Source organism: Nitrospira sp. M1 (assembly GCF_965152605.1).
This window is the reverse complement of sequence record NZ_OZ224217.1, coordinates 3,822,805-3,938,147: the sequence shown is the minus strand read 5'-3', so window position 1 is coordinate 3,938,147 and position 115,343 is coordinate 3,822,805. Positions and strand designations below refer to the sequence as shown.

Here is a 115,343-nt window from a genome sequence, read left to right as displayed (position 1 = left end):
AGATGACCTGGAGGAGTGACGGTGCGGCTTCCTCTAGTGATGTCGTTTCTGTGAGCACTCTCGCAACATTGTGTTCGGCCGTCATGCGATGTTCAAAGGCTTTCCGTTCACTGATATCACGAAATGTAATGACTGCCCCGATAACGTGGCCTTCTTCGTTGCGTCTTGGTGTGCTGGTGTATTCTACTGGAAAGCTTGTGCCATCTTTACGCCACAGCACTTCATCTTCAATACGATTGATTGTTCCGTCTTTGATCGTTCTGTGCATGGGGCAGGCATCGAATGAATACGGAGAGCCATCAGGTTTCGTGTGATGCATTGTGGCATGCATGGGCTGGCCGATAAGTTCGTGAGGTGCATAACCTAAGAGTCTCGCGCCTTCTGGATTGACGAACGTGGTATTTCCCTGTAAGTCCAGGCCGTAGATGCCTTCTCCGGCTGAAGCCAGGATCGAGGCATTGGAGTAGCTTAACTCTCGGACTTTTTCCTCTGCCTGCTTCCGTGTGATCCCCAAGGCGATACTTCGTGTCACGCGTTCCAGCATTTGGGACTGGAGCGGAGAGAGTACAGAGGAAGAATAAAGCGCTAGGACACCAACCACCTGATCGTTGATGAAGAGGGGGTGTCCGGCGAAGGTCAGAATATTTTCGTCGATACTCGATGCATAGTCAGAAATTGTCTGATCGTCGGAGACATCGTGTGTGACATATGACTGACCGAGGGACGCAATTCGATGTATCAAGTCTGGGGTAGGCGCAGTGTGACTTGATGGATCCTGGTTGTGGCTATTGCGTCTGGCGTCGCCTACGAGTTCGAGTCTGTCGTTCAATTCGTTCATGAGCCAAATGTGTACGGATGTGACATGAAGCTGTTCCATGATAATCTTTGCACATCCCTGCAGCATGTCTTCTAAGCGACCTTCGAGACTGAGCTGTTGGATGAGGGTATTTTCGAGCTCGATCAGTCTGGTGCGCTCCTCCATGTTCGTCTGGACTTCTTGTTGTTTCGTGATATCCCAATTCACTCCGCTCATACGGTAGGGATGGCCCTGTTCATCATGTTGGGTTAGGCCATGGGCTTCGATCACGTGGATAGACTTGTCAGGCCAGATAATTCGAAATTCCGTATGAAATCCCTTGTTATCGTGTAAGGCCTGCTGAATCGTCTTGGTTGCATTGGGGAGATCTTCTGGGTGGACGGTACGAGCCCAATCGTCGAATGTCCCTGTGAAAGTATGCTTATCAACTGCAAAGACTGAAAACATCTGGTCACTCCATTTGAGGGCATTCGTGAGAATATCCCATTCCCAGACCCCAATGCGCGCGGCTTCAGTGGCTAACCGATATCGTTCGGATAAGGACCGAAGCTTACGTGTGGCATGTTTCCGTTTTTCCATTTCTTTGCTAGCCTGCTGACGCCAGTAAGTTGACCGTTGAACGGCTTCCTCTTGAGCCGTGACATCTTGCACCACAAACATGATATGCCATGAGTCGTTTTGGGGTGAGCGAATAGCTTGAGCCATCGTGTGTTGGATGCGAGGTGTGCCTTCGGGGAGCAGTGCCGGAAACAATTGCGCATGATCTTGTGATGTGAACATGACCGAATCATGTCCGGAAAATAATGGTTGTAGGCGAGAACGGTAGTATGCGCTCGTGAAATGCGGGAACGTTTCGCCGAGCGTTCGCCCTTCAACCAGAGTTTTTGAATAGCCTGTCCAGTCGCTCAGCACCGTATTCCAACATGTTACCGTCCAGTCTTGCCGAACGATACAGATTCCGTTTGGCACATGATCGAGGATGGTGTCTTGTGCAGTATGGGAGTGACGATCAGTCATGGCATGTTGCAAGGCATAATGGGTGGAAGTACGAAAACCTGCATATGGTCACGGTTGTTTATTTGAAGCATTCCTATACATGGTTCAAGAGGACCGTTTGACCAGACTCTTCAATGTAGCGAGAGATTCCTTTCCTTTTTCGGGGATGTTTCGTCAATCCTTGAAGTCTTTGATGGAATGAATGCGATTGCGTTGATGGAGGGGGGACGGGAGGAAAGAGTTAATGTCATTCGTCTCAGGGATGTCGGCGGTTGGATAGGGGCGGAGAGGCTCTTGCGTTCAGTTTTCTGTCGTCGCGTGTGGTATTTCGGTGTCTATTGGTGATTGTTGTTGTTCGTTGGGTGAAGGTGTAAGGGGCGAGGCTGGTTCTTGTGTTGACGTCTCGACTAGCGGCTGTTCTTGTGTGGAAGATTGCTCCAGAAATTCTTTTCCAATTTTGTACATGGATGTTGGCGGGGGAGGGATTTCGAGTTTGTGGTCGGGATCTAATACAACAGGAGGGCCGGCTTCATCGACGAGTTGAATGACGAGGGTGACGGCCAGCATGGCCATGATGAAGCTTGCAATCCAAGTCAAAATAGTGCGGTGATGATTCATGTGTTCTTCGGTATCGTTGTCGATGATGAAGCGTTAGTGCGCGGTCATGATGGAGTTGTTCTGCGTTGGCGACTTGGGCGTCGGCCCGGTTGAATGGGAATCACGGCTTTGCTGCGGAGCTGACGGTGGTAGCGGAGGGCAAAGCGGTGTGCTTCGTCTCGAATGAGCTGGACGAGTTGGCTGACGTGGGATTGTGGTGGAAGGACGATGGGGGTCTGTTGCCCAGGAAGATAGATGCGCTCTTCTTTTTCGCCCTTGGCTTTTGCCAACCCAAATAGCGACATGGGAGGGACGTCAAGTTTTTTGATTGCTTTGATAGCGGCTCCTAATTGTCCGAGGCCGCCATCAATGAGTATGACATCTGGAAACGGGAGGGCTTTCCGTTCATCTGTTGCTACGGTGCCTCCATATCGTCGAAAAATGATTTCCTCCATGCTGGCAAAGTCGTCTGCACCCTCGACGGTTTTGATTTTAAACCTCCGGTAATCAGACTTTTTCATCTGTCCATTTTCCCAGACGACCATTGATGCCACAGATTGCGAGCCCATCGTGTTGGAAATGTCAAACCCTTCGATGCGATAGGGTGGCTGAGGTAAGTGAAGGAGTTGTTGTAAGGCACGGCGTGCCTCTCGCTCTCGGTGATATTTTTGCAAGTGATGATCCAGGGTAACGGCTGCATTGTCTTGAGCTAACTTTAGTAAGTGAGCTTTCGCGCCACGTTCCGGCACAAGAATCCTCACCTTTTCACCTTTTTTTTCACTGAGCCAGAGCGTGAGCAATTCTTTGCCAGGAACATCCGTCGACACTAAGAGTTCCTTGGGAGGCAACAAATCTTTATTGTAAAATTGTTCAATCGTCGATCGGATCAGTTCATGGTCAGCGATGTCATTCGCATCACTCCAGTAGAAATCTTTGCGGCCGATCAAGAGACCACCGCGGACAAAGAGCATTTGAAGATCCACGGATGAGCCTGCTCGGGCTACGCCAATGACATCTTGATCAACTGAGTCAATTTGTGTAATCCGTTGTTTTTGCAACGTCCTTTCAATTTTGGCGATGCGATCACGTAAACGAGCGGCTTCCTCAAATTCTTCACGATCGGCTGCCGCATTCATGTCGTTGCGGAGTGAGTCGACCAGTTCCCGATCTCGGCCTTCTAAAAACATTCGGACCTGTTTGACGATGCGATGGTAGTCTTGCTTGCTTTGGTTGCCAGTGCAGGGGGCCATGCATCGTTTGATTTCAAATTCTAAGCAGGCTCGGTCAGCCGTGCCATCAATGTCAATGGTACATGTTGCGAGCGGAAAGACCTTGCGTATGATTTTGATCGTTTCGCGCATAGCTCCAGTTGGGACATATGGGCCAAAATACAAGGCGTTATCCTTTTTGACCCTTCGCACAATCGAGAGTCGGGGAAAATCTTCTTTGATGGGAAATCGAAGGTACGGGTATTGTTTGTCGTCGCGCAACACGACGTTAAACTGGGGGCGATGGCGTTTGATGAGGTTACTTTCGAGGAGTAAGGCTTCTAATTCAGATTGCGTGACGATGGTTTCCAGGTCATGAATGAGTGACGTCAGCACGAGCGTTTTGGGCGTGAGGTCGGCTCCGTTCTGAAAGTACGAACGAACGCGATCGGCGAGGATGGCTGCCTTTCCGATGTAGAGAATATCCCCATGAGCGTTTTTGAATATGTACACTCCAGGTCTATTGGGAAGACCACGGAGTTGGCTCTTGAAGTCTGGTGATGCCGTGCCTGATTGCTTTGGGCCGGAGTGTGAGGTATTGTTCATGTAATACCAAAGGAACGGCTTGGCTAGACGACGGCAACGCCGGGCGGGCGCTCAATCAATTCAACTTCGTAACCATCAGGGGCATCGATAAAAATAAAACGGCTTCCTGATGATGAGGTCGTTGGGCCATCGGTGATTGGTACCTGTTTGTTCTGTAGCTCTTTGATCGTATCGTCCAGGTTGTCGACTTGAAACGCGAGGTGGACAAGGTCCTCTTGGACCGAGACGTGACCGCTTGCCGGAAAACTACACAATTCAATCAGCTCTTCGCTGTTTGGTGTAGAGAGGAAAGCAAGATGTGAGCCGCGAGGCGACACCTTTTGTTCAACAACCTCAAGGCCCAAGATGTCACGATAAAAGGCGATTGTCTGTTCCATATTGCTGACCCGCATCCGAGTATGGAGTAATTTTGTGATGTTCACGAGCTTTTGCCCTCTAAAGATCGATGCCAAATTGTACTTGATCTCACGGATTCCAACAAGAAAGTCCTGCTGACACTATCATGTGCTATGGCACTTACGATAGCATTGTGGACTGTTCGATTCTGAGGCTCTGTTCGTTCACATAATATTGCTATCAATAGGGTATTTCCCGTACACTGCGCCTCGCTTCCAAACAATATAGGCGAGGCCGAACCACCTGCCACTAGGGGGTATCTTTGCAATTCCTTAAATTTCTTTCAAGCTCTTTTGTTGTGCAATTCCTCGTTATGTGTGTTTCTGTGTCGGCCTTCCACGAGATAGCCTACGGTGGAGCCTTTCGCGTGTTAGACCAAAGTGCGTCTGCAACTGGACAGGGAACAGCCTTTGCCGCGCAAGCGGATGATCCATCGGCCATTCATTTCAATCCGGCAGGCATGACACAGTTAGAAGGCGTTCAGTTTTCTGGCGGAACGGTCTTGGCCGGAGCCAACACTAACTTTAACAGTGCCAATGGAACAAAGGTGAAGGGGACGTTTGGTGGTACCGTAGCCCATCCTCCGCCGAGTCATCTCTATCTCACTGCAAACCTTGGGTATTTGACCAATGAGTCATTGAAGGATTGGACGGTGGGATTGGGAGTTACGACGCCATTTGGGATTAGCGTCGAATATCCAAAAGATAGCCAAGTCGCTCCGGTTTCCTACAACGTTGAATTGCCTCTCATAGATATCAAGCCCACCGTGGCGTGGAAGTTTAATGAGTCTCTTTCGTTCGGTGCAGGCTTGGACATTTATACCTTTGCCAGTTTTATTGGTGAGGGGCAGGCGCAATTCCAGCAAACAGCTGCTGCGGGTAATGCGTTTGGTCTTCCTGCTGGCACGTCGCTTGAAGCCAATGGAACCGATACGGCCTTGGGGTACAACGCCAGTGTCTTGTGGACGCCATACCGAAATAACCAAGGGAAACCTCTCGTAAATGTCGCCTTTGTCTATCATAGTGGCGCAGATCTCAATTTTAATGGCAAATTTTTAGCGAATGGGGCACGAGTGGCGGATGCGTCGACCACAATTGAACTTCCCAATATTTTCTCTGGTGCTATTGCGGTGTGGCCGGTGCGTGACGAATTTCATGAATGGAAAGTGGAAGTTGACGTTGAGTATGAGGATTGGAGTGACTTCAAAAACCTCAACTTGAATCTTTCCAGTGGAACGACAGTCCCATTCGTGCGTGACTATGATGATGCATTTGTCTTTATGATTGGGACGGAGTATGTGTGGCTTCAACCCAGCCTGCTTCCAGACTGGGAGGTGGCGGCTCGGGCTGGATATGTGTATACAGAAAGCCCAATCCCCAGTTCTAGCTTCGAACCAGGTGTGCCTGATTCTGCCTATAGTGCCCCATCGGTTGGTCTTGGATTTTCCTGCCACTCCGGCGGATTTTTTCTTGGCATGGTGAAGTGTGATGGGTTTGGTGTAAAGGCGATTGGTGTAGATTTGGCATACCAGGTGTTGTTGTATCAAAAACGCGGCGTGAGTAATAACATCAATGGGGCATTAATCAACGGTGAGTGGGACACCACCATTCATGTTGGTGTCCTCACGCTACGGTTGAATTTCTAACTCCTGTCTCGAATCATTCCTCATTTCCTGAAAACATCGTATAGGGTTAGACGCGATCTGCAGGGTTCTGCTTCTATAGGGAAACCAAATAACTTCCAGCCGAATGTACATCATGTACATAGCTAACTCCGCTCTAACGTTAACGTAGAAGAAAGTTATGCCCGCCTGGATGCCCTTCATACGATTGACGGTTCAATAACGAAGGGTCAATCAGAATTCAGTAGGTCGACATTTAACTGATTCGGCATAACTGGAACGGCTATAGCTGAATCGGACGTTTTACGGATGCTGTGGCACCACTTCAGCTATTCCTCTGGCTAAACTTTCCATTCATACGCATTCATCTTCAACATCTCTCCGGCCATTAACAGGCTCTTCCTAGAAAAAAGACTTTAGGAATCATCAAGGTAATCCGATAACTTCCGATAAGATTTTTTTAAGGAAAGGGGGTGAGCTCATGGCCAAAGTCGTCAAGAAAAAGCCAGTGAAAAAAGCCGCCGTGCGTGCGAAGAAATCTTCGACTCGCAAAAAAGCTTCTCGATAATTCGAGAGGTCAGTTCTTCATAACCTTACCGGGGAGGACATGGCTCCTCCCCGGTTTTTTATTAGCCTGCCTTGGGTTCTTCTTCCATTTTTTGGTTCAACGGTATACGTTCCTTGCTCTTTGTCGTTCTTCATGAGTTGAGTTTTTCCTCATGAGTATGTGATAACTCTCTAGCCGATTCAGTTATAGCCGTTCCAATAGACTCCGTCTGTACGACGTGTGTTTTCAAGAGTAATGTTGACGAAGAAATATGTGAGATTGGAGAGGTCACGATGACGATTACGACAGAGACGCAATTGTGCGGTGTGCTGGGCAATCCTGTGCATCATTCGTTATCTCCGGCTATCCATAATGCTGCCTTTCGTCATCTCGGCCTCAATTTCGTCTATTTGGCGTTACCGGTCGTGGATGATGTTGAAGGCGCGATTCGGGGCATTCGAGCGTTGGGGAATCTTCGAGGGTTTAGTGTCACTATTCCGCATAAAGTTGCGGTTATGCCATATTTAGATGAGGTAGACGCAACGGCGCGTCATATTGGATCAGTCAACACGATAATCAAGGATGAAAACAAACTTACTGGATATAACACTGACGCAACTGGAGCACTGCAGGCTCTTCGTCTGGGTGGGGCTCAGCTCAAAGGACAGAGAATATTGCTTCTTGGATCAGGTGGGGCTGCACGGGCCATTGCATTTGGACTGGCGGTTGAAGGGGACATCGAAAACCTCACGATCCTGGGAATTGATGAGACTGAACGGGCTTCCTTGGCCAAGGATCTGCGTGAACGAACCGCTGTTGCTGTTGCAGAGGCCCCTCTCAATCAGGAATCACTTGCATCAAGCATCGTTGATTCTCACGTGCTCATTCATTGTACGCCGATTGGCATGCATCCGCATGTCGACACCAGTTGTGTGGAGAAGTCTCTGTTGAAACCAGACCTGACCGTCATGGACATTGTCTATAATCCGCTGGAAACGCAGCTCCTGCGCGAAGCTCGCGAGGCAGGTTGTCGGACGATTCGTGGTGTTGAGATGTTTGTGAATCAAGCTGTGGGTCAATTCGAACGATGGACCGGAGAGTCCGCGCCGGTCGATGTTATGCGAGCGATTCTTGAGGAACATTTTCGATGAATATCGTGCTTATTGGATATAGAGGGACGGGGAAGAGCACCGTGGCCACATTACTGGGGAAAAAATTAGGTCGAAACGTTGTCTCAACGGATGCTGAAGTCATCGCAACGGCTCAGTCACCGATTCCTGAAATCGTCGAAAAGTTTGGGTGGGATCATTTTCGGCAATTAGAAACAACTGTGTGTCAGGCCTTGGGTTCCCAGGATCACCTCGTGATTGATACGGGTGGAGGAGCGATCTTGAGAGAGGAAAACGTTGCTGCGCTCAAAACGAACAGCGTGACCTTTTGGCTGACGGCAGAAGTTCCGACCATCGTGTCACGAATTGGCGGAGACACTCAGCGTCCGTCTTTATCGGGAACCAAAACCTTTGTCGAAGAAATTGAAGAAATCTTGACCGACCGAACGCCCAAATACCAAGCTGCCGCCGACCACATCATTCCCACCGATCATTCCTCCCCTGACCAAATCGTCGAATCTATGTATTCCCTTCTTCCGGACTCGTGTCGTTGACCGCTACGCTCATCATTGCCTAATCTGTAGCGGATTTCTTTAATATGAACATTGTTCAATGTGATATTTCGTATAGAAAAATAATTACACTAGTGAGCCAATCGAATGAAGCATGTGAAGGTAAACATAAGCAGACAATCCTCGTTCCTATAGTGTCCTTGGAAGAAGCGCGAAAATATAATCCATCTTTTGGCAGCACAATTGCTAGCATAAGAAAAGATGGAGGCATTGGTAATTATAGGCCGGATCCAAGTTTTGAATAATCTCCATTTTCCAACAAACGATGAATGCCGTTGGTCTCTCAGACTTTGCATGTCTCTTTTTCACATGGTAGGCATAAGAAGACGAATGGAAGTTTTTCTGAAAATAAAGAAAAAGAAAGTATTGTATGGATGATTTTTCATGAATGGGAGATTGGGAAGGGATAAAGTTTCTTTTGTACCATCAAGCTGTGAGCATAGAAGAGGAGACACGGCCTTCTTTACGAAAAAACGTCCGAAAGAGTGATGGAAAGTCCTGGAAGGAGGGGAGTTGAGAGGCTTGTCTTAGGCTGTTCGGTGGTAGTTTCTTCGGCCATCACATAACGACTCTCTTTCAGACGAAAGATTTTTACGGTCTCGAGCTCCGGATCAATGATCCAATATTCCGTAACTTGATGTCGTTCATATAATGTTCGTTTCGTCCGCTCATCTCGCCGTCTGGTTGAATCGGAGAGAATCTCGACAATGAAGTCCGGAGCCCCTTGTATATTCTCTCGTGTGACGATGCGTTGTCGGGCATTGGCGATGAACACCAAATCAGGTTGCACGACGTCTGCCTCTGAAAACACGACATCCGTAGGAGCGGCCAGTACGAGCCCTGCATTGTTCTGTTGGCAGTGATGATGAATATGAGCGAGGAGATTTGAGGAAATTCGTTGGTGTTTGGTCAGTGGGGCTGGTGTCTCGTAGTGTTCTCCATGGATGAGTTCATGACGGTTCCCATCATCCGGGAAGCCCAGATAGTCTTTATACGTGAATTTGTGACTGCTTGCTGTCGTCGGCATGCTGACTGTCTTTCCAAGAATATGGGAATTCTTAGAACGTTCTTCTCACATCAGCATAAAATACTGTACGGTGATTGGCAATGATTATGCGTCAGGAGCGTTCTGAATTTTTCCTATGGCCCTCTCTTACGCGTACGTGAGTTAAGCAAGTTTAATGGGTTATAGCCGTTTCAAATAACTTCCATATGCTTGAAGTGAGTAATCGCGCGGGGCTATAGCCGATTCACTGAACTTCCGAACCCTTGAAGGTTTTGACACCGCGTTGAAAGTCTTTACTTGGACACCTGTAATGGAGATATGCGTAGCCAGAACGATCACAACAACGATTATCCATTAAGTGCAACTAGGTCACTCAACGACCGTGTCCAAGCATACTGATGTATATCTGGATTCGCTATAGTTGATCGACTTCAGCTGGAACGTATTTGGATTCGCTATAAACATATATAATGGGTTGAAATGATCGACAATTCACAGGGTTCTCTAGAATCGTCAGAAGGAGCGCTTTGGCAACAGCCACATGTAGTTGAGTGGACACAGCTTCTTTTGAGCAGCTATCGACATTGGGTGGCGAAAGAGTTAATTGATCGTTCTGGGACGTTTAGGGAGCAAGCAGAGCGATTATTTAAGAGTTCATTGATTGTGGTTTCTCATGGCCTAGAAGATGATCCCATTTTGAACTATGGGAATTGTGCGGCTCTGATACTCTGGGAGATGGACTGGGAGCAGCTTGTACAAACCCCATCTCGATTGACTGCGGAGCCAATCAACCGAGCCGAACGTGCAGAAATGTTACAACGGGCAGAATCTCACGGCTACATAGATGATTACCGAGGAGTGCGGATTTCAAAGACCGGGAAACGATTTTTGGTGGAAGACGCGATTGTGTGGAATGTTGTGGATGGTCGATGTGTGAAGCATGGGCAAGCGGCGACCTTTTCACAATGGTCATATTTAAACGTTGCTCGTCGTTCGTGAATCGTATCTCGTAAAAGAACAAGACGTATTTCGTTGTTTGTCGCTCGTATCTCGTCGTTCGTGAAGCGTGGGAAGAGTGTTCTAGTTGCTTTGGAACGAGATACGCTTCACGAGATACGAGCAACGTTCCCCAAGATACAAGCGACGAACAACGGGTGATTCTTGCGCCTCTGCCTAGGTATCCGCTATGGTGGTTATCATCTTTGCGTTTTCTCCTAATCAGGACGAGCGCGATCTTTTCATTTTAGTAAGTAGGTATTTATGATTCTTGCCGGGGACATTGGGGGAACCAAAACCCTGTTAGCGATATTTGACTGGAAAGACTCACGGGTTGAGCCGCTTCGCGAAGACTCGTTTTGGAGTCAGGATTATGAGTCGCTAGAAGAGATCATCACAGAATTTCTTGAAGCGGAGGATTCTCCACCTTCTTCAGATTCAGATGAAGAAGATGAAGGCTCCGATGAGTCTTCTGCAACTTCTCAATTGTCCTCAGCGGAAATACGAGCCTCGTTGACCTCGGCCTGTTTTGGGGTCCCAGGGCCTGTGATCAATAATACCTGCAAAACCACCAATTTGCCCTGGGTCATCAAAGGCGAAACCTTAGCCGATTTTCTTGAAGTGAAAGATGTTCGACTTGTCAACGACCTCGAAGCGACGGCTCACGGACTTTTAGTCTTACGGCCTGATGAGGTGGAATCCTTGACGCCGTCGGTTCCTCCCCAAAAATCCGGGACCCGCACGCTGCTTGCTGCCGGGACAGGGTTGGGAGAGGCCACATTATTCTGGGATGGAACCCGCTATCATGTGTGTCCATCTGAAGGAGGTCATGCCGATTTTGCCCCGAATAGTGATCGGGAAATCGAATTGCTTCGTTACCTTCGGAGTAGTTACCTGCATGTCAGTTATGAACGAGTCTTGTCCGGGCCTGGGTTACACACCCTCTATCAGTTTCTCCGGGACACCAATAAAAATGAGCCTACCTGGTTTGCCGAAACCTTACCCACCGGCGACCCATCGACTCTGATTACGGATGCGGCTTTGGCCGGAAAACCGGAAATTTGCGTAGAAGCGTTGAATCTTTTCATCTCCATTTATGGAGCGCAAGCGTCCAATATGGCATTAAACACCTTGTCATACGGAGGGGTCTATTTGGGAGGTGGCATTGCGCCCAAAATACTTCCATTACTGAGCGATGGAGGCTTTATGAAATCGTTTCTCGCCAAGGGGCGGTATAAACGGTTGTTGTCGACGATTCCTGTCCAGGTTATTCTCAATCCACAGGCCGCTCTTCTTGGAGCTGCATCTATGGCCGCAGAACTGTCTCACAGTACAACGAACTAATGTCTGCCGAATCGGATTCACTACACTCCTCACATTCATTGAAAAAAATTGCTGCGGAAAAGTCGCTTGACTATATTCAAGATGGTCAGACGGTGGGATTAGGGACGGGTTCCACGGTGAAATATCTTCTCCAGGCTCTTGCCCCACGAGTACAGGCAGGACTACGCATACAAGGAGTGCCGACTTCTGAGGAGACCGCAACCTTAGCCAGACAACTGCATATTCCAATTTTGCAAGACGAAGATTGTTGGAATATTGATGTGGCTATTGATGGTGCGGATGAAGTTGATCCGCACTTGAATCTGATTAAAGGTGGCGGAGGCGCCTTGCTGCGTGAAAAGATTATTGCCGCCAATGCGAAACAGTTTGTGGTGATTGTTGATGAAGACAAGCTGGTGTCGTCATTGGGTGACTCATTTCTTCTCCCCGTAGAAGTGATTCCGTTTGGATGGCCGAGTACGGTCAGAACGATTGAGCAATTGGGCTATCAAGCCACGCGTCGAGAGCGAAATGGCCATGCCTTTGTAACCGATAATCATAACTACGTTCTGGATTTACAAGGAACTGCGATTGCCAATCCATCGAGGCTTGCCCAACAGTTGAATGAAATTCCTGGGGTTGTTGAGAGTGGATTGTTTGTTGGTATGACATCTATCCTGATTGTCGGGTCGCCTCAAGGTGCGGTTGTGCACCGTCACCCTTCTCGAGTGTAGCACGCTTCCTCTCCTCTTCATTTCCAATGATGAGAATTCTGTTCTGTGAAGATGGACAAAACCAGGAAGTGGCACTCTTCGTGTCTACGTACAAATCACTAAAATAATAATGCACAATTACGCTTAACGAATTCAAGATGGTATGATAAACAAAGGGTTAGGTAGTGTATGTGTGTGCCATACGTATTATCGTGTGGAATGTAACTTTTGATGTGTCGTGGGTGAAAGGAGCGATTCATGCGAGTGGGTTCCAGTCAGCATCTCTATTCTTTCATGCAGCAACGGTCACTTGGCTTTGTCATTATCATAGCTATTTTTGTACTCAGCGCATTCGTTCAATGTTCTGAAGTGCCCGGTGGCTCTGCTCCGGTCGCTGAAGCGACCACCACGGATGTGGAGACAGAGCCAAAGGCTCGGCCTGTAAACGTCGCCACTGTTTCACTTCCCTCGAATGAGACCTTTATCAAAGTGTCGAAGGAGGCCATGGCGTCGGTAGTGAATATTTCGTCAAGCCGAAAGGTTGGCAAATCAAAAAAGTCTCAACAAGCCCCCTTTTTTAATGATCCGTTTTTTCGAAAATTTTTTGGGGAAGAATTTGAGGAACAGTTTAAGCAACCTCGTAAAAGAAAAGAGCAAGGCTTGGGTTCGGGTGTGATTGTCCGTGCCGATGGATACATTGTGACCAACAACCATGTTGTCGAGAAGGCCGATGAGCTCACGGTGTTATTTAGTGATAAGCGGAAGTACCCTGCGAAATTGATAGGCACGGATCCCAAAACGGATCTGGCCGTCATTAAAGTTGAGGCGACAGGATTGCCGACGTTGCCTTGGGGAGACTCGAGTGCGCTCCAAGTGGGGGAAATGGTTCTTGCTGTTGGTAATCCCTTCGGACTGAATCAAACGGTCACGATGGGTATTATCAGTGCCGTGGGACGAGCCAATATGGGGATCGTTGATTACGAAAACTTTATCCAAACAGACGCCGCAATCAACCCTGGAAATTCCGGGGGAGCCTTAGTGAATCTCTCCGGGCAACTCATAGGCATCAATACCGCTATTTTTTCACAAACCGGCGGATACATGGGGATTGGCTTTGCCATTCCAAGTCGGATGGTCAAGAATGTGATGGAAAGTTTAATTGGCCATGGAAAGGTGATCCGTGGTTGGCTCGGCGTGTCGATTCAAGAACTCACCCATGATTTAGCTGAGCAGTTTGATGTCCCAGATACATCAGGTGCGTTGGTGGGAGATGTCTTCGCGGAGAGTCCTGCAGGGCGAGCTGGGGTGCAACGTGGCGATATTATTCGACACTTTAATGGAAAGCCGGTGAAAGACCCCACGCACTTGCGATCACTTGTGGCAGAAACGCCCCCAAACTCAGAAATTGTTCTCTCCATTTGGAGGGATGGTACAGATCGTGAGCTGAGCGTTGATATTGGGGAGATGCCTAAGGATGTGGCGTCTTTATCCAGTAAACCTGATGAGCAATCGACAGGGAAACATGCCCTTTCAGGTGTCACGGTTCAAGCGATACCATCTGAGCAAATGTCTGATGATCGAGGGGTGCTGGTTTCACATGTTGAGCCGGATGCCCCAGCAGATCGGGCTGGTCTTCGAAAGGGTGATATTCTTCTTGAGGTGAATCGAAACTCGATACGAACCATCGAAGATTTTGATACCGTCGCAAGCGAGCTCGGAGAAACGGCGTCAGTACTTGTCTTGTTGAAACGTGGAGCGAGAACGATTTTTCTTACGATCAAACCTTAAACGTAAGGCCGAGAGTGTCACGAGGTTGCCACCGATGAAAAAGAAGAACACGTATTGGTCTGTGATGTCTTTTACGATCATAACGTTTCTTCTCGCTTGGACTCTTAGTCTGTCCGTCTCTTTCAATGTTCAGGCACTGTCATCAAGGGTCTCTATCCAAATCCAACAACATCCTCCTTTTTTTTCTCCACCCAGTGTTTCGGCCGAAGCTGGCTCGGTAATCCAATGGGAGAATCGAGGGAGAGAGCCGCATTCCATTCTTTCGGACGATTGCTTACGGCGATCGAAATGTGCGTTTGAGTCTCGGATGCTTGAACCTGGCGAACAGTTCGTTCTTTCGGAATTGCCGGCTGGCGACTACGCCTATCATTGCGGTATTCACCCCTTCATGCGTGGCTTTATCCGGGTCAAGGGGCAAAGTTGGAACGCGCCGTCAAGGAGTATTTAACGCATTGCCTGTTTCGTGATGGCCTCTTGGTTTTATTGTAGCTGCCCAATTGATGCGTGAGAATCGCGAAGATTTATTGCGCGGGCAATACCCCTGTGGTACAGTTCCGTTCCCTGGAAATGCGACGAATGACGAGTTATGGCTATTTCACATAACTTCCGCTCTAGCCGATTCAAGGAATTTCTGCTAGTTGAGACAATTGTGCTGCGCGAAGTTCATGGTATGTTCAGGCTCGGAATGTATTTGGATTCGCTATAAAGTTTCGTGAGCTTTTTGACTCTTTCTTCCTTGTAAGGGATACTGCGCAGATTGGTCCCATCGTCTAGCTTGGCCTAGGACGGCACCCTCTCAAGGTGCAGACACGGGTTCAAATCCCGTTGGGACCACCAGCCTTCGTCTAGGCACAGACAATCATTGCTCACTTTCCACATGCGAAGAGCCTGAAGTTTCACAATTACCCCTCCTGAATTCTTCCCTTGCTATGTTAGACTGACTCGACCTCATTATTATTCATTGCGCTGAAGAAAACGGGATAATTATGAACACACGACAGTTCCATGATGGAAAACAAGATGGGCTCGAAGCCCTTGAATCACTTGATCCTCAAGCCGTCAACTCATTTTCAGACTTGTTAGAAGCCATGAAGAAAACAGCCTTTGGCGGACGTCGATTGGGTGAGGCTTTTGATATTTTAACTAATATGATTGAAGATCCTGACTGCAAGGTGGTGTTGACCCTTTCTGGGGCGATGACAATTGCCAAGATGGGGAAAATTATCAGCACCATGATTGATCAGGGCATGGTGCAAGCCGTGGTCTCAACCGGGGCCCTGATGGCGCATGGAATGAGCGAAGCCGTCGGAGCAACGCATTATAAGTATCAACCCACCATGAGCGACCCTGAGTTGTACGAAAAGGGCTATAATCGAGTGTATGACACGTTGGAGATGGAGCTTAACTTAAACCATGTTGAAGAAGTGGTGGGTGAGACCTTAAAGCGACTGTCTCCGGATGAACCGCTCTCGTCGGAACGTCTCAATCGTGAGCTTGGTCAAACGCTTGCTGAGCAGTTCGAAGGTCCGGCCATTCTCAAAAGTGCCTATGAGAAAGGTGTGCCTGTGTACATTCCAGCGTTTACGGATTCGGAACTTGGCCTTGATGTCTCCATTTGGGGGATGGCTGAGTATTATCGAAAAGGCCATGAGCTTCCGTCAGAGAAAGGGAAATCCCAAGACATTTGGGCTCAGTTGCAACAGCATCGCCCGACGTTTAATCCGTTTCTCGATCTCAATAGTTACACAGAGCAATTACTGTCTGCCAAGCGCTTGGGAATCTTTACGATTGGAGGAGGGGTGCCAAGGAATTGGGCGCAGCAAACTCCCCCGTATATTGAAATATTGAATGTCCGACTCGGGACAAATTTGACGCCACCACGTTTTCATTATGGTGTCCGGATATGTCCAGAACCAGACTACTGGGGAGGGCTGAGCGGGTGTACCTATCAAGAGGGTGTCTCGTGGGGGAAATTTGTGCCACAGCATGAAGGCGGTCAATTCTCTGAAGTATTGAGTGATGCAACAGTCGTTTGGCCAATTTTGATGATGGGTCTCCTTGAGCGTCTGTCAAAGAAACAGGGTACGGGATAGTTTTGGGTCTATCTCTGTGTCTGAGGCTCGACAATGACTTATCGAGAATGACACAATAGCCTGTTCGTATGTTCACTGTTCAGTTATTGTTAACCTCTGTAAATGATAAAGAAATCAAACTCTATGTCTCATATGCAATTACATACGACTCACAATCGGGTGCTCGGCTATGTTCAGGCTATCATATTCGGCCTGTTGCTCTTGGTCGTCACCTCTCTTGCCGTTGCAGAACCCTCGACAGATTTTCTTGTTCGAGATACCGATATTGTGAGAGGTGATCCCAATGCCCCGGTGACCGTGCTGGAATATTCAGACTTTACCTGTGGGTATTGTGAAAAATTCTTCCATGAAACCTTTCCACGTCTTTTGACGGAGTATATCGATACGGGAAAAGTCCGCTTTGTCTATCGTGATTTTCCTCGTGCGCCTGGAGGGCCAGGTCTTCAAGCTTCTCAAGCGGCTCGTTGTGCCGGAGCTCAAGATGCGTATTGGCCGATGCATGATCGGTTGTTCAATAGTGAGCAACAATTCGAACCAGAGCAACTGACGGGGTATGCAAAAGAGTTAGGGCTTGATACCGCAAAGTTTTCGGAATGTGTCAGTGGCGATGATTATGTAAAGGCGATTTATCAAGATCGAATTGAAGGTGGTACGCTTGGAGTTCGAGGTACCCCAGGATTTGTTATATTTGTCACGTCGTTGCCGAAAGATGGGGAGATGGTCATGATTCCTGGAGCATTTCCGTATGATGTCTTTCAGGAGGAAATCGAAAAAGTCTTAAAATCTGTGCCATCGCAAGAGGCATCATAAAATATTTTCGTCGATCACCAATATCGGTTCAGATTATGGATGGTCGTGGGCTGTGTGAGATGTTTTAACATAAGGGAATTCTAAGTATTATGTCAGAATCTTCTGCTTATTGGTCTGTGGAATGTTCTCCAGGCGAACCAGATTTGTTTGTGTGTATGGAGTGTCTTGAGGAAGTGTTTAGAGCCAAAGTTCCAATTCAAGGTTGTCCTGGCTGTGGCGCAGTATCAACCTTTGAACCGTTTGCTTTCGAGTCATTAGAGGAATGGGGTACGCCAGAGTTGATTGCCAAGGCACAAGCCGCCGGCGCGCAATCTCACTCTACCCCCTCGATGGCTGATTCGACAACATTGTCAGACGGTCCGCTTACACCCTAACCTTCGTGACGGGAATAATGTCGACTGACTCCCCCCGGCCTTTCTTAATCGGCTCCGAATGGATTCAGACTTCTCACACTGAATCGGTCATCAACCCATACAATCAACAAGTTCTGGCTCAGGTTTGCCAAGCCGGTGAGCCGGAAATTTCCCAGGTTCTCCAATCAACTTCAGAAGCCTTTGCTCGCCTAAAAAGTTTTCCAGCTCATGCAAGAGCGAAGGGCTTACAGCAGATTGCAGACTCGCTTCAGCGTCGACGCGAAGAATTTGCGAAAACGATCAGCGAGGAAGCCGGGAAGCCTATATCTGACGCTCGCCGGGAAGTCGATCGTGCCATTCAAACATTTATTATTGCCAGCGAAGAAACCACACGCATTCCAGGTGAGGTCATCCCTATGGATCGTATGGCGGGGATGGAGAGCTACACGGGGATGCTCCGCCGGTTTCCGATCGGGCCAGTGCTGGGAATCACGCCATTTAACTTTCCACTTAACTTGGTCGCACATAAAGTGGCTCCATGCCTTGCTGCAGGAAATCCTATCGTCATTAAGCCGGCTCCTCAAACCCCACTCACAGCGCTGTTGTTAGGTGAAGTGATTCTTCAGTCCGACTTCCCTGCGGGTTCCATCAACGTGATTCCTTGTCAAAATCACCTGGCTGAGATGCTTGTTGACGATGACCGTTTCCAGGCTCTGAGCTTTACTGGAAGCGCTGCCGTCGGCTGGATGTTAAAGGCGAAGTCCCGAAAAAAACGCGTGTTGTTGGAATTAGGAGGCAATGCCGGAGTGATCATCGAGCCTGACGCCGATGTGGACCTTGCTGTCCAACGGTGTGTGACGGGAGGATTTAGCTATTCAGGTCAAACGTGTATTTCAGTTCAACGTGTCTATGTTCATGAGTCGATCTATGATTCAGTGGTCGATACATTCCTCAGTCGCGTTCGCAATGTGGTCGTTGGAGATCCGTCGCAAGAAGAGACCGTCGTCGGACCGCTGATTGACGAACGTGCGGCTCAGCGTGTTGAGTCATGGATCAATGAGGCGGTCACGCAAGGGGCAACGATTCGTAGTGGAGGAACGCGTCAAGGTTCGATCGTTTCGCCGACTGTGCTGACCGATGTGGAGTCGCACATGACGGTTTCCTGTCAAGAAGTGTTCGGACCAGTGGTCGTATTGACCCCGTATCGACAGTTTGAAGGTGCCTTGCAGCAACTCAACGATTCAATCTATGGATTGCAAGCCGGAGTCTTTACGCAGAATACGCAGAAGATTTTTCAAGCCTTTCAGCAACTTGAGGTTGGGGCGGTTCTCGCCAATGAAATTCCGACATTCCGTGCCGACCATATGCCTTATGGCGGCATCAAGGATTCTGGACTTGGCCGAGAAGGCGTCAAGTACGCCATACAGGAATTGATGGAGCCCAAATTATTGGTCTTGAATGTACCGCTTTCTTGAATAGTGGACCAGCTCTATCAGATAGCTGAGCGGTTTTCGTCATCAAAATGTAACATGTATTTATCGAGTTCTTTCTTGCACCTTGTCCTCAACTCTTGGTAAATAAGACAACCCTGTGTTGAGCGTTTGTCATACTATCCTTCATCACTCACCTTTTTATAATACAACAACGGATTCATAGCATACTTTGGTGAGCGTTGGTGTGTGCGGAGGGGGAAGTTAGTGCAAGAAGTCGATGGTCTAGATCTCAAAGAGAAAGAGGAGGAGTTATGGTTCCAACACATATGTTTTTAACTCGAGGGGTCGGAGTGCACCGAGAGAAATTGACCTCTTTTGAGGAAGCGTTGCGAAGTGCAGGGATTGCAGCTTGCAATTTAGTCAGCGTGTCTTCAATATTCCCTCCGGATTGTAAAATCGTTCCACGGAAGCGAGGAGAAAAACTCCTCAATCCAGGTGAAATTACCTTTTGCGTGATGGCCAGGTCGGAAACCAACGAGCGAAATCGTCTCATCTCGGCTTCGATTGGACTCGCGATTCCCACAGGACGTGAATCCCATTACGGGTATTTGTCTGAGCACCATGCCTATGGTGAAACGGATGAAGAGGCCGGAGAGTATACCGAAGACTTGGCTGCGCAGATGCTTGCCACGACACTTGGAATAGATTTTGACCCAGATGTGGCGTGGAAAGAACGTGAGCAAGTTTTCAAAATGGGCGGAAAAATTGTCAAAACCCAAAACATTACTCAGTCAGCAATTGGTAAGGCAAACCTTTGGACCACGGTTGTCGCCTGCGGGGTCTTTATTCCACCGGAAAATGTGCCGGCGGAAAGTCGACGAAAATCGTCACGAAAAAAATAAACTCACCAACGCTTAGCTTACAATACTTCCTCTCATTTCTCTTTTCCTTTCGTTCCATGACAAGGTCGCCTTACAGAAGGCGGCCTTGTTCGTCAGTCTCACCCTCACAGTCTTTTACCTCTTGCCAACGTAGTTGTCTTGGACACCTGTAATCGAGACCCTAGGAGCAATCAGAGGCCAACCATGATTGTCCGTCAGGTCCACTTGGGTCGCTCACCAACCGTGTCCAAGGACACCTGTAATCGACTTGGATACCTGTACAAAAAGACGTCAGTAACTCTAGCTTCATCAACTAAAGTGGGATAGAGACGTGGGCGCCAACCTGCATCGACCGTATCCAAGCCAACATGTGTAGCTTCCACAACCATGATTGCCCGTCAGGTCCACTTGGGTCGCTCACCAACCGTGTCCAAGGACACCTGTAATCGACTTGGATACCTGTACAAAAAGACGTCAGTAACTCTAGCTTCATCAACTAAAGTGGGATAGAGACGTGGGCACCAACCTGCATCGACCGTATCCAAGCCAATACGTGTAGCTTCCACAACCATGATTGCCCGTCAAATCCATTTGGGTCGCTCACCAACCGTGTCCAAGGCATGCTGCTGTTTATTTGGATTCGCGATACTTCGAAAACTCTGCCCATACTACTGTGTGATCTGAGGGGTTTTCGGCTCTGCGTGGACCGAGGTCAACCGACACCTTTGTGCAGGTTTGTGCGAGGACCGGTGTTGCTAAGATATGATCAATTCTCCAGCCGCGATTGTTCTCTAAGGCACTGGGTTGCCGGTAATCCCAAAACGTGAATTGTTGTCGTTTGGGATAGTGCGCACGAAACACATCGACGAATCCCCAGGCGACCGTATGTTCGTAGGCTTTCCGAATATTCTCATGGAAGCAAACATGTTTGAGATGTTTTTCTGGGCCATGAACATCCACGGGCTCTGGGGCGACATTCATGTCGCCGCACCATATAGCTGGCCTCTTGGATGATAGGTGTTGTTGAAAATAGCGGGTGAGTCTCCGATACCAACCAAGTTTGTATTGGTATTTGGGGGAATCGATAGAGAAGCCTTGCGGGACATAGGTGTTGAGAATGGGGATCCCTTGGATTACGACTCGCATGAGACGCATCGGATCATCCGGATGCTCTTCGTCATCGCCAAAACCGAATGACACGCATTCCGGCTCTGTGCGACTCAAGATGGCCACGCCGTTATAGCTTTTCATGCCTCGAAATGTGAGGTGGTAGCCTGTTTGGGCGAAGGCGTCAGTTGGAAAGTCCGCATCCTGAACCTTCGTTTCTTGCAAGCACATCACGTCTGGCTTTTTCTTCATGAGCCAGTCCAGTACAATGGGTAGGCGCCGACGAATGGAATTCACATTAAATGTAGCAATTTTCATGACAATCCACGAAACGTTGCTCGTCGCTAGTATCTCGTATCTCGTGAGAAGAGCTTTGCAGTATTTTTTACGAGCAACGAGCAACGAGCGACGAGATACATTTGTTTCCAATGAGGATTCAGTGAATCAATCATTTTCATTTACTCAAGAAGAAGTTGAGTGTTTTGCGGATACAGATTTTTTTCGCACCAAAGCTCATATTTCGATCACAGTTCGCCAGACATTTGAAGCACTGCATACGCGTCTACAATCAGCTCTCGTTGGAGCGGAGCTGATTGCTCCTCAGAGTTTTAACCCTGAAGCGTTTCAGTTTGTGAAAGGTGAACATTTGGAAGATTTTCCGTATCAATACCTCGACTTTCCCCGACATTATACGCGAGAAGAAAAGTTTGCTTTTCGTACGCTCTTTTGGTGGGGACATCATGTAGTATTTGCTCTCATGTTGGAAGGCCCCAACATTCGACGTTATAAAGAGAATATAATCAATCACTATGCGGATATTTGTGATCACAATATCTGTCTGTGTTTGAGTGCTTCGTTGTGGGAGTGGAACCATGGTGCGGGCTACACGATGGAACTTACGCGAGACCGGAAGTCACAAGCTGCTGCGGTATTGGCGAATCGGTCATGGGTGAAAATCGCCCGCTTTATTCCCATGAAAGATCCTCGCATTCAATCCGGCCTCGTTGCCGACATCGGCGAAGAAACCTTTCGGACGATGCTTCCTATCATCCGTTCGTAGAAACGTTATTCGTCGTTCGTTCCTCGTATCTCGTTATAGTATTTTAACTTTCAACTGATAGCTCCCAATTCTCCCTCGCCCTTTCAGAGAGAGGGCTGGGGTGAGGGTTGGGACTCATTAAACGGTTAAACCACTGTCGTACGACTTTGCAGCTTTCTTTGAGGAAAACGAGCAACGAGACACGAAGGACGAGCGACGGGATACGTTTTTTCAATCTTCTTCCGCTAATCCCAGTAACGCCAATACCTGTGGAATGGTATAGGATTCATTGGCGTCAAGCGTGATCGTGGTAATACCTGCTGCCTGTAAGGCGGCTGTCACGAGTTGTTCTTTTTCTTGAACCGGAGTCACAGAGGGGTTGGTTCCCCTGATGTGAATAACCTTTTCGAGATGAAGGGTGCCTGGATGGATCAAGGCCAGATCTATCCGAATGTGTTGTAAGATTTTCATGATCGCTTTCCGTTTCTCACGATCATCCTTCTCAATGGTGAGTACTGATGAGAGTGGAAGTTTTGCGAGCACGAGATGACTCTCTTGTACGGCTAAGCGAACGATATTAAATATTGAAGCTTCTGTATTGGGAAACAGTGGTCGAGTTGAAGCTGAAACCTGTTCGAATCGCTGCCCTGACAGCGTGTTGTTGACTGGAGGGTGCGATGGCTCGCGTCCCCAAATCACCCAAAGCGCAAGGGCAATGAGGACAAGAATTGTCAGGAGGATGACGGGAAACGAGGCGTCGGGTAATTGCGAAAGGAGAGATGTTCCTTCCTGCAGCAGGCTGGACAATGACGTTTCAGCTTGTCGTGTCACGCGTTCATCCTCAGGTGTCCAGGGGTCATGCTTCCCAACACAACAGGATGCCGAGCTCCAGTAACGGCTGGAACATTTGCGCAGACGCCATGAAAACTTTGATAGGCGAGAATTGCAAAAGCGATTGATTCAAACGCTTTGCTATGAGACCCGCACTCGTCCATGGTTCGAACCGGAATGGGTGAAAAGGTTTCCTGTATGGCTCCCACAAGCGCTGCATTGTAGATTCCGCCGCCGCCGAGAATTACTTCATGAATGTCGTTTGCGATCCAAGTTTGTGCCTGGTGGATGGACAGTGCCAGAAAGCGGCAACATGTGGCCAGAACATCTGAAAGTGAGAGCTGGCGTTTGCGAGTCCGTTGTAATAATTTCTGTACATACTGATGCCCAAACTCTTCTCTCCCGGTCGACTTGGGTGGTGGTATGTGTAGAAATGGATGAGACAGTAAAAACCGGAGAATCGTCGAGTCCACTTGGCCACGTCGTGCGAGCCGTCCACCACGGTCCATTGACTGTTTGCCTTGTGAGAGTTGAGTGGTGACAGCATCTAACAACATATTGCATGGGCCTGTGTCAAAAGCCTGTGTGGACTCCAGCGAAGCTCCACCTGCCAAGACCGTGACATTGGCGATCCCTCCCAGGTTGACGACTAATCGGGAGCGCGATCGATGATGAAAAAGGAGATGATGCGCATAGGGGGCGAGAGGTGCCCCTTCTCCTCCAGCCGCGAGGTCCCGTGAGCGAAAGTCCGCAATCGTGGTAATGCCGGTTCGTTCGGCAATAATAGATGGATCACCGATTTGTAGTGTTGATCGAACGGGGCCTATGCCTGACTCGCGTCGAGGCTTGGGAAGGTGATGCAGTGTTTGGCCATGAGAGCCGATAAGTTTGACCTGCTGAGTGGTGAGTTTGGCCCGTTCGATGGCTTCTCGGGTAGCCTTAGCAAAAAATTCGCCAAGAAAGGCGTTAAGGTGGCAGATCTCCGCGACATGTCCGCTTTCTGCGGCTGCCAAGACTCGTTTGCGAAGGGTGGGAGAATACGCCTTCGTTTCATAATATTTCAACTGAACTTTGAGACGATGTTGGGTTCTTCGAATGTCCACGAGTGCGACATCGACGCCATCGGCTGACGTTCCAGACATGAGGCCGGCTACAATCATAGTTGGACACCATTGTATGAAAACGTTGCTCGTCGTTCGTTGCTCGTATCTTGTGGAGGAAAATCATGTGTGAGTCTTCCTGCGAACGACGAGATGCGAGATACGAACGACGTTTGTTTCTTCATTTATGTATGTTTTCTCCGATCCCACACCATACCGGTTTGTTCTTGATCGGAAAAGCCTAGGGTTTTGTAAAAGGCCTGTTTATTTCTCGTGCAGAGCCAAAATAGCTCAACATTCCGGAGAGATGGATGGTCTAGAATCTGACGAATCAATTGGGTGCCAATATCTCTACCTTGAAAGTGTTGGTCGATAATCACATCCCAAATTGATGCTCGAAACACATAATCAGTCAGGACCCGCCCAAACCCAACCAACCGAGAGCCTTCCCAGGCGGAAAGAATCACATCGCTATGCGTCAGCATGGACGCCGTGTTTTCCAGCGTTCGCCCGCGAGACCACTGGGCTTGCTCGAATAGGGGGAGCAGCTGCTGGGGGGTAATATCTTTCGAGTCGGAAAATGTAATCATGGCTGGCGATTAGTGGCTGCTCTGTATTACACTAAATAGCTACCCAAAAACTAGTGATTGATGGAGATTGTTGTATGCCGATGCTCGTGAGAAAATGTCCTAAATGTAGTTTATTGTTTTGGATACCGGAACAAAACATTGAGTATTCTGATCCAAATACAATGAAGGTCAACTGTACACACTGCAAACAGGTCCTCAGAATTCCACTGGTCACCCAAGGAGCCAATGCCGGCTCTCCCAAAATGGGACATTAAAACGCATGTGTTGCGGAATGGACGGAAGGCGTCGCTCGTTGCTCGTATTTCGCCTGAAGAATCTGTGAGGTTTTTTCGAGCAACGAGATACGTTTGTTGTCTCCATGAGCAACGCTTCGCGTTTGATATTTCCCCTTAGACAGAGAAAGTGAGTTGATGAAACACGTAACAATTGCTGGCCTTGATGTGCGGATAACCGGTGGTCCTGACCGCGAAGGGGGTGGTTCGGGGCCGGTTGTGCTCTTGCTTCATGGGTTTGGGGCTCCTGGAGACGACCTTGTTCCTCTCTGGCGGGTTCTCGACGTACCTGAGGAAACTCGATTCGTTTTCCCTGCCGCGCCTCTGTCTTTAAGCATGGGATTTGGGGATTCCCGAGCGTGGTGGATGTTAGACATGGAACGACTGGCTCGAGAGCGCGCGAGTGGGAACTGGACACAATTGACGAAAGAAGTGCCTAACGGGTTGTCGGAGGCTCGTGGGAAAATTATCGAGGTGTTGAAGACGGTCAAAAAAGAACTCGATGTAAGCGCCAATGAACTAGTAATTGGCGGGTTTTCGCAAGGGGCGATGTTGGCATGTGATGTGGCATTACGGACTGAGCACCCATTTGCCGGGCTGATCTTGCTCTCTGGCTCCCTCATTGCTGGCGATGAATGGGCCTCGTTGGCTAAACAGCGAAAGGGGTTGTCGGTTTTTCAAAGTCATGGAATCGATGATCCGATTCTTTCGCCAGTGGTAGCTGAATGGCTGCGTGATATGCTGAAAACCAATGGGGTCTCTGTTGAATGGCATGAATTTCGTGGTGGGCATGAAATTCCTATGAATGTCCTTGAGCGACTCGGGATCTTCATCAGAGCCGCTTTGTATCAATATGTCGATGAAGGCTGACAGTGAGAAGTCCGGCGTATTGTATGGAATTGCGCAAAGAATGGTAGGTTGGCTATAGTGAGAAGGCTAGAGATCAACCATTCGCGAACTGGGGAGATGACATGATTACCAAGGAAGACCTGACGAAGTATATTCAGCAATCAATGACTGATGCCAAAGTTTCGGTCGTTGATCGTACTGGAACGATGGATCATTTCAATGTCGATGTTGTGTCGGATATGTTCAAAGGGAAGAATCTATTAGATCGACACCGTATGATTTACCAAGCGTTAGATGTGCCGATGAAAGATGGGCGTATTCATGCGGTAGAGTTACAGGCAAAAACCAACGACGAAGCATAAGGAGAACAATTCCATGTCTAATCCAATTGAAGAAGAAGTTCAACGCGAGATTAAAGAGCATAAAATTTTGATTTACGGGAAGGGGACAAAAACGGCCCCGCAATGCGGGTTTACCGTGGAAACCATGGAATTTTTTAACAAGTTCGGGCACCCTTATGAGCTTGTGAATGTGCTCACCAATCCAGAGAAGCGAGAGTTTTTGAATCAGATGACGAATTGGCCAACCTTGCCGAAGGTATTCATCAATGGAACGTTTTATGGTGATACCGATGTGTTGGGACCGATGGAACAGAAGGGCGAACTTCTCCCATTGTTGAAGGAAGCGTTCAAATCTGAATAACGAGGCCGTGTCCTTTAAAAAAGACATTATTCCGCGATAGCTACACATCAAACCCGCCATTTTTCATGGCAGGTTTGGTGTGTGAAGGCTCCTTTATCTATCGGATGCGACATTCGTCGTCACATTTCTACAGTCATTCCTACCCCCATACTATGCATTCCCTTTACGGATCTTCGGTCGTTATTGCTTACAGAGTGTTTTGTCCAATCTTCATACTTCTTGCCGGTTACTCATAACTTCCGACGTTTAGATATCCTTTTGTGTTGTGAAAGCCTGAGCTACCCTGTCATTGCAGGTGCTGTAACGCGATAAATGTGACAGGTCAGCATCAAGGCTGTTCTCAAATCTCCCGATATAGGGTGCAAGACCTCTTATCGCAATGTTGAAACGCACATGCAGCAAACATTGCACGGTGTTTCATCTATCGACATGGAGTGTGTTGTGAACAAAACAAAGAATTGCTTGAGCCGGCATATCGTCATGCTGGTAGGTCTTTTCATGAGCGTGGGTTGTGCAGCGAATTATGAGAAAAGCGTCAGCCCTCATACCCCGGCAACGCTGAAACAGCAAAGCCAATTTACCCAAGCCGCAATTCTCAGTGGTTTGCACGATTCCTCTCTGTTTGACGTAATAACCCCAGCGCATGACATGCAGATAGAAACACCCAGTCAACGAGTGGCAACGGTTTCTCCCTTGCCCGTGCATCTCCCTGAAAAACCTGCTCAAGGCATTAGCCATGATGAGAAATGGCATCAAGAATTAGGTCGGTCGTTTTTCGTTCGTGGCAACTATGACGCGGCTGCCGCAGCCTATCGAGAAGCCCTTCGCCAAAAGCCTGACGTAGCCGAAGCCTATGTCGGGCTCGGGAGTGCACTTCGTATGCAAAATGAGGTGCCAGCAGCCATTGAAGCCTATGAACAAGCCCTTCATTTAGAACCTGACTTTACTGCCGCACTGGTTCATCTTGGCTCCATTTATGCCGAGGCTCAGACAGACTATCAGGATATTGAAAGAGCCAAGGAGTTGTTTCGGCGTGCCTCAATACATGGCGACCCCTTTGCCGAGATTGCTTTGCAAGAACTTCGTACGCGTTCGTGATTGAAGAGGGGGCAATGTGTTCTCCTCCTTGTGGCTCCGTGTCTTGCCAGTGAAAATTTCCTAAATATTTAGCGTATAGCTGTAAATTCTTCAACGATAAACCGAGAGATCGCACGGCAAAGAAGGCAATTCTGAAATCAGGTGATATTGAAATCAAAGAGGACGGCGTGGCTCCATCCCCAAAGTGGCTTGAGCCTATTGGAAACAATTGGAGTGGTCTCGATTGGTGCCGTATTGGCCGCGATCACCCTCCCTCATGTCCATGATTTGATAGCAGACTCCAAAGCCGAATCGCTTGTGTCATCTGCCAAAATTTACCATCAAGCGATCAGTCGATATTATGCAGATGTTGGGACGATTCTTCCCTTAGATCCCCAGGGGTTACCCCGTCTCGAAAAGACAGGAAACAGTGCCAATCCGAATTCGCTTCCGGCTCAACTGACGCTTGTGGCAAGCGATTCGCGTGTCGGGTCTTTCAATCTCTGGATGAAATTTCAAGGACCGTACCTGGAGAAGTTCGATACACGGTACCCGCCAGAACTTGGCGGAGAAATGTTTCTCCCGACCCAAAAAGCCCTGCCGTTAGGGTCTGTTGTCACGGGGGGCAATGATGCCTGGGACTTAAAGGGCGATGATGCAAGAAGCGATGTACCGACACATGCCCATACCGTCATGTTCCGCGTCACGGGGATTACTCCCGAACAATTTCTCCGTATTGATACTGTCATCGAACCGGATATTGGAAAAACAGTACAAGAGAAGCTCGTCAGAGGACGGGCAAAATATGATCCAGTGAACATGAGCCTTCAACTCTATTTGGCTCACCAATAATAGGGGAAAACGTTACTCGTCGCTCGAAAGAAAAAGCTTCTGATCTTTCTTTTACGAGCAACGAGCAACATTTTTACTTTTATAGTCAGAAAGCCCTTAAGGCTGGAGAAGAGACTGCCGAAGAAAGACCATGAAAACAGAAAACAAGAATGAAATGTCCGTATATGCACATAACCCAACTAATCATAAGGTCATCAATGACGTTGCAGGAGGAGAGGGATTTATGAAGAACATACGAAAGGAGCAAGGATTTACCTTGATCGAAATGATCGGTGTCTTGGCCGTCATTGCAATTTTGGTGGCACTGTTGCTGCCAAAAGTGTTTGAGATCATGGCTGAATCAAGGGCAAATGCATTGGTGGCCGCTGTCAGAACCTACGAAACGGCAGTGGTCGATTATTATTCTGATATGAGTACGCTGCTCCCTTTAGATGCCGGTGGAACGCCGACGGCAGAAGGCACTGGCCTGAGTACCGAGGACACATCTCTTGGGGCACGTCTGACGCTGGATGTGAACGACGCCTTAAATACCGGGGCGAACAGCTGGACAAGGTTTCGAGGTCCATATTTGGCAAAATTTATTTCCAGTGTACCTCCAGGTTTGGGAACGCAAGTTGCCATGCCAACTTCAAGTACACCCGTGGCATATAATACGGCAACAGATGGCACAAATGTCGGATGGGATCTCAATAACGACGGCGGGAGTGATATACCGACTACTGCCAATGTGGTGTATGTCATATTCACAGGGATTAGTGATGCAGACTTTGAGAAAGTTGATGCCATTATCGATCCGGGGATTGGAGCTAGCACAGCAGAACGTGTGGTACGAGGCCGGGCAAAATACGATGCCGCAACTGATGCAATGATGATTTATCTGAACCATGGATAAGGCGATTGCGGGCCGCGAAGACCATGCTGTATGGAATCACAATCTAGGTACGAATGATGTAGCTTGATTTTTCTGAGGGCTTTGATTGTTTTTACCCTACGAATGAACATGACATATCACAGGACACAGTTCATGGCCATCGCAGAGCAAGGTTATCCCATTGGACAGGGAAAGCGCGTCGAGCCGGACTCTCAATTATGGGGCGGGTTACGTTCTTACAGACCGTCGCTGTCTGTCTCGCGACCAACGCACCGTCATCGATGTGGATGGCGCATTGGTCGTGCCTGAATGGAGAAGGGAGGTGTTCGACAGCACTAACAATAGGTTTCGTGTCCCACGCACAGCAACATCTCCAATCGTTCCTACGACTCCTCCTTTCCTCGAACTCAGTACTCGCTCAAAGGTGAATGACGTATGAGTACTCCTTCCATTGAACAAGACGAAGTGAAGCCTAAGGTCAAGCGTCTGGGCGACCGTCTCGTAGAAGATGGTCTTCTCCTCGAAGATCAGTTAAATCTGTCCTTGAAAGAGTCCAAGCGTCTCGGCAAATTTCTTGGTGAAACGCTGGTTAGCTTAGGATTCATCACCGACGAAGTCTTAACGACATACCTGGCCACAGAATCGCAAGCCTCAGTTCTCGATCTCACAGACTACTTTATTCCTCCGGATGTGCTGGAACTGGTGCCTCATGAACTTTCGGCACAATTTCAACTTCTTCCACTGAATCGTGAGGGCAATCTGCTCAAGGTTGCGCTGGCGGACACTTACAATGTGATGGCGGTGGATACGATTGAACGGGTGACCGGGTTGAACGTTGAAGTGGTGACGGCTCCACCACAAACCATAGCCGATGCCATCGAACGATATTACGCCCAAAGTGAAACGATCACCAATTTGGTTGATCAATTGGCGAAGCAAGGCATCGGCGTATTGGGAGATCAGTCCGGGACCGAAGCGCCGATGATCCGATTGTGTAATCAGATCATTACATTTGCGATTCAAATTCGAGCAACGGACATTCATGTAGAGCCCGATGAACAATACCTACGAATCCGTATTCGGGTGGATGGCCTGTTGGGGCGGGAAATCCTCATTCCAAAAGCTCTACAGGCTTCTATTATTGCTCGTCTCAAGCTGATGGCAACGCTGAATGTGACGGAGAAACGGCTGCCTCAGGATGGTCGCATTCCCTTTACGTCAGGAACCAAGCGAGTCGATCTTCGTGTCTCTACCCTGCCGACCAACTTCGGCGAAAGTCTCGTCATGCGAATATTGGATAAGGCGGCGGTGAATTTAGAGTTTATCTCGCTTGGATTCACCGAGCACAATCAACAAAGAGTCCAGACCGTTGTTCAGCGTCCCTATGGCATTCTTCTTGTGACAGGTCCGACCGGGAGTGGCAAGACGACCACGCTCTATACCAGTTTGCGAGGGGTCAATGCGCAAGAGAAGGGAGTGTTTACGTTAGAAGATCCGGTGGAATATCAAATGCCGATGGTGCGTCAAACGCAAGTCAATCCTGGAATCGGGATGACGTTTGCGGCAGGTCTTCGCGCCTTATTGAGACAGGATCCCGACGTCATCATGGTTGGAGAAATTCGAGATTTGGAAACGGCAGATCTGGCCATGCGAGCCGCTATGACTGGGCATTTAGTCTTTTCGACGCTTCACACGAATGATGCGGTAGGCGCAATTCCCCGGTTGATCGACATGGGCATCGAGCCCTACCTGCTTGCGTCGGCACTATCTGGCGTCGTGGCACAGCGTCTCGTCCGACTCATTTGTCAGGGTTGCAAAGAGGAGCGAACGGATGTGGAGGTGGTGTTGAAAGCCTTAAAGATTCCACCGCCCGTGGGGCAGGAACCCCGGTTATGGATTGGCAAAGGGTGTCGGGCATGTGGGATGACTGGGTTTCGAGGGCGTCAAGGGATTTTTGAAGTGCTGCTGATGAATGAACAAATTCATCTTCCAATTGTCCAGGGTCCCGATCTTCCCGCGATTCGAGCCATTGCCAAGCGGGACGGCATGCAGACGATGAAGGACGACGGATTGGCTAAAGCATTTCAAGGCATAACCACAGTCGAGGAGGTTTTACGGGTGGTCGATGGGTAATTACAAGTACCGGGCCGTTGATTCAGACGGGAAGACTCAGAAGGGCGTGATCAGCGCGGATAGCGTTGACGAGCTGCGGATCCGGTTCAAAGAGTCCGGAAAACTGCTGCTGGAAGCTCAAGAAACACGTGCGCTTGTGACCGGCTCGAAAGGCAATGCCAAGGTGAAGCCACAGGTCATTCTTGAGTTTGTGACGCATATGTCGAGTCTTTCACAGGCCGGTGTGCCCATCCTGTCATCACTCATGAGCTTGGCGCAGGAAGCGTCGCATCCGGAATTTGGTCAAATTCTCGGTCGAGTGTGGCGTACGGTTGAAACTGGAGTGCCGCTTCATTCAGCCATGCTCCAATATCCGAAAGTCTTTCCCCAACTTGTCGTGAATCTGGTCCAAGCGGGAGAAGAGAGCGGAACGTTGCCTGAAACCTTTCAAGAACTTCAACGATATCTTGAGTGGGTTGAACGTATGAAAGGTGAAATCCGGCAGGCCATTATTTACCCTGCGACGATTCTCACGGCTGTTCTTGGTCTGTTTATCATTATGTTTACGTTTGTGATTCCACGATTCACCCCTATTCTTGAAAGCCTGAATGTTCCGCTGCCTTTTGTGACCGTCGCGGTGTTGGCCTTTAGTAAATTCATGGAAGGTGCGTGGTGGATAATGGGGATGCTGGTTGTCGTCGTGCCGGTGATCGTGTGGGTTATCAAATCCCGTATTCCAGCCTTTGCGTACTTGTGGGATGCGTGGATGCTCAAAGCTCCAATCTTCGGACCTCTCAAGAGCATGCTGGCTCTCTCACGGTTCACGCATAACTTTGGCGTACTCTATAAGGCCGGCATTCCGGTATTACAGGGCTTGAGTTTATGTCAGCGGCTTGTGGGAAATCTCGTGATCACACGTGCGCTAAAAAAGGTTGAACAAGATGTTTCGGAGGGTGCAACGATTAGCAATGCGCTTCGTCAACATCCAGTCTTCCCGCCCATTTTGATTCAAATGGTGTCGGTTGGAGAAGCGGCAGGCCGCCTCGATCAGACCCTCATGCATGTGGCGCATTATTACAACGAAGAAATCCCCAGGCGGGTGAAAAAAGTCTTTGGCATTATGGAACCGATGATTACCGTCGGACTCATAGGGACGGTTGGTCTTGTTGCCGTCTCCATCTTCCTCCCCATGATGAGCCTGATGGGGGGAATGCGGTGAGGAAAAACCGCATCTCGTTGCTCGTATTTCGTTAAGGAATGGTCTTTCAGTTTTTTCACGAGCGACAAGCAACGAGCAACGGATTCACGTTGATCGAAATGCTCGGCGTATTGGCCGTGGTCGCTCATCGTAGACATGATCGCTCCATTTAACGGGTTGGATGAGACAGGTTTTTCCCGGACTTTGCCCGAACATAGGATTCTAACACCGCATTAATGCGGGTCTGGTATCCCTTTCCACCGGCCTTAAAATAATCTAGCACGGATTCTTTTACTCTTATGGTCAGCGGTAGCGTTTTATCCGGTTCGGCCCATTCGGCATTTTCCCAGAACTCGTCATCGAGTTCAGGAATGTCACTGTAGTCAATCTCCTCGTCTGGAATAGCCTTGAGTTCCTTAATCCGCTTCTTCGAGATCGGCGGCAGGTCCTTCTGTTTTTTTCGTATAGTAGGCATGATATTCACTCCTTTCTCTTTTGTTGGCTTTACGGGCTGAAATGAGCCTGATCATCTCGTCGCGGTCCGTATGGACCACGACCGCCACAACTGTTTCTGCAATCACCCCGATGGTAATTTCACGTACTTCGCCATAATCCTCACGGGTATCAGGACGGGACAGGTGAATATCATTGAATATATGCACCGCTTCTTCGAAGCTGATCCTATGTTTCTCAATATTGAGACGGTTCTTTTCTTCATCCCATTCAAAGAGCATAATTTATGTTAATACAAGCTGTACATACATGCAAGCCTTTTCTTTACGGAAGAAGTCGTACGCCCTATTCCCCAGAGACTGTTAAGGAAATGGTGAAATTTCCCGAAATAAGATACGAGGATCTGCGTTTCTAAAGGGAGTAAACGTGAAGTGAAGCGGGGAAGAAAAACGTGAAACGTGAAATGTCGTTCGTGAAGCGTGAAACGTGGGGGAACGGGTTGGTTTCTTTTTAATGAGTTATGCCAAGAGATACGTTCGTAAATATGGAACATAAGATGAAGAATTTTCGAAACTTAGAGATATGGGCACTTGGGAAGGAAATCGTTTTAGATATGTATAAGATGACAAAAGCATTTCCCAGAGAAGAACTCTATGGCTTGGCGGCGCATGCACCGTGCGACTGTTTCTATACCATCCAATATCGCTGAAGGATTTAATCGGAGACACAACAAAGAGTATCGACAATTTCTCTATATCGCCTTGGGATTGAGTGCTGAACTAGAAACTCAAATAGAAGTGAGCGGTGAACTGCAGTATTTCTCACCCGAACAAAGTGAGCATCTCTTAGAAAAGTTGGATCATGAAATCCGAAAAAAACTCTAAATCGTTGCTCGTTGCTCATTGCTCGTCGCTCACGAAGAATTGCTCATGTAAGAGATCGTCTCGCTTTTCTTTTACGAGATACGAGCGACGAATAACGAACGACGGTTTCACTTTAATCGAAATGCTCGGCGTGCTGGCGGTACTAGCGATTCTCGGTGGTCTGTTAGCGCCACAGGTGGTGCGGCAAATCGACGTGGGGATACAAAACGATGAAGAGATGTATTTACAGGATATTGCGCAAGGGGTAGAGATTTTTTTGCGAGAGAATGGGGCGTGGCCGCCGAACCTGGCTGCGTTGAGTCCCAATTATGTCCCTATTAGTTCTGCGCAGATTGGGCAGAATCGACGAGGGTTTCCACGATATTTTGTCATGCACCCGAATATGAACACCTTCGACAATGCGGCAGGAATCGCTGGAAATGCGATTCAGAATGCCCGATTTCTTCTCATCTCAGATGTAAGCGCAGATGCGAATCCGGCTGTCGGTACGGCTGGGCAATTTGATGATTTGTGGAATACCGATACGACAAGCACCCCGAATTTAAAAATCCATCGTGGCCATATTGGTCACTTATTTCATTTGGTGAGCATCAGCGCCGTGGGCGATGGAGGGAGTTATCGCATCAATGGAACGGCGACGAGTTCAGGCGGCGGACGGCTTGCGTCGCGTGGCACCTATCATTTAGTGGGAACGCCTATTGACTTTGACGAAGCAAATGCTTTCTCGACTGGAGGGATAGATCTGAACTTCATGCTCACATCCGATGCCGGATATCAATTCGATCCAGCATGTCCAACAGGCTCGCAATGGAATGCATTGGGGTCGACCTGTTCGACATGAGAAATAATGTTACTCGTCGCTCGTTGCTCGTATCTCGTGGGGAAAAGACGTTGCTCGTTGTTCGTCGCTCGTATCTCGTTGCTCGTTAAGGAAAGGTCTTGCAGTTTTTTTACGAGCGAACTGAAGCACTTCCGTCCGTCGTAGCAAAGAAGTTACACAATGTCAGCGTGGGCACAGCGTGCAGGCACGAGCAACGAACAACGAGCAACGGTTCACGAGCAACGGTTTACGAGCAACGGTTTACGAGCAACGATTCACGAGCAACGATTCACGAGCAACGAACAACGAGATTGCTATGGTCGTAAGAATCAAAAGCTTTAGAGATCTGGAGATATGGCAGTTAGGGAAAGAAATCGTTCTAGACATTTACAAGATAACCAAGTCATTTCCCAGAGAAGAACTGTATGGATTGTCCGCACAAATGCGCCGTGCTTCCGTGTCGATACCATCAAATGTTGCCGAGGGTTTTAATCGAAGGCATAACAAGGAATACCGGCAGTTTCTTTATGTCTCTCTTGGTTCCTGTGCCGAACTAGAAACTCAAATAGGAATCAGCAGTGATTTAAAGTATCTGACACCTGAGGAAGGTCAGTTCATCTTGGAAAAGTTAGATCATGAATCACGAATGCTACAAAACCTCATTAAAAAACTCTAGGCCGTCGCTTGTATCCCGTGAATCGTATCTCGTCCCCAAAACGTCTTTCAGCTATTTCGTGAGCAACGAGCGACGAGCAACGAACAACGAGCGACGAACAACGAGCGACGAGCAACGAACAACGAACAACGAACAACGAGCGACGAGCAACGGTTTTACCCTCCTTGAGCTCATCGGCGTCATTGCCGTCATGGCCATTATCGGGGCCATCATTGCACCAAACGTCATTCAACGTCTTGATGCCGCTACCCGCAAGGCCGAGGATGAGAGCCTTAGCGGTATTGCCCATGCGATTAGGGTCTATCTCCTGGAGCAGCATGCGTGGCCGCCAACGTTGGCTTCGCTGAGTCCAGGCTATGTGTCGGGGAACGCCATTCAGCTCACGCAAAATGGCAGAGGCTTCCCTCGGTACTTTGTCGTTCATCCAGGCGTCAGCGGAATTTCCAATGCCACGGGGCTCACGCCAAGCGAATTGGACGATGCGCAGTTCCTGCTCATCTCCGACCTCAATGCCGATGCCGCTCCGACCATTACGAACGCGGCAGAATTTGATACCTGGTGGAATACCGATGAAACGACGACACCTGACCTCAAAATCCATCGAGGCCAAATCAGTGAGTTGTACCGGCTTGCCACAATAAATGCGACGGGGTCCAGAGGGGCGTATCAGATCGATGGCACCAGCATGAATTGGGATTGTCACCTTCAGCCGGAGCTGAATCACAATCGGTATCATCTTACCGGAACCACCATTGCTTTGGACGAGGTCTCGCCGTATGCCACGCCGGAGGTACAATTTTCTCTCGACCGCGATACTGGCTATCGCTACGACTCTTGTCATGCCGACGGATCGCGCTGGAGGATCACGCCTTCGGCGAGTCCCTCGTGCCGGGCAATCTGGATTTCGACCGTGAATGCGGTGGATCCAAGCGGAACCACGTGTTTGAATTCATGGAGTGCGGCAGAGTTGCTCCAACTCGGGCCGCCCGGTTTGGCTTTTGAGCCGGGAACCACAGGAGGGACCGTCACATCGGTAATCGACATGCATAACTTTACGCTCTCCGCGAATATTTCGGCGATCCATTATGTCGGCCGGGAAATCACGATCGAATTGGGGGGGATCTTATTCCCGACCTTCACGGATCTGTTCGAAGGCGACCTACTGCTCACACCCGCGTGGCATACAGTCTTTAACAGCGCCAATAGTCTGGTGGCCAGGCCGGATGATGTCATTATCTTTCGGCCTGATACCATGGGGGATTATCGTTCCGGGATCTTCATTATGCTGTTCAATGGCGGCGGGGTCGGGCCCGATGCCATTTCCGGGATTACCCTCGTCGAACAGGAGACCGTCGTCGGAGGTCAGACCTTGGAAGCCGGCACCTTCTTATTTAGCCGAACAGGAACTGCCGATAAAAACAAAATCTTTCACTATGTGCCGGCGGATGTGAGCCTGCTCAATGATGGAATTACGTTACTTATTGATGGAAGTGATTTCGATATGGGAAGGACCAATCCGGGAGGAGCCGGAGTCGCGGGAGTAGATCTTGTGGAGCGTGACATGACAGTCGGCGGGAAGGCCTTGCAGTCCGGGCAGGTTCTGGTCACGCTGGATAAGCAGGATAACAAGGTCGGGAATGGCGTAGATATCTCCACCAGAGCTCAGGATATTTTTATTCTGGATGTGACCTCAACCGGCGCCGGTACGTCCGACGCCACGGCCACCATGTTTCTTGATGGATCGGACATGAATTTGAATTCAGGGAACGAAGAGATCGACGCGTTTTCGCTGGCGCCAACGCTTTGAAAAAACGTTGCTCGTCGCTCGTATCTCGTGGGGGAAAAGACGTCGCTCGTATCTCGTTGCTCGTTAAGGAAAGGTCTTGCAGTTTTTTTTACGAGCGAACTGAAGCACTTCCGTCCGTCGTAGCAAAGAGGCTACACAATGTCAGCGTGGGCACAGCGTGCAGGCACGAGCAACGAACAACGCTTCACGAGCAACGAACAACGTGATTGCTATGGTAGTAAGAATCAAAAGCTTTAGAGATCTAGAGATATGGCAGTTAGGGAAAGAAATCGTTCTAGACATTTACAAGATAACCAAGTCATTTCCCAGAGAAGAACTGTATGGATTGTCTGCACAAATGCGCCGTGCTTCCGTGTCGATACCATCAAATGTTGCCGAGGGTTTTAATCGAAGGCATAACAAGGAATACCGGCAGTTTCTTTATGTCTCTCTGGGTTCCTGTGCCGAACTAGAAACTCAAATAGACGTAAGCAGTGCCTTGAAGTATCTAACCATTGAAAAAGGTCAATGTGTCTTAGAAAAGTTAGACCATGAATCACGAATGCTTCAAAACCTCATTAAAAAACTCTAGGCCGTTGCTCGTTTCTTGTCTCTCGTCAAAAAAACATCTTTCAGCTGTTTTGCGAACGACGAGCAACGAGCAACGATTCACGCTTGCGAGCCGAAGCGCTACAGCGCGCGAGCAACGAGCGACAAGCGACAAGCGACAAGCAACGAGCAACGAGCAACGAGCAACGAGCAACGGTTTTACTCTGCTTGAACTTATCGGCGTCATTGCCGTCATGGCCATTCTTGGGGCGATCATCGCGCCTAACGTCATTAATCATCTCAAGGCGGCGGAGCAGGATGCGGAGGTCAAGACGCTCGAGGGGATTGCCCATGCGATAGAAGTGTACCTTCGTGAAAATCGTGCATGGCCACCAGACTTGGCCTCGCTGAGTCCCGACTATCTTCCAACCAACACGGTGCAACTGACACAGAATAACGGGGGCTTCCCCCGTTATTTTGTCGTTCATCCTGACATCAGTGGCCTGACCAATGCTGTGGGCATATCGGTCGCTAGTTTAGAGGACGCGCAGTTCCTGCTCATTTCTAACCTCAATGCAGATGCTGCGCCGACCATCACGAATGCAGCAGCGTTTGATGCCTGGTGGGATACGGACGAATCGACGACTCCCGACCTCAAAATCCATCGTGGACAAGTAAGTCATGCCTTTAATTTATTGACGTTGCAAGCCTCGGGCTCGCGGGGAGACTATAAAATCGATGGCGTCAGCACAAATTGGGATTGTCACCTTCAGCCGGAGCTGACGCACACCCGGTATCATCTTAACGGAACGATCGTTGCTCTGGATGAGGAGTCGCCGTATACGACGCCGGAAGTTCAATTTTCTCTCGCCCGGGATACCGGATATCGCTACAACTCTTGTCATGTGGCAGGGACGCGCTGGCGAATCGACTCAACAGCAACCCCCTCTTGTTCATCCTTGTGGTTTTCTACCGTAAATGCCGTGAATCCAAGCGGAACCACATGTTTGAACTCATGGAGTGCCGCAGAGTTGCTCCAGCTCGGGCCGCCTAATTTAGTCTTTGAGCCGGGAACCACGGGAGGAACAGTGGCCTCGGTTGTGGATATGGAAAATTTTACGCCTTCGACGAATATTGCTGCCATGCACTATGTCGGGCGGGATATCACGATCGAGTTAGGGGGGATCTTATTCCCGACCTTCACCGATCTGTTCGAAGGCGATCTACTGCTCATACCCGCGTGGTATACGCTCTTCATCAGCACAAATAGCCTGATTGCTTGGCCGGATGATGTCATTATCTTTCGCCCTGATACCACGGGGGACTATCGTTCCGGGACCTTCATTATGTTGTTCAACGGTGGAGGGACTGCGCCCGATACCATTTCCGGCATTACCCTTGTTGAACAGGAGACCCTCGTTGGAGGGCAGACTTTGGAAGCCGGCACATTCTTATTTAGTCGTACAAGAAATGCCGATAAAAACAAAATCTTTTACTATGTGCCAGCGGATGTGGGGCTGTTCTCGGACGGAATTAGTCTCCTCATCGACGGCAGTGACATCGGTATGGGTGGAACTAGCGGGGGTGGAGCCGGAGTTGTGGGGTTAGATCTTATCGAACGTGATTTGACCACTGGTGGGACAGCACTGCAGTCAGGTCAAATTCTTGTCACGCTGGACAATGCTGATAATGCGGTGGGAAACGGGACGTCTATTAGCACAACGGCCAACGATGTGTTCATTCTTGACGTGACGGCAACTGGGGTCGGGACAACCGATGCCACGGCCACCATGTTTTTTGAAGGAGCGGATATCAATCTGGATTCCTGGATCGGTGTTGACAGCCTTGCGTTGGCGCCAACGCATTGAAAAAACTGTCGCTCGTTGCTCGTGGGGGAAAGCCGTTGCTCGTCGCTCGTATCTCGTCTCTCGTCAAAAAAACGTCTTTCAGCTATTTCGCGAACAACGAACGACGAGCAACGAACGACGACTTTGGATGGCGAGATCGAAGTCGTCCGCGTCTTTCACGGATCGCGTGATCTGGAAACCCTATTCTAGCTTTTGTGATTCTTGTTCCCGTTCTTGCAAGCGTTGAGTCCCTTCTAGCCCAGGTGTTCCCTCATCTCAAACTTCATTATTTTCAAGAACTTCCGTTTCAAGACCGAAAATAACAACAGAAATATATTCAAAGAACATGAAGCGTCGTGCGTGAAACGTGAAGCGCAAGACGGGAAGTGAGATACGTTTGTTTCCCTTCACGAGATACGCTTCACGAGAAACGAGCGACGAGGTACGCTTTCTTCAATGATGAAAGATCAAAGCTATGCAATTGACAATTGGCACAATGAGCCTGGTTTCACCTTGATCGAAATGATCGGGGTGTTGGCGGTCACCGCGATTTTGGTGGCCTTGTTGCTGCCTAAAGTCTTTGATGTGATGGCGGAGTCGAAAGTTCGAGCTCTTGTGGCGGCGGTCAAGACGTATCAAATAGCGATTGTCGAATATTGTGCTGACATTGGTTCAATCCTTCCGCTAGATGCTAATGGTGTGCCTGCTATTGAGGTCAGTGGAGAGAGTGCGAACGTTGAGTCTCTAGGGGCCAGATTAACGCTGGATAAGAGTAATCCCCTTAACACGGGAAGCAATAGTTGGATGAAATTCAAGGGACCATATTTAAAGGAGTTTTCGTCAAACAACCCTCCGGGTCTCGGTTCTTATGTGTTCATGCTGGTACGCGACGGTCCCGCTTACGGCGCGCCGGCGACTGCGACGAATCGTGGGTATGACTTCAATGGCGATGGCAGTAGTGATATCCCGACCAATGCGCATGTGGCCTTCTTACGTATTAGAAGTGTGAGTCTAGAAGACTTTGAAAGAGTTGATAGCGTACTGGACACAGGCATTGGAGGGACTACTGGAGAGCGTCAACTTCGTGGGCTTGTGAAATATGACGTGGCCACAAACCGGATGAGAATTTACCTTGCACACAAGTGATAAAAACAGACGTAACGGTTTTTGCGCTACGTATATAGCGTGCAGAGTAAATGGAATACTTGATCCGAGAAGCATCGTAGGAATTTTCAATCATTCTTTTATGAGGTATGAGATACAAGATACGGGGTATTTTTTCTCAATGAGTGACGAATCACGAGCGACGAGTCACGAATCACGAGCAACGAGTCACGAGCAACGGATGACGAGGGATGTCAAAACAAAACTATTGTACTGCCTATCAGCCAAATGAAGCCGGCTTCGCCCTCATTGCGGTGATGGGAGTGTTGGCAATCGTCGATGCTACCGAACATGATCACGAGTTTCAATACGAAGGCCAACGAAACAGAGAAAGCGACCCTTCAGGATATCGGGAAGGGCTCGGCCATGTATCTTCGCAATACCCATGCCTGGCCTCCGACTCTTGCTGCTCACAGTCCCGGCTATTCGTTGTTAGATGATACGCAGCTTATACAAAATGATCGACAGTTCCCTCGGTATTATGTCCTCCATCCACATATGGGAGGGTTCAACAATGGTGTGGGACTTGCCGAAGCCGATTTAGCCGACGCGCAGTTTTTGTTGATCTCGAATCGAACGGCGGATGCCAGCCCTCGACGCAGGCTATCAATGCGCCTCTGCGTGTCCAACGGGTTCGCAATGGAATGCGTTAAGGTCGACCTGTTCAACGTGATGGGGAGCATCACTCATGAAGTGTGAGGCGTGAAAGGCAGAACGTGAAGCGTCGTGGGTGAAACGTGAAGAACAGAACGTGAGCCGTCGCTCGTGGGGAAAAGACGTTGCTCGTTGCTCGTGCCTGCGTGCTGTAGCGCTCCGGCGCGCAAGTGTGAATCGTATCTTGCAAAAAAAATCAAAATGTTCTTTCCAGGAGATACCAGTAACGTTTTTCTGCCACGAATGACAAAGAGCGAAAGCAAATGGCAAAGTGCAAAACCCAAAATTGAAGAACACGAATAACGAGCGACGATCGACGAGCAACGGCTTCACCTTGATCGAAATGATTGGGGTGTTGGCGGTTATTGCCGTGTTAGTTGCGCTGTTGTTGCCGAAAGTTTTTGAAATCATGGCAGAATCCAAGACCAACGCGTTGGTTGCAGCGGTCGCCACGTACAAGACCGCCATAGTGAAGTATTACGCCGATATTGGGTCTGTTCTCCCACTCGATGTCAATGGAGAACCCACGGTGGAAACGACTGGTGACAGCACGAATCCATTATCGCTACCCGCCCGTCTTCTCTTGGATGCGTCTGATCCGCTGAATACGGGAACTAATGGTTGGGCCAAATTCAATGGGCCGTACTTAACAAAATTTTCGACCAATTCACCTCCGGGGTTCGGCTCCACCGTGACGATGCGGGCGACGAACCCCGCAGCATATGGAACGGTGGTGGTTGGGACCGATCGAGGGTGGGATTTTGATGATGATGGCAACAACGATATTCCAACCAACGCCCATGTCGTATTTCTCCGTTTTCTCGATGTCGAGCGCGTGGATTTCGAACGGGTGGATACGGTCCTTGATCAGGGGGTGGGGGCAACGTCTGGAGAGCGCCAATTGCGAGGAAAGGTCAAGTACGTGGCTGCCGACAAGAGAATGAAGATCTATTTGATTCATGGGTAAATTGAAAAAACGTGATACGTGAAGGGTGAAGTGCGCAAGAAAAACCAGAAGACTCTTTTTTGAGATACGTTTCACGCTTCACAAGATACGGTGTATGCAAAGATGAAAGATGCAATACACACGATAGGCAATACGAAAGCTGAGGACGGCTTCACGTTCATCGAAATGGTTGGGGTGTTGGCGGTGATTGCGATATTGGTGGCGCTCTTGCTGCCAAAAGTATTCGAAATCATAGCTGAATCGAAAGTCAATGCTCTGGTAGCAGCAGTCCAAACGTATGAGACCGCTATTAAGGACTATTATGCCGACATTGGATCAATTCTTCCTCTGGATGCCGACGGCATTCCAAGCACTGAGAATAGTGGCGATAGTGCGAATCCCCTATCGCTGCCTGCGCGGCTTACCTTGGAGAGGTCTGACCCTCTGAACGTAGGAACGAATAGCTGGGTAAAGTTCAATGGACCCTACTTGGCAAAATTTTCAACAGATACGCCACCAGGAATTGGCTCGAATATCACGATGCGGGCGATGACCGCTACGACTTATGAGACTGCGACGTTAGTCGCAGATAGAGGATATGACTTTAATGATGACGGAAATAATGATCTTTCAACTGATGCCGATCTTGTATTTATCCGTCTGACGCCTGTTGAGAGACAAGAATTTGAAAGGGTCGATGGGATTCTTGATGCAGGCGTAGGGACGACGATTGATGAACGAGAGAAACGAGGAAAGGTCAAATATAACGAGACCTACAAGATGCTAAGAATCTATTTGGCTCATCAGTGAATGGAAAAAGCGTTGCTCGTTGCTTGTGAATCGTCGCTCGCAAGAAGAGGGTTCTGATTGTTCTTTTACGAGGTACGAGCAACGAGATACGAGCGACGGTTGATTCTAAAATGAAAGATAAAAACCAAACGACAACCAATAGGCAATCTGAAGCCGGCTTCGCCCTCATAGCACTACTGGGCGTGTTGGCGATTGTCGTGAGTTTGGCGACCGTACTTTTGCCCAATATGTTCACGAGTCTCAATATGAAAGCGAACGAAGCGGAAAAGGACGTTCTTCAAGACATCGGGTTGAGTTCCACGACGTATCTTCGAAGCACGCACACCTGGGCTCCGACACTCGCGGCCCATACAGGATATTCGCCCCTAGATTCCGCACAACTCTTGCAAAATGACCGCTTGTTTCCACGGTACTATGCGCTGCATCCGAGTATGGGAGGGTTCAACAATGGTGCGGGCCTTGCCGAAGTCGACTTAGCCGACGCGCGGTTTTTGTTGATCTCGAATCGAACGGCGGATGCGGCTCCGACGATTACCAATGCTGCAGAATTCACGACGTGGTGGACGACGGACGAGAGCGTAACACCTGATTTTCATATCTATCGTGCGAATCTTGCCGATATGTTTCTCAGGGTCAGCTTGACGGCCGAAGGCGACGGCGGCAGTTATCAAATAGGCGGCGTAACCACAAACTCTGGAGGGGGAACGCTGCCTGACTACATGCGCTATCATCTTCCCGGAACCATCTTCAGTCTCGATGAAGATAATACCTATGGCACGCCGGAAGTGCAGTTTGCGTTGACGGGCAATGTCGCGTACCAGTTTGATCCGCTCTGTGCCCCCGGCTCTCAATGGCGTGTGTTGTCTGCACCACCCTGTCTCTCTTCCATCGTACTTTGGCTGTCAACCCAGGGGACAACAAGCGATGCGCCCGGCTTAGATTCATGGACGGATTCGCAAATCGTCTCTTTTGATAATCCCAACTTAACCTATGACACAGGCCCCACTGGGCAAACGTCCGGAACGTTTGCATCAATCACGGAGATGAGCAATTTTGGTATTGCCGATATCGATGCAGGACATTATGTCAATGCCTCCATGACGGTTGGTGGAGTGACATTGAATGAAGGAGATCTCCTGCTGTCCACCGATATTAGTGAGACGTTGATCAGTATTAACTCATTATCCGTCAATGACGAGGATGTGTTTATCTTTCGGCCTGTCTCTCTGGATGATTATTCCTCCGGGACCTTTTTCATGTTTATCGATGCCTCAGATGTCGGTATCACAGGCGATATAGAGGCGTTGACGTTCGTGGAAATGAATACCTCTGTTGCAGGACAAGTACTCCTCCAAGGTGATGTCCTCTTTTTCTATGATGGCCGCGACATATATCATTTCAGTCCTACATCTTTGGGGTCCACGACGTCTGGTGCGGTCAATCTGTTGATCGACGGAAGCGATATTCGAATTAGTGAACAGTTTGAAGGGCTAGAGCTTATCGAAGAGCAGACGAACCTTGGGGATATCACCTTGCAGGCGGGTCAAATTCTGGCGTCGTTTGAGGCTGGAGATAGTGATTTGGGGGATAACCAAATCAACGTGGATGTGACCGATATTGTCATACTCGATCTCACGAGTGTGGGGAGTAATACCGTAGGAACGGCCACCATTGTCTTTGATGGTGCTGATGTGGCGTTAACGACGACGAGTGAGGGCACTGATTCCATCATGATCAAGGGCAGTCCTTCCACTATCGTGGTCTTGTCCATTACCAACCCAGGGTTTGAGACGGGTGACCTGACGGGATGGACGAAAACAGGCGATTTAACGGGAAATGGCGGCCACAACGGCTGGGGTGCACGGACCTCAACTGGTGCGATGTCGGTCCCTCATGGCGGAACCTACTTTGGCGATGCTAGAGCTGACGATGCAGTAACGGGAGCTCAGGATCATGAATTAGGCGTGTATCAGCGATTGGACGTGGCCGCCTATGTCACAGAAATCGACGCAGGCAAGGGCACCACGAGTTTTTCAGGGTTCGGTCATGGTGAGACTCCAGGGGGTTGTTGTGACGACAAAGCCAAATTGCGCATCACGTTCTATGATGCCGTGGCAGGGGGGCTACCGATCGGCGCGTCGTATGACAGTGTGTGGGCCAACACCACGGAAACGTGGGATCAACTGTCCATCAACGATGTTCCCGTTCCGGCTGGGACTCGAAGTATCGAATTGCTCCTGCTTGGCAGAAAAGAAGCAGGTGGCAGCAAGTTAGACGGTGGCATCGATGACGTTCGAGGCACGTTGATGATTGCTCCGTGAGAAATGCCTCTGACGTGAAATAAACAACAATGTATGAACAATGGGTTGCGGCAGCATGTTCATTCAACTCGATAGCAAAATTCATCGCTTCCATGAATCAGGTTTCGCGCTGGTTACGATGATGATAGCCATGTCGATCATCGTGATCATGGCCACCGTGACGCTGCCCAACATGATGACGAGTTTCAATACGACGGCCAATGAAACGGAGAAAGAAATTCTTGTTTCCATTGGAAAGGGATCGGCCGCGTATCTTCGAAGTACACGTACCTGGGCTCCAAACTTACCCGCCCACAGCCCCGAGTATTCGCCGTTAGATTCCATACAACTCATCCAAAATGATCGCCGGTTTTCCCGCTATTACGAGTTGCATCCGAATATGGACGGGTTTAGTAATGGCGTGGGACTGACTGAAGCGGAATTGATCGACGCGCGATTTCTGTTGATTTCGAATCGGTTGGGCAATGCCAATCCCTCCATTACGACTGCCTCGGAATTCAACACCTGGTGGACGATGGTCGAACAGGATACACCCGGTCTTCACCTCTACAGGGGAAATATGGCAGAGATGTTTTCGCGAGTGAGATTGACGGCGCTGGATGATGGAGGCAGTTTTGCGCTCGACGGCGTGCCAACGAGCTCTGGGGGCGGCTTGTTGGGAGACTATGTGCGATACCATCTTCCGGGGACCATGATTGCGCTGGACGAAGCTGATACCTATAGCACACCGGAGCTCCAGTTTTCGTTGACGGGAGATACGCACTATCAATTTAACCCATCATGCGCGAGCGGTGCCAAATGGCAAGTATTTCCTGGGAAAGAATGTGCCTGTGGTCTTCGTGGTAATGTGGCGATTGTGAATCCCGGGTTTGAAACCGGTGATCTCACCGGCTGGACCAAAAGCGCAGGTACCAATCAATGGGGAGTTGGCACCTCAACATATGTGATGCCAAGTCCTGCCGCTGGAACCTACTTTGCGAGTGCGGATGCTATGGGAACAACAGGGGAAAATTCTAATTCTATTTACCAACGAATCGATGTGAGCGATTGTGCGTCTCAAATTGATGACGGTGAATTGCATATGCATTTCACGGGATCCGGCTATGGTCAAATTGATGGAAGTTTTCGTGATCACGCTTACTTATTGATTGAATTTTACGATGCATCAACCGGGGGCAGTGTTGTTGGGAGTCAGGTTTTGAGTATTTCCGCTTCGACTCAGTCCTGGACCACGATATCCATCGTGAGCACTCCTGTTCCCCTATCTTCGAGAAGTGTTCAGCTCTATGCGATCGGGGTCAAAAATACAGGAACGTATATCGATGTCGGAGTCGATGCGCTTGGAGGGTTTTTAGGAGACAGTAGCTTTACCTTTCTGGATGAATTTTCTTCGATATCCTATGCCGGTAGCGATGGCACTCAGACCTGGAGCGATGGTTGGCAGGAGCTCGGGGAATCGGATGGTCAATTTTGGGGTCGCGTGCGCATACGGTCGGATAGCCGGTGCGCTGAGGGCAATTGCATACGGATTGGTGGCGATGAGGTCAATATGAATGGCCGGGGGCTCAGTCGTGAGGCGAACCTGTCCGGGACAACCTCGGCCATGCTGACGTTTAGCTACCGGCGTCGGCTCTTGGACGACAGTGGAGGCAGCATGACGCTGGCGGTTTCCGGAGATGGCGGCTCGAACTGGACCAATCTCTATACCTATAACCTGGATGGAAGTGACGACAGCCAGGTTCCTCAAGCCTTTGATATTTCGGCGTACATTGCCTCGGACACGCAAATCCGGTTCGTAGGGTCCGGCAGTGAAGTTGAATCCTATTTCTACGCCGACAACATCCAGATCGAAGCCTATTAATGCGTCGCTCACACGCGTGGCTCGTCGCTCGCAATAACCGTTGCTCGTATCTCGTGAATCGTCGTTCGTAAAAGAAAGTCGGGAGATTCTTCTTCCACGAGATACGAGCGACGAGCAAGGTTTTTCCCCCGAGCAACGAACGACGAGCAGCGAGCGATGTGTTCCCCCAAGGCAACGAGCAACGTCTTCTCCCCTCTGCCTTCTGAACCAAATTTTCCTTAACCATCAAGAATCATACATAAAAGTCCGAAATGCTACATGAGTGCCGAAGTCGAACTCTGCACAACCGTCAAGGAGACGGCAGGTTACGTCTATATGCCTACATTTACTGTTCATATGCGGAATGTGATAAAGCCGCTAAAAAAAACGATTTTAGGGGTAAGTCTGATCCATGGCCGTCTCCGGGCCTTATCTGTCGTCAAAAATCAGGTGGTGGCAAATTGGGAATGTCCGGATGCGATCGAAACGGCTGAGCAGTTGTGTGCCGCGTTACAGGAAGCGGTAAAAATTACGCAATATCAAGGGCAGAAGGTGAGTTTTTTGATTGAGGATGAACGGTTCGTTCATCAATATCTCCAGGTTCCGGCTATGAAACCGGCAGACTTACGTATGTATCTAAAGGGTGTGGTGGAAGAATTGAAGCCGTGGAAAGGGCCGACGTCTTGGCGGTTTCGGACGACGCAAGAAGCACGGGGCAAGATCGGTGTGTTGGTCGATATTTGGCCGAAAGATTTTGTTGATGAGGTCATTGCGGTGTGCCGGAGCTTGGATCTCACGCCCATGCAATTGACGCCGCTGTCTTCAATATTTGTCGAACAGGTGCGTTCGTTGCCCCTTGAAAATAGCGATGTCGTGCTGCTCGTGACGCTGATGGCGGATAAGATTGTGTTGCTGGTGGCCAAAGGCGATGGCACGCCGTTATTTGAACGGTTTTTAAGTCCGACGCGTGATGGGGTTGATCCCTCTGAACGTATCGGACGGGAAATTACTCGCTCTATTCTGTTTTGCGCACAGCAATTCGGGATTAACGTGTCGCAAGTGTGGATGGTCGGCATGTCTGAAAATGTGTCGGCGTCGAGCGTGCAACCGTTTACCGGCATGACCATTATGCAAAGTCCGATGAATCCTGATCCGTCATATTGGATTTGGGTGAGTTTATTCTTGCCGGTTCAAAGTTTGAGTAATTTTACTTCGTATGAGATGCGCTTGGCCCCGCTGCGACAGATGTGCATGAAGTTGACTGCCGCAGCCGTATTGGGCTTCTTGCTCATGGGGATTGGTCTCACGAGTTTCTTTCAAGGACGCCTCGTGAGAGAGCAAGGGCAAGCCGTAGCACTGGCTTCAGAATCAAACGAATTGCGCAAGGAAAAAGACGTTTGGGTCAAGCGGGTGCAGGATTTGACGGTTCAAGCGGACAAGGCAACCCGGATCATTGAACAGCGGCCTTCCCCTCTTCCAGGGTTGATGTTGGGGTACTTGGGGAATGTCCTTCCGGCAGAATTGACGTTGAAAGAAGCCAAGATTACTCGGGAAGCCAACGAATGGACGGTCGAGTTGACGGGAATGGCGCCTGGCGATTTAGTCGGCGGGTCGCAAACCTTAACCTTACTTGAGGAACGGTTGAAAGACGGGCCCTATCATGTCGAGTTCATCGAAGATTGGCGGGGAGCATGGATTCAAGAGGTTTCCGGTCTGGCGCAGCAAGAGTTTAGCGAGTGGCCGCGCAAGTTTTCGATGCTCGGACGAATTCAAGGATAAGAACAATGTTCGCTGTTGATCATCTGTCGTCATGGATACGCGAGTATAAGGGATCTCTCATTACCCTGTGTATCTGCCTGAGTATTGGTTTTGTCGGATTGGTGCTGATGACGCAACTGTCAATGATTGAAGACGCGCATTCCAGTAGTCGTTCCAGTTACACCCTGTCGCATGACATTGCCGCCTTGCGGACTCAATGGTCACAGATAGAACCCCATACTGTACAGGAACGAATGAGTACGGCCGACCAGATGCTGTTGCGTGACCTTGATCATTTGACAATGTGGTTGCAAGAGATGGGAGTGAAGGCGGCATCCATGGGTTTGCGATCCAAATATCGTGTTCATGGCAGGCATGAAGGTGCTGAGGAACTCAATGATGTGGATGTGATTCCTGTGGCATTGGAAGTGTTTCCGGAGCAGGTAGCCGTATTGGCTGGTGCCTATGAACGGTACGTGGATTTTCTTCGTTCTCTGGCGGAAGATCAGGTCCGGGTGGATCTGCAGGAAGTGAAAGTGCGGGGGGGCGCGGGGGCTGCACAGATGACGGTTCTTATCCACGTGTGGGTCAAGGCGAGAACATGAGGCAGATTTTCAACAATCCGTGGGTTGTCATAGGGCTCTGTGGGGTAGCCATGCTCATCCTCTATTTCAATACGGAACTCAGCGATAACACGATACCGTCAAGTGTTCCAGGCAAGAGTGCGACGAGGCGTCCCGTGAATTCGACGGTTGACTCGACACTCAGTAAGCCCGTGTCCATCGATGTGACGCAGTTGGATTGGCCCCAGACGTTGGTTCGTGATCCGTTTGCACCGGTGACGCATCATACGCAGGTTCAACATGCTGATGGTGAGCGAGACGGAGGGGCCGAACGTGGTTCTGTGCTGAACCGAGGTGGTTCACCTCCACCTCCATTGCTGTTGACGGCCGTGACTCTGAAGCCAGAGCCGAAATTGGCCATGATCAATCGAAAACTTGTCGCGGAGGGCGATGATATCGAGGGGTTGTTGGTCACGCGCATTGCCTCGGATGGCGTGTGGCTGGATGGACCATCTGGATCTCATCATTTGGTATTTGATCGTCAGGAGCGCACGAGATCTCTGACAAACCAGCAAAGGGAGGGGAATCGTGTCGACGATGTTAGAGAAGAACGAATGAGTAGGCTGACCGGGAGAGATACATAAATTTTTCATTTGTTGAGTCATGACGATGTTTACTATGTACGTGAAGCAAGGCATTGATGTTATGCAGAGACGCATGATGTACCAGGGGAATTGCCAGAGGTATTCGTTGGCCGTCGTGGTGATGGCTGTTTTCATTCCCGTGCTCTTGACATTGGGAAGTTGTAGTCCAGTCACTCGCTCGGCAGTCGTTGAGGATGCGACGAAACAGGAAGGTCCAGAACACGCACCTCAACAGTCTGAACGGGCAGATTCGATGATGCAGGAAGTGATGAGTAATCCTCATGCGCTCTCTCTCGAAGATCGCATGCCGTTGAGTCATCTGAAAGCAGAGGCAGAACCCGAGAAAGACCTCGGACCATTGTTTAGCTTTCGTGCCCAGGATATTCCACTTGGGGATGCGCTGACGATGTTTGCGCATTCGAACGAACTGAATATCGTGGCGGGACCGGACATTACCGGAAACATTACGGTGAGCTTTCATAGTTTACCGCTCCAGGAGGCCATGTCGGCCCTGTTAGATTCCCATGGGTATTTCTGGGAGCAACAAGGCCAGTTGATTCGTGTTCTCAAGTTTGAAACGCGGATATTTAACCTGGACTATATCCGACTGGTTCGTGGTGGGACCGGAGAGAATAAGGCCAATATCTCTTCAAGTGGAGGGGGAGCCGGCCAAGGGACCGGAGAGATTACGGTTAATCAACAGGATGAGATCAAATTCTGGGAAGAATTGGAGACACAGGTCAAAGTGTTGATGTCGACGGAGGGTCGACTGGTGTTTAATCGATTATCCGGCACGATCCAAGTGACGGATCGGCATCAACGAGTTCAGGAAATCACGCAGTATCTTGCGAAGGTGCGCCGTTCGCTTCATCGGCAGGTGGAGATTGAGGCTCGTATTTATGAGGTGAATCTTGACGATAACTATAGCCTCGGAATCAATTGGGACAAGATCGATTTTGCGGGCTCCGCTGGCAATCTTGTTCTGTCCAATATTATTACCGCGCCGTTCGGTGGATTCGTGGCAAAAGCGGCGACGGTTGATGCGACCTATGAGAAGAACGATTTTGATGCCATAGTCAAAGCCTTGCAGGAGCAAGGAGAGTTGCGAGTCATTTCGCAACCTCGTTTGTTGACGCTCAACAATCAGCCTGCCTTGATTAAGGTGGCGACCGATGAAGCCTTTTTCACCCAAACCGTCGTTCAGGGCACAGGGGGAACGGGGAATATCGTGACGGAGCAGGCGCAATCGGTCACGGTGGGACTGGTGTTATCGGTGACTCCGCAGATTTCAGACGATGGCTGGATTATGTTGGATGTCACACCAATTATTTCTCGACTTCGCGAAATTCGACAATCACCACAACAGACTGCGACAGCACCGGTACTTGATGTGAAGCAATCGTCTGGGCTGGTGCGTCTTCGAGATGGGGAGATGGTCATCATTGGCGGACTTATTCAAGATGAAGTGTCAGAAACCGAACGGAAGGTTCCATTGCTGGGAGACATTCCATGGCTCGGTCGATTGTTTAAAGGCACGTATAACGTGACGAGAAAAAGTGAGCTGGTCATTTTTCTCCAACCGCGTATTGTGGAGGGTGGTACATGATTTCAGGGAATTTAGCTGTGTGCTATGAGGAACTCGGGTTCATCGAGCCCCCATTTCGTATTACTCCGGATACCGACTTCTTTTTCCCAGGAAGCCAACATCTCGAAGCGCTGTCGCACCTTCGGTATGGGATTGCGAGTGGCAGTCTCACCATGTTGACTGGTGAGGTGGGATTAGGCAAGACGCTCTTATGCCGGCACTTGCTTCGCCATCCGCCACAGCACACGCGTTTTGCCTATTTATTGAATCCCGATCAGTCCTATGGGGGGCTTCTGGCATCCATTTATGAAGACTTGACCGGGAAGGTCCCGAAAGACGCCTCGTTAGGATCTCTTCAACGAGAGCTTCCCAAGCTGCTTCTTCGATTAGCGGAAGGTGGAGAACAAGTGGCGGTGCTTGTCGATGAAGCACATCGATTAAGCGGCAAGGTGATGGAGGGACTGCGCCTGCTTTCGAACCTGGATACAGAAAAAGACAAACTGATGTGTTTGTTGCTTGTGGGGCAACCGGAGCTCGAACTCAAACTTACCAAGCGAGCCTTGCGTCCGCTGAATCAGCGAATCAGCGTACGGTATCGCCTGAAGCCGTTTACGTTGAGAGACACGATGAACTATGTTCGGCATCGTCTCAGTGTCGCCACTCGGGACGATCGGGTTCACGTGCATGCGGGCATTTTGATGTTAGTACATATGATCAGTGGAGGCGTTCCCAGGCGAATTAATCAACTCTGCGATCGAGCACTCCTTGCGGCGTATGCAAAAGGTGAACAGGCAATCAGTCCCTGGATGATTCGGCAAGCCGCACGGGAAATTGGATAACACGTGAGGGAAAAAGGGGTAAAGGTTGCTCGTCGCTCATGAATCGTATCTTGCGAAGAGTCTTTCAGTTTTTTACGAGATACGATTCACGAGCGACGAGATACGTTTCACAGGATTGAATTATGAGTATTGTCACTGATGCATTAAATCGTCTTCAGTCTGCGCGTGCGAGTCGTGCGCAGCCATTGCCTGCCCACGATCCCGTATTGTCAAAGGCAGACATGCCTGATTCGAATGAGGATGAAAAGAAACCAACAGTCGATAAGACATTTGTGAGCGTGTCGATCGCTGGCTTTTTGTTGGCGTTGGTTGTGGCGATAGGCGCGTATTGGTGGGGTGAATATCCGACTTCTGATATCAAATCAATGACATCATCTGTTTCGACGGGTCCTGATCGCTCGATTGATTTGAGTAGAGACAACTCCGTGGAGCCGATGCCTTCCGAGCAAGACGCGACTTTACCTGCCGAGCCTCTTGTCGAACTATTACCTGGAGAGCTGCCGCCTCTTTCACCATCATATGATGAGGAGGATAGTCTGGAAGTCGCAGATCCTCTGGAAGATGGAGATCGTGAGATTACGGTGAGTGTGTCCACGGAGGTTATGGCAGAACCTTTACCGGATTCTGAGAGTCAGGTATCGGATGGTGTCGGGTTGTCTGTTACGCCGGATTCCGTCGCCACAGGAGAAGATCGAGAACAGGAATTTCAAGAAGATCTATCGAATGGAGCAGGTGAGGCACGAGGTCTTACAGAGAATGAATCACGTGCCGATATGGGCCTCCATTCGCCGGATAAAGATGCATCTCCCCAAGTCCTCTCCCCTTTGTCTGAAAGATCTGAACACTCCTTGCAATCTGAAGATCGTTCCGAAGCATTTCATGAAGCCAGAGATCAGCGTATGGATGAAAAGAATGTACAGTCTGTCTCTTCGGCTGACGCGACAAGCTCTTTGCCGTCTCCAAATGCTGAAGCGCAACATCTTGTTCAGCATGACGAATCCGCTCATGAACCAATGCGAACGGAAACGAGAGAAACTTCGATTACAGAAGTTTCGACAAGACTTTCTCCCAAACAACGCATCGTGAAAGCGCGATTGCTCATTCAGCAGCAATCTCATGCTGAGGCGATTGCTGTATTGCAGCCTCTGTTTATTCTTCCTCCTGCAACGTGGGAACCATGGTTTTGGATGGGGACTGCGCAATTTGGGCTCGGTGAGTTAGACAAGGCGGAAGATGCCTTTATGGAAGGGCTCGTGCGAGACGATACGGTTCCGTATCTCTGGGTGCAGCGTGCCGTGATCGAGCAACAACGCGGACAGTATGGAAAAGCGATGGACGCGCTTCGCCAAGCAGAACTCTTAGATCCCAAGCTCCCCGAAGTTCAGTTGAACCTGGCCTATAATCTCGAACAACAAGGGCAGGTCAATCTCGCGCGTCGGCATTATCGGCAGTATCTGACTCTGACCGAGGGAAGGTCTGCCTATCATGGGGTTCGAAGAAAAGTGTTAGAGCATATGTTACGTACGCAACCATCACCGATTCGCTAAACGCTGTTACGCGTTTTCCTTGTCCTTCATCTCATGCATGTACTGTCATTTAGACCTTGAACACAGGGGGTTTGCACGTATGGAGATCCATACTTTTTCCTTACACAGTGGGCGGCAACATGAGGTGCCTGTTTCTGCAATGCACGACCCTGAAAAAACTCTTATTCTCATGTTTGGCGCTTCCAACATTCCCGATGCGTCGGCCATGATTCATGCGGTGTGTCAAGCCTATCCGGGCGCGACGGTCATGGGCTGTTCGACGGTTGGAGAAATTCTTGGCACGCATATTCACGATGATTCCTTCACGGTTGCCGTGGTGGAGTTTGCCCGCACGAGTGTTCGGATGGCTTCCGTTGAAATTCATGATTCGCTGGATTCGTATGGAGCTGGGAAGACATTGAGTGAGGCGTTACGGACTCCTGACTTACGAGGCGTATTTGTGTTGTCGGATGGATTGTTGGTCAACGGCAGTGAACTCGTGCAGGGGTTGAATGCGACGTTGCCGGAATCTGTGGTGGTGACGGGAGGGCTTGCTGGTGACGGCAAGCGTTTTCAACAGACATGGGTTATTCATGAAGGACAGCCAAAAAGTGGCCATGTCACAGCGGTCGGGCTGTATGGCGATGCGGTGCGGATTGGACATGGGTCGAAAGGGGGATGGGAGATGTTGGGTTTGGAACGACGAGTCACGCGTTCTGAACGCAATGTGCTCTTTGAGCTTGATGGAAAGCCTGCTCTGGAACTGTATAAAAAATACCTTGGAGATCGTGCGGACGAGCTTCCGGCATCCTGTTTGTTTTTCCCGTTGGCGTTTCGTCCCGACGGATCAAAGGACGTTCAATTGGTCCGAACAATTTTGCAGATTGACGAAGCGAAACAGTCGATGACGTTTGCTGGGGATATTCCACAAGGGGCCATTGCGCAATTTATGCGGGCGAGTTTCGATCGACTCGTTGAAGGCGCCTCCCAAGCCGCCACCTTGACGGTGCATGAACAGCACCCTGATCAACCCACCTTAGCGATCGCCATTAGCTGTGTCGGTCGTCGACTCCTGTTGGGAGAGCGGACCGAAGAGGAGGTGGAGGCGACGCTGGATGTGTTTCCGTCCGGCACCACGCAGATCGGATTCTATTCCTACGGTGAATTGTCGCCCTACACGAATGGGCGATGCGATCTTCACAATCAAACCATGACGCTGACGACCATTACCGAATTGTAGATGCTATGCACGCGATTCTTCAGCGACAATTACAACGTCTGGGCTTCACCGATCAGTCCCCTCCGTTAGACACGAAGGATTGGCAGGCGTTCCTGATCAAATTGAATCAGACCTATACGGAATTTGAACAAAGCCGGGCCTTGCTCGAGCGATCGCTGTCGATTTCGAATCAAGAAATGCAGGAGTTGCTTCAAGAGACGCGGGACGCGAGTGAGCGACGGATCAAAGGTGAGCAGGCTCAAACGCAAACGATTATTGATTCTGCGCTTGATGTCATTGTGGGAATGGATCGTGATGGAAATATCATCGAGTGGAATGCGCAAGCGGTGAATACGTTTGGATGGACAGCGGAAGACGTCCTCGGCCGGTCATTGTCCGATACCATTGTTCCGGAAGAATACCGGTCTGCTCATACTCACGGTGTTGTGTCATTTTCGCAGCGGGATGAAGATCGTATGGTCAACCAGCGGGTTGAATCCTGGGCTCTTCATCGAGATGGACATCGCTTTCCGGTCGAAATTGCGATTATCCCGATTTATAAAGAAGGCACCTATCAATTCTACGGGTTTATTCGAGATATTACGGAACGTCAGCAGGCGATGCTGTCTCTCCAGGAGGCCAAAGAGGCAGCCGAAGTGGCTGTGCGCATGAAGAGTGAGTTTCTTGCGACCATGAGCCATGAAATTCGTACGCCAATGAATGGAGTCATTGGAATGACGGGTCTGCTTCTGGAAACCGAGCTGACTCCCAAGCAGCGTCAATTTGCCGAAACGGTCAGGAGTTCTAGTGAGGCGCTCTTAACGATTATTAACGATATTCTTGATTTCTCGAAAATTGAGGCTGGCAAACTTGAGTTTGAATTTATTGACTTTGATTTACGCGTGGCATTGGAGGAATCCTTAGACCTCTTGGCTGAAAAAGCCGGAGAAAAGCATCTTGAGCTGGTGGGATTGGTCTCCGGGAATGTGCCGACGGCGTTGCGTGGAGATCCCGGTCGATTGCGGCAGGTTATCCTGAACCTTGCCGGCAATGCCATTAAGTTTACCAAGCAAGGTGATGTGATTGTTCGTGTCCACCTTCTTCAGGAGACGGAAGACGAAGCGTCGCTTCGCGTAGAAGTGTCGGATACCGGAATTGGAATTTCTGCTGAGGCTCAGGCTCGGCTCTTTCAACCGTTCAGCCAGGCAGATAGCTCCACGACCCGTCGATTTGGTGGGACGGGGCTCGGGTTAGCCATTTCTCGACAGCTCATTGAATTGATGAATGGTGAAATCGGGGTTGAGAGCGTCCCTGATGAGGGCACGACGTTCTGGTTTACCGTTCGTCTACCTAAACAACCTTTTTCGTCTCATGATGAATCGTGTTCAACCAAGAGTCTGAGTGGTTTGCGTGTCTGCTGTGTCGATGACCACGCTACGAATCTTCAACTCCTTGCACAATATGCGGCGGACTGGGAGATGGAGCCACTGATGGCTTCGACGCCGGCTGAAGCGTTGTCGTTGCTTCAAGAGCGGGTGACTCATGGTGATACGGTTGACCTGGCTATCCTGGATATGGAAATGCCCGGTATGGATGGATTGATGTTAGCCCGAGTCATGAAAGCCGATCCTCGTTTAGCCTCTATCCGTTTAATTCTCTTAACCTCGTTGGGGCGACGAGGCGATGCGACTGCGGCTCGAGATGCGGGGTTTAGCGGATACCTCACGAAGCCTGTTCGGAAATCTCAACTACACGAATGCTTGTTGGCGGTTATGGGGGAATCATTGCAAGATGATGAGAGGCTTGAGTCTTCCTTGCTTGTGACGCAGCATAGTCTGAGTGAAGTGAAAACGAGGACACGGAGCAGGATTTTGGTCGCTGATGATCATGGAGTCAATCAACAACTTGCCGTATTGATGCTCGAACGTCTTGGCTATCGAGCCGATGTTGTGGCAAACGGGAGCGAAGCCGTCGAGGCCATCAGCCGAGTTCCGTACTCTCTGGTGTTCATGGATTGTCAAATGCCGGAGATGGATGGGTATCAAGCTACGGCAGAAATTCGATTACGCGAAGCATCTGCACATGTCGAGGGTATGGATGAACCGCCGACTGGCTGGACTCGACTTCCAATCATTGCCATGACGGCCAATGCCATGTCTGGGGATAAAGAAAAATGCCTCAATGCGGGAATGGATGATTATATTGCGAAACCTATTAAGCCTGATCTCCTGGAAGCCATTTTGGCGAAGTGGGTGCCGGTGCAAGAGATTGAATCGGCTCATGAGTTGCCGCAACCCGTAGGTCTACGGAATGCGATGTCTCACGAACTCCAAGAGACGAAGGATGAAGTACCCCTGGTACCCCGAGAGGTGCATCCCTCCCAGCGTGTTGCGCTTCCGCCCCCAGTCGACGAAGCGGTATTGAGTGAGTGGATACAACTGGGAGGCATGGATTTTATGAGTCGCATGGTGACTCAATTTATCTCAGATGCCACAGCCTGTATGACGGCCCTGGAACATGCCATTCAACACTATGATCTGACTCAGATCCATGACGTGGCTCATGGGCTCAAGGGGATGAGCCGAAATATGGGCGCTGGTCGTTTGGGGGATATCTGCTGGGCTCTCGAACAACGTAGTCCGCATGCACGAGAGGGCCTTGTGAATGCTTTTCGAGATTTGGAAGTGGAGTTTCAGCGAGTGTGTGAAACGTTGAAGAACGAAAGGGTGTATTAATGCTGCCTATGCAAGCATTCATTACTGGGACATATGACATTGGCCTGGTTGTGCTTTCCGTGGTTATTGCCATTGTCGCCTCGCATACCGCTCTGGACCTCGCGGGTCGAGTTTCTTCGAGCAACGGGCTTTCCCGATGGTGGTGGCTTCTCGGTGGAGCGTTCGCGATGGGGACCGGGATTTGGGCCATGCATTTTGTGGGTATGCTTGCGTACTCACTCCCATTCTCGGTTTCCTATCATGTTCCAACCGTGGTGCTCTCACATATTGCTGCGGTTATTGCATCAGGTGTTGCGTTGTTTGTTGTTGGGTGTGGGGTGTGGGGGACGAAAGAATGGTTTATTGGCAGTCTACTCATGGGCAGTAGTATTGGGGCGATGCATTACATTGGGATGTTTGCCATGAGATTTAAAGCCGTCCTTCAACACGACATGACCTATGTCATTCTGTCGGTTTTTGTTGCGGTGAGTGTTGCGCTGATTGCGTTACGATTAGCATTTCAATTTCGTGATGAAAAAAATAACTTCTGGGGATGGGGAAGAATTGGCAGCGCAATATTGATGGGGTGCGCTGTCGCTGGTCTTCACTATACGGCAATGGCTGGAGCTCAATTTTCGGAGAGGCCCGATCTCACCATTGACACACATTACGTCATGGATATTTCATTCATTGGTGGGGCGGCAGTCATGCTTGGAACATTTATGATTCTTGGTCTTGCTCTGCTTACGTCCCTCGTCGATCGAAAATATGTGGTTCCAGCGGTGGAACTCGAACAAAGAAATCAAGAATTGGCGATTATGCGAGATCAGGCCTTGGAGGCTTCGAGGTTAAAGGCTGAATTTCTGGCGACAATGAGTCACGAAATCCGTACGCCGATGAACGGGGTGATCGGCATGACAGGGTTGCTCTTAGAGACCGACCTGACCGTCGAGCAACAGCAGTATGCCGAAACGGTGCGCAGTTCGGGCGAAGCGCTGTTGAGCATTATCAATGATATTCTGGACTTCTCGAAGATTGAAAGTGGACAACTGGATATCGAAATCATCGATTTCGATCTGCGCACGGCTCTAGAAGAGGCCCTTGAATTACTTGGGGGGCAAGCTGGAGAGAAACAGCTTGAATTGGTGGGTCTTGTCTCAGCTCATGTCCCCACGGCGCTAAGGGGCGATCCCGGACGTCTGCGGCAAGTGTTGATGAATCTTGTTGGCAATGCCATCAAATTTACGCAACAAGGGGAAGTGACCGTGCAGATTCAATGTCTGGAAGAAACGACGGAGTCTGTGCTTCTTCGGACTGAGGTGGCCGATACGGGGGTGGGTATTTCTCCGGAAGTGCAGGGGAAATTGTTTGCGCCCTTTATGCAAGCAGATAGTTCGACGACCAGGAAGTACGGCGGTACCGGTCTGGGGCTGGCTATTTGTCGACAACTCATCGAGCGGATGGGCGGGGAGATTGGTGTCGAAAGTACCCCAGGGGTCGGAAGCACGTTTTGGTTTACGATTCGTTTGACGAAACAGCCGTCGACCTCCTCGTTGGTCGACGTGGATCCTGTGAACCTTGAACATCTTCGGGTGTGTTATGTGGACGATCATCTGACGAATCGGCGACTTGTGGCTCAGTATTTTGTGGATTGGGGGCTCGAAGGGATGACGGTCGCGACGCCGTCAGAAGGGTTAGATATGATCCGGCAAGCTGCGGAGCGAGGCCGGCCCTTTGACCTGGCGATTTTAGATATGCTCATGCCAGAAATGGATGGATTGGAATTAGCGCGGACCATTAAGGGAGACCCGGCTTTAGCATCGATGCCTCTGGTTCTCTTGACGTCGTTAGGGCGTCGAGGAGATGCGACGGCAGCACGCCAGGCTGGCTTTGCCGGTTATCTCACGAAGCCGATTCGGAAGGCGCAACTAGAATCCTGTCTGGCGATGGTTTTGGGGCGGACCCAGGGGGCGGCCACAGAAGGGGAAGAGTCCTTAATCACCAGTTATACGCTAAAAGAAACGGCTCGGCAGCACAGTGCGCGTCTCCTGATTGCCGATGATCATCGGGTCAATCAACAGTTGGCGGTCCTGATGGTGGAGCGGTTGGGGTACCGGGCCGATGTGGTCTCCAATGGGCAAGAAGCCCTCGATGCGGTCATTCGGCAGCCCTATGATCTCGTGTTGATGGATTGTCAAATGCCGGAAATGGACGGTTATCAGGCGACTCGGGCTATCCGAGAGCGAGAGGCGCAAGCCCAGATGTTCACGAAAGATTTTGAGGAGTGGGCAACAGGTAAGGACCTACGTGGTAGGCCAACGTATTTACCAATCATTGCGATGACGGCGAATGCGATGCAAGGGGATCGGGAGAAATGCTTGGCGGCAGGAATGGATGATTATATTGCCAAACCGATTAAACCGGAAATAGTAGCGGAGGTGCTGAGTCGTTGGGTACCGAAAGAGCCGGAAGGTAATAGACATGAGGACCGCATGAGCTGGAAGGGAACGACGAAGACAAAGACGACCTCAGAAAGTCAAAAGCAAGATGCTGGATATCGGAACACCAATCCTGAGGGAGAGACGATAAAGCATGAAACCCAGAATACGTGGGAAACATCGCAGGATCAACCTATCGAAAGCTCTGCGCCCCTGGAAGAGCCAGCTCCGGTGGCCAAACTGTTGTTCGATCCCGATGTGCCTGTGGTGGAGATGACGATGATGGCGGAGTTGTTGGAGCTGGGCGGGGCGGGCCTGGTAAGTCAAATGGCTGAGCAGTTTGTGCAGGATGCGACAATCTGCGTCGAGGCGGTGATCCAGGCTGTGGAGGCGCAGAATGCGCACGATTTGACGGAAGCGGCGCATGGCTTGAAGGGGATTTGTGCCAATTTAGGAGTGAAGCGGATGTTGGCGTTGGCGGTGCATGCGGAAGGTGTCGGGAAGGAAGGGAAGGTCTGTGAGACGGAACCTTTTGTGTCGAATCTTCAGACGGAGTTTGTTCAGGCCCAAGAGGCCTTGCGGGCGCATATGGGAGTAGCAGACGAACGATGATGAGAGCCAGTCTCGTATTGCTCACCCCCGAGAGATAGACTGGATATGTGATGGTTAGAGGTGACTCGTGATGAAATGTATAAAGATGTCTTACGGCAAAAGATGATCCTATGGAGCAATTAGATAGCTTACGTCATCGTCTCTTAAGCCAAGAGACAGCTTCAAAGAGCAATCGCCCAAAGCATTCGAAGAAGGGCCTTGGGCGATTGGATAATGCGTCGATTAAACGCAAACTTCATTCCTTGACAACGTTGACGACGTGTGTAGCGTTGCTGGTGGCCTGCGAAGTCTTTATCGTCACCTACCTCGTGACCCTCCGCCAAACCATGGTTCAGGAGCTGTCTGCTCAGGCGAATATCATTGCCGCAAGTAGTATTCCTGCGCTGTCAGATGATGACTTTATTTCAGGGAATCGGTTACTCCAAACCCTAGACCTGCAAATTGGCATTAATGCGGCAGTCCTCTATGACGCGCATGATCAAGTGTTTGCGCAATATATCAGAAATTCAAAGACGTTCACTCCTCCGATGTTGAGCCACAACCATGGCTATGCCTTTAACGAAAATACGCTGGATATGGTTCATGTCATTCTCTCAAATGGAGAGAAGCTTGGGACCCTGTATCTCAGGTCAGACATTAAATCTTTGTATGTCACGATTGCCGAGTATGCGAGCTATGCTGGAGTCTTCCTGATTTTAGTCACGTTGCTGGCGTTTATGTTGTCTTCGCGGCTTCAGGGAGCGATCACGGGGCCTGTGACTGAATTGACGGCGCTTGTGCGCCGTATCACGAAGAAGAAAGACTACAGTCTCCGTCTGAAAAAGCATACCGATGACGAAGTTGGAACCTTGATCGATGGCTTTAATGACATGTTAGAGCAGATACAGGAACGTGATAAACAGCTTCTCCAATCCCAAGAGCAATTAGAAGAGCGTATTCAACGGGCAACGGAAGAAGTCATGCAGTTAGCGAGACGTCAGGAGTTGATTCTGGAGGCGGCGGGAGAGGGAATTTACGGAGTCGATCAAGAAGGAAAGATTACCTTCATGAATCCCATGGCCTTCGGTCTTCTTGGTTGGGAAGAGTCTGAACTGATCGGCAAGCCTGAACATTTGATCCAGCCTTTGGGAAATGGCGAACCGAGGCAGGGGGATCAACACGAGGGCCGACTTGGGCTTGGTTCACGTATAGAGGAAATTGGTCAAGTGAACCTCAGTCAATTTTTTCGAAAAGATGGATCCCGATTTCCTGCTGAATATACACGAACGCCCATTTACGATGAAGACGGTGGTGTCAGCGGCGCGGTTGTGACGTTTAAAGATATTTCTACAAGGAAACGTGCAGAGAAGGCGTTAATAGATAGTGAAGAGCGGTTTCGGAAAATTTTCAGTCATTCCAACGATGCGATTTTTGTGATTGATCTGAATGATAAGACTATCCTGGAAGCGAATTCTCGTGCTGCGAGCATGTTGGAATATTCAGAAGATGAACTCGTTTCCATGTCGGTCTTTGTCATTCATCCAGCCGAAGGGCATGCCTTAGTAGACTTTTTTCAGACCGTCTCGCAACGTGGGCATGGATGGACGGATCAATTGACCTGCGTCACCAAGATGGGCCGTCATCTGATTGCAGAAATTTCCTCATCGATCATTGAAGTGGGGGGGAAAGAATGCATGATTGCTCTGGTGCGCGATATGACTGAACGAAAGCAACGCGAAGAACAACTTGCCCGCGTGGCTCAAGAACTCGAAATAAAGAACCGTGAACTCGCTGAGGCTCGGGACGAAGCCGTGGCGGCAGCGCGATCGAAGTCGGAGTTTTTAGCGACGATGAGTCATGAAATTCGGACGCCGATGAACGGAGTGATCGGTATGACCGGGCTCTTGCTCGAAACGGATTTGGCGGATTCGCAGAAGTATTATGCTGAGACGGTCCGCAACTCTGGCGAAGCACTGATGAACATCATTAACGATATTCTCGATTTTTCAAAGATTGAGGCAGGGAAACTTGAACTTGAAGTCATCGACTTTGATTTGCATGCGACGGTGGAGGAAACATTGGACGTGTTAAGTGAAATCGCTTCCAGAAAAGGCTTGGAAGTCTCGTCATTTGTATTTCCTGACGTGACAACCACTGTGCAGGGAGACCCGGGACGGTTGCGGCAAGTGCTGCTCAATCTTGCCAGCAATGCGATCAAGTTTACCGAGTCGGGTGAAGTAGCCATTCAGGTGTTGCAACTCGATGAGACCGAAACAGACGTTGAGTTGCGAGTCCAGGTGTCGGATACGGGCATTGGTATCGCGCCTGAGGTTCAAGACTGTTTATTTCAAGCGTTTTCGCAGGCAGATCGATCTACAACAAGAAAATATGGCGGGACGGGCTTAGGTCTTGCTATTTGCAAGCGATTGGTTGAACTCATGCAGGGAACCATCGGAGTTGAAAGCCAACTTGGGCAGGGAAGTGTTTTTTGGTTCACCATGCGGTTGCTGAAGCAAGACCCTCGTCATGTGACGTCCCAGGCACCAGAATCCGGTTTTCAGAATGTGAGGATTTGCTGTGTGGATGATCATCCAACGAATCGATACCTGATTGCGCAATATGCTCAGAGTTGGGGAATGGAGGCGGTGACAGCCTCGACTCCTGCGGAAGCCCTGGCGGTGTTACATGCAGGAGTTGCACGCGGAGAACCGTTTGATCTCGCCATTCTTGATTTTCACATGCCTGGGATGGACGGTGTGACGTTGGCCAAAGCCATTAAAGGCGATCCAGCGTTAGCGTCCACGAAATTAATCTTGTTGTCAGCATTGGGGACGCTTGAGGATCAGATCGCTCAACATGAAGGACGATTTGACGCCTATGTACGGAAACCTGTTCGGAAGTCACTGCTCGAACATGGGATTGCGACGGTGATGCATCTTACGACTCAAAAGGGGAACGAAGGACAACATGCAGCAGGACAGAGCATGGTCGTTCCTGTCGCTGTCTCGCAAGCAGCCGCACGGATTTTGGTGGTTGATGATCAGCCGGTCAATCAACAGCTCGCAAGGTTACGGCTCCAAGGATGGGGGCATCGCGTTGATGTGGTGAGGAATGGAAAAGAAGCCATTGAGGCCGTCCACCAGATTCCATATGACTTGATCTTGATGGACTGTCAAATGCCGGAGATGGATGGCTATGAAGCGACAGCCGAGATTCGACGCTGGGAAGCTTCGCAACGAAAACACCTGTCAATACATGAAATACGTGAGGGCAGGACACGGATGCCGATTATTGCCATGACGGCGAATGCGATGGCTGGAGATCGTGAGACATGTCTGGATGCGGGGATGGATGACTATCTGGCTAAGCCTATTAAATCCGAACAATTAGCTGAGGTGCTGGTGAAGTGGCTGCCAGTATCCATGGCGAACGAGAGTGAAGACACAACCTCTGAGTCGAGGGCCTCGGATGCGACCAATGACGACACGATTCCTTCTATCGATCAGTCTATGCTGAAGGAGTGGCGGACATTGGGGGAGCCCTCCTTTGTTATCCGCATGATTGATCAGTTTATCCATGATGCGACGACTTGTGTGACACAGCTTCAAGAGGCCGTTGCGCGACAGGATCATGATTGCATTGCCGATGCGGCCCATGCCTTGAAGGGTATGTCACGGAATATGGGGGCCGAACCGTTGGGAGAGATGTGCCGATTCTTGGAACAAGAAGGACGAGGTACATCTGTTCGGCAGTTGACCGAGAAATTTACGGCACTTCAACACGAATTTCAACGTGTCTGTCATGCTTTTGAACAGGAGAAGGTTAGCTAAAGGCTGATCCGTTATGTTCCAGCCAAGTGTGGAACTTTGAGAACCCCAAACATTATTCTTCCCTGTTTCTGAGAACTCAACCAGTAATTCATCCTCCTGTAGGGTGGTGCCTCCTCTGCTTTTTTAGTGCTCATGGAGAGCCTTGAGCGTCAATATTTCCAATCGGTTCATTTAAGAATACGTAATGTAAGACCGAAATCTTATATGTCAGGGTGCGTGGATAAGAGTCGTAGGTCGAGATGGCTATCAAATGGGTATGGTACGTGGGAGGTAGGTATTCTGTGTTTGGTTGGTGTCCTATAGAACAGTCATCAGGTATTCAACGGAAATGGCAACACGTCTGCTCATTCCGTGAATTGCGCTATGGCGGTGGAGTGCTTGCTTGTCTTCTGCTCGTGAGTCTGGGGTGTATGCCAAAATCGCATCCGAGTGTGCCCACTCAACAAGATGGACAGGCTCAAGAGGGTCAAGTCCGTGAGCAACGAGTGCCAGCGCAGGCACCATTGCTGGGAGGGATTCCGGGTACGATTGAACAAACAGGTCCAAGTGAGTCGATTCCCCATTCTGCATATCAGAACCATGAGTCGTTGTCTACGTTGTTGGCGCAAGGTAAGCGGATCTATGTCACGCATTGTACGCGATGTCATGGTGATCAGGGAGACGGAACGGGTGAGTTATCCAGTTCTTTGAATCCACGGCCGGCGGATTTTACTGCTGGCATATTCAAATTCCGCAGTACGCCGACGGGACAACTGCCAACTTCGGATGATCTGTTTCGAACGATTTCTGTTGGCGTGGCTGGAACTTCAATGTCTGACTATAGCGAGTTAACTGTATCTGATCGTCGGGCCGTTGTGGAATATGTGATGAATTTTTCTCCTCGATTTCGTGAAGAGTCCAAGGGTACCACTATTCTTGCTCCGCCAATACGACCAGTAACTTCCGAGGCGGTGAATCGTGGGCAAGTCCTCTATACGCAAATGTTTTGCGATGCCTGTCATGGACCATATGCTCGTGGCGACGGCGCGTTGGCTCAATCACTTTCTGATTCGAATGGCAGAAAGATTCAACCTGCTGATCTCACACGCACACGACTGAAAAGTGGAAAGGGGCCGACTGCCATCTACCGCGTATTGATGACTGGCTTGGATGGCACGCCGATGCCGTCGTATGGAGATTCTCTCACACAAGATGAAGCGTGGGATCTCGCGTTATATGTCTCATCGCTTTCAACGTCTGGAGAGATACCATGAGTTCATGCCGACAGCGTATCGTGTGGGTAGTCTGTGCATTATCGATTGTTGGAAGTCTTGATATTGCGATTGCGAACGAGAGCCTGACGAATGTCAAGACAACAACCGTCGAGGGACGTATCACATTTCTTGGTACTGTTCCGCCAGACAAGTCATTACGCGTGACGCGTGACATCGAATATTGTGGCTCGTCGATACAGAAAGCGATTGTCGTACGCGATGCATCCTCGCACGGTGTGGAGGATGTGATTGTGAGTATTGAGGGGGTTGAACAACTGGATACGCAGCCTCAGCCTACAGCCATTCGACTCTCGAATCAACAGTGTCAATTCTCTCCTCACGTCCAGGTTGCGTATCGTGGAAGTCAGCTACATATTACGAGTATTGATCCCGTTTTACATAACACGCATATCCATCACCAAAGAAAGACATTTTTGAATGTGGCGGTTCCTCCGAATAATCGTGCCATTTCCAAGCGACTCTCCAGACCTGGCATGCTTGATGTGCGTTGTGATGCTCATAAGTTTATGGAGGCATCAATACATGTGTTTGATCACCCATATTTTTCACTGACCGGGAAAGATGGACTGTTCACCATTCACCATGTGCCACCTGGTACGTATCAGCTCAGGATATGGCATCGATACTTTGGTGTACGAACACAACGCATACAAGTGTCTGAGGAAAAACGGCAGACGATTGCTGTTGAATTGAAAAAATAGGATGTTTTCATGAACGCCTCACAATTTCGACTCCAAGAATATATTGTGAATAACCCTGAAAAGTGGTTGACCATTGTTCTCTCGACAATCATTGCCCTCTTCATGGGTGTATATGGAGTCTTTCAGGTCATCGAGCAACAACAAGAGTTACAACATGCGTCAACGCAACGTGGATTGGCCCTTGCCGAAGGGCTGTCGCTCATTGGAGCGACGGCAGTTTTGGAAAATCTGTTTGTGGTTCAAGAGGCGTTGACGACTCGCGTCAAATCCGATGATGAAATTTTAGGGGTCGTCGTCATTGACAAGGAAGATATGGTTGTTGCGTCAGATCAACTTGAGCTAATCGGACAGACCGTTACGTCACCGACTTTTGAGGAGGCTTCAGCGCAAGGCATTGTCTCATTGACCACGACACGAGAAGGACGACAAGGAAAATATTTGGTTGTGTTTCAACCTCTTCGAGCGAAGACTGAACTTGTTGGATGGATTCGCGTAGAACTTTCCCTGGCTAAGCAAGAATCGGCGACAGTGCAAGCCATTATCAAGCAAGTCATTGTCAGTCTCTTGGTGCTTCTACTGGCCATCTATCTTGTGCGAAAAGCTGTTGAACGCTTGTCGCACGCCCTGTCGCTGAGCGAGGCGAAAAATCGGCAAATTATTGACACCGCCTTGGATGCGGTTGTGGGAATGGATAGCCTTGGCCTTGTCACTGATTGGAATCCTCAAGCCGAAAAGATTTTTGGATGGACTCGAGAAGAGGTCGTGGGAAAGCGGCTTTCCGATACGATTATCCCTCCGCAACACCGTTACGATCATAACGCAGGGCTTGCGCGGTTTCTTGAACGTGAAGAAGGGGCGATCTTAGGGAAACGCATTGAAATTACCGGATGTGATAAACGGGGTCGTGAGTTTCCCCTTGAACTCACCATTTCCCCTTTACATGCTCCAGATCGTACATGGATATTCAATGCGTTCATCAGAGATATTACCGAACGTCACCAGGCCGAGGAAGCCTTGCGATGTGAAACCGCCATGGTCCAATTGCTTCAACGAGCGGCTGTTTCTGCAAATGAAGCGCATTCTGTGGAGGAAGCGTTTCAGTTGATTCTCGAATTGGTCTGTTCACATACGAAATGGCCAGTTGGCCATGTCTACGTTCAGAAGGGTGAGCCTCAGGAGGTGCTCGTTCCTACAACGATCTGGCATCTTGACTCTCCAGAGTTCGATGGATTTCGCGAAAGTTCCGCACGTACACAATTTGCTTCAGGTGTCGGATTGCCCGGTCAGGTCTTGGCCTCACGTCGGGCGGTGTGGATTTCCGATCTGACTCAAGAGGAAAATTTTCTGCGAACAGAAGCCACAGAAACTATCGGCATGAAGGGTGGATTTGCCTTTCCTGTCTCGATCGGAAATCAGTTGTTTGCCGTCTTAGCCTTCTTTTCACGGCACATCGAAAAACCCAATCCACGGTTATTAGAAGTGATGACCATTATTGGCACACAACTTGGACGAGTGATCGAACGTACGCAGGCTGAAGATCAATTGAAATTGGCAAAAGTCATGGCGGAGGATGGTAGTCGGTCAAAATCTGAATTTCTTGCGACGATGAGTCATGAAATCCGTACGCCGATGAACGGGGTGATCGGCATGACAGGGTTGCTCTTAGAGACCGACCTGACCGTCGAGCAACAGCAGTATGCCGAAACGGTGCGCAGTTCGGGCGAAGCGCTGTTGAGCATTATCAATGATATTCTGGACTTCTCGAAGATTGAAAGTGGACAACTGGATATCGAAATCATCGATTTTGACCTCCGTACCGCCCTGGAGGAAACCCTCGAATTGCTTGGGGAGCAAGCTGGAGAGAAACAGCTGGAATTGGTGGGGCTTGTCTCGGCTCATGTTCCCACGGCGCTAAGGGGCGATCCCGGACGTCTGCGGCAAGTGTTGATGAATCTTGTTGGCAATGCCATCAAATTTACGCAACAAGGGGAAGTGACCGTGCAGATTCAATGTCTGGAAGAAACGACGGAGTCTGTGCTTCTTCGGACTGAGGTGGCCGATACGGGGGTGGGTATTTCTCCGGAAGTGCAGGGGAAATTGTTTGCGCCCTTTATGCAAGCAGATAGTTCGACGACCAGGAAGTACGGCGGTACCGGACTGGGGCTGGCTATTTGTCGACAATTGATCGAGCAGATGGGCGGGGAGATTGGTGTCGAAAGTACCCCAGGGGTCGGAAGCACGTTTTGGTTTACGATTCGTTTGACGAAACAGCCGTCGACCTCCTCGTTGGTCGACGTGGATCCTGTGAACCTTGAACATCTTCGGGTGTGTTATGTGGACGATCATCTGACGAATCGGCGACTTGTGGCTCAGTATTTTGTGGATTGGGGGCTCGAAGGGATGACGGTCGCGACGCCGTCAGAAGGGTTAGATATGATCCGGCAAGCTGCGGAGCGAGGCCGGCCCTTTGACCTGGCGATTTTAGATATGCTCATGCCAGAAATGGATGGATTGGAATTAGCGCGGACCATTAAGGGAGACCCGGCTTTAGCATCGATGCCTCTGGTTCTCTTGACGTCGTTAGGGCGGCGAGGAGATGCGACGGCAGCACGCCAGGCTGGCTTTGCCGGTTATCTCACGAAGCCGATTCGGAAGGCGCAACTGGAATCCTGTCTGGCGATGGTTTTAGGCCGAACTCAACGCGCTGATGTCACGGATGCCTCGTCGTTAATCACCAGCTATACATTGAAAGAAGTGGCACGGAAGCGGAGTGCACGAATACTTGTTGCCGATGATCATCGCGTGAATCAACAGTTGGCCGTCCTCATGGTTGAACGGTTGGGGCACCGGGCCGATGTGGTCTCCAATGGGCAAGAAGCCCTCGATGCGGTCATTCGGCAGCCCTATGATCTTGTGTTGATGGACTGTCAAATGCCGGAAATGGACGGCTATCAAGCGACGAAAGAAATTCGTTGCCGTGAAGCGTCAAGCGTCAAGCGTGAAGCCTCCGATGAGATACGAGCAACGAACGACGAGCGACGCAACATGCGTCGCGTACCCATCATTGCGATGACGGCGAATGCGATGCAAGGGGATCGGGAGAAATGCTTGACGGCAGGGATGGATGATTATATTGCCAAACCGATTAAGCCGGAAGTCGTAGCCGAAGCGTTGTATCGATGGTTACCAAAAGAGTTGGAAGGTCAGGACGAGAGTCAGGCGAGAGAGGAAGTCCTCGACAGTGGGGTAGGGGAGGCACATCTTCCGAGTCAGGAAGCTGGTGTTTACCCACAGGCATCAGAAATTGAGGAGGCTATGATGAAACACGAGTCTGAAGTTACGCACGATGCAACGCGGGTTGAACCTGTCGAACAACCTCGGTGCGCGGAAGAGACTGCTCCAACAGCGTCTGTCAGCACTGAGGGTGCTCAGTCGTTCCTTGAGCCAGACGTCCCGATTGTCGATGCAGCCGTGATGGCTGAGCTGTTGGAATTGGGAGGGGCGGGTCTTGTGAGCCAGATGGCCGACCAGTTTGTGTTGGATGCGACTGCTTGTGTGGAGGCAGTCGTCCGGGCGGTCGAAGCGCAGAATGCGAGCGATCTGACAGAAGCCGCACATGGGTTAAAAGGCATTTGTGCCAATTTGGGAGTGAAACGTCTCTTGGCCTTGGCTGCGCATGCGGAACGCATCGGAAAAGAAGGGGCAGTCTGTGAGTCTCAGTCTTTTGTACCGAATCTCCAAGCCGAATTTGCCCAGGCACAAGAGGCCCTGCAGGCGCAGAAATAACGCGTGATCCCATGTGTTCATGTCTTTGCAAACAGAGGGAAAGCCCTGCGATGTCTGTCAACAAAAATATATAAAGTGTATGTGTACAATGCATTGCTCATCGTCGGTCATGTCTTTCTTGAGAAACAGGCTCGAAATGTGAGGCTGTCTCGTCATCTTCTCGATTAGAATCGAATCGGGCACTCTTTCTCCCACTCCAATTTCCGTATTGCTGAATGTTCTCCTCCATGCCGGGGAGAGCAGGCTGTCTAGACGACTATTTTCATTCTGACCATTCAGATACATCGGGCCTCAACCGATAGCAATAATGAGAAACCCTGCGTGTGCGTGAGGAGGGATGATTTAACTGTGTGCATGTGTATGACATGGCGGTGCTGAAATATACCGTGACAATGACAAAATTGACGGGTATTCCAGTTGATGAGATGTGTGTTTGAACACGGTCGTTGTATGCGAAAGGGCTCTTGCAGGGCAGCCGACTTTGGGTTCAGGCAGTTGCTGGTGTTTTGATTACAGGTGTGCTTGAACACGGTAGATGTGCAACGTATTGCTTCTGAAAGGCAGCCGACTTTGGGTTCAGGGAGCTGCTGGTGTTTTGATTACAGGTGTTCAAGTGAACACGGTAGATGTGCGACGTATTGCTTCTGAAAGGCAGCCGACTCTGAGCTCAGGCAGGTGATGATGTTTTGATTACAGGTGTGCTTGAACACGGTAGATGTGCGACGTATTGCTTCTGAAAGGCAGCCGACTTTGGGTTCAGGGAGCTGCTGATGTTTTGATTGCAGGTGTGCTTGAACACGGTAGATGTGCAACGTATTGCTTCTGAAAGGCAGCCGACTTTGGGTTCAGGGAGCTGCTGGTGTTTTGATTACAGGTGTTCAAGTGAACACGGTAGGTGTGTGACGGATTGCTTCTGAAAGGCAGCCGACTTTGGGCTTAGGCCGTTGCTGATGTTTTATTTATAGGTGTGCTTGAACACGGTAGTTGTGCGATGTATTGCTTCTGAAAGGCAGCCTACTCTGAGCTCAGGCCGTTGCTGATGTTTTATTTACAGGTGTTCAAGTGAAAATGAAACGAATGGTGACATTTCGACAGACATGTCCTGCCTATCATTGGTGTGGGCATAGCTGGAGGTCCAAGTGATGCGTCAGGGTATTCTCCTTGTGGTCGCTGTATTGGTTCTATTGCCTATGTGTGCGTGGGGTGCGGAGGACATGACGGCGTCGAATGATTTCACGCAATTGAGTTTGGAAGAACTCATGAATGTCGAGGTGACGTCGGTGTCGAAGAAAAAGCAGAAACTCTCCGGATCGGCGGCCGCGATTTTCGTGATTACACAGGATGACATTCGACGGTCCGGGGCGACAAGTATTCCCGAAGCGTTGCGAATGGTGCCGGGCCTGCACGTTGCTCGACTGGATAACAACAAGTGGGCCATCTCTGCCAGAGGGTTCAATAGTCGGTTTAGTAATAAAATGCTGGTTCTGCTCGATGGCCGTAATGTGTATAACTCCTTTTTTGCTGGAACGATTTGGGAGACCACCGATACTCTGCTTGAGGACATTGACCGTATTGAAGTCATTCGTGGCCCTGGTGGAACGTTGTGGGGAGTGAACGCGGTCAATGGCGTCATCAATATCATCACAAAACATTCGAAGGTGACACATGGCGGGTTGGTGAGTGGGTTGGGTGGATCTGAAGACGCGATCATTGGCGCGCGCTATGGGGGACAGGTTCGTGATGACCTGCATTACCGATTATTCGTGAAAGCTTTGAATGCGGACACCGAATTTAATCAAGCCGGTGCGCATGACGACGGCCGCATCCTGCGAGGGGGATTTCGTAGTGATTGGGATATCGATGCGCATAACGTATTGATGACCGAGGGAGGGATGTATGGTGGCGAGGTTGGTCAACGCGTGACGTTGCCGACGTTAACGGCTCCCGCGTTTGCTCGAGCGGTGGACGAAGATGTCGAGATGAGAGGTGGTCATATTCTCCTCAGATGGGATCGCCGATTTTCAGAACGTTCCAACATGTCGTTCCAATTTTTTTATGACCGTTTCCATCGAAAAGAAACCGTCGTCGAGATGACCATCGATACCTTGGACTTCGAGTTTCAGCATCGCGTCGCGCTGCCATGGAGTCAAGACCTTGTTTGGGGGGTAGGCTATCGGCATTGGTTTGATGATTTTCGAACGAGTTTCACGATAGCCCCCGCACCTCGATCGAAATCGTTTCGTGTTCTCAACGGCTTCATTCAAGATGAAATAAGTCTGTTTCATGACGAAGTGAAGCTCACCGTCGGAAGCAAAATTTCACACAATGATTTCACTGGATTCGAAGTACAGCCTAGCGGACGGATTCTCTGGCAGCCCGTTACTCAACATGCCTGGTGGATTGCCGCGTCTCGTGCGGTGAGACTTCCGTCTCGTGCGGCCGATAATGGGGCGATTGTGCAGCCGCCCAATCCGCCTGCGCTGACAGTGCCGGTGCGCTTGAGGGGTAATCAACGACTAGGGCCAGAGAGTCTTGTAGCCTTTGAAGCGGGTTATCGCATGACGCCTGTTCCAGAGCTCTCAATTGACGTGACGGGGTTTTACAATCTCTATGACAACCTGATTGACTCGAAGCGCGTAGCCCTGACGCCACTCCCAACATTTCAGTTTGCCAATAATAAGGAAGCGCGAACGCATGGAGTCGAAGTGGCGGCTAATCTTCAAGTGCTCGATTCATGGCAAATTCGTGGGGCATATACATATTTGAACATTGATGTGGAGACGGAACGCGGCGCGTTCGGGTTCCCGGATCGTGATGAAAAGGGGAGTCCTCAACATCAAGCGTCGCTTCGTTCGCTGTTGAGTCTTCCACATGATATTGAACTGGATTCGTGGCTGCGATTTGTTGATGGGCTACCAAGTTTTTCGATTCCGAGTTACTGGGAGCTTGATGTGCGGTTGGGATGGAGGCCGTGGGAACGAGTCGAATTGTCGATTGCGGGTCAAAACCTTCTCGATACCCATCATCCTGAAATGATGCCAAGTTTTCTGCAAACTCAAGCGAATGAAGTTCAACGAAGCGTCTACGGAAAGGTGACGTGGAGTTTCTAGTTTGCTTAGACCTCTGGATGACGAAGAGCCATGCTCGAGTCGTTGGCGTGAGCATGAATGTTGATGTTCTAGGAATCATGAATGCCATATAGATGAACTCCCGATGTGAAACAATAACTCTGAATTTTTGGTCTCCAAGATTTTTCAATTTCTTGTGTGGGGTATTGCTTGTTGGAGTCCTCGTGTGTGTCGAGTTTCCTCGCAATGCCTTTGCGGATTCCCCAAGGGAATATCAGGTGAAAGCGGCATTTCTGTATCACTTTGTGCAATTCACTGAATGGCCGGAACACGCATTTTCTAATCCCGACATGGACATTCGTATCTGTGTGTATGGAGATGATCCGTTTACTGAGTACTTGGCCAGGGCGTTCATGGGGAAAGCCCTGCATGCGCGTCAATTTATCATTCACCCTCGTGTCTCGGCATTCGAGGGTGAGCAGTGTCACGTCTTGTTTATGAATCGTCAGATTGATGTCGCGCAGCCGGATGTTCGGAAAGTTCTGCAACGCAGTCAGGCATTGACCGTGGGTGAGGCGGATAATTTTCTTGAAGAGGGTGGGATGATCCAGTTTTATCGTGTTGAAAACCATATTCGTTTTGCCGTCAATCCCGATGCCCTGGAACGGAAGCACATTCACTTAAGCTCGAAGTTACTTCGTCTTGCAAGGATTGCCGAATCAAAATGAAGGGCCCCATTCATATCATACGCAAACGCTTTGACAAGGCGTCTCTGAAGTTCAAGCTTCTTTTTATGATGTTGGCGACAACGGGTATCGCGTTGCTTTCGTCGTATGGAATTTTGATTCTGAATGATTTGTACCTATTGCGGCAGGCGTCGGTTCGGGAGTTGGCAATCCATGCCAATGTACTTGGGTCCAATAGTACCGCGGCATTGGCCTTTCACGACCCCGATGCGGCTGAGGAAATATTAGGGGGCCTCCGTTTTCATCCCGATATTACACAAGCCATCATTTTTGAACGAGATGGATCGGTGTTGGCGCAGTACGATCTGGGAGGCCATGGGTCGCTGACCTTGAAGGCAGCGGGAATGCAGAGCAGTAAACTTTCTTTGAATTCTGTGTCGATTATTCGAGATATTACGCTCAATGGCGAACGACTGGGGAATATCTATCTTCGGCTCAGTCTCAGTGTGCTCGGGACACGATTGCAAGAAATTATTGGAATAACCCTCCTGGTGTTTGTCGTTTCCGGGCTTGTCTCGTTTTTGTTGTCAACCAGAATTCAACGGATGATTTCCGATCCGCTGTTTGAACTTACAAAGGTTTCTCGTCGAATTTCAGCACAGAAAGATTATTCCTTACGTGTGCAGCGGCATACCGATGACGAGGTGGGAACGCTCATTGATGGATTTAATAGCATGTTGAGTCAGATTCAAGAACGTGACAGACAATTAGCGCAACATCAAGAGCAACTGGAAGTGTTGGTATCCCACCGAACTGAAGAGTTGTCTCAGGCCAATGATCGCTTATTGATGGAAAATCAGGAGCGGGAACGAATTCAAGGGCGGTTACGAGAAACGGCACTCGATCTTGAGGTCAAAAATCTGCAACTTTCCGCATCTCAGGACCAGGCTCTGGATGCCGCTCGGGCCAAGTCGGAATTTCTGGCCACGATGAGCCATGAAATCCGGACTCCGATGAATGGCGTCATTGGGATGACCGGGCTGTTACTTGAAACGGAACTCTCGCATCATCAGCGATATTATGCGGAGACCGTGAGGAATTCATCTGACGCACTGTTGACGATTATTAACGATATTCTGGATTTCTCGAAAATCGAAGCCGGGAAGTTAGAGCTGGAAGTGATTGCCTTTGACTTACAGACAGCTCTCGAAGAAAGTCTGGAGTTAATGGCGGAACGTGCTGCCAGCAAGGGATTGGAATTGACGGGTTTGGTGTTTGAGGATGTGACGACGGGGGTGCGCGGTGATCCCGGTCGTATCCGGCAAATTCTGCTCAATTTAGTTGGCAATGCCATTAAGTTTACCGAAACGGGCGAGGTTGGTGTGCAGGTGCTCCGTGAAGATGAAACGAATGAACATGTGGTCATTCGTGTTCATGTCTCCGATACAGGAGTCGGGATCAAGCCTGAGGCACAGAGCAAATTGTTTCAATCGTTTAGTCAAGCCGACAGTTCGACGACTCGAAAGTATGGTGGCACAGGACTGGGTCTTGCCATTTGTAAGCAATTAGTCGAACTGATGGAGGGAGAGATTGGTGTCACGAGTCGTGTCGGCGAGGGGAGTGTTTTCTGGTTTACGCTTCGCTTAGAAAAACAAGTCGGACAACCTGCGGTCGTTCCCAGGAAGACGCTTGAAGGCATTCGGGTGTGTTGCGTGGATGACAATAGTACGAATCGGTACCTGCTGATGCGTTATGCGCAGGATTGGGGGATGGATTGTGCCGTGGCATCGACTCCTGCCGAGGGGTTGTCGATGCTGCAAGGGGCCGTAACCCAGGGGAAGTCGTTTGACGTGTGTATTGTGGACGGTCATATGCCGGAGATGGATGGTTTTGCTCTGGCTCGTTTGATTAAGGACGATTCTCAATTGTCTGATCTTAAATTGATGTTGCTAACGTCAGTAGGAGAGCGGGGCGATGGCGCAAATGCACGGGAGGTTGGGTTTGGAGCCTATCTCACCAAACCCATTCGAAAACATCAGCTTTTTGAAGGATTAACCATGCTCGTGAGTGGAGAGGACGACGCTTCTGTTACAACATCTCAGGCTGTCGCTATCGGTCCGAACTCCAAGACCCCTCAATGGCGTAAAGACGAACGTATTCTTGTCGCCGATGATCATCGCGTGAATCAGGAATTAGCCGTGTTAATGCTCGAACGCTTGGGATATCGTGCGGATGTGGTGGCCAATGGCATGGAAGCTGTGGAAGCCTGTAGTCGTATCTCATACAGCCTTGTCCTGATGGATTGTCATATGCCTGAAATGGACGGGTATGAAGCCACGAAAGAAATTCGACGCTGTGAAGCGTTAACTGTGAAGCGTGAAGCGCAAGACGAGAGGCGAGCAACAAGCGACGAGATACAGGGCACACGTCGCGTGCCGATTGTCGCGATGACGGCCAATGCGATGCAGGGTGATCGAGAAGCATGTTTGTCTGCAGGAATGGATGATTATATTACGAAACCCGTGTCCCCTCAGCAATTGGGGGACATGGTCAAGAGGTGGCTTCCAGAACATGACGATGAGTCGTCGGAGCACACACAGGGTGGACTGGAGGGAGGAGTCACTACAGTGACGTCTGAGGCGGATGATGTCGCACGGTTGACTCAAGATACCTCAGGCCCCATGTCAGCGATTCCGCATGACTCAGTACCTGTGAAGCGGGAGGACCATGTGACGGACAATGATCCGGTTGGTCTTCTTGCAGAATTGCCTGCCGAAGCATGTGAGGAATCGACGATGAAGAGTGCAGAAGGAGAACTGGCAGCGTGTGATCAAACGGATTCCGAGGCGCATCACACATCATATATGGCGTCTCTCGATCTTTCTGTGTTGGACGAATATCGGAGCATGGGAGGCGATGCGTTTGTGGCCCAAATGGTTCAGCAGTTTGCGGAGGATGCCATGGCCTGTGTGATGCAAGTCGAACAAGCAGTGGAACAGGGAAATGCGAGTGCATTAGCAGAGGCTGCGCATGGCTTGAAAGGCATCTCTCGAAATATGGGCGCCCATCGGCTTGCTGAAATTGCAGTGGGTCTTGAACGGCGATGTCAGGCCAATAGCATCGAAGCGGCCAAAGAGGACGTGGTAGCGCTCAAGTCCGAACTTGAGAATCTCGACCGTGCCTTCTTGGAGATACAGCGCCCCTCATCTCATTTCTGAACCATACGTGAGCGTGGGCGATGCTGGTTGGACATGTGAGTTGGCCAAGCCGTTTGTCTCCTTTTTTTTTACACAGTTTGGGAAATGCAGGGCCAGAAGCTTGACGTTATGGGTGAATGGTGAATCATCGTTCATGTTTTATGACTATCGTAGAGCAAGAGAGATTCCGTGGAATGTGGGCGATGGATAAAGTTCGCAGAGAATTGACCGAAACAGTACGTATTGTGTGCCGTCAGTTTGATTTTGAGATGCCCACGTTCAGCGTTTGGGGTCTTATTCATTTTCATTCCTCAGCCAATAAATAATGGTAGGTGAGTCCGATGATTTCTCAACATCAATGTCAAAAAGCGGCGATTCTGCTTGTGGATGATCAGATGACCAATATCATGCTCTTGGAAAATATTCTTCAGGCGGCCGGTTATACCAATGTTCATAGTACGACGGAATCCAGCGATGTTGTGAAGCTCTATCGGGAACTCAATCCAGATTTGATTTGCCTGGATATTCGTATGCCAGAAGTCGATGGCTTTCAAGTTATGGGGCAGTTGAAAATTATTAATAAACGATCGTATTTACCCATTCTTGTCTTAACGTCGGAAGAAGATCGTGGCACACGGTTGCGTGCGCTTGAATCGGGAGCCAAGGACTTTCTGAATAAACCGTTTGACAAAGTGGAAGTGCTTATGCGGATTCGTAACTTATTAGAAACGAGTCTCTTGCATCGAGAAAATACCCAGCACTTGGAAACATTGGAAGACACGGTGTCGATGAGGACCAAAGCGTTGGAAGAAACGCAACGGGAAGTGATTCATCGTTTAGGTCGCGCCGCTGAGTACCGAGACAACGATACTGGGGCTCATATCGTACGCATGAGTCATTACGCGGCAATCTTGGCTCAAGCGGTCGGGATGTCAGAAGAGGATTGCAAGCTGATTCAACAGGCGATGCCGATGCATGATATTGGCAAGATTGGCATACCCGATGACATTTTGTTAAAGCCGGATCAATTGAGCCCTGATGAATGGCACGTCATGCGTCGGCATACGCTGATCGGAGCAGAGTTACTTTCAGGCAGTGACTCTCCGTTGTTGCAAATGGCAGAGATGATCGCGCTCACACATCATGAAAAGTGGGATGGGTCAGGGTATCCGAATAAGCTTTCGGGTGATGATATCCCTTTACCTGGGAGGATTTGTGCTATTTGTGATATTTTCGATGCCCTGACTTCTGAACGTCCTTATAAAGAAGCTTGGGCGATTGAACGAGCGACTGAACATATTCGTGAGTTAGCAGGCACGCACCTTGATCCGAACTTAGTTGAATTGTTTGAAGATATGCTTCCGCTGATGCTTGAAGTGCAACGAACATATGTTGACGTGAGAGCGCGCGAGCCTATTCCAGTGTACAACGAAGGCTAATGCTGACTCCGTGTAGCCTGACTTTATTGATCTTGTCGCCTTGCCAGTCGTTTCATCTTCTCGAAGCCTTTTCCGTCCCAGAATGAGTTGCGTCGAGCATGGATTTTTGTGGCGAAGACATGAAGTGTGACGAACGATGATGTGTTGCTGTGATGTGTGTTGATCCGATGCTTGAACTGTAAGGCGTACCATCATGACTGTCTATCGGTGGTTCTCAAGGCCAAGGAGTCTGATCTCCATCGAGGTATGTTCGGAAAATATTGTTCCTCACCACTATTGAAAGCTTTATCAAAAACTACCCTTTCATCGGAGACGCCATGTCTTCACGTTGGCGTATGCCAAATCCTTCGGTTCGATAGGTGAGTGACAACGGTGAAGGGTAATTTTCACATAACCATAAAATTCTCTTAATAATCTGTTATGAATAACCGAAAATGCCAATAAGGATTTCAATTGACTTCTAGGAGGTCTCGGTATCTCGACGTACGATAGCGTAGCAACTGATAGAGCAATGGCAGCAGCCCCCTCTCTATAGTTTGTGTGATGAGGCCAGGTAACGACGACCGGTAGGAAGGATGTATCATGGCAAACCCTCTCCATCTACACAATCTTTTGAAGGGCGGGAGCTCCAATTGGAATATCTGGAGAGAAGAGAACCCCTCTCTTCGTCCGGATCTCACTGGAGCCGACCTTCAAGGTGTGGATCTTCGACAGATGAATTTGACCGGAAGCAATTTGCAGGGTGTGGATTTTCGTGATGCCAATTTACGAGAAACCTATTTGTTTGGAGCGAATATGGTGGGAGCCAATCTTTGTGGAGCGAACTGTGAAGGTGCGCATTTGATTGGCGCGAATTTAACGAACGCCTGTTTAGTGCAGGCTGATTGTTCACATGCCATATGTATTTTAGCTTGCTTCATGGGGGCTGATTGTCATGAGGTGAATTTTCAATATACTGACCTGCGAGCGACCGACTTTAGAAAGTCAAATATGGTCGAGGCGCAGTTTCAGTGTGCCGACTTGCGGGATGCCGACTGTGGGGAAGCAAATTTAACTGATGCTGACCTGCAGCGCGCCGATCTTACGGGTATTGAATTGCGAGGGGCGAATCTCGATCGGACAAATGTGAAACATGATATTGGATTCTATGGATTTGGTAAAACGGGGAGTCGTTATGGTCAATAGCCAATCCGCTTACCTAATCAATCTCGGAGTCTTTCAACATGGCTTTTGAAGAAATTACAGCAAACGACCTGCGGATTGGTTTGTATATAAAAATCGAAGGATCGTGGTTTAGTCATCCATTTCCGACGAATACGTTTAAAGTCACGTGCCGAAGAGAATTGGCGACGCTGTGTGGACTCACAAAAGTCAAATTGCTCTACGATCCTGATAAATCTGATTCGGAAGGGAGTGATGATCAAGAGGGGGATCAGTCTGGCATTGGTGCCGAGGCCGAGACATCGGAATCGGATATGGCCATGCACGAAGAGCTTGTGCAACAGAAAATTGAGTTGCAGGATGACTATCGAGTCTATCAAGAACATCTCCGAAAGGTTGAGCAAGATTACCGAGAGGTTTTGCGTGAAGGAAAAGTGATGTTGCAAGACCTCAGCGCTGGCTCTTCTCGTGGGTTGATCACGGCCAAAAAAATGATTGGGTCGCTTAATGATATTTTGGTGAGTAACGATTCTTCCCGTGCCCTTATGAATTTGATGGGCTCAAATGAAACCGGAGAAGAATTTTTGCTGCATTCACTCAATGTGTGCACTCTGTCCATTGTGATTGCCCGCGACCTTGGTCTCAAGCGACATGAAATTGAAAAGATTGCGATGGGCGCACTCCTGCATGACATTGGTGAATTGAAGTATTCTGCTGAAATGTTATTGAAAAAATCTCGATCGACCTCAGCCGATACCAAAGCCGTCTTGAAAAAGCATCCTCGGTATGGCAAGGAGACATTGACGGCCTTTCCTACCGTTCCCCACGAATGTCTCGATATTGTCTTGCAGCATCACGAGCGGTTGAATGGGTCGGGGTATCCGTCAGGGCTCAAGGAGGCGGGGATTACGCAGTATGCCAAAATTGTGATGGTGGCTGATGCGTATGATGAGCTGTGTAATCATCCAATCGCGTCGATGAGTCTTACGCCTTCGGAAGCCCTTTCTGTTTTGTATACAAAGGAGCGGGGGGGGTTGTGGGGAGATGCGGTCGTGACCTTGATTCGTCAGCTTGGTGTCTACCCTCCCGGTTCGTTGGTGGTATTGACAAACGGGTCGATGGGGCTGGTTACTAGCGTGAATATGGAAGCGCGGCTTCGACCGATCATCATGGTGTATTCCCCCGATATCCCAAAAGAAGAAGCCATGATTTTGGATCTTGCGCGTTTAGAGGATATTTCTATCAAAGAAGCCATTCGACCTCGTGAGTTATCCCCGGAAATTCGTGACTACCTTAATCCTCGACGCATTATCTCGTACTACCCTTCCACAGCTGAATCGCCTGAGATGCAAGCTCTTGTTGAGTAATATGTGGTGTGAAGAACGTTCCTGGGCTTCATTTTGGATGTGATGGCTCCCCTCCGGCGATTGCTTGTTGATCCCTTCCCCTATCTGTCTTCTTGCGAATAGAATTTTTGAAATATCGTTTTTCATTGCCGACTTGACGATGTGTTCCAGCCGAGAGATCTCCAACGTTGTTGATGTGCGACTCTATAGCGAAACCAAATAACTTCCAACCAGGACAATACGGTGAACTCCGCACTGTACCGCCTGAACGTAAGGAAGGTTATGCCCGCCTGGATGATCTGCAGACCATTGACGGTTCACGAGAACGAAGGGTCAATCAGCATTCAGTTGGTCGACGTGTAACGGATTCGGCATAACTGAAATGGCTATAGCCGAACGGCGCAGAATTGTCTTCCATTAACATGGACCCAGCGAATTACTCTCCGACTTCGAAGGTTTTTTCCTCTTCAGCCACTGACGAAGTTGTGTGAGTATAGACGGCTTCTGTACGTCAACAGATTCTGGATCAGGATAATCCACCCATAATTCTTGACTCCCTAGATAGGTTTCCCCACGAAAGATTAACTGCGACCGCAATTGTGTGTAGCCTTTTTTTTGAAGAGTCGTAATGACATTATGAATGGCTGAAGATTCGTTTGTTGCCGAATGCTCTTTGACGAGGACGCGCTCATATCGAAGGAGGGCACGGTACTCCTCTTTTTCATAGGTACATTCTACTTGCCGTGTGAAGCCTCGTTCCCGTTCATCAAGGCCTGAGAGTTGGTAGATATTCATTCTCGAGTCCAGGTGGCTATGGGGCTATAGCGAAACCAAATAACTTCCAACCGAATGTACATCATGTACACAGCGCAAAAACACACGTCGTATAGACGGAAGTAAATTGGAACGGCTATAGCTAATTTGCATTAAAGAAAGCGTACTTGGACAGCATACTGTAGTAAACGACGAATTTATTGTCTATCATCAACTTCCATGTCGTGATAGCTGAGTCGGCTATAGCCGTTTCAAATAACTTCCGCATGCTTGAAGTGAGTAATCGCGCGGGGTTCGTTGGTTGACTTCAGCTGGAATTTATTTGGATTCACTATAGGTGCATAAGTGAACTCGCTGCGTTCTACTGTTTCCTTCTCATGCCGTCCTTGCACACTTCTGTTAGTAGAAAGTGCGTTTTTGCACTGCGTAAATGATGTGAATTCGGCTAGAAGTGATGTGGATTCGTAGAGTTGTCAGCAGAACGTTCGTCGTGAGATGGGATTATGAAGTCGCTTGGCTCCAGCATTTTACGTTCCGTGATATTTCATCGTTTTTATGTGCCATACCTTGAAATTTCAAGGACCATGGCTCTGCATATCACGTTGTTGCGCCTCTGCACGCTTACATCTGTTCGGAAATGCTCGGAAGTGTTTTTTATTTCAGAATGTATGTTCACTCATTCAAAAAAACGTGTGATTTTATAGTTGTTTTACTTTATCTACATAAGTAAAGGAACATTCGATAGGACTGTAAATTAAGCTAAAAGTAAGGGTATTTGTCCTGCTAGATATGAAGATTATAAGCCTGTCGAAGGATTTTTTGTGAGATTTCTGAGAATGGTCTCTGATTTGCTTAGAACTTCTATAGCAGAATAGCGCTTTTGGGCAGATATAGTTGTTAGTAAGGAGTCCTAGGAAAATGCTTAATTTACAAGAATCACAATATTGCGATACATCTATGACGCAGGCTTACTATCAGGCATTATCAAAAATTACCAAAATCCTTAGTCTTCGTTTGGATCTTGAGAGTTGTTTGAAAGCTATTGTGGCCCACATCGATGGTGTTGTGCCTTGGGATAAGGCCGAGATTACTCTGTTTCTCTCAGAGCTCGACTCTTTTCAATTCTATGCGGTTGAGAGTAAATTCGTCGAACCATTGTTGCGAGCGGATTGTCTTATTCATCGCAAGGGAAGCGGCATTGGTTGGGTTCATGAAAACAGAGAACTGCTTATTAGGGAGAACATTCAGAACAATCAGTCATTTATAGAGGATTACACCTATTGCAAGGAAGGTCTTGCTCGCATGGTGTCCCTCCCATTGCTCGTGGGAGATAAGTGTTTAGGGACGTTTAATCTTGGCTGTGTAGAGGCTGGTGAATCCAGTGCGGAAGAAATCGATTTCCTGAGTCAGATTGCCACAATTCTCGGTCTTTTGGTCAGTAATGAATTGGCCCATGAGCAGCTTGATGGATTTGATGGGGATCGACGGAGTGAGGGTTCGCAGTCTGTTCAGGTAGTCAAGGAACGATATGAATCTACAGGGGGAATGATTGGCCAGAGTAAGGCATTAAAGAAAGTTCAAAGTCTCGCTCAAGTTGTTGCGCATACCGATTCCAGTGTATTGATTACAGGGGAAACCGGGACAGGGAAAGAGCTGTTGGCGCGCTATGTTCACAATTTAAGTCCTCGTTGCCATAGACCTTTTATTGCGATAAATTGTGCTGGCCTGCCGTCTGGGCTTGTTGAAAGCGAATTGTTTGGGCATGAAAAGGGTGCATTTACCGGTGCAGATGAGCTGAAGCTTGGACGGTTTGAGTTGGCCAATGGTGGAACACTGTTTCTTGATGAAATTGGGGAAATGCCGCCAAGTGCGCAGGCCAAGTTATTGCGCGTATTAGAGGATGGAAAGGTTGACCGGGTTGGTGGCAAGGAATCGATTCCTGTCGACGTACGAATCGTTGCCGCAACAAACTCTGATCTCAAGGGTGCTATTTCTGAAGGTCGATTTCGAGTTGACCTGTTTTACCGACTTCATGGCTTTCCTATTGTCCTTCCACCACTGCGAGATCGGCCAACTGATATTCCTCTCCTTGCGCAGTACTTTCTGGAGCGTATCTGTGCGAAGTTCAATTTATCGTGTACCGAAATCCATCATGATTCTCTAGAGCGGCTCATGCAATACTCTTGGCCTGGAAATGTGCGAGAGCTGCAAAATGTCATTCAGCGAGCCGCGATTCTTTCAGAGTCATCATCTCTGGATGTTGATGACAGTCATTTTTGTTCCCTTGAGTCCCCTGTTGCTCCAGTCGCTTCTTTTCAAAGCGGTCATACTCTTCGAGAAGTCGAAAAAAGTAAAATTCTTGAAGCCTTGGAACAATCTAGCTGGCGTATCGATGGTGAGCGTGGAGCGGCTAAGTTGGTTGGGCTCAACTCGAGTACATTTAGAAGTCGCCTGAAAAAACTAGGGATTCAGCGTCAGTCTAAGAAATAGCGCCTCTCGTTTTCTCTTCCAGAAATTCCCCACTCTTGTTCTACAATCTATGTCTTGGCTTGCGCTCTATGGGCGCGCAGGTTTTGGCTTGATTCGGTAACATCTCATAAAAATAACTGTTATTCAACTAACTGAATGTACGTAATTTCATTGTTTCTATGAACAATATTTCATTGATATTTCAATGTGTGAATTTTATTTACGCGATATTTCAATGCTTAGTTGGCGGCATTTTTTTAGACTATCTGTCATGCATTGAAAAATTATCTTATTTTTGTGGATTTTCATGAAATTTCAAGGTCACCATAACTTTACACTTCATGAGGTATATCAATTGCTTAATCATCTGAGAAGTCTAAAATGATGAAACTGATAGGTCTCAGAAGGTTATGAACGAGCGTAGAGCTAAATTGGGTGTCTTCAAAAAGGAGGTGACAGCACTGGGGCAGGGCCAAACCCTGCAGATTTTGGAATGCCAGCCATTCAAACTCTTATCATTGTTGTTTCTAAGGAGGTATTTTCATGTTTTTATCTAGACGGCAATTTTTAAAAGTCTCAGCGGGCACGGTGGCCGCGGTGGCGTTGGCGGATAAGGCGTTAGCCTTAACAGCCTTGCAACCGGTCATTGAAGTGGGCAACCCCCTGGGCGAGTATCCCGACCGGTCGTGGGAGCGGGTGTATCACGACCAATATCGCTATGATTCCTCGTTTACGTGGTGTTGTTCGCCGAACGATACGCATGCGTGTCGGATTCGGGCCTTTGTGCGCAACGGGATCGTGATGCGGGTGGAGCAGAACTACGACCATCAAACGTATGAAGATCTCTACGGCAATCGGGGGACGTTTGCGCATAATCCGCGCATGTGCTTGAAGGGCTATACGATGCATCGCCGGGTGTATGGACCCTATCGGTTGAAAGGCCCCTTGGTCCGTCGCGGCTGGAAGCAATGGATGGATGACGGCAGTCCGGAATTCACGCCGGATGTGCGTAGTAAGTATAAGTTCAATGCGCGCTATCTCGATGACATGCTGCGGGTGTCCTGGGATACAGCGTTTACCTACTTGTCCAAGGCCATGGTGATTATCGCCAATCGGTATAGTGGGGAGTCCGGAGCCCGCCGCTTGCGTGAGCAGGGCTATGCCCCCGAGCAGATCGAGATGATGAAGGGGTCAGGCGTACGGACCATGAAGTTCCGAGCCGGAATGCCGGTATTGGGCATCATTGGAAAAATGGGCGTGACCCGGATGAACGGGGGCTGTGGGGCCTTACTCGATACCTATATCCGGAAGGTCAAGCCGCATCAAGCGCAAGGTGGCCGGTATTGGAACAACTATACCTGGCACGGGGATCAAGATCCTTCCCAACCCTGGTGGAACGGGACGCAGAACTCGGATGAAGACTTGAACGACATGCGGTTTTCGAAGATGAACACCAGTTGGGGCAAGAACTTTGTGGAAAACAAGATGCCGGAAGCCCACTGGAAGCTCGAGAGCATAGAGCGGGGGGCCCGGGTGGTGGTGATCACGCCGGAATATAACCCGACGGCGTATCGGGCGGACTACTGGATTCCCATTCGGCCGGAATCGGATGCGTCGTTCTTCTTAGGGGCGGCCAAGATCCTGCTGGATGAAAACATGTACGATCATGATTTCTGTAAAACCTTTACGGATATGCCGCTGTTGGTGCGGACGGATACCTTGCAGTATCTGGATCCGCGGGAGTGCGTCAAAGATTACAAGCTTCCGGACTTCTCGAACTCCTATTCCGGCAAAGTCCAAACGTTGAATCCGCAGTATGTGGCGCGCTTAGGCGGGCTGATGGTGTGGGACTTGAACAAAGAGCAAGCGGTGCCGATTCATCGGGAATTGGTGGGCTGGCACTTTAAGCAAAGCGGGATTGACCCGGCCTTGATGGGGACGTTCCGGGTGAAGCTCTTGAATGGCCGGGAAGTGGATGTGATGCCGATCTTCCAGATGTATCAAGCGCATTTACAGGATTACGACTTGGATACGGTGCATCAGATCTGTCGGTCGCCGAAGGACCTCATCGTGCGGTGGGGCCGGGATGTCGGGACGATTAAACCGGCGGCGATTCATAACGGGGAAGGGGTGTGTCACTACTTCCATATGACGCAAAACGGGCGAGCGGCGGCCTTTAACCTGATTGTGACGGGGAATATCGGGAAGTTTGGGTCAGGCTGTCATACCTGGTCGGGGAACTATAAGGCCGGGGTGTGGGCGGCCACGCCATGGTCCGGTGGTGGGTTGTCAGTGCATACCGGAGAAGATCCGTTCAATATCACGACGGATGCCAATGCGCATGGGAAGGAAATCATCACGCGCTCCTACTACTATGGCGAAGAAGTGGGCTATTGGAACCACGGGGATACGGCGTTGATCGTGAATACGCCGAAGTATGGCCGTCGGGTGTTTACCGGGAAGACGCATATGCCGACGCCGAGTAAATTCCGGTGGGTGGCCAACGTCAACGTGTTGAACAACTCCAAGCATCACTATGACATGGTCAAGAATGTGGACTCCCACATTGAAACCATTGTGCATCAAGAAGTGGAGATGACCTCGGACGTCAATCATGCGGACGTCTCGTTTGCGGTCAATACCTGGATGGAGTTTACCTATCCGGAAATGACGGCGACGGTGTCGAATCCTTGGTATCAAGTGTGGAAGGGGGGCATTCGGCCGCTCTATGACACGCGGAATGACTTGGATACCGTGGCCGGGGTGGCCGCGAAGCTCACGCAGATGACGGGCGATGGACGGTTCCGGGATTACTTCAAGTTCGTCTATGAGAACCGGGTGGATGTGTATGCGCAACGGCTCATGGATGCCGGGACGACGTCGTACGGGTATAACATCGATACGATGCTCAAGAGCGAGAAGGGCTGGATGGTGATGTGTCGGACCTATCCGCGCCATCCGTTCTGGGAAGAGACGAACGAGAGCAAGCCGCATTGGACGCGCAGTGGACGGTTGGAGACCTATCGGGTGGAGCCGGAAGCCATTGAGTACGGGGAAAACTTCATTGTGCATCGGGAAGGGACGGAAGCGACGCCGTATCTGCCGAATGCCATTATGTCGTCGAATCCGTACATTCGGCCAGATGACTACGGGATTCCGATCACCGCGCAGCATCACGACGATAAGACGGTGCGGAATATCAAGCTGCCGTGGCAGGAAATCAAACGGTACTCGAATCCGTTATGGGAGAAAGGGTATCAGTTCTATTGTGTGACGCCCAAGACGCGGCATCGGGTGCACAGTCAGTGGTCGGTGAACGACTGGGTGCAGATGTATGAGTCGAACTTCGGCGATGCGTACCGGATGGATAAACGGACGCCGGGGGTCGGGGAGCATCAGTTGCACATTAACCCGGCGGCGGCGAAAGATCGGGGGATCAATGACGGGGACTATGTCTACGTCGATGGGAACCCGGTGGATCGACCGTATCGGGGCTGGAAGCCCAGTGACCCGTACTACAAGGTGGCGCGGTTGATGATTCGGGCGAAGTATAACCCGGCGTTCCCGTATCACGTGACGATGGCTAAGCATGCGCCGTTTGTGTCGACGGCCAAGTCGGTGAAAGGGCATGAGACGCGGCCGGATGGGCGCGCGATTGCCATGGATACGGGGTATCAATCGAACTTCCGGTATGGGGCGCAGCAGTCGTTTACGCGGAGTTGGTTGATGCCGATGCATCAAACGGACTCGTTGCCCGGCAAGAGTGCGAACAAGTGGAAGTTCAAATGGGGCTTTGAGATTGATCACCATGCGGTCAATACGACGCCGAAAGAATGTCTGATGCGGATTACGAAAGCAGAAGACGGCGGCATCGGCGGACGTGGGCCATGGGAGCCGGTCCGGACCGGGTTTACGCCGGGTCAGGAAAATGAGTTCATGATTAAATGGCTCAAGGGTGACCATATTAAGATCAAAGTGTAACCCGGCTTGCTGGGGAGCCACGACGCCCACAGCGTGGCGTCGGGCCCCCCAGGAGCCACGGGCCTCATGTGACAATCGACTATTATTGTATGGTGGTATAACCAGACGAAACGGAGGAAATCATGCCAGAGGTGTATAATTGGCAATTAGGCCGGAAGATGCTGTATCCGTATGAAGAGCGGCATCCGAAATGGCAGTTTGCATTTGTGTTCAATATCAACCGGTGCTTAGCCTGTCAGACGTGTTCGATGGCGGATAAGTCGACGTGGTTGTTCTCGAAGGGGCAGGAGTACATGTGGTGGAACAACGTGGAGACGAAGCCCTATGGGGGGTATCCGCAGTTCTACGACGTGAAGATCACGCAGTTGATTGAGCAAGTCAATCCCGGGGGGCAGGTCTGGAACGTGCGGGTGGGGCGGAAGCACCATGCGCCGTACGGGGTGTTCGAAGGGATGACGATTTTTGACGCGGGGGCGAAGATCGGGCAAGCGGCGATCGGGTATATCCCCACGGACCAAGAGTGGCGGTTTGTGAATATCTATGAAGATACGGCGACGTCGATGCGGGCGCTGGTCGAAGGCGTCGATAAGACGGGGTTCACGAAAGAAGAGCCGTGGAAGATGAGTGGGAGTAGTTTGCCGGAGCATGAGACGTACTTCTTCTATCTGCAACGGATCTGTAACCACTGTACGTATCCAGGGTGTTTGGCGGCGTGCCCGCGGAAGGCGATCTACAAGCGGCCGGAAGATGGGATTGTGTTGATCGACCAGAACCGATGCCGAGGGTACAAGAAGTGTGTGGAGCAGTGCCCGTTTAAGAAGCCGATGTATCGGGGGACGACGCGGGTGACGGAGAAGTGTATTGCCTGTTATCCCCGAGTGGAAGGCAAGGACCCGTTAACGGGGGGCGAGCCGATGGAAACGCGGTGTATGTCGGCGTGTGTGGGGAAGATTCGCTTGCAGAGCCTGGTGAAGGTGGGGGAAGATGGGTTATGGGCGGAAGACCGCTGGAACCCGTTGTACTACACGATCCGGGTGGAGCAGGTGGCGTTGCCGTTGTACCCGCAATGGGGGACGGAGCCGAATGGGTACTACATTCCGCCCCGGCAAGCGCCGCGGGGGTATACGCGGCAGATGTTTGGGCCGGGCGTGGATAACGCGATTGAGAAGTATCTGGTGCCGAGTCGGGAGTTGTTGGCGGTGCTGCAGTTGTGGCGGGCGAGCCAGCAGATTCTGTTCCGGTATGATGTGATCCCTGGTCCGAAAGTGTTTGAGACCCAGATTCACGGGAAGAAGTTTGAGATGTATAACGATACCGTGTTGGGCTTTAACAAGTCGGGCAAAGAGGCGGTGCGGCAGCAGGTGGAAGAGCCCATCTATGTCCGTCCGGCGGAACGGATCAACTGGCTGTAAGTCGTTCTGACGACAGCCCTTGAGTGTCCAAAAAGGCCGGGAGGATTTTCCTCCCGGCCTTTTTATTTATCCTATTCAAAAAATTATTATGGATGAGTGAAGAGAATTAATTATCAAGGGTCTTTTTTAATCGACGGTCGAGTGCAAATCGTGTGATGCCGAGGTGTTTGGCTGCAAGGCTTTTATTGGCTTCAGATAATCGCATGACTTCATCGATAATCGCTGATTCAATGTCGGCTAATGTGTGTTCTCCAATGGCCATTTCAATTTTAACTAGTTGTTTATCTGCCCGTGTGTGTGCGGTTGCTGTTTTATGAGTTGATTCATGTAGTTCTTTTGGGAAGTCATGTATAGTTAAGAATTTTTCTTTGCAAAAAATGACGGCGCGTTCAATGACATTTTCCAACTCCCGGATATTTCCTGGATAGTCATAATCTTCTAATAGGATTCGAGCTTCCTGGTCAATGTCAACAATTTCTTTTCCAATGTCTTTTGCGTGATGGGCCAGTGCCCGAAAACTCAGTGGCATAATATCTTCAACGCGCTGACGAAGCGGTGGTAATTCCAATGAGACAACGTTGAGTCTGAAGAACAGGTCTTCACGGAAATTTCCTAAGGCCACTTCTTTCCGGAGATCGTGGTTGGTGGCGGCAATTAAGCGAAAGTCCACGTCAATGTCATCCCGTCCACCTAATCGTTTGAGCGAACGTTCTTGAATGACACGAAGTAGTTTTGCTTGCATTCCAATGTTCATGTCTCCGATTTCATCAAGGAATAATGTGCCGCCTTCAGCTTGTTCGCACAGTCCTGGTTTTCGTTGGTTGGCACCTGTAAAGGCTCCTCGTTCGTGTCCGAATAATTCACTCTCAAAGAGTTCTTCCGGTATTGCGGTGCAATTGACCCCAACGAATGGTTTATCGCTACGTGGGCCATTATGATGAAGGACGCGGGCGATAAACTCTTTTCCGGTGCCAGTCTCTCCATTCAATAAGACTGTGGTTTTATGATTTTGTGTCATTTCTTGTATTTGCGCGACCAGGCCTTGCATGCTCGGGCTTTCCGCAATCAAATTATTGAGTGCGAAGCGTCCCGCAACATTCTTTACCTCAAAATGCATTCGACGTCGTAATTCAAGATATTCAAGGGCTCGACTGACGACGGGATTGACGCTTTCAAGGTCTACGCTCTTGATGAGGAAATCGTAGGCCCCGAGCTTCATCGCGGCAACGGCATCTTCAACCGTTCCATAGGCAGTTAAGAGGATGAATAAGGCTTCCGGCGCTTTTCCCTTTGCTTGCTGGAGTGTCTGAATTCCTGTTAAGCCAGACATCTTCAAATCGAGCAGAATAATATCTGGCGTGTCGTGGTCTAATGCTTCCAATAAGGCTTCACCGGAATTAAAACTGCGGATCAGATGTTGTTGTCGAGCTAATCGTCGAGTAATCGATGAACGAACGACTTCATCGTCATCGGTCACGAATATTGTTGCACGCATGTTATGACACCATAGAGGTTTGTGGGTGATGAGAGAAGGGTAACCACACTGACATGACAGTCCCGCACTGGAGTTCGCTTTGCGCATGGATTTCACCTCCATGACCTTCAAGAATATTCTTGCAGATGGCGAGCCCTAATCCGGTTCCTCGAAGTTTCCCTGTTGTAAAAAACGGTTCAAAAATATGTGCTAAGTCTGCCGGCGTAATGCCTTTCCCATTGTCAGCTATTGATAAGCAAATCCCGGGCTCTCCTGCGCGTTTTTCTTTTTTTGCAGAAATTGTGAGTGTACCGTTATTGCTCATTGCTTCGATGGCATTCTGGAAAATATTCAGTAAGACCTGTTTGATTTGATCCCGATCTGCCCACACAGGCTCATTCTGATCTTCAATGTTCCAGGCGACATGAATGTGTTTATGTTGGAGAGGGTTGTTCAGTAAGGACAACGTCTCGTGTGCCAATTCCTGTAAGGAAAACGACACCCAGACGAGTGTACGAGGCCGTGCATAATCGACAATTTGATTCACAATCCGGTCCAGCCGCCGTGTTTCGTTCAGAATGGTTTTTAAATCTGGAACTTTATGGTCATCATGATCCAATTCTTCGAGCAATAGAGAGGCTGTTGACCCGATACCGACTAACGGATTTCGAATTTCATGGGCGATGCCGGCGGCGACCTGACCTAAAGTTGCCAGCCGTTCGGAGCGGCTGAGTTTTTCTCGTAACTGTTCTAATGCCGTGATGTCGACGTTGAATCCTTGATACAGCATGTCCGTCTTTCCTTGGTTTTCTATCGGCACGGCACGGCTTAAAATCTTTCGAACCGCACCGTCATGATGGAGGAACCGAAAGATCTGTTCAAATGCTTGATGTTGACGTGTCGATTCCACAAAAGATTGAAGGACCTGGTCGCGGTCATCAGGGTGGACGGCGTCCCACATGGCTTCAGGTTGTAAATCGATGTCTGGGTCATAGCCTGCAAGAATCCAATTATGGCGATTACAGAAAATAATGTTATCGCCAGTGGCCGTAAAAATCCCAAAGGGCGCGTTGTCCACAATGCCTCGATACTTTGATTCCGATGTGGAGAGGTTATGATTGAGTGTTCGAAGTTCAGCTTCAGAACGTTTGATGCGTCCCACATGATCTCGAAGTTGCTGGCTCATTGTACTCATGACTCGTGTTAAGTTACCGATTTCATCTTCACGATTGAGGACCGTTACTTCCGGAATCGTTTCTTCCGTTCGGTTTTCCACAGTTTTGGCTAGGGCCGATAGTGGGCCTGCAATGGACCGGGCAAGGAGCCTGAGGACAAACACCATAGGGAGTAATGCTAAGGACCCGCCGCCAATAATGACTCCTAATAAAAATGACCGATCTCTGGATGTGCGTGAAAGCGTATGTTGGAGTTCGTTGAACTCCTGTCGATCAAAGTTCGCGATGATTTCGCGTATGCCTAGCATCAATGTCAGCCCTTTCCCTGATTCGACATAATGCACCGCGTCGGGCGAATGTTCATTTTTGACTTCCTCAATGAACTCATCCTTGTCGTTCATCAGCTGTTGGACCATTTCTTGAGCATGTAGAATATGAGCATGTTGGGTAGTATGGTGCTCGACCATTTGCGCGAGCGATTGTCCGACTAAGAGCACGCGGTTTTTTGCGGCCAGGTAGGGTTTCAAGAATTTAGGATCTTGCGTCAACACATATCCCCTGAATCCTGTTTCGAGATCGACGATGAGACGAAGGAATTCTGCCGCCGTCGTTTGGACATGGTAGATATGATTTAATCGATCTTCATCTTCTGCAAAGGCTTGCACACGAATGTAGGTCATTATACTTAGCATGAAGATTGTTGCGATCGGAATCAGTGAGACGAGCAAGAGCTTTTTTTCAATAGGTAAATTGATGAATGAGCGGAGGATGGTGGCAGTGATTTTCACGAGGTTATCGTAGGTTAACCCCCTAGTCGTGTCAAATATTTTATGCGCTAAAGTACTCGATAGACAGAGGACGATATTCGATCATGAATTGAAATGAATGCATTATGTCATTACCCCCAGCAATTCAGTGTTTCTTGGCTACCTGTAATCAATATGTCAGGAGGAGCCGGGCTTTGAACGAAGGTGGGGCTGCAATTGGGAGCCTGCGTCCAGCAACCGTAGCCAAGGCTACCTGTAATCAACATGTCAGGAGGAGTCGGGCATTGAACGAAGGTAGGGCTGCAATTGGGAGCTTGCGTCCAGCTATCGTAGCCAAGGCTACCTGTAATCAATATGTCAGGAGGAGCCGGGCTTTGAACGAAGGAGGGGCTGCAATTGGGAGCGTGCGTCCAGCAACCGTAGCCAAGGCTACCTGTAATCAACATGTCAGGAGGTGTCGGGCATTGAACGAAGGTAGGGCTGCAATTGGGAGCTTGCGTCCAGCTATCGTAGCCAAGGCTACCTGTAATCAACATGTCAGGAGGTGTCGGGCATTGAACGAAGGTAGGGCTGCAATTGGGAGCGTGCGTCCAGCTATCGTAGCCAAGGCTACCTGTAATCAACATGTCAGGAGGAGTCGGGCATTGAACGAAGGTAGGGCTGCAATTGGGAGCCTGCGTCCAGCAACCGTAGCCAAGGCTACCTGTAATCAACATGTCATAGGTGTTGTATTTACAACGTCGGGTTGAAGTGAACGTAGTTCAATGGAGCTGACATATTTGAGCGCACCACTAAAAACCGTCCTTTTCCGCGATTGCAGCGTCAGCCGCGTACTTTAATCCTCATGTCTTGGCTACCTACGATCAAAATAGTAAGAGCTCGCTCCCCTCACACAATGGAGGGGTCATCAGTGTCGTGAGGGTTATCCCACTATCGTAGCCAAGGCTCAGCGCAGTGGCCTTGGGCACGATGGGCCAGAGGGCAGACGGGACTGCCCTCTTTCCTTTGTTGGGATGGATTCTCCTTTCCGCGAGAACGATCACAGGCGCCCAAGTTCCGCGCGCGACTTCCTTGCACTCAGGAAAAAATCCTGGTTTTTAGAGGTGTCCCTGAGCCAAAATATTCTTTATCTCGCTCGTCTTGTGTGATATTGTATTGATGGTGTTTCTGCTTAGGTGCAGGTTGCTATCTTGAAATGTCTTAATACTTCCCCACCAAAATAGAAATTTTCATTGAAGTTTCAAGTGATGATCATGATGACATTGTGTGTAAGCGCATGAGTTGTGATGTTCTGATGTTAAAGTGCCGGTTGAGTAGCGAGTGCGTGTTTATTCAGCTAGAATGGCTATAGTCGTTTCAAATAACTTCCACATGCTTGCAGTGAGTAATCGCGCGGGGCTATAGCCGATTCACTGAACTTCCGAACCCTTGAAGGTTTTGACACCGCGTTGAAAGTCTTTAGGCATTATAGCGAAACCAAATAACTTCCAACCGAATGTCCATCATGTACACAGCGCAAAACACACGTCGTGCAGACGGAAGTAAATTGGAACGGCTATAACTGGACCGAATTGAGATTCGCTATAGTTGATTGACCTCAGCTGGAACGTATTTGGATTCGCTATAGATAGACTGATTGCTAGTATCTCGATTGCGGGTGTAAACCAAGAATGAATGGTAAGACGACAGCGATTTCTTTGGGGTTGGCTCTGCTATGTTTAATTGTGGGTGGAACCGTTGGGTCACGTATGAAGGCGGATGATAGCATTTCTGCGCGGACGGTCGCGAATTACCTTCATGCGGTGATTGAAGCTGACCGGACGTTTTATACGCGGCATGTTGTTGAACGAATGGAGGCCATGTTGATTGTTCCGGTATCTGAAAAATGGCGAGAAGAGCAGGGTCTTCCCCTGCCAGTTCAGTTTCTGCGAGAGTCTGCGGAAAGTCTTCGAGCCCTGGATGCTCCGTTTCGTTATAGACTCGTGAGTCTCTGGCCTCTCAATTCTGAAAATGCTCCGGTGTCTCCACAAGAACAAGCCGCTCTTGAGCGAGTTGTGACCAAGGGAGATGTTGTGGAAACCGAAGTCGTGGTTGATGGGCGGCGACATTTTAAGGCTATTTATCCGGATCGAGCTGTGAGTCGTGCCTGTGTGTCATGTCACAATGCCCATACAGACGCGCCAAAGCGAGACTTTAAATTGAATGATGTCATGGGCGGACTTGTCATTCAAATTCCGCTTGAGTAGATGTTCATGATGAAAGAATACATGACACTAATGAAGTCCGTTATGTGAGAGGGTGGTCTCAACATCGTATTCGTCTGTGAGTAGTGACGGAGCAGGTTCTCGATCGTCATTTTCTATCGCCCCGTGTGAGTCGTAACGTCATCCGCTCAGCTAGAACGCAACTTCTCTTCACTGGTCTCATCGGTGTCTTCACGTCTATCTGTGCGTACACCATCTAAATTGAGAAATGGAATATGAATAAAAATTTATCTCAAGCCTTAGCGCAAAATTTCTTAGGATACGCTCCAAATTGGTATAAATTTGTGATTATTGGGTTTTTACTCATCAATCCACTGCTGCAACTGACTTTGGGACCGTTTGTAACAGGTTGGATTTTGATTCTTGAGTTTATTTTCACACTGGCTATGGCGTTGAAAAGCTATCCGCTTCAACCTGGAGGGTTGTTAGCCATTGAAGCCGTCGCCCTTGGTATGGCGACTCCTGCAACGGTCTATCATGAAGCCTTAAATAATTTTCAAGTGATCCTTCTTCTGATTTTTATGGTGGCAGGTATCTACTTCATGAAGGAGTTACTGCTATTCACATTTACAAAAATCTTGTTAGGGGTTCGGTCCAAAATTTTTCTTTCGTTTTTATTTTGTTTTGCCGCGGCTTTTCTCTCGGCCTTTCTCGATGCGTTGACGGTGACGGCTGTGATTATTGCCGTGTCGACGGGGTTTTATAGTATTTATCATAAGGTGGCATCTGGGAAAAAATATGATGATGATCATGATGCGACGACGGACGAAATTGTCTACGAAGCGAATAGGGAACACTTAGAACAATTTCGAGGATTTTTACGTAACCTTCTGATGCATGGAGCTGTTGGAACGGCCTTGGGAGGGGTGTGTACATTGGTTGGAGAACCTCAAAATTTATTGATAGGAGATAAAGCCTCATGGCAATTCGCGGAATTTTTTGTGCGAATGTCGCCAGTGACAATGCCGGTTTTGGCTGTCGGACTCTTCACTTCGGTGTTGTTGGAAAAGTTTCGGTGGTTTGATTACGGGTATCAACTCCCAGACCCTGTACGAGATATCCTGTGGAGCTTTGATGAAGAACAAACAAAGAAACGCAAGAAAGTTGAGACGGCACGTTTGATCGTCCAAGCTGTCGCCGGAGTGTGGCTCATGATTGCCTTGGCTTTTCATTTAGCGGAGGTTGGGATCATTGGCCTTTCGGTTATCGTGCTCATCACGGCATTCAATGGCATTATTGAAGAGCATCATTTAGGTGAAGCCTTTCGCGAGGCCCTGCCTTTTACCGCGTTATTGGTAGTCTTTTTTGCAATCGTTGCGGTGATTCAAGAGCAGAATTTGTTTGGGGGGATTATTCAGTACGGGCTGAGCCTTGAGGGTGCACACCAAATCGGGATGTTTTACATTGCAAACGGGTTACTCTCGATGATCAGCGATAATGTGTTTGTCGCGACGGTGTATATTAATGAAGTCATGCGAGCGTTGACCGCTGGAGTGATTAGTCGAGATCAATTCGATATGTTGGCTGTCGCCATCAATACAGGGACCAACATTCCCAGTGTGGCAACTCCTAATGGCCAAGCGGCCTTTTTATTCTTATTGACATCTGGGGTTGCCCCGTTAGTTCGGCTCTCCTATGGGCGAATGGTCTGGATGGCCCTGCCGTATACGATTACTATGAGCATCGTTGGGTATATCTGCGTGTATTACTTTTTAGATTCTGTGACGGCTACCTACTATGCGAACGATCTGATTAGTCACCACTCAACGAGCGTCCCGAGTTCGACTGGGCATTAAAACTCCTTTCTTGAATGTGGGAATTGAAATGTGTCTATCAATGTGAAGAACGAAGGGTGGTTTTCTGAACGACAGAAAAGATGTATTGCCTCTGCTTCCGACTCGCCTGCAACGTGGCCATGTAGCGTGACCCTATAGTCACGGGTATCTGATTGAGCAACTCCCAATGCCTCTGAATGCGATGCGCCATGCTCATGGCTCTATAGCCGTTTCAAATGACTTCCGCTGCTTGAAACGTTGTACTGCGCTGAGTTTGTTGTATTTTCCTCTTTGGAACTTATTTGGATTCGCTATAGTTATGGACTTGAGTCCAGCCTTTAGCCTCAAGGCATTTGTGTATCCTCGACTCATCAGCTCCTACTGATCGTTGAAGCGTTTGACACTCTGCTTTGTCATGCTCAAGCTCTGTAGGGCCAGACCCTGCCTTGGTCCAATATACAGCGGTGAGGCTTGCACAAGACCAGAAGAAAAATGGCATGCACAGTGAGAGGCAGAGTCGTGAAGCCGGATATAATCGCATTATGAAGAATGTGCGTTATGTTGTGTAAAACAGGATGGACATTGGTAGAGGTATCTTACCATTGAGTCGGGAAACATCAAGACCCTAGGCCATTTTTTCTAAGGTTTTGAAGGGACTACTGATTTTGGTGACGAATATCAATGATGAGATTATTGGTCAGATTAGACCTATTCACTTTATTGTCTGTGTTTCCAGGCAATTGGGGGATTGCATGATTTTAGTTTAATAATAGACTCACAATATTGCTGAGAAAGCCTAAGCATTATAGCCGTTTCAGTTATGCCGAATCCGTTACATGTCAAACAACTGAATACTGATTGCCCCTTCGTTCGTGAAGCGTCAATCGTCTGTAGGTCATCCAGGCGGGCATAACCTCCCGCATGTTCACGTTGAATCGCGTGGGGCTATAGCCGATTCACTGAACTTCCGAACCCTTGAAGGTTTTGACACCGCGTTGAAAGTCTTTAGGCATTATAGCGAAACCAAATAACTTCCAACCGAATGTACATCATGTACACAGCGCAACAACACACGTCGTGCAGACGGAAGTAAATTGGAACGGCTATAACTGGACCGAATTGAGATTCGCTATAACCTCAAGCCAACACAATCTGCCCAAGCCTTTCAACCGCAAGTGATTGTTCAACGCTCTCGATCTCATACATTGGGGTTTCGCTCCTTGCGGAGTGAAGAGTATGAGGTTTCTCTGTGTTGTGAATGTCTCGAGTACGGTATGTTCATGAACGTCTTCGAATTCGTAAGAAGTTTCTGGAAGCTGTCACATTAGCCGCATCCTGAGCGTCTTCCCGTTCTTTTTCCTCTTAAGCTCTCTCCCAGAATGACCGAAGGAGAGGCCACGGCATCTTGCTGTTCCGAGGCTGTTCGTCGATATGCTTTGGAGCATGTTGTTCTCTGGCCTTAATTGGTTCAAGAGTACAGCCGAGAAGGTTCTAGAGAGTGTGATGGTCAGCAAACCAAGAGTAGCAACGGTTATCGTTTCTTTCAAATGTCTGATCGTCAATAGGTATTCAATCTGGAGAAGCTCATGAACTGTCCACGATGCCAAGGTACAATGGTGACGGATTACTTTCTTGACATGGAAGATAGTGGAGATGTGTGGATGTCTGGCTGGCGATGCCTTTCGTGTGGAGAAGTTGTTGACCCTCTTATATTACAGCATCGGGAAGCCCAACAAGCTCAATGTGAATTTGTCGAGGCGATCTCTAAAAATCCTGCCAATAAGACTCAGGCTCCAGTTGCAGTTCTCTCTAAAAAGCCTTAGCTCCTACTCCTTTTTCTCTGAAAACGTGTAAAATTCGTTATCACCGCTACAGTGAAGACGCTTCTTCTCTCCTGCTTGTCGCCTTCAACGAGGTGTGCTAGATTTCTGTCGTTTCCAAGAACATAGCCGTGCTGGAAACATTCGACATGTTGCTGTGTGAAGTTATCTGATAGCAGTCTATATTTCGACCATTGGATAATTCGTGGTTGGGTTTTTTCATTGTTCCCTTCCTGTGTAGTACAGACTCCTATTGTTAGGATAGATTTTTTATGACAATCCCTTACGATCCGCACTCGATGGAAGCGAAATGGCAACAATATTGGGTAGAACATCAGACTTTTGCTACCAGCATTGACCGGCAGAAACCTAAATTTTACGTGCTCGATATGTTTCCCTATCCCTCTGGGGCAGGTCTCCATGTTGGGCATCCGAAGGGGTATATCGCGACTGACGTTATTTCTCGATATAAACGAATGTGTGGATTCAACGTCCTTCATCCAATGGGGTGGGATGCGTTCGGACTTCCGGCAGAGCAGTACGCCATCGAGACCGGAACACATCCGCGCGAAACGACTCAAAAGAATATTCAGAATTTTAAACGGCAATTTCAATCATTAGGCATGGACTACGATTGGTCGCGAGAAATCGATACGACTGATCCCACGTACGTCCGGTGGACTCAGTGGATCTTCCGCAAGCTGTATGAAAAAGGTTTAGCCTATTTGGCTGAAGTGCCTGTCAATTGGTGCCCGGCATTAGGCACGGTCCTCGCCAATGAAGAAGTCCAAGATGGAAAAAGCGAGCGTGGGGGACATCCTGTCGTTCGTGTCCCTTTGCGTCAGTGGATGTTGCGGATCACTGTTTATGCCGACCGGTTGATTGAAGATCTTGATGCGCTTGATTGGCCGGAGCCTATCAAGAAAATGCAGCGAGAGTGGGTGGGGCGTTCTGAAGGCGCACAAATATTTTTTGAAGTGTGTGGGCGTGACAGTGATCGAATTGAAGTGTTTACCACTCGTCCTGATACGCTTTTCGGTTCGACCTATCTCGTATTGGCTCCAGAGCATCCGTTGGTCAAGGAGATGACCACGCCTGAGCAACGCGCGGCTGTCGAGGCATATGTGGAGGAAGTTGCCAAGCGGAGTGATCGCGCACGTATGGCAGAATTTGGAAAGAAAACAGGAGTCTTTACCGGAGGCTATGTGCTGCATCCAGTATTAGGAACCAAGCTTCCGATTTGGATTGCTGATTATGTGTTGGCCACATATGGAACTGGAGCCATTATGGCGGTTCCCGCGCATGATACGCGGGATTACGAATTTGCCAAGACGTTTTCACTTCCGATAATCGAAGTCGTCTCTGGCGGAAACACGGATACTGCAGCCTTTACGGGAGAAGGCGCCAGTATGAATTCTGACTTCCTGAATGGTTTAGCCACTCCTCAAGCGAAAGCACAGATGATTGACTGGTTGGAAGCTAATAAGAAAGGGGAGAAAACGGTTAATTATAAATTACGTGACTGGCTGTTCAGCCGGCAGCGGTACTGGGGGGAGCCGTTCCCGGTGATACATCTCAAAGATGGAACCACAAAAGTTGTTCCAGAGTCTGACTTGCCGGTGTTGCTCCCCGAATTAGATGACTTTCGTCCAAGCGGAGAATTTGAGCCACCACTGGCGCGTGCTCAGGAGTGGAAAGAAGTCATTGATCCTGAAACCAACCAACGGGCAATTCGCGATGCCAACACCATGCCGCAATGGGCAGGTAGTTGTTGGTATTATCTTCGTTTTTGCGATCCCTCGAATCAAGAGGCGCCATTATCAACAGAGGCGGAACGGTATTGGATGCCGGTGGACTTATATGTCGGCGGGGCGGAGCATGCGGTGCTGCACCTGCTGTATGCTCGGTTCTGGCACAAAGTGCTGTTTGATTTGGGAATGGTTCATACAAACGAACCCTTTCAGAAGTTGCTCAATCCCGGGATGATCTTGGGGTATAGCTATCGGTACTATGACAACAATCTTTCCGATGATTCATTCGTGACGCCACGTATCTGTCCTTCGTCAGACATTGTGTTTGAAGGGGAAACTGCTGTTCACAAAGAAAGTCGAGAAGAAATGAAGGCCCGATGGGTCACGGCCAATGATGTTCGATGGAACGAACAGGGCCATCCTATTCATCCGACGATAGAGGGGCTCGTGTTAGAGGAAGTGACAGAAAAAATGTCGAAAAGTCGTGGCAATGTGGTCAATCCTGATGATGTGATTCAGGAGTATGGCACCGATGCCCTTCGGCTGTATGAAATGTTCATGGGACCGCTTGATAAAGGCGCGCCATGGTCATCTGAATCCATCCCTGGCATGTACCGATTTCTCCAACGTGCTTATCGCCTCATAAAGGGTGATGGGAATGAAGCGAATTCGCTGGCTTCTATGGTTGATGGTACAGGAACGTCAGAACAGGCTCGATTGACCGCAAGAACGATTCAAGGGGTGACGCACGATATTGAAACCATGGGTCTGAATACAGCCATCTCCAAGCTCATGGTCTTCGCCAGAGATATTTCCAAGACCGATCCTTTGCCAAGAGTCTCCGCCGAGTCGTTTGTGCGTCTTCTCGCTCCCTTTGCTCCGCATATGGCCGAAGAATTATGGGAAATGCTTGGCCACTCGCCAAGTGTGGCATGGCAATCTTGGCCAGACTATGATCCAGCCTTACTTGTGTCGGAGGAGATGACCATTCCGCTTCAGGTGAATGGGAAATTGCGTAGTAAGATTCAGGTGCCAGCCGACTGGACGAAAGAGCAAATCCTGGAACAAGCGCAGCAAGACACAAAACTTCAAGAGTCTTTACAGGGCAACGCGCCACGAAAAGTTATTTATGTTGAAAAAAAATTAGTAAACTTTGTTATCTAACTAGGAAACCTGTAATGCAGATATTTTTGACTATTACAACCATAAAGAAAGGGGCTATCCTAATAGCAATTGGCATACAGAACGACCGTTTCCTAGGAAACCTATAAGCCAGATATTTTTGGCTATTACAACCATAAACAAAGGAGCTATCTCAATGGCAATTGGCATACAGAACAACCGTTTCCTAGGCAACCTGTAATCCACACGTTCAATAAATATTTGCTATCCTGAACCAAAAAGCTTTGTCATTAACGAATGGACGATACCGCAACCGTTTCCTAGGAAACCTATAATACACATATTCAAAAGGGTGTGAACGTTTGCACGAACGAGAGATAGGCATTGCAAATGGACCACGGAACAACCGTTTCCTAGCCCACCTAATTATGATAATGAAAAAACCCTTACACTATGGAATCCTGATTCTCTTTACCATATCTCTCTGTACGACAGGCTGTGGTTATCGATTTAGCGTCGAAGGTCGAGGGCCGACGTTGGGGACGGCTTCTGTGCCAGAGTATGAAGGCCCTCCAGTTGTGATGGTTATTCAGCCACTCGCGAATCGATCGTTTGAATCAAATTTAGAGTATAAGTATACCGAGTATCTGAAAGATGAATTTGTCGTGACCGGCGGGGCGAGTTTGGTTGATAATATCCGTGATGCCGACTATGTGATGAAAGGCGCCATAGAGTCGGTAACCTTGCCGTCGCTGACGTTTTCCCAAAATCAAACCCAGGAAAGTCGGGTCACTGTGAATGTGAGAGTTCAGATTGCCGAACGGCGATCTGGGAAAATTCTATGGCAACAAACTTCATCAAGTTCGGCTGAATTTTTCGTTGGCAGTTCCTCTAGCTCAGGCGGGGGCGGAGGAATTCAGTTTAACCGAGTGCTTCAAGATCGTGCGTTAGAGCAAGCTGGGCAATTTGTTGTCGAAGATCTTGCTGATCGTTTTTTGTTTGCGCGAGAGCAGGGCGTGTTCACACCTGAACCGACGAAGCCGCTACCTGCATCTACCGAAACACCGTTACTGGATGATGGTCAGATGTTAAGGGAGGTGGAACCGTCTTCATCTCCATCTCAGAACGCCCCACAACGTATTGATGATATATCGGGAGAGGCTGAAGGCATTCAACCATGAAACCTCATGAATTACAGGCGGCTCTTCGACGGGACGGATTAGCTCGCTTATATGTCGTCGTAGGGGAGGAGGCCTACTTACGGGATAAGGCGGTCATGACTATACGAACTGCTGCAACATCGTTGTTGCATGGGGCAGGCGAGGCTCCAGGAGGAGCTGCTGCCGACGATGCTGGTCAGTTTTTCAACTATGATGTTCTTCATGGCGATGAAACTGACGCTCTTGAGGTCTTGACCATTGCTCAGGAAATGTCTTTTTTTGTGACGAGGCGTCTGCTCATTATGACTTGGGCAGATAAATTACCGACACGCGAAGGGGAAGCGTTGATTCCGTACTTTAAGAATCCGACAGACACCACGACGCTTGTTATGGTGGCTGGGAAGTTAGATGGACGGTTAAAGTGGGTACAACAATTAAAAAGGCAAGCTGTCTTTGTAGACTGTGCGCCACTCTATGAAAATCAACGTCTCGGTTGGGTCAAGCAGCAGGCGTCTCAAGCGGGGGTCACGTTGGAGGACAATGCGTTACATATGCTGAAAGAGTTAGCTGCTGAGGGATTATATGTGACTCATACTGAAATAGAGAAGCTCTCAGCCTACCTACCTGCTGGCGCCTTAGGGTCGATTCAGGATGTTGAGGCTATTCGAGGAATGGAACCTGGGGCCTCGGTCTTTGAGCTAGCAGATGCGATGGGAGCAGGAGATCGGGGAAAGGCCTTACAGATTGTCGCCAAAAACCTTGAAATCGGTGAAGCTCCGTTACGGATTTTAGGTGCATTGATCTGGCAGGTGCGGCGTATATGGAAGGCTAAGGATCTTCTGCGACAAGGCGTTGCTCAGTCGCAGATTGCGCGGCAGGTCGGAATTCCACCATTTCGGACGGCCGACTTTATTCGGCAAGTTCAACAATGGACTGAACCACAGCTCGGTCTCGCATGGGATCTCTTTTGTCAGGCAGACTCAGCGCTGAAGGGCAGCGCGTCAGCTTCGCCAAAACGAGTCCTTGATGCGCTCGTGATTTCATTGAGCAAGATGGAGAAACAGGCAGGAAAGGCACAGGCTCTGCAAGTCTCTCGGAACAGACAGCTATCGAGCACCCTGCAAAATCGCTCAAGTGCTCAATCGAGAAGGCTGTAGTATTACGAGGACTGATAGGGTGAGAGACTATTCACGCGGTTGGCCAGGCGAGAAACCAGGCGAGAAGCGGTATTGCGATGAAGGGCTCCCTTGGTAACCGCCTTGTGCAGTTCAGAAGTCGCCTTCCGAAGTGTTGATTGGCAGAGTTCCAAATCTTTTTCTTCAACTGCCCCTCGAACCTTTTTTATAGCAGTTTTCATGCTGCTAATAATTGAGCGGTTCCGTTGACTTCGTTTAATAGATTGTCGTGCTCGTTTAATTGCTGATTGATGCCTTAATGCCATAGAGCCCCCAAGGTAAGTGTAAACATTTAACGGTCATTCTTACCACAGGCGTTTGAGAAGGGTCAACAGATGGGAATACTTCTTGCGGGCTTCAAGGCCTTTTGATAAGATACGAATCCTCTCCAGAATTGATTATCTCAACGGTGCGTGGTGGGTGTAGCTCAAGGGTAGAGCGCTGGATTGTGGTTCCGGAGGCTGCGGGTTCGAAGCCCGTCACTCACCCCAATATTTCCCTTTTTTCTTCAACAACTTCTAATCCTGCGTGAAGCGAAGTGCCGGCTAAAGTGCCGGCTTCGTCTTTTTCTGGATACGTTGCTAGACGGTCTACCTCCCGTGCTCGCTGTCCTCGATCAATCTCTTCAATCCAATGTGTATAGAGATCAACGGTAATCTTGATCGACGAATGCCCTAACTGTCGTTGGACGTAGACAAGATTCGCGCCTGCCATAATCATACGGGTCGCAAATGTATGGCGGGTTGTGTGGACGTTCCGATAACGCACGCCTGCATCCTTGAGGAGTGGTCTCCAAACGCGGTCTCTGAAGTTATTGGACCGGATAATATCTCCTTGAGTGCTTGTAAAGAGCCAGTGAGCCCGTGGTGTTCGGTGAAGCGCTTCTTCGGCTTGATAAATGACTAGCAAGTTTTTGAGAATATGGGTTAAATCCCTCGATACGTCGATAGTTCGTCCTCGTCCGTTTTTCGGAGAGTCTTCCAGATGCCCCGCTGTAAAGTTCCGTTCGATTGAGGCTGTGTGATTCAGAAAGTTCACATCCTCGGGCATCAAGGCCACGGCTTCGCCTTCTCTCACGCCGGTACGGAAGAGAAATAAGATAAAAGGGAAATAGTGGGCATAGTTCTTTTGGGCTGTTTTGAGGATCTCTTGCTCCTCCTCCATCGTGAAGACCTCAACCTTCTTGTTTTTTCGAAGCCTGATCAACTTGGAAGGATTTCTGGCGGGATGATGCCCCACAATTTCATCTTCATTGGCTTGAGTGAAAATGGCCGATAACGCTCGAATCACGTTATGGATGGTTTTAGGAGAAGCTCCATCTTCCGTCATGCTGGAGGCTAATTGACGAACGTGCCCCCGTTTAATTTCATCCAATCGCAAATGGCCCAGGGTGGGAACGAGTTGCTTGTTGACGTGCCCCTTGTAGCGAAGCAAGGTTGTATATTTCAGGGCACGTGTCCGACATGTGATTAACCACGTTTGCGCATACTCTCCAAAGAGAGGGATGCTATTCTGAGCCTTCATCTGTTGAGCTTGTTCTTGCTCGGGAAATAATCGTCCTTCCAAGGATCGGCCCTTGCGACTATCTCGCCATTGTCGGGCTTTCGTTAATGTTGGAAAACCAAACTTTCGCCAGTCTTTCCCTTGATGTTCCATTCGAACGGCAAACCGTTCGGTGCCGTCTACAAGTCGATAGGTGAAAATCGCCTCTTCTCTTCGTGTAAGTACTCGTGTATGTCCAGCCATCGTTAGGCCACCTTCCGCTTGGATTTCATTCGGGGTGACCGAGGTGTTTTGGTTCCCTGTGTTTGCGTCTGAGAGATATAAGCCTGTCCTAACTCATCCTCGACTTGAATATGTTGGAAACGGTGATGATATTGCCGCTTAATCACGTACTCTTGAACGTACTCTTCCCACTGACAATCGAGAATTTCGCAGAGATCGCTTAATAACGAATCGAGAGCCAGGAGTGCACACTGTTTGTCATGAAACGGCCCGGCACGTCGCGGGAGGAGGCCTGGCACGCGGATGTGTAGGAATACAATGGGTCGGCCTTCATCATCGATCGCCTCATAAAACCAACTGTCATTTGGTTGAACCTCTAGCATTACAATATTGTCGCATGGTTCATTTTTTGTTTGATTAGCCATTGATGTGTTCTCCTTTCTTTGTTCTAGAATGTCCAAGATCTCTCTCTAGTAAGGCCCGGCTATACCCACTAGCGGTATAGCCTTGAGCCCGTAAGCTATCAAGTTTGCATTTGAGAGATGCCGGTAGATGGACGAGTAATTAGTACATTTTCACAATGGTAACCTCCTTAGCTATATTGGTTATATATATAATTAATTATATATAAATATATCAAGGTAGTTTTGACTATTGAAAAAGGTTTTGGGTAATCTCACGAACTATGCCCCGACCAAAATCCACTGTTGAGCGTAAAGTGTATGGTGTTCGTGTAGAGAAGGTGCTCTACCAAGAGGTTCAACATTTAGCTATTGACCTTGAAAAGAATGCCAATGATCTCTTGGAAGAAGCCATGCGTGATTTGCTCAAGAAGTATAAAAAGAAGACCATATGAAAAAGTTCATAGTTTGTGTGCATGGGATGTCATTAATATGGTGAAGTTATTTATGCTGATTTCTACCCTTTTATTATTAGGCTGTCAGCCGTATCACTGGGTGAATGTAAGCAACCCAGAAGATTCCAATGCTGCTTTAGGGGAGCAAGCTAAAGCGCAATGCGATGATGCTCTTGGGGTGACTGAAGCCAAGAAAATGGGGAAGATATCTTTTAGCTACATGATGGGCGGGGATTACTATGACGACCTTGTGGCCTGTATGAATGCGAAAGGCTTCACGATTGAAACGCACGCGCTTAACCCGTTTGAAGCCCCTCCTGATGCTCTTACGCCACCAAGGAAAAAAGGTCACCCGCCGTTGGCAAAGTAGTTCTCCCCAAAATTAAAGATTTACTAAAATAGTTTGAAGGCCTCTTGTCACATACAATTGGGATCTACGTAAGCTCTGTTTAAGTGAAAGACAAAACATCGTGTGAGTGAAGAGAGCTATGTAGGGTGATTTGTGGAAAGCCGCGTTACATAAGAGTGTTGCGCGGCTTTTTTTTAATCTTTCTCCCGCTTTCTGTTCGTGCCATTCATATTTTGCTTTAGTGATCATTAGCAAACGGCTTCTCTTCAAGGGCTTCTATGAGTAGCATCACCCTAACTCACGTCAAGCCGTCTAGGGCCTCGGAAAAATATGGGCGGGGGTGCACAGTAGGGGCATAGTTTGAAGGTCGTGGTGTTTTTGGTGTCATCATGAATAGAACCTCCCATTTCTTAAAAGCGCCACTGCTTTGGCATGTTCCGCTTTGAGGAGTCGTCTAATGACTCGTGCATCGGTTTCCGCGGCTATCTTTACTGGCAAACGCTCTTCAATGGACTGCAATTGCTGCATGAAGGAATTTGCAAGTTTGACCACCATTCGCATGCCCTTGTCTATATTAAGTAGTTTTGCTGATTTTTCGCCCAATTCGAGTTCTTTCAGTCGGGCCAAGGCTGCCTCCTTTCGAGCTTGAGATTCACATAACGCTGGAAGACTGCTCTGAGCATCATTCCCGATGGTCTGCTGAGCCTGCTTAATGCCATTCGGTCTTGAGTTTTTTCGACTATCAGTTGTACTGATGATGAACGCTTTGGCCTGTTCCATGTCGATAGTCCCGTCTTCCCGTCGTTGAATCGGGGCATGACGTAGCTTCATACTCACTCGCTGCCTCGACACACCAAGTTGACGACCAACTTCTGCCAAAGACCCATATCTCGTCGTTTTTTTCATGTTTTTGTGTCAACAGATATTACGCATTGAAACCTAGATAAATATTGCGCTGCTCGCTGTGCCGCATGTGATAAGCCTGGACGGGACCCGCTTATTATGAAATCTTCGAAGTCTGGGAAGTTCAACATGCTGTAAATATTTGACATCACTGGTCTTGACGGTCCTTCCCCATATCTAAAAACACGAATACCGCCCATTGATTGGATTCCATTGCAATTCGACTGCGCCGACTTTCCCGACTTGCCGGAATCTGATCTTTTGCACATGTAATTCCACCCGTTTGTCAGCTGTCTCCACATCTCGATAGATGGTCAAACAGTTGTCAGCTTTGTTTCGCCAGTGAGCAGAACCGCTAATATCATAAGGAGTTGGGACAGGATACGATCCATCCTCTTTTTTTCGAAGTTTCATTGGATGAGCAACAAGCCACACATGCACGCCATGGGTTCGGGCAAATCGTCGGACTTTCGTCAAACATCGGGAGATATATTCCGTTTCTGACAAGTTCATAGGTCGAGAGTGATCAAGTTCATTCCAGGGATCAATGACTAGTCCATGGATGCCGTACCGTGTGACTGCCTGCCGAGCCAGTTCTAGAATTTTCTCTATGGTCATTTCTGTTTCTGGTGGACTAAAAAACACGAAGTGTTCTTGTAGCCATTGAATGCCATTTACTAAATCATGATGATCCATGCGGGGGGTGGGACCTTGACCAAATGGTTTGCCGCTCCACTTCTCGAGCAACTTCGCGAGATGCCCTTCAAGCGGCCAGTTCTCGGGGCTGCACACCCCAATACTCCACCCGTGCTGATCGGCTAAATTTACGGTAAGTGCGTCTGCCACTTCAGACTTCCCATGACCAGGGATACCAGTCATGATCGTGAGTTCCCCAGGGGTCACGGTGTAGAACGGATCAACCTCAATCCATCCGGTAGACTTTCCCCCTTTCCACCCTTCGTCATGCAGTTGAAATATTTCGTCGATGAGGTCTTTCGGTTCGATGACGCCATCAATTGGCCAAGGGGTTGCCGTATCAACGATTGCTCTTAATTCATTGGCTCCTCGTTCCAAGAGGCAGTCATTCGCATCTTTGCATCCTGTCGGCCATTGCACTCGGTAACAGCGTTCAGGGCCTAATCGTCTGGCTAATTCGCTTTCCAGCATTTGCCCTGGTCCGTCACCATCCACAGCCAAAACGATTTTTTTGAGACTCGACAATTCCGTTTCGCAGTTTCCAAGGTATTCAAATTTTGTGTCAGTAGGTTTTGAATTAACGGGGGGTGCGCCATCTGGGACTGAGAGAACGTTCATCACTCCGGCCTGCTCACATGCGAGTTTGTCTATCTCCCCTTCAACGAGAACCGCCCAATCCAGGCCATTCAAGTCATCCAAGCCATAGAAGATCTTTTCTGCTCCAGATTCCTGCATGAAGGCTTTTGACTCAAGCCCGCGATATTTCACATTGATCAGTTCACCATTCCTGAAATAGGGGAAGTGAATGGCCTCCACCGCATGCCCAATATTCGAAAAATATTTTGGGGCTAAACTGATCTGATGCCGAATCACAATTTCCTGTGAAATGCCCCGCTTGCTGAACCAAGCAAATAAGGGTTCTTGGTCTTGTCCTATGGGTTCGTAGGTGGGACGTGTATAGGTTTTCAGTCCTCGATTTAATCCCCAATCACCAGATTCTTTGAGCCACCCTTTCCATCCGCAATGATGACAATTCCATACCCCTTCCTCGATATTGACGGATAGGCAAAGGTCTTTGGGGTGTTTGCGGTTGGCCGAACACTGCGGGCAAGTTGTTTTGACATGCTTCGTTCGTCCACGGGTATCGATTTGAAAGTCAGCAAATGTTTTGTTCATAGGGCAACCTTAACTGGTTTTCTTGTTCTGCCAGGAGAAAAGAAATGACTCTTCTTTCTTTCTTTTAGGTAATAAGAGGGAGAGTGTGACACTGTGTCACCTTTCCTGGACTCTCTGTCACCTTTTCTGGCGTTAAATGGTGACTGTGTGACACTATTTGTAGTGAGCAAAACTTGGTATCTGTTAGCGTGATGGCGGCCTTTTCCTTTTTGGATCTTTAGTAATCCTCGTCGTTCTAATTCCTGTACTGAACGAATAATTGTTCGCTTTGAGGCTCCTGCTCGTTTTGCCAAGAAGTCTAGCGAGCGCCAGGTGTACGCATCTTTCTTGTTAACGGCATCTGCAATGAGCAAAAGAGTGATTTTATTCGCCATTCCTAGATCCTCGCGTTTCATAACTTCATCCACTAGTTGCCAGGCCATGACTCGGCCTCCAAAAAGTCCACGCACCAATCAAGAAGCCGACTATCCATTGAATTCCATTGCCAATTGTTTACGTCAAGGCGAGCTTCAACGTTTCCTTTGATTGTTTTTATAATTTCTATCTGGACTGCTTTCAGGGTTTCGAAATCGATTGGTCCTGAGTTGCTATTTGTGGCTAATAGCTCCTCAACCTGCATGAGTTATCCCCTTCGGTCTCGGCTTGGGCCTGGTCGGTTGGGCTTGTCCCTGCTGTGCCATAAAAGCCCGCACTTCGTCAGGGTCGTATCGAACAGCTGAACCACATCGATAAACTGTAATGTCTCCTCGTGCCCCTAGCCTCCGAACAGTCCATGGATTTAACCAATTTAAGGGGCCTACGATTTCGGCCTTTTCGAGTTTGCTCATACTGTGTTCCTCGCTATAAATGTCTCGTTAAATAAACGCGTGACAGCTATTGGCCTTGACCTAATTTTTCCTTGTCTCTTTGTATTCTTTGGTAGAGCGAAAGGTGTGCGACGAAAGAAACGATTGTAGGTTTTCTGGAGAATATCGAACGTGGTGACCGACCTTCACAAATGCGGGGCCATCACCCTTGCACCGCCAATTGGCGAGGGTCTTTACTGCTATGCCATAACGTTTAGAAACTTGTTCCTCCGTAAGGAGAATAGGTGGGTTTTCCATAGTACCTCCATGATTTTGTGTGATCATGGGGGAGAATAAATGTGTTTAGAGGAATTGCATAGAAACTGAAAAAGGTTTTTCAGTTTTCCTTGTAAACGAATTAGGTATGGAAAAATAATGCGAGGAAAAGTTTTACATAAGCTCTTCGTCAAAATACCCTTCCGGGCTGGAATTGATTATTTCAAATGCCTTCAGCGAGTTAAGTAGTGTTTCCGTATCTAACGCATCATCGAATAAGAGCATAAGGATGTTGCGTTCAAGTTTATTGTATTTTTTAGTCCATTGCCGATATACAACTCTAAGCCTTTCTTCAATCCAATCACACCGGTTATATTCATCATTGACTTGATTTTCTTCCACTCTTTTCGTCGAGTTTGATTTGATAAATCCTATGTCATATCTGGTCTCGTTGAGATCATCTGGGTTTTCTGTAGCGAGGATTTGAGCCACTTTGTAACATGCTGAAGAGAAAGACTCTCCTGATTCCAATAATTTCCAGACTGTAGAACAATAAAAAAAGTCTCTATAGTCAATGAATGCCTGACGAAAGGGCTCAGTTCTTCTTCCTTTCCCTTCTGATTCAGAGGCAAAACCAAAAGCAACATCTAATGATTTTATGCGTCCATGCACAACATCATGGATTGCTTTATCGAATAGTTCAGTAGCCCAATGAGGGGGAGAAACGTCAGCCAATGAAGCCAGATGAATACATGCGAATGCGTGGATATAATTTTTTTTGCATACAGCACTGAGGGCGAGTATCTGTATATTAAATCTACGCTTCCTTGATTCTTCGGAATCATCTGTCGGACACTCATTTAAGATTCTTTCGCAATATTTTATTGCTTCACTAGATATGGGATAGTCCCTCTCATCCTTCCCATTTTTTTTAATGTTTCTTGAGTGTTTCGTCCGTGATAACTCACTTTTGTCGGTAGTTTTAGGCTCGCGCTTCTTTGTCATAATCCCTCTCTGCTAGGGCCTGCATGTCGTTAGCCCCCGTTAACGGGCAGGTCCGTTGACATCATGGAAGAGATCAGCTTCCACTTCGGGGGCATGCTTTTAAAAAGTGCCGGCCAAAGTGCCGACTTAGGGGTCAATCTAGCGCAAAACCAGTCAACCGTCTATAATCTTAATTCATTGAATCTCTTGACCTTAGTTGATTGCTTTTGCATGGGTGAACACGTGCTGACGCTTTCGAAGCCCGTCACTCACCCCAATATTTTTTATAACCTCCCGATTAGATTCATCAATCATGGTTGTGAGGTTGTCCAGCCATTTTGCCTGGTTTATTAGTTGTTCCCTGAACGTATCTTCTACCGTTTGTAGAAACTCATCGTTCCATTCTTCCACTTTTTCCATAGTCCATCATACCTATCGAGAAGTTCCTGCTACTTCCGACTCTCTTTTGAGTACGTGCAAGATGATGCTGGAGCATGAATCTATTGGCCATCGTTCAATTACTTCCTTGTGCCCTTTCTTTGTTTAAATGAAACAATGTGTGTTGTGTTTGTTGGCGAATGAAGGGTGAATGAATTCATGACATTCTCTAAACATGAGCGATCAGAAGTCTTAACTGTTGGCGAATTCATCTCTGATTCTCGTTATGCTGAGAAACATTCGAACAGTTCAATGTTGCACTCGGCGATTTTGTTTAGGGATGCTTCTCTTTAAATTTCTCGCGTTGATTGAGGCAGTTACTGTTGACTGAATGGCTCGACCTATTAATTATGCTGTGATAATCTGGGTTTATGCAGAATAGGCCTTTGCTTGCAATCATTACACAGTATATAGGTTGTGTATGATGTCGTATTCTTTCTGATCGACGATGCCATATATTTAGGTCTGGCCGTGGTCCCTCACTCTCTTCAATATCTGAATATTTTTTCAGCGACGTCCTTCCCGTTTGGATTCCGAACCAAAGTCACCATACTTGTCTGCACGTTAGTCCTGGCGACGTGGGGTACCGTGTTTTACTGGACTTCTGAAAGGTTTAACGCGGCGTTAGTGAAAGAACTCACCTCGAATGTTGGGACGGATGCCCGTCTGATGAGTGTCCGTCTCTCAACTGACATGAAACGATTTGCAGAGGATGTACATATGCTTGAACGTATGCTTCCCGTTCAGGCACTCGTACGTCTTCTCGGTGTTAACGGCATGAACGAGGTTCAAGGATTCAACGTGCGTCAATGGAAGAATCGTTTGGCAACCATCTTTACAGAAATGCTTGAAGCCAAGTCTGACTACTTTCAGATTCGATACATTGGAGTTGCCCATAATGGGCGAGAGCTTGTGAGAGTTGAAAAACAAAGAGGGATAATTAAAAGAGTTGCCGAGGCCGAATTGCAAGAAAAAGGGAATGAAGTCTATGTGCAAGATACCGTGAAGCAATTGGCAGGGAAACCCTACTATTCCCAAATTACGCTGAATCGTGAGCATGGGAAGGTGATGAGCCCGTACATTCCAACGCTCAGAGTATCGGTCCCTGTCTTTATGCCGTCAGGAGACGTGTTTGGACTTATCGTGGTGAATGTGGACATGCGTCACCTTTTTTCAAATCTTCAGGCAAATCTTAAATCTCAGCAAGTCTTGTATGTTACTAATAGTGCCGGAGAGTTTGTTTTTCATCCTGATCCTGACAAAGTGATCGGAATAGTGTTTGGTCAAAGAAATCGTCTGCAAGATATGGTGCCAGAGGCGACATCGTGGATTGAACATGCCTCTCAACATGAACCTCCCTTTATCTATAATAATGTTCAACAAGATTTTCTTATTGGTATGACCAAGGCTTTTCCAAATCCAACAGATCCAAGACATTTCGTCATCGTTGCGTTTCAGGATTCGTATCGCCAGGTCTTTGCGAATGCTGTGATGGTACAAAAAGAAGCGATCCTTCTCAGTATTGCCTTATTAGTTTTCGCCTTTATCGGAGCCTTCATTCTTGCTCGATTTATTGTCGCGCCGTTGAAAAAACTTAATGACGCAACTACGGCTGTTGGACGTGGGGAAAGGCCGACGATGCTTCCTGTTTACTCACAGGATGAAATCGGGAAATTATTCAGGTCGTTCAATGCCATGGCCATAAAGGTCGAGGAACGGACTGAGGCCTTGGCACAGAAAGAAACCCAAATGCGAACCATTGTGGAGGCGGCTCCCAGCGGCATGATCATGATCAATGACCAGGGCATTATTGAGTTGGTCAATCAGATGGTCACGCAACAGTTTGGCTATTCACGGGAATCTCTCATTGGTCAGCCAATCGAAACGCTCATTCCCGAACGTTTTCGTGCGAAGCACGTCGGTGATCGCGAAGCTTACTTTGCTTTTCCAGAGCCGCGAAGTATGGGACAGGGGTGGGACCTTTATGGATTACGACAGGATCAGACGGAATTTCCTGTGGAAATCGGCTTGAATCCTTTGACGACCGATCAAGGTCATTTTGTCTTGGCGTCAATTGTTGACATCACGGCACGGCGACAAAGCGAGCAAGCAATCCAACAGCTTCATCGGCAGAATGAACTGATCTTGGCTTCAGCCGGGGAAGGGATCTATGGCATGGATCTGGACGGAAATGCCACATTTATCAACCCTGCCGCAGCACGCATGTTGGGGTATGAGCCAGCGGAACTCTTGGGGCAACCGATGCATTCAATGATTCACCACACAAAATCAGACGGATCGCCTTATCCTCAGCAAGATTGTCCCTGTTTTAGCGCCATATCGAAAAAGCATATGTCTCGTGTTACTAATGAGGTGCTCTGGAGTAAAAACGGAACCAGCTTCCCCGTCGAATATACCAGTACACCCATCCGCGATGAGTCGGGTTTGGTCACCGG

The 115,343-nt window shown here is 49.0% G+C and carries 91 protein-coding genes and 2 tRNA genes (2 of these 93 only partly in view); 69 read left to right on the top strand and 24 right to left on the bottom strand.

Going from position 1 to position 115,343, the window contains the following annotated elements; genetic code table 11:
- The 4 genes from ACWHX8_RS17670 to ACWHX8_RS17655 form a co-directional block, all read right to left on the bottom strand.
- Nucleotides 1-1,834, bottom strand: the start of a protein-coding gene (locus ACWHX8_RS17670; RefSeq protein ID WP_447969452.1) for a response regulator. 2,573 nt of this gene lie to the left of the window's left edge; the window shows 1,834 of its 4,407 coding nt (coding positions 1-1,834); it begins with the start codon at nt 1,832-1,834; its stop codon lies beyond the left edge, outside the window.
- A gap of 279 nt (nt 1,835-2,113) precedes the next feature.
- Complete coding sequence (locus ACWHX8_RS17665; protein ID WP_447969451.1) at nt 2,114-2,431, bottom strand: hypothetical protein; 318 nt, start codon at nt 2,429-2,431, stop codon at nt 2,114-2,116.
- Nucleotides 2,432-2,475: 44 nt separating this feature from the next.
- The gene (gene uvrC, locus ACWHX8_RS17660) at nt 2,476-4,224 is read right to left on the bottom strand and encodes an excinuclease ABC subunit UvrC (RefSeq protein ID WP_447969450.1); all 1,749 of its coding nucleotides are present in this window, start codon (nt 4,222-4,224) and stop codon (nt 2,476-2,478) included.
- A 23-nt stretch (nt 4,225-4,247) separates the two neighbouring features.
- Complete coding sequence (locus ACWHX8_RS17655) at nt 4,248-4,646, bottom strand: VOC family protein (RefSeq protein WP_447969449.1); 399 nt, start codon at nt 4,644-4,646, stop codon at nt 4,248-4,250.
- A 299-nt stretch (nt 4,647-4,945) separates the two neighbouring features.
- Between ACWHX8_RS17655 and ACWHX8_RS17650 the strand changes: the two genes are divergently transcribed.
- From ACWHX8_RS17650 to ACWHX8_RS17640, 3 genes are all read left to right on the top strand, one after another.
- Entirely contained in the window at nt 4,946-6,265 is a 1,320-nt protein-coding gene (locus tag ACWHX8_RS17650; RefSeq protein WP_447969448.1) for an OmpP1/FadL family transporter, read from the top strand.
- 816 nt (nt 6,266-7,081) lie between these two features.
- Entirely contained in the window at nt 7,082-7,939 is an 858-nt protein-coding gene (locus tag ACWHX8_RS17645; protein WP_447969447.1) for a shikimate dehydrogenase, read from the top strand.
- Nucleotides 7,936-8,451 carry a shikimate kinase gene (locus ACWHX8_RS17640; protein ID WP_447969446.1) on the top strand — a complete coding sequence of 172 codons (516 nt, stop codon included), beginning with the start codon at nt 7,936-7,938 and terminating at the stop codon, nt 8,449-8,451. The genes ACWHX8_RS17645 and ACWHX8_RS17640 overlap by 4 nt, the downstream gene beginning before the upstream one ends.
- Before the next feature lie 481 nt (nt 8,452-8,932).
- Here ACWHX8_RS17640 and ACWHX8_RS17635 read toward each other — a convergent pair whose 3' ends face one another.
- A complete protein-coding gene (locus ACWHX8_RS17635) occupies nt 8,933-9,496 on the bottom strand; it encodes a Uma2 family endonuclease (protein ID WP_447969445.1) in 564 nt (187 codons plus the stop codon).
- Between the two features lie 459 nt (nt 9,497-9,955).
- Between ACWHX8_RS17635 and ACWHX8_RS17630 the strand changes: the two genes are divergently transcribed.
- From ACWHX8_RS17630 to ACWHX8_RS17580, 11 genes are all read left to right on the top strand, one after another.
- Nucleotides 9,956-10,474, top strand: coding sequence for an MEKHLA domain-containing protein (locus ACWHX8_RS17630; protein WP_447969444.1), 519 nt, complete (start codon nt 9,956-9,958; stop codon nt 10,472-10,474).
- 261 nt (nt 10,475-10,735) lie between these two features.
- Nucleotides 10,736-11,815: a glucokinase gene (glk, locus tag ACWHX8_RS17625; RefSeq protein WP_447969443.1), complete on the top strand. Its 1,080-nt coding sequence runs from the start codon at nt 10,736-10,738 to the stop codon at nt 11,813-11,815.
- Complete coding sequence (rpiA, locus tag ACWHX8_RS17620) at nt 11,815-12,528, top strand: ribose-5-phosphate isomerase RpiA (RefSeq protein WP_447969442.1); 714 nt, start codon at nt 11,815-11,817, stop codon at nt 12,526-12,528. The genes glk and rpiA overlap by 1 nt, the downstream gene beginning before the upstream one ends.
- A gap of 237 nt (nt 12,529-12,765) precedes the next feature.
- Nucleotides 12,766-14,295 (top strand): DegQ family serine endoprotease, encoded by a 1,530-nt coding sequence (locus tag ACWHX8_RS17615; RefSeq protein ID WP_447969441.1) that lies wholly within the window; start codon nt 12,766-12,768, stop codon nt 14,293-14,295.
- A gap of 34 nt (nt 14,296-14,329) precedes the next feature.
- Nucleotides 14,330-14,743, top strand: a complete 414-nt coding sequence (locus ACWHX8_RS17610; protein ID WP_447969440.1) for a cupredoxin domain-containing protein — start codon at nt 14,330-14,332, stop codon at nt 14,741-14,743.
- Nucleotides 14,744-15,054: 311 nt separating this feature from the next.
- A tRNA-Glu gene (locus ACWHX8_RS17605) sits at nt 15,055-15,132 on the top strand.
- Between the two features lie 149 nt (nt 15,133-15,281).
- Complete coding sequence (locus ACWHX8_RS17600; RefSeq protein WP_447969439.1) at nt 15,282-16,388, top strand: deoxyhypusine synthase family protein; 1,107 nt, start codon at nt 15,282-15,284, stop codon at nt 16,386-16,388.
- Nucleotides 16,389-16,511: 123 nt separating this feature from the next.
- On the top strand, nt 16,512-17,198 hold the full coding sequence (locus ACWHX8_RS17595) for a DsbA family protein (protein ID WP_447969438.1): 687 nt from the start codon (nt 16,512-16,514) through the stop codon (nt 17,196-17,198).
- A gap of 89 nt (nt 17,199-17,287) precedes the next feature.
- A complete protein-coding gene (locus tag ACWHX8_RS17590) occupies nt 17,288-17,572 on the top strand; it encodes a hypothetical protein (RefSeq protein WP_447969437.1) in 285 nt (94 codons plus the stop codon).
- Between the two features lie 17 nt (nt 17,573-17,589).
- Entirely contained in the window at nt 17,590-19,026 is a 1,437-nt protein-coding gene (locus tag ACWHX8_RS17585; RefSeq protein ID WP_447969436.1) for an aldehyde dehydrogenase family protein, read from the top strand.
- 269 nt (nt 19,027-19,295) lie between these two features.
- Nucleotides 19,296-19,886, top strand: a complete 591-nt coding sequence (locus ACWHX8_RS17580) for a pyruvoyl-dependent arginine decarboxylase (RefSeq protein ID WP_447969435.1) — start codon at nt 19,296-19,298, stop codon at nt 19,884-19,886.
- Nucleotides 19,887-20,495: 609 nt separating this feature from the next.
- Here ACWHX8_RS17580 and xth read toward each other — a convergent pair.
- Nucleotides 20,496-21,290, bottom strand: coding sequence for an exodeoxyribonuclease III (gene xth, locus ACWHX8_RS17575; RefSeq protein WP_447969434.1), 795 nt, complete (start codon nt 21,288-21,290; stop codon nt 20,496-20,498).
- 121 nt (nt 21,291-21,411) lie between these two features.
- On the opposite strand from xth, the gene ACWHX8_RS17570 reads away from it, so the two are divergent.
- The gene (locus tag ACWHX8_RS17570) at nt 21,412-22,032 is read left to right on the top strand and encodes a hypothetical protein (RefSeq protein ID WP_447969433.1); all 621 of its coding nucleotides are present in this window, start codon (nt 21,412-21,414) and stop codon (nt 22,030-22,032) included.
- A 210-nt stretch (nt 22,033-22,242) separates the two neighbouring features.
- On the opposite strand, the gene ACWHX8_RS17565 is transcribed toward ACWHX8_RS17570, so the two are convergent.
- From ACWHX8_RS17565 to ACWHX8_RS17555, 3 genes are all read right to left on the bottom strand, one after another.
- Nucleotides 22,243-22,842, bottom strand: a complete 600-nt coding sequence (locus tag ACWHX8_RS17565; protein WP_447969432.1) for a DUF2726 domain-containing protein — start codon at nt 22,840-22,842, stop codon at nt 22,243-22,245.
- A complete protein-coding gene (locus tag ACWHX8_RS17560) occupies nt 22,839-24,002 on the bottom strand; it encodes an anhydro-N-acetylmuramic acid kinase (RefSeq protein WP_447969431.1) in 1,164 nt (387 codons plus the stop codon). The genes ACWHX8_RS17565 and ACWHX8_RS17560 overlap by 4 nt, the downstream gene beginning before the upstream one ends.
- A 125-nt stretch (nt 24,003-24,127) precedes the next feature.
- Complete coding sequence (locus ACWHX8_RS17555) at nt 24,128-24,532, bottom strand: GNAT family N-acetyltransferase (protein WP_447969430.1); 405 nt, start codon at nt 24,530-24,532, stop codon at nt 24,128-24,130.
- Between the two features lie 410 nt (nt 24,533-24,942).
- Here ACWHX8_RS17555 and ACWHX8_RS17550 point away from each other — a divergent pair, with 410 nt between their 5' ends.
- The 10 genes from ACWHX8_RS17550 to ACWHX8_RS17505 all read left to right on the top strand — a co-directional run bounded on the left by ACWHX8_RS17550 (nt 24,943) and on the right by ACWHX8_RS17505 (nt 32,638).
- Nucleotides 24,943-25,674 (top strand): alpha/beta hydrolase, encoded by a 732-nt coding sequence (locus tag ACWHX8_RS17550; protein WP_447969429.1) that lies wholly within the window; start codon nt 24,943-24,945, stop codon nt 25,672-25,674.
- A gap of 101 nt (nt 25,675-25,775) precedes the next feature.
- Nucleotides 25,776-26,015, top strand: coding sequence for a BolA/IbaG family iron-sulfur metabolism protein (locus tag ACWHX8_RS17545; protein ID WP_447969428.1), 240 nt, complete (start codon nt 25,776-25,778; stop codon nt 26,013-26,015).
- A 13-nt stretch (nt 26,016-26,028) separates the two neighbouring features.
- Entirely contained in the window at nt 26,029-26,355 is a 327-nt protein-coding gene (locus ACWHX8_RS17540; RefSeq protein WP_447969427.1) for a glutaredoxin family protein, read from the top strand.
- A 441-nt stretch (nt 26,356-26,796) separates the two neighbouring features.
- On the top strand, nt 26,797-27,453 hold the full coding sequence (locus ACWHX8_RS17535; RefSeq protein WP_447969426.1) for a tetratricopeptide repeat protein: 657 nt from the start codon (nt 26,797-26,799) through the stop codon (nt 27,451-27,453).
- Between the two features lie 147 nt (nt 27,454-27,600).
- Entirely contained in the window at nt 27,601-28,284 is a 684-nt protein-coding gene (locus ACWHX8_RS17530; protein ID WP_447969425.1) for a type II secretion system protein, read from the top strand.
- A 223-nt stretch (nt 28,285-28,507) separates the two neighbouring features.
- On the top strand, nt 28,508-29,176 hold the full coding sequence (locus ACWHX8_RS17525) for a type II secretion system protein (protein ID WP_447969424.1): 669 nt from the start codon (nt 28,508-28,510) through the stop codon (nt 29,174-29,176).
- A gap of 132 nt (nt 29,177-29,308) precedes the next feature.
- Nucleotides 29,309-29,464: a hypothetical protein gene (locus ACWHX8_RS17520; protein ID WP_447969423.1), complete on the top strand. Its 156-nt coding sequence runs from the start codon at nt 29,309-29,311 to the stop codon at nt 29,462-29,464.
- A 126-nt stretch (nt 29,465-29,590) separates the two neighbouring features.
- Nucleotides 29,591-31,288: a GspE/PulE family protein gene (locus ACWHX8_RS17515; RefSeq protein WP_447969422.1), complete on the top strand. Its 1,698-nt coding sequence runs from the start codon at nt 29,591-29,593 to the stop codon at nt 31,286-31,288.
- Nucleotides 31,281-32,486 carry a type II secretion system F family protein gene (locus ACWHX8_RS17510; RefSeq protein ID WP_447969421.1) on the top strand — a complete coding sequence of 402 codons (1,206 nt, stop codon included), beginning with the start codon at nt 31,281-31,283 and terminating at the stop codon, nt 32,484-32,486. Before ACWHX8_RS17515 ends, ACWHX8_RS17510 begins: the two co-directional genes overlap by 8 nt.
- Nucleotides 32,487-32,524: 38 nt before the next feature.
- A complete protein-coding gene (locus ACWHX8_RS17505) occupies nt 32,525-32,638 on the top strand; it encodes a prepilin-type N-terminal cleavage/methylation domain-containing protein (protein ID WP_447969420.1) in 114 nt (37 codons plus the stop codon).
- On the opposite strand, the gene ACWHX8_RS17500 is transcribed toward ACWHX8_RS17505, so the two are convergent.
- Both ACWHX8_RS17500 and ACWHX8_RS17495 read right to left on the bottom strand, forming a co-directional pair.
- A complete protein-coding gene (locus ACWHX8_RS17500) occupies nt 32,635-32,940 on the bottom strand; it encodes a BrnA antitoxin family protein (protein ID WP_447969419.1) in 306 nt (101 codons plus the stop codon). The genes ACWHX8_RS17505 and ACWHX8_RS17500 overlap by 4 nt on opposite strands.
- Nucleotides 32,882-33,199 (bottom strand): BrnT family toxin, encoded by a 318-nt coding sequence (locus tag ACWHX8_RS17495; protein ID WP_447969418.1) that lies wholly within the window; start codon nt 33,197-33,199, stop codon nt 32,882-32,884. The genes ACWHX8_RS17500 and ACWHX8_RS17495 overlap by 59 nt, the downstream gene beginning before the upstream one ends.
- 372 nt (nt 33,200-33,571) lie before the next feature.
- On the opposite strand from ACWHX8_RS17495, the gene ACWHX8_RS17490 reads away from it, so the two are divergent.
- The 31 genes from ACWHX8_RS17490 (at nt 33,572) to ACWHX8_RS17340 (ending at nt 81,601) form a co-directional block, all read left to right on the top strand.
- Complete coding sequence (locus tag ACWHX8_RS17490) at nt 33,572-33,802, top strand: four helix bundle protein (RefSeq protein WP_447969417.1); 231 nt, start codon at nt 33,572-33,574, stop codon at nt 33,800-33,802.
- On the top strand, nt 33,780-34,643 hold the full coding sequence (locus tag ACWHX8_RS17485) for a type II secretion system protein (protein WP_447969416.1): 864 nt from the start codon (nt 33,780-33,782) through the stop codon (nt 34,641-34,643). The genes ACWHX8_RS17490 and ACWHX8_RS17485 overlap by 23 nt, the downstream gene beginning before the upstream one ends.
- Nucleotides 34,644-34,938: 295 nt before the next feature.
- A complete protein-coding gene (locus ACWHX8_RS17480; protein WP_447969415.1) occupies nt 34,939-35,298 on the top strand; it encodes a four helix bundle protein in 360 nt (119 codons plus the stop codon).
- A 58-nt stretch (nt 35,299-35,356) separates the two neighbouring features.
- Nucleotides 35,357-37,105 (top strand): type II secretion system protein, encoded by a 1,749-nt coding sequence (locus ACWHX8_RS17475; protein WP_447969414.1) that lies wholly within the window; start codon nt 35,357-35,359, stop codon nt 37,103-37,105.
- A 211-nt stretch (nt 37,106-37,316) separates the two neighbouring features.
- Nucleotides 37,317-37,676 carry a four helix bundle protein gene (locus ACWHX8_RS17470; protein ID WP_447971932.1) on the top strand — a complete coding sequence of 120 codons (360 nt, stop codon included), beginning with the start codon at nt 37,317-37,319 and terminating at the stop codon, nt 37,674-37,676.
- Between the two features lie 49 nt (nt 37,677-37,725).
- Nucleotides 37,726-39,501, top strand: coding sequence for a type II secretion system protein (locus tag ACWHX8_RS17465; protein ID WP_447969413.1), 1,776 nt, complete (start codon nt 37,726-37,728; stop codon nt 39,499-39,501).
- A gap of 435 nt (nt 39,502-39,936) precedes the next feature.
- Nucleotides 39,937-40,626, top strand: a complete 690-nt coding sequence (locus ACWHX8_RS17460; RefSeq protein WP_447969412.1) for a type II secretion system protein — start codon at nt 39,937-39,939, stop codon at nt 40,624-40,626.
- A 309-nt stretch (nt 40,627-40,935) separates the two neighbouring features.
- Nucleotides 40,936-41,343 (top strand): hypothetical protein, encoded by a 408-nt coding sequence (locus ACWHX8_RS17455; RefSeq protein WP_447969411.1) that lies wholly within the window; start codon nt 40,936-40,938, stop codon nt 41,341-41,343.
- A 226-nt stretch (nt 41,344-41,569) separates the two neighbouring features.
- Complete coding sequence (locus ACWHX8_RS17450) at nt 41,570-42,265, top strand: type II secretion system protein (protein WP_447969410.1); 696 nt, start codon at nt 41,570-41,572, stop codon at nt 42,263-42,265.
- Nucleotides 42,266-42,367: 102 nt separating this feature from the next.
- On the top strand, nt 42,368-43,054 hold the full coding sequence (locus tag ACWHX8_RS17445; protein WP_447969409.1) for a type II secretion system protein: 687 nt from the start codon (nt 42,368-42,370) through the stop codon (nt 43,052-43,054).
- Nucleotides 43,055-43,164: 110 nt separating this feature from the next.
- Complete coding sequence (locus ACWHX8_RS17440) at nt 43,165-45,375, top strand: type II secretion system protein (protein ID WP_447969408.1); 2,211 nt, start codon at nt 43,165-43,167, stop codon at nt 45,373-45,375.
- Between the two features lie 55 nt (nt 45,376-45,430).
- Complete coding sequence (locus ACWHX8_RS17435; RefSeq protein ID WP_447969407.1) at nt 45,431-47,236, top strand: hypothetical protein; 1,806 nt, start codon at nt 45,431-45,433, stop codon at nt 47,234-47,236.
- A 258-nt stretch (nt 47,237-47,494) separates the two neighbouring features.
- On the top strand, nt 47,495-48,994 hold the full coding sequence (locus ACWHX8_RS17430; protein WP_447969406.1) for a hypothetical protein: 1,500 nt from the start codon (nt 47,495-47,497) through the stop codon (nt 48,992-48,994).
- A 5-nt stretch (nt 48,995-48,999) separates the two neighbouring features.
- Complete coding sequence (locus ACWHX8_RS17425) at nt 49,000-49,578, top strand: hypothetical protein (protein WP_447969405.1); 579 nt, start codon at nt 49,000-49,002, stop codon at nt 49,576-49,578.
- A complete protein-coding gene (locus ACWHX8_RS17420; protein ID WP_447969404.1) occupies nt 49,575-50,180 on the top strand; it encodes a hypothetical protein in 606 nt (201 codons plus the stop codon). Before ACWHX8_RS17425 ends, ACWHX8_RS17420 begins: the two co-directional genes overlap by 4 nt.
- 25 nt (nt 50,181-50,205) lie before the next feature.
- Nucleotides 50,206-51,786, top strand: a complete 1,581-nt coding sequence (locus tag ACWHX8_RS17415) for a type II secretion system protein GspD (protein ID WP_447969403.1) — start codon at nt 50,206-50,208, stop codon at nt 51,784-51,786.
- Nucleotides 51,783-52,604, top strand: a complete 822-nt coding sequence (locus tag ACWHX8_RS17410; RefSeq protein WP_447969402.1) for an ExeA family protein — start codon at nt 51,783-51,785, stop codon at nt 52,602-52,604. Before ACWHX8_RS17415 ends, ACWHX8_RS17410 begins: the two co-directional genes overlap by 4 nt.
- Nucleotides 52,605-52,726: 122 nt before the next feature.
- Nucleotides 52,727-54,151, top strand: a complete 1,425-nt coding sequence (locus ACWHX8_RS17405; protein WP_447969401.1) for a tetratricopeptide repeat protein — start codon at nt 52,727-52,729, stop codon at nt 54,149-54,151.
- Nucleotides 54,152-54,230: 79 nt separating this feature from the next.
- Nucleotides 54,231-55,370, top strand: a complete 1,140-nt coding sequence (locus tag ACWHX8_RS17400) for an FIST signal transduction protein (RefSeq protein WP_447969400.1) — start codon at nt 54,231-54,233, stop codon at nt 55,368-55,370.
- A complete protein-coding gene (locus tag ACWHX8_RS17395; protein WP_447969399.1) occupies nt 55,319-58,084 on the top strand; it encodes a response regulator in 2,766 nt (921 codons plus the stop codon). Before ACWHX8_RS17400 ends, ACWHX8_RS17395 begins: the two co-directional genes overlap by 52 nt.
- Nucleotides 58,085-58,092: 8 nt before the next feature.
- Complete coding sequence (locus tag ACWHX8_RS17390) at nt 58,093-61,113, top strand: response regulator (RefSeq protein WP_447969398.1); 3,021 nt, start codon at nt 58,093-58,095, stop codon at nt 61,111-61,113.
- Between the two features lie 110 nt (nt 61,114-61,223).
- A complete protein-coding gene (locus tag ACWHX8_RS17385; protein WP_447969397.1) occupies nt 61,224-64,922 on the top strand; it encodes a response regulator in 3,699 nt (1,232 codons plus the stop codon).
- Between the two features lie 281 nt (nt 64,923-65,203).
- Entirely contained in the window at nt 65,204-66,175 is a 972-nt protein-coding gene (locus ACWHX8_RS17380) for a cytochrome c (protein WP_447969396.1), read from the top strand.
- Nucleotides 66,172-66,897: a carboxypeptidase regulatory-like domain-containing protein gene (locus ACWHX8_RS17375; RefSeq protein WP_447969395.1), complete on the top strand. Its 726-nt coding sequence runs from the start codon at nt 66,172-66,174 to the stop codon at nt 66,895-66,897. Before ACWHX8_RS17380 ends, ACWHX8_RS17375 begins: the two co-directional genes overlap by 4 nt.
- Nucleotides 66,898-66,906: 9 nt before the next feature.
- Nucleotides 66,907-70,683: a response regulator gene (locus ACWHX8_RS17370; RefSeq protein ID WP_447969394.1), complete on the top strand. Its 3,777-nt coding sequence runs from the start codon at nt 66,907-66,909 to the stop codon at nt 70,681-70,683.
- Between the two features lie 1,142 nt (nt 70,684-71,825).
- On the top strand, nt 71,826-73,793 hold the full coding sequence (locus tag ACWHX8_RS17365) for a TonB-dependent receptor plug domain-containing protein (protein WP_447969393.1): 1,968 nt from the start codon (nt 71,826-71,828) through the stop codon (nt 73,791-73,793).
- Between the two features lie 182 nt (nt 73,794-73,975).
- Nucleotides 73,976-74,479, top strand: a complete 504-nt coding sequence (locus ACWHX8_RS17360) for a YfiR family protein (protein WP_447969392.1) — start codon at nt 73,976-73,978, stop codon at nt 74,477-74,479.
- Nucleotides 74,476-77,655: a response regulator gene (locus ACWHX8_RS17355; protein ID WP_447969391.1), complete on the top strand. Its 3,180-nt coding sequence runs from the start codon at nt 74,476-74,478 to the stop codon at nt 77,653-77,655. Before ACWHX8_RS17360 ends, ACWHX8_RS17355 begins: the two co-directional genes overlap by 4 nt.
- 320 nt (nt 77,656-77,975) lie before the next feature.
- Entirely contained in the window at nt 77,976-79,073 is a 1,098-nt protein-coding gene (locus ACWHX8_RS17350) for an HD domain-containing phosphohydrolase (protein WP_447969390.1), read from the top strand.
- 582 nt (nt 79,074-79,655) lie between these two features.
- Nucleotides 79,656-80,258: a pentapeptide repeat-containing protein gene (locus tag ACWHX8_RS17345; RefSeq protein WP_447969389.1), complete on the top strand. Its 603-nt coding sequence runs from the start codon at nt 79,656-79,658 to the stop codon at nt 80,256-80,258.
- A 38-nt stretch (nt 80,259-80,296) separates the two neighbouring features.
- Complete coding sequence (locus ACWHX8_RS17340; protein WP_447969388.1) at nt 80,297-81,601, top strand: HD-GYP domain-containing protein; 1,305 nt, start codon at nt 80,297-80,299, stop codon at nt 81,599-81,601.
- A gap of 396 nt (nt 81,602-81,997) precedes the next feature.
- Here ACWHX8_RS17340 and ACWHX8_RS17335 read toward each other — a convergent pair whose 3' ends face one another.
- Nucleotides 81,998-82,375, bottom strand: coding sequence for a hypothetical protein (locus ACWHX8_RS17335; RefSeq protein WP_447969387.1), 378 nt, complete (start codon nt 82,373-82,375; stop codon nt 81,998-82,000).
- An 897-nt stretch (nt 82,376-83,272) separates the two neighbouring features.
- Here ACWHX8_RS17335 and ACWHX8_RS17330 point away from each other — a divergent pair.
- The 3 genes from ACWHX8_RS17330 (at nt 83,273) to ACWHX8_RS17320 (ending at nt 90,216) form a co-directional block, all read left to right on the top strand.
- Nucleotides 83,273-84,844: a sigma-54-dependent Fis family transcriptional regulator gene (locus ACWHX8_RS17330; protein ID WP_447969386.1), complete on the top strand. Its 1,572-nt coding sequence runs from the start codon at nt 83,273-83,275 to the stop codon at nt 84,842-84,844.
- A gap of 522 nt (nt 84,845-85,366) precedes the next feature.
- Nucleotides 85,367-88,804, top strand: coding sequence for a molybdopterin-dependent oxidoreductase (locus ACWHX8_RS17325; protein WP_447969385.1), 3,438 nt, complete (start codon nt 85,367-85,369; stop codon nt 88,802-88,804).
- A gap of 122 nt (nt 88,805-88,926) precedes the next feature.
- Entirely contained in the window at nt 88,927-90,216 is a 1,290-nt protein-coding gene (locus ACWHX8_RS17320; RefSeq protein WP_447968487.1) for a 4Fe-4S dicluster domain-containing protein, read from the top strand.
- Between the two features lie 106 nt (nt 90,217-90,322).
- Here ACWHX8_RS17320 and ACWHX8_RS17315 read toward each other — a convergent pair whose 3' ends face one another.
- Together ACWHX8_RS17315 and ACWHX8_RS17310 are read right to left on the bottom strand one after the other, a co-directional pair.
- Entirely contained in the window at nt 90,323-91,711 is a 1,389-nt protein-coding gene (locus tag ACWHX8_RS17315) for a sigma-54-dependent transcriptional regulator (protein ID WP_447969384.1), read from the bottom strand.
- 1 nt (nt 91,712) lies between these two features.
- Nucleotides 91,713-93,545, bottom strand: a complete 1,833-nt coding sequence (locus ACWHX8_RS17310; RefSeq protein ID WP_447969383.1) for an ATP-binding protein — start codon at nt 93,543-93,545, stop codon at nt 91,713-91,715.
- A gap of 1,757 nt (nt 93,546-95,302) precedes the next feature.
- Here ACWHX8_RS17310 and ACWHX8_RS17305 point away from each other — a divergent pair.
- From ACWHX8_RS17305 to holA, 6 genes are all read left to right on the top strand, one after another.
- Nucleotides 95,303-95,878 carry a Tll0287-like domain-containing protein gene (locus ACWHX8_RS17305; RefSeq protein ID WP_447969382.1) on the top strand — a complete coding sequence of 192 codons (576 nt, stop codon included), beginning with the start codon at nt 95,303-95,305 and terminating at the stop codon, nt 95,876-95,878.
- A gap of 233 nt (nt 95,879-96,111) precedes the next feature.
- Complete coding sequence (gene nhaB / locus ACWHX8_RS17300) at nt 96,112-97,692, top strand: sodium/proton antiporter NhaB (RefSeq protein WP_447969381.1); 1,581 nt, start codon at nt 96,112-96,114, stop codon at nt 97,690-97,692.
- Nucleotides 97,693-99,257: 1,565 nt separating this feature from the next.
- Nucleotides 99,258-99,494 (top strand): hypothetical protein, encoded by a 237-nt coding sequence (locus tag ACWHX8_RS17295; RefSeq protein WP_447969380.1) that lies wholly within the window; start codon nt 99,258-99,260, stop codon nt 99,492-99,494.
- 269 nt (nt 99,495-99,763) lie between these two features.
- Nucleotides 99,764-102,406 carry a leucine--tRNA ligase gene (gene leuS / locus ACWHX8_RS17290; protein ID WP_447969379.1) on the top strand — a complete coding sequence of 881 codons (2,643 nt, stop codon included), beginning with the start codon at nt 99,764-99,766 and terminating at the stop codon, nt 102,404-102,406.
- A 392-nt stretch (nt 102,407-102,798) separates the two neighbouring features.
- Nucleotides 102,799-103,545, top strand: a complete 747-nt coding sequence (gene lptE / locus ACWHX8_RS17285) for an LPS assembly lipoprotein LptE (protein ID WP_447969378.1) — start codon at nt 102,799-102,801, stop codon at nt 103,543-103,545.
- Complete coding sequence (holA, locus tag ACWHX8_RS17280) at nt 103,542-104,681, top strand: DNA polymerase III subunit delta (protein WP_447969377.1); 1,140 nt, start codon at nt 103,542-103,544, stop codon at nt 104,679-104,681. Before lptE ends, holA begins: the two co-directional genes overlap by 4 nt.
- A gap of 2 nt (nt 104,682-104,683) precedes the next feature.
- Here holA and rpsT read toward each other — a convergent pair whose 3' ends face one another.
- On the bottom strand, nt 104,684-104,965 hold the full coding sequence (rpsT, locus tag ACWHX8_RS17275) for a 30S ribosomal protein S20 (RefSeq protein WP_447969376.1): 282 nt from the start codon (nt 104,963-104,965) through the stop codon (nt 104,684-104,686).
- A gap of 150 nt (nt 104,966-105,115) precedes the next feature.
- Here rpsT and ACWHX8_RS17270 point away from each other — a divergent pair.
- Nucleotides 105,116-105,190, top strand: a tRNA-His gene (locus ACWHX8_RS17270).
- On the opposite strand, the gene ACWHX8_RS17265 is transcribed toward ACWHX8_RS17270, so the two are convergent.
- Nucleotides 105,183-106,445 (bottom strand): tyrosine-type recombinase/integrase, encoded by a 1,263-nt coding sequence (locus ACWHX8_RS17265; protein WP_447969375.1) that lies wholly within the window; start codon nt 106,443-106,445, stop codon nt 105,183-105,185. The genes ACWHX8_RS17270 and ACWHX8_RS17265 overlap by 8 nt on opposite strands.
- A 2-nt stretch (nt 106,446-106,447) precedes the next feature.
- Nucleotides 106,448-106,849, bottom strand: coding sequence for a hypothetical protein (locus ACWHX8_RS17260; RefSeq protein ID WP_447969374.1), 402 nt, complete (start codon nt 106,847-106,849; stop codon nt 106,448-106,450).
- 260 nt (nt 106,850-107,109) lie between these two features.
- Here ACWHX8_RS17260 and ACWHX8_RS17255 point away from each other — a divergent pair, with 260 nt between their 5' ends.
- Both ACWHX8_RS17255 and ACWHX8_RS17250 read left to right on the top strand, forming a co-directional pair.
- A complete protein-coding gene (locus ACWHX8_RS17255; protein ID WP_447969373.1) occupies nt 107,110-107,280 on the top strand; it encodes a hypothetical protein in 171 nt (56 codons plus the stop codon).
- Nucleotides 107,281-107,332: 52 nt separating this feature from the next.
- The gene (locus ACWHX8_RS17250) at nt 107,333-107,650 is read left to right on the top strand and encodes a hypothetical protein (RefSeq protein WP_447969372.1); all 318 of its coding nucleotides are present in this window, start codon (nt 107,333-107,335) and stop codon (nt 107,648-107,650) included.
- 366 nt (nt 107,651-108,016) lie between these two features.
- On the opposite strand, the gene ACWHX8_RS17245 is transcribed toward ACWHX8_RS17250, so the two are convergent.
- The 7 genes from ACWHX8_RS17245 to ACWHX8_RS17215 form a co-directional block, all read right to left on the bottom strand.
- Nucleotides 108,017-108,535 carry a hypothetical protein gene (locus ACWHX8_RS17245; RefSeq protein ID WP_447969371.1) on the bottom strand — a complete coding sequence of 173 codons (519 nt, stop codon included), beginning with the start codon at nt 108,533-108,535 and terminating at the stop codon, nt 108,017-108,019.
- A gap of 174 nt (nt 108,536-108,709) precedes the next feature.
- Nucleotides 108,710-110,404: a DnaB-like helicase C-terminal domain-containing protein gene (locus ACWHX8_RS17240; RefSeq protein WP_447969370.1), complete on the bottom strand. Its 1,695-nt coding sequence runs from the start codon at nt 110,402-110,404 to the stop codon at nt 108,710-108,712.
- Nucleotides 110,401-110,826 carry a helix-turn-helix domain-containing protein gene (locus ACWHX8_RS17235; protein WP_447969369.1) on the bottom strand — a complete coding sequence of 142 codons (426 nt, stop codon included), beginning with the start codon at nt 110,824-110,826 and terminating at the stop codon, nt 110,401-110,403. Before ACWHX8_RS17235 ends, ACWHX8_RS17240 begins: the two co-directional genes overlap by 4 nt.
- A 186-nt stretch (nt 110,827-111,012) precedes the next feature.
- A complete protein-coding gene (locus tag ACWHX8_RS17230; protein WP_447969368.1) occupies nt 111,013-111,231 on the bottom strand; it encodes a hypothetical protein in 219 nt (72 codons plus the stop codon).
- A 60-nt stretch (nt 111,232-111,291) separates the two neighbouring features.
- Nucleotides 111,292-111,507 (bottom strand): helix-turn-helix domain-containing protein, encoded by a 216-nt coding sequence (locus tag ACWHX8_RS17225; protein ID WP_447969367.1) that lies wholly within the window; start codon nt 111,505-111,507, stop codon nt 111,292-111,294.
- Between the two features lie 132 nt (nt 111,508-111,639).
- On the bottom strand, nt 111,640-112,470 hold the full coding sequence (locus ACWHX8_RS17220; RefSeq protein ID WP_447969366.1) for a hypothetical protein: 831 nt from the start codon (nt 112,468-112,470) through the stop codon (nt 111,640-111,642).
- 192 nt (nt 112,471-112,662) lie between these two features.
- A complete protein-coding gene (locus ACWHX8_RS17215; protein WP_447969365.1) occupies nt 112,663-112,869 on the bottom strand; it encodes a hypothetical protein in 207 nt (68 codons plus the stop codon).
- Nucleotides 112,870-113,304: 435 nt separating this feature from the next.
- On the opposite strand from ACWHX8_RS17215, the gene ACWHX8_RS17210 reads away from it, so the two are divergent.
- A protein-coding gene (locus tag ACWHX8_RS17210; protein ID WP_447969364.1) for a PAS domain S-box protein crosses the window boundary here: on the top strand, nt 113,305-115,343 show its 5' portion. 799 nt of this gene lie beyond the right edge of the window; the window shows 2,039 of its 2,838 coding nt (coding positions 1-2,039); the start codon lies at nt 113,305-113,307; its stop codon lies off the right edge, out of view.

What these genes read in the sequence shown, in the direction of transcription:
- ACWHX8_RS17400 (WP_447969400.1), top strand. Translation starts at nt 54,231, where the DNA reads ATGGAGATCCATACTTTTTCCTTACACAGTGGGCGGCAACATGAGGTG.
- ACWHX8_RS17455 (WP_447969411.1), top strand. Translation starts at nt 40,936, where the DNA reads ATGATCACGAGTTTCAATACGAAGGCCAACGAAACAGAGAAAGCGACC.
- ACWHX8_RS17330 (WP_447969386.1), top strand. Translation starts at nt 83,273, where the DNA reads ATGCTTAATTTACAAGAATCACAATATTGCGATACATCTATGACGCAG.
- ACWHX8_RS17560 (WP_447969431.1), bottom strand. Translation starts at nt 24,002, where the DNA reads ATGATTGTAGCCGGCCTCATGTCTGGAACGTCAGCCGATGGCGTCGAT.
- ACWHX8_RS17610 (WP_447969440.1), top strand. Translation starts at nt 14,330, where the DNA reads ATGAAAAAGAAGAACACGTATTGGTCTGTGATGTCTTTTACGATCATA.
- ACWHX8_RS17410 (WP_447969402.1), top strand. Translation starts at nt 51,783, where the DNA reads ATGATTTCAGGGAATTTAGCTGTGTGCTATGAGGAACTCGGGTTCATC.
- xth (WP_447969434.1), bottom strand. Translation starts at nt 21,290, where the DNA reads ATGAAAATTGCTACATTTAATGTGAATTCCATTCGTCGGCGCCTACCC.
- ACWHX8_RS17500 (WP_447969419.1), bottom strand. Translation starts at nt 32,940, where the DNA reads ATGCCTACTATACGAAAAAAACAGAAGGACCTGCCGCCGATCTCGAAG.
- ACWHX8_RS17445 (WP_447969409.1), top strand. Translation starts at nt 42,368, where the DNA reads ATGAAAGATGCAATACACACGATAGGCAATACGAAAGCTGAGGACGGC.
- ACWHX8_RS17615 (WP_447969441.1), top strand. Translation starts at nt 12,766, where the DNA reads ATGCGAGTGGGTTCCAGTCAGCATCTCTATTCTTTCATGCAGCAACGG.
- ACWHX8_RS17640 (WP_447969446.1), top strand. Translation starts at nt 7,936, where the DNA reads ATGAATATCGTGCTTATTGGATATAGAGGGACGGGGAAGAGCACCGTG.
- ACWHX8_RS17555 (WP_447969430.1), bottom strand. Translation starts at nt 24,532, where the DNA reads ATGATTACATTTTCCGACTCGAAAGATATTACCCCCCAGCAGCTGCTC.
- uvrC (WP_447969450.1), bottom strand. Translation starts at nt 4,224, where the DNA reads ATGAACAATACCTCACACTCCGGCCCAAAGCAATCAGGCACGGCATCA.
- holA (WP_447969377.1), top strand. Translation starts at nt 103,542, where the DNA reads ATGAAACCTCATGAATTACAGGCGGCTCTTCGACGGGACGGATTAGCT.
- ACWHX8_RS17480 (WP_447969415.1), top strand. Translation starts at nt 34,939, where the DNA reads ATGGTCGTAAGAATCAAAAGCTTTAGAGATCTGGAGATATGGCAGTTA.
- ACWHX8_RS17440 (WP_447969408.1), top strand. Translation starts at nt 43,165, where the DNA reads ATGAAAGATAAAAACCAAACGACAACCAATAGGCAATCTGAAGCCGGC.
- ACWHX8_RS17645 (WP_447969447.1), top strand. Translation starts at nt 7,082, where the DNA reads ATGACGATTACGACAGAGACGCAATTGTGCGGTGTGCTGGGCAATCCT.
- ACWHX8_RS17320 (WP_447968487.1), top strand. Translation starts at nt 88,927, where the DNA reads ATGCCAGAGGTGTATAATTGGCAATTAGGCCGGAAGATGCTGTATCCG.
- ACWHX8_RS17235 (WP_447969369.1), bottom strand. Translation starts at nt 110,826, where the DNA reads ATGGCCTGGCAACTAGTGGATGAAGTTATGAAACGCGAGGATCTAGGA.
- ACWHX8_RS17550 (WP_447969429.1), top strand. Translation starts at nt 24,943, where the DNA reads ATGAAACACGTAACAATTGCTGGCCTTGATGTGCGGATAACCGGTGGT.
- ACWHX8_RS17255 (WP_447969373.1), top strand. Translation starts at nt 107,110, where the DNA reads ATGCCCCGACCAAAATCCACTGTTGAGCGTAAAGTGTATGGTGTTCGT.
- ACWHX8_RS17220 (WP_447969366.1), bottom strand. Translation starts at nt 112,470, where the DNA reads ATGACAAAGAAGCGCGAGCCTAAAACTACCGACAAAAGTGAGTTATCA.
- ACWHX8_RS17310 (WP_447969383.1), bottom strand. Translation starts at nt 93,545, where the DNA reads ATGACCTACATTCGTGTGCAAGCCTTTGCAGAAGATGAAGATCGATTA.
- ACWHX8_RS17425 (WP_447969405.1), top strand. Translation starts at nt 49,000, where the DNA reads ATGTTCGCTGTTGATCATCTGTCGTCATGGATACGCGAGTATAAGGGA.
- ACWHX8_RS17240 (WP_447969370.1), bottom strand. Translation starts at nt 110,404, where the DNA reads ATGAACAAAACATTTGCTGACTTTCAAATCGATACCCGTGGACGAACG.
- ACWHX8_RS17365 (WP_447969393.1), top strand. Translation starts at nt 71,826, where the DNA reads ATGCGTCAGGGTATTCTCCTTGTGGTCGCTGTATTGGTTCTATTGCCT.
- ACWHX8_RS17305 (WP_447969382.1), top strand. Translation starts at nt 95,303, where the DNA reads ATGAATGGTAAGACGACAGCGATTTCTTTGGGGTTGGCTCTGCTATGT.
- ACWHX8_RS17515 (WP_447969422.1), top strand. Translation starts at nt 29,591, where the DNA reads ATGAGTACTCCTTCCATTGAACAAGACGAAGTGAAGCCTAAGGTCAAG.
- ACWHX8_RS17520 (WP_447969423.1), top strand. Translation starts at nt 29,309, where the DNA reads ATGGCCATCGCAGAGCAAGGTTATCCCATTGGACAGGGAAAGCGCGTC.
- ACWHX8_RS17460 (WP_447969412.1), top strand. Translation starts at nt 39,937, where the DNA reads ATGATGAAAGATCAAAGCTATGCAATTGACAATTGGCACAATGAGCCT.
- ACWHX8_RS17395 (WP_447969399.1), top strand. Translation starts at nt 55,319, where the DNA reads ATGCGATCTTCACAATCAAACCATGACGCTGACGACCATTACCGAATT.
- ACWHX8_RS17250 (WP_447969372.1), top strand. Translation starts at nt 107,333, where the DNA reads ATGCTGATTTCTACCCTTTTATTATTAGGCTGTCAGCCGTATCACTGG.
- ACWHX8_RS17485 (WP_447969416.1), top strand. Translation starts at nt 33,780, where the DNA reads ATGAAATCCGAAAAAAACTCTAAATCGTTGCTCGTTGCTCATTGCTCG.
- ACWHX8_RS17580 (WP_447969435.1), top strand. Translation starts at nt 19,296, where the DNA reads ATGGTTCCAACACATATGTTTTTAACTCGAGGGGTCGGAGTGCACCGA.
- ACWHX8_RS17430 (WP_447969406.1), top strand. Translation starts at nt 47,495, where the DNA reads ATGAGTGCCGAAGTCGAACTCTGCACAACCGTCAAGGAGACGGCAGGT.
- ACWHX8_RS17665 (WP_447969451.1), bottom strand. Translation starts at nt 2,431, where the DNA reads ATGAATCATCACCGCACTATTTTGACTTGGATTGCAAGCTTCATCATG.
- ACWHX8_RS17325 (WP_447969385.1), top strand. Translation starts at nt 85,367, where the DNA reads ATGTTTTTATCTAGACGGCAATTTTTAAAAGTCTCAGCGGGCACGGTG.
- ACWHX8_RS17420 (WP_447969404.1), top strand. Translation starts at nt 49,575, where the DNA reads ATGAGGCAGATTTTCAACAATCCGTGGGTTGTCATAGGGCTCTGTGGG.
- ACWHX8_RS17525 (WP_447969424.1), top strand. Translation starts at nt 28,508, where the DNA reads ATGAAGAACATACGAAAGGAGCAAGGATTTACCTTGATCGAAATGATC.
- ACWHX8_RS17585 (WP_447969436.1), top strand. Translation starts at nt 17,590, where the DNA reads ATGTCGACTGACTCCCCCCGGCCTTTCTTAATCGGCTCCGAATGGATT.
- ACWHX8_RS17540 (WP_447969427.1), top strand. Translation starts at nt 26,029, where the DNA reads ATGTCTAATCCAATTGAAGAAGAAGTTCAACGCGAGATTAAAGAGCAT.
- ACWHX8_RS17390 (WP_447969398.1), top strand. Translation starts at nt 58,093, where the DNA reads ATGCAAGCATTCATTACTGGGACATATGACATTGGCCTGGTTGTGCTT.
- ACWHX8_RS17635 (WP_447969445.1), bottom strand. Translation starts at nt 9,496, where the DNA reads ATGCCGACGACAGCAAGCAGTCACAAATTCACGTATAAAGACTATCTG.
- ACWHX8_RS17340 (WP_447969388.1), top strand. Translation starts at nt 80,297, where the DNA reads ATGGCTTTTGAAGAAATTACAGCAAACGACCTGCGGATTGGTTTGTAT.
- ACWHX8_RS17505 (WP_447969420.1), top strand. Translation starts at nt 32,525, where the DNA reads ATGGTCTTTCAGTTTTTTCACGAGCGACAAGCAACGAGCAACGGATTC.
- ACWHX8_RS17385 (WP_447969397.1), top strand. Translation starts at nt 61,224, where the DNA reads ATGGAGCAATTAGATAGCTTACGTCATCGTCTCTTAAGCCAAGAGACA.
- ACWHX8_RS17405 (WP_447969401.1), top strand. Translation starts at nt 52,727, where the DNA reads ATGAGTATTGTCACTGATGCATTAAATCGTCTTCAGTCTGCGCGTGCG.
- ACWHX8_RS17495 (WP_447969418.1), bottom strand. Translation starts at nt 33,199, where the DNA reads ATGCTCTTTGAATGGGATGAAGAAAAGAACCGTCTCAATATTGAGAAA.
- ACWHX8_RS17230 (WP_447969368.1), bottom strand. Translation starts at nt 111,231, where the DNA reads ATGAGCAAACTCGAAAAGGCCGAAATCGTAGGCCCCTTAAATTGGTTA.
- rpiA (WP_447969442.1), top strand. Translation starts at nt 11,815, where the DNA reads ATGTCTGCCGAATCGGATTCACTACACTCCTCACATTCATTGAAAAAA.
- ACWHX8_RS17370 (WP_447969394.1), top strand. Translation starts at nt 66,907, where the DNA reads ATGAACGCCTCACAATTTCGACTCCAAGAATATATTGTGAATAACCCT.
- ACWHX8_RS17225 (WP_447969367.1), bottom strand. Translation starts at nt 111,507, where the DNA reads ATGGAAAACCCACCTATTCTCCTTACGGAGGAACAAGTTTCTAAACGT.
- ACWHX8_RS17470 (WP_447971932.1), top strand. Translation starts at nt 37,317, where the DNA reads ATGGTAGTAAGAATCAAAAGCTTTAGAGATCTAGAGATATGGCAGTTA.
- ACWHX8_RS17295 (WP_447969380.1), top strand. Translation starts at nt 99,258, where the DNA reads ATGAACTGTCCACGATGCCAAGGTACAATGGTGACGGATTACTTTCTT.
- ACWHX8_RS17265 (WP_447969375.1), bottom strand. Translation starts at nt 106,445, where the DNA reads ATGGCTGGACATACACGAGTACTTACACGAAGAGAAGAGGCGATTTTC.
- rpsT (WP_447969376.1), bottom strand. Translation starts at nt 104,965, where the DNA reads ATGGCATTAAGGCATCAATCAGCAATTAAACGAGCACGACAATCTATT.
- ACWHX8_RS17545 (WP_447969428.1), top strand. Translation starts at nt 25,776, where the DNA reads ATGATTACCAAGGAAGACCTGACGAAGTATATTCAGCAATCAATGACT.
- ACWHX8_RS17345 (WP_447969389.1), top strand. Translation starts at nt 79,656, where the DNA reads ATGGCAAACCCTCTCCATCTACACAATCTTTTGAAGGGCGGGAGCTCC.
- ACWHX8_RS17355 (WP_447969391.1), top strand. Translation starts at nt 74,476, where the DNA reads ATGAAGGGCCCCATTCATATCATACGCAAACGCTTTGACAAGGCGTCT.
- ACWHX8_RS17245 (WP_447969371.1), bottom strand. Translation starts at nt 108,535, where the DNA reads ATGAAAAAAACGACGAGATATGGGTCTTTGGCAGAAGTTGGTCGTCAA.
- leuS (WP_447969379.1), top strand. Translation starts at nt 99,764, where the DNA reads ATGACAATCCCTTACGATCCGCACTCGATGGAAGCGAAATGGCAACAA.
- ACWHX8_RS17595 (WP_447969438.1), top strand. Translation starts at nt 16,512, where the DNA reads ATGTCTCATATGCAATTACATACGACTCACAATCGGGTGCTCGGCTAT.
- nhaB (WP_447969381.1), top strand. Translation starts at nt 96,112, where the DNA reads ATGAATAAAAATTTATCTCAAGCCTTAGCGCAAAATTTCTTAGGATAC.
- ACWHX8_RS17315 (WP_447969384.1), bottom strand. Translation starts at nt 91,711, where the DNA reads ATGCGTGCAACAATATTCGTGACCGATGACGATGAAGTCGTTCGTTCA.
- ACWHX8_RS17215 (WP_447969365.1), bottom strand. Translation starts at nt 112,869, where the DNA reads ATGGAAAAAGTGGAAGAATGGAACGATGAGTTTCTACAAACGGTAGAA.
- ACWHX8_RS17415 (WP_447969403.1), top strand. Translation starts at nt 50,206, where the DNA reads ATGTTTACTATGTACGTGAAGCAAGGCATTGATGTTATGCAGAGACGC.
- ACWHX8_RS17350 (WP_447969390.1), top strand. Translation starts at nt 77,976, where the DNA reads ATGATTTCTCAACATCAATGTCAAAAAGCGGCGATTCTGCTTGTGGAT.
- lptE (WP_447969378.1), top strand. Translation starts at nt 102,799, where the DNA reads ATGAAAAAACCCTTACACTATGGAATCCTGATTCTCTTTACCATATCT.
- ACWHX8_RS17630 (WP_447969444.1), top strand. Translation starts at nt 9,956, where the DNA reads ATGATCGACAATTCACAGGGTTCTCTAGAATCGTCAGAAGGAGCGCTT.
- ACWHX8_RS17375 (WP_447969395.1), top strand. Translation starts at nt 66,172, where the DNA reads ATGAGTTCATGCCGACAGCGTATCGTGTGGGTAGTCTGTGCATTATCG.
- ACWHX8_RS17335 (WP_447969387.1), bottom strand. Translation starts at nt 82,375, where the DNA reads ATGAATATCTACCAACTCTCAGGCCTTGATGAACGGGAACGAGGCTTC.
- ACWHX8_RS17260 (WP_447969374.1), bottom strand. Translation starts at nt 106,849, where the DNA reads ATGGCTAATCAAACAAAAAATGAACCATGCGACAATATTGTAATGCTA.
- ACWHX8_RS17435 (WP_447969407.1), top strand. Translation starts at nt 45,431, where the DNA reads ATGTTCATTCAACTCGATAGCAAAATTCATCGCTTCCATGAATCAGGT.
- ACWHX8_RS17510 (WP_447969421.1), top strand. Translation starts at nt 31,281, where the DNA reads ATGGGTAATTACAAGTACCGGGCCGTTGATTCAGACGGGAAGACTCAG.
- ACWHX8_RS17600 (WP_447969439.1), top strand. Translation starts at nt 15,282, where the DNA reads ATGAACACACGACAGTTCCATGATGGAAAACAAGATGGGCTCGAAGCC.
- ACWHX8_RS17490 (WP_447969417.1), top strand. Translation starts at nt 33,572, where the DNA reads ATGGCTTGGCGGCGCATGCACCGTGCGACTGTTTCTATACCATCCAAT.
- glk (WP_447969443.1), top strand. Translation starts at nt 10,736, where the DNA reads ATGATTCTTGCCGGGGACATTGGGGGAACCAAAACCCTGTTAGCGATA.
- ACWHX8_RS17590 (WP_447969437.1), top strand. Translation starts at nt 17,288, where the DNA reads ATGTCAGAATCTTCTGCTTATTGGTCTGTGGAATGTTCTCCAGGCGAA.